Source organism: Micromonospora sp. CPCC 205558 (assembly GCF_036902955.1).
Taxonomy (GTDB): domain Bacteria; phylum Actinomycetota; class Actinomycetes; order Mycobacteriales; family Micromonosporaceae; genus Micromonospora.
Genome location: NZ_JBAKHR010000008.1, coordinates 1 through 115,343 on the forward strand (window position 1 = coordinate 1; position 115,343 = coordinate 115,343).

Annotated in this window: 102 protein-coding genes and 1 tRNA gene (1 of these 103 running past the window's edge); 66 read left to right on the forward strand and 37 right to left on the reverse strand. The window is 71.2% G+C overall.

Annotated features, from left to right (window positions below; genetic code table 11):
- The first annotated feature begins 310 nt into the window (after positions 1-310).
- The 7 genes from V6U86_RS11120 to V6U86_RS11150 all read left to right on the forward strand — a co-directional run bounded on the left by V6U86_RS11120 (position 311) and on the right by V6U86_RS11150 (position 7,896).
- Positions 311-1,135 (forward strand): DUF4097 family beta strand repeat-containing protein, encoded by an 825-nt coding sequence (locus V6U86_RS11120; protein ID WP_334501661.1) that lies wholly within the window; start codon positions 311-313, stop codon positions 1,133-1,135.
- Complete coding sequence (locus V6U86_RS11125) at positions 1,132-1,746, forward strand: PadR family transcriptional regulator (protein WP_334501663.1); 615 nt, start codon at positions 1,132-1,134, stop codon at positions 1,744-1,746. Before V6U86_RS11120 ends, V6U86_RS11125 begins: the two co-directional genes overlap by 4 nt.
- An 86-nt stretch (positions 1,747-1,832) precedes the next feature.
- Complete coding sequence (locus V6U86_RS11130; RefSeq protein WP_184178241.1) at positions 1,833-2,534, forward strand: response regulator transcription factor; 702 nt, start codon at positions 1,833-1,835, stop codon at positions 2,532-2,534.
- Positions 2,531-4,093 carry a sensor histidine kinase gene (locus V6U86_RS11135; protein ID WP_334501669.1) on the forward strand — a complete coding sequence of 521 codons (1,563 nt, stop codon included), beginning with the start codon at positions 2,531-2,533 and terminating at the stop codon, positions 4,091-4,093. The genes V6U86_RS11130 and V6U86_RS11135 overlap by 4 nt, the downstream gene beginning before the upstream one ends.
- Before the next feature lie 62 nt (positions 4,094-4,155).
- Positions 4,156-5,814 (forward strand): S1C family serine protease, encoded by a 1,659-nt coding sequence (locus V6U86_RS11140; RefSeq protein ID WP_334501672.1) that lies wholly within the window; start codon positions 4,156-4,158, stop codon positions 5,812-5,814.
- A 188-nt stretch (positions 5,815-6,002) separates the two neighbouring features.
- On the forward strand, positions 6,003-6,674 hold the full coding sequence (locus V6U86_RS11145; RefSeq protein WP_334501674.1) for a BON domain-containing protein: 672 nt from the start codon (positions 6,003-6,005) through the stop codon (positions 6,672-6,674).
- A 166-nt stretch (positions 6,675-6,840) separates the two neighbouring features.
- The gene (locus V6U86_RS11150) at positions 6,841-7,896 is read left to right on the forward strand and encodes a glycosyltransferase family 4 protein (protein ID WP_334502244.1); all 1,056 of its coding nucleotides are present in this window, start codon (positions 6,841-6,843) and stop codon (positions 7,894-7,896) included.
- 18 nt (positions 7,897-7,914) lie between these two features.
- Here V6U86_RS11150 and V6U86_RS11155 read toward each other — a convergent pair whose 3' ends face one another.
- Positions 7,915-9,405, reverse strand: a complete 1,491-nt coding sequence (locus V6U86_RS11155) for a serine/threonine-protein kinase (RefSeq protein WP_334501676.1) — start codon at positions 9,403-9,405, stop codon at positions 7,915-7,917.
- 166 nt (positions 9,406-9,571) lie between these two features.
- Between V6U86_RS11155 and V6U86_RS11160 the strand changes: the two genes are divergently transcribed.
- The 6 genes from V6U86_RS11160 to V6U86_RS11185 all read left to right on the forward strand — a co-directional run bounded on the left by V6U86_RS11160 (position 9,572) and on the right by V6U86_RS11185 (position 17,809).
- Positions 9,572-10,405, forward strand: a complete 834-nt coding sequence (locus V6U86_RS11160) for a patatin-like phospholipase family protein (protein ID WP_334501679.1) — start codon at positions 9,572-9,574, stop codon at positions 10,403-10,405.
- Complete coding sequence (locus tag V6U86_RS11165; RefSeq protein WP_334501682.1) at positions 10,405-11,421, forward strand: 1-acyl-sn-glycerol-3-phosphate acyltransferase; 1,017 nt, start codon at positions 10,405-10,407, stop codon at positions 11,419-11,421. Before V6U86_RS11160 ends, V6U86_RS11165 begins: the two co-directional genes overlap by 1 nt.
- Positions 11,422-11,430: 9 nt before the next feature.
- Positions 11,431-11,751: a divalent-cation tolerance protein CutA gene (gene cutA, locus V6U86_RS11170; protein WP_334501684.1), complete on the forward strand. Its 321-nt coding sequence runs from the start codon at positions 11,431-11,433 to the stop codon at positions 11,749-11,751.
- Between the two features lie 48 nt (positions 11,752-11,799).
- Positions 11,800-15,240 carry an SCO7613 C-terminal domain-containing membrane protein gene (locus V6U86_RS11175; RefSeq protein WP_334501687.1) on the forward strand — a complete coding sequence of 1,147 codons (3,441 nt, stop codon included), beginning with the start codon at positions 11,800-11,802 and terminating at the stop codon, positions 15,238-15,240.
- 138 nt (positions 15,241-15,378) lie between these two features.
- Entirely contained in the window at positions 15,379-16,431 is a 1,053-nt protein-coding gene (locus V6U86_RS11180; protein ID WP_334501689.1) for a fatty acid desaturase family protein, read from the forward strand.
- Positions 16,432-16,654: 223 nt separating this feature from the next.
- Positions 16,655-17,809: an FHA domain-containing protein gene (locus tag V6U86_RS11185; RefSeq protein ID WP_334501691.1), complete on the forward strand. Its 1,155-nt coding sequence runs from the start codon at positions 16,655-16,657 to the stop codon at positions 17,807-17,809.
- Between the two features lie 173 nt (positions 17,810-17,982).
- Here the strand turns inward: V6U86_RS11185 and rocD are convergent, their stop codons facing one another.
- The 4 genes from rocD to V6U86_RS11205 all read right to left on the reverse strand — a co-directional run bounded on the left by rocD (position 17,983) and on the right by V6U86_RS11205 (position 22,214).
- Complete coding sequence (rocD, locus tag V6U86_RS11190; RefSeq protein ID WP_334502247.1) at positions 17,983-19,197, reverse strand: ornithine--oxo-acid transaminase; 1,215 nt, start codon at positions 19,195-19,197, stop codon at positions 17,983-17,985.
- Positions 19,197-20,012, reverse strand: a complete 816-nt coding sequence (gene ddaH, locus V6U86_RS11195; RefSeq protein ID WP_334502249.1) for a dimethylargininase — start codon at positions 20,010-20,012, stop codon at positions 19,197-19,199. Before ddaH ends, rocD begins: the two co-directional genes overlap by 1 nt.
- A 631-nt stretch (positions 20,013-20,643) precedes the next feature.
- Positions 20,644-21,570, reverse strand: a complete 927-nt coding sequence (locus V6U86_RS11200; protein ID WP_334501693.1) for a thrombospondin — start codon at positions 21,568-21,570, stop codon at positions 20,644-20,646.
- Positions 21,571-21,779: 209 nt separating this feature from the next.
- On the reverse strand, positions 21,780-22,214 hold the full coding sequence (locus V6U86_RS11205) for a hypothetical protein (protein ID WP_334501695.1): 435 nt from the start codon (positions 22,212-22,214) through the stop codon (positions 21,780-21,782).
- Positions 22,215-22,570: 356 nt separating this feature from the next.
- On the opposite strand from V6U86_RS11205, the gene V6U86_RS11210 reads away from it, so the two are divergent.
- From V6U86_RS11210 to V6U86_RS11220, 3 genes are all read left to right on the forward strand, one after another.
- The gene (locus V6U86_RS11210) at positions 22,571-23,458 is read left to right on the forward strand and encodes a helix-turn-helix domain-containing protein (protein ID WP_334501697.1); all 888 of its coding nucleotides are present in this window, start codon (positions 22,571-22,573) and stop codon (positions 23,456-23,458) included.
- A complete protein-coding gene (locus tag V6U86_RS11215) occupies positions 23,451-23,651 on the forward strand; it encodes a DUF397 domain-containing protein (protein ID WP_334501699.1) in 201 nt (66 codons plus the stop codon). The genes V6U86_RS11210 and V6U86_RS11215 overlap by 8 nt, the downstream gene beginning before the upstream one ends.
- A 244-nt stretch (positions 23,652-23,895) precedes the next feature.
- Positions 23,896-24,705 (forward strand): Fpg/Nei family DNA glycosylase, encoded by an 810-nt coding sequence (locus V6U86_RS11220; protein WP_334501702.1) that lies wholly within the window; start codon positions 23,896-23,898, stop codon positions 24,703-24,705.
- A gap of 23 nt (positions 24,706-24,728) precedes the next feature.
- On the opposite strand, the gene V6U86_RS11225 is transcribed toward V6U86_RS11220, so the two are convergent.
- Positions 24,729-25,595: an aminoglycoside phosphotransferase family protein gene (locus V6U86_RS11225; RefSeq protein ID WP_334501705.1), complete on the reverse strand. Its 867-nt coding sequence runs from the start codon at positions 25,593-25,595 to the stop codon at positions 24,729-24,731.
- Positions 25,596-25,637: 42 nt separating this feature from the next.
- The gene (locus V6U86_RS11230) at positions 25,638-26,096 is read right to left on the reverse strand and encodes an Lrp/AsnC family transcriptional regulator (protein ID WP_334501707.1); all 459 of its coding nucleotides are present in this window, start codon (positions 26,094-26,096) and stop codon (positions 25,638-25,640) included.
- A 93-nt stretch (positions 26,097-26,189) separates the two neighbouring features.
- Here V6U86_RS11230 and V6U86_RS11235 point away from each other — a divergent pair, with 93 nt between their 5' ends.
- The 4 genes from V6U86_RS11235 (at position 26,190) to V6U86_RS11250 (ending at position 29,914) form a co-directional block, all read left to right on the forward strand.
- Positions 26,190-27,041, forward strand: a complete 852-nt coding sequence (locus V6U86_RS11235) for an LLM class flavin-dependent oxidoreductase (RefSeq protein WP_334501709.1) — start codon at positions 26,190-26,192, stop codon at positions 27,039-27,041.
- A complete protein-coding gene (locus V6U86_RS11240) occupies positions 27,038-27,463 on the forward strand; it encodes a nucleoside deaminase (RefSeq protein ID WP_334501711.1) in 426 nt (141 codons plus the stop codon). The genes V6U86_RS11235 and V6U86_RS11240 overlap by 4 nt, the downstream gene beginning before the upstream one ends.
- Positions 27,464-27,698: 235 nt before the next feature.
- On the forward strand, positions 27,699-28,964 hold the full coding sequence (locus tag V6U86_RS11245; protein WP_334501713.1) for an AGE family epimerase/isomerase: 1,266 nt from the start codon (positions 27,699-27,701) through the stop codon (positions 28,962-28,964).
- The gene (locus V6U86_RS11250; RefSeq protein WP_334501715.1) at positions 28,961-29,914 is read left to right on the forward strand and encodes a carbohydrate kinase family protein; all 954 of its coding nucleotides are present in this window, start codon (positions 28,961-28,963) and stop codon (positions 29,912-29,914) included. Before V6U86_RS11245 ends, V6U86_RS11250 begins: the two co-directional genes overlap by 4 nt.
- A 98-nt stretch (positions 29,915-30,012) precedes the next feature.
- Here V6U86_RS11250 and V6U86_RS11255 read toward each other — a convergent pair whose 3' ends face one another.
- From V6U86_RS11255 to V6U86_RS11265, 3 genes are read right to left on the reverse strand one after another with little or no spacing between them, the layout of a single operon-like run.
- The gene (locus tag V6U86_RS11255; protein WP_442934922.1) at positions 30,013-31,029 is read right to left on the reverse strand and encodes a LacI family DNA-binding transcriptional regulator; all 1,017 of its coding nucleotides are present in this window, start codon (positions 31,027-31,029) and stop codon (positions 30,013-30,015) included.
- Between the two features lie 27 nt (positions 31,030-31,056).
- A complete protein-coding gene (locus V6U86_RS11260) occupies positions 31,057-32,436 on the reverse strand; it encodes an FAD-dependent oxidoreductase (protein WP_334501717.1) in 1,380 nt (459 codons plus the stop codon).
- A gap of 23 nt (positions 32,437-32,459) precedes the next feature.
- Positions 32,460-33,602 (reverse strand): carboxylate-amine ligase, encoded by a 1,143-nt coding sequence (locus V6U86_RS11265; RefSeq protein ID WP_442934923.1) that lies wholly within the window; start codon positions 33,600-33,602, stop codon positions 32,460-32,462.
- A gap of 156 nt (positions 33,603-33,758) precedes the next feature.
- Between V6U86_RS11265 and V6U86_RS11270 the strand changes: the two genes are divergently transcribed.
- Positions 33,759-34,052 (forward strand): DUF6412 domain-containing protein, encoded by a 294-nt coding sequence (locus tag V6U86_RS11270; protein WP_334501722.1) that lies wholly within the window; start codon positions 33,759-33,761, stop codon positions 34,050-34,052.
- A 102-nt stretch (positions 34,053-34,154) separates the two neighbouring features.
- The gene (locus V6U86_RS11275) at positions 34,155-34,901 is read left to right on the forward strand and encodes a YidC/Oxa1 family membrane protein insertase (RefSeq protein WP_334501724.1); all 747 of its coding nucleotides are present in this window, start codon (positions 34,155-34,157) and stop codon (positions 34,899-34,901) included.
- A gap of 6 nt (positions 34,902-34,907) precedes the next feature.
- On the opposite strand, the gene V6U86_RS11280 is transcribed toward V6U86_RS11275, so the two are convergent.
- Both V6U86_RS11280 and V6U86_RS11285 read right to left on the reverse strand, forming a co-directional pair.
- Positions 34,908-35,579, reverse strand: a complete 672-nt coding sequence (locus V6U86_RS11280) for a DedA family protein (RefSeq protein WP_334501726.1) — start codon at positions 35,577-35,579, stop codon at positions 34,908-34,910.
- Positions 35,580-35,650: 71 nt separating this feature from the next.
- Entirely contained in the window at positions 35,651-36,265 is a 615-nt protein-coding gene (locus V6U86_RS11285) for a DUF1349 domain-containing protein (RefSeq protein ID WP_334501728.1), read from the reverse strand.
- Between the two features lie 57 nt (positions 36,266-36,322).
- On the opposite strand from V6U86_RS11285, the gene V6U86_RS11290 reads away from it, so the two are divergent.
- Positions 36,323-37,975 carry an alpha-amylase family protein gene (locus V6U86_RS11290; protein ID WP_334502254.1) on the forward strand — a complete coding sequence of 551 codons (1,653 nt, stop codon included), beginning with the start codon at positions 36,323-36,325 and terminating at the stop codon, positions 37,973-37,975.
- Between the two features lie 78 nt (positions 37,976-38,053).
- Here the strand turns inward: V6U86_RS11290 and V6U86_RS11295 are convergent, their stop codons facing one another.
- Positions 38,054-41,773, reverse strand: a complete 3,720-nt coding sequence (locus tag V6U86_RS11295; protein ID WP_334501730.1) for a S8 family serine peptidase — start codon at positions 41,771-41,773, stop codon at positions 38,054-38,056.
- Between the two features lie 165 nt (positions 41,774-41,938).
- Between V6U86_RS11295 and fabG the strand changes: the two genes are divergently transcribed.
- Positions 41,939-42,697 (forward strand): 3-oxoacyl-ACP reductase FabG, encoded by a 759-nt coding sequence (gene fabG, locus V6U86_RS11300; RefSeq protein ID WP_130404166.1) that lies wholly within the window; start codon positions 41,939-41,941, stop codon positions 42,695-42,697.
- A gap of 84 nt (positions 42,698-42,781) precedes the next feature.
- Here fabG and V6U86_RS11305 read toward each other — a convergent pair whose 3' ends face one another.
- Positions 42,782-43,198 carry a hypothetical protein gene (locus V6U86_RS11305; RefSeq protein WP_334501735.1) on the reverse strand — a complete coding sequence of 139 codons (417 nt, stop codon included), beginning with the start codon at positions 43,196-43,198 and terminating at the stop codon, positions 42,782-42,784.
- On the reverse strand, positions 43,191-43,583 hold the full coding sequence (locus V6U86_RS11310; RefSeq protein WP_442934924.1) for a hypothetical protein: 393 nt from the start codon (positions 43,581-43,583) through the stop codon (positions 43,191-43,193). The genes V6U86_RS11305 and V6U86_RS11310 overlap by 8 nt, the downstream gene beginning before the upstream one ends.
- A gap of 329 nt (positions 43,584-43,912) precedes the next feature.
- On the opposite strand from V6U86_RS11310, the gene V6U86_RS11315 reads away from it, so the two are divergent.
- Positions 43,913-44,821: a Gfo/Idh/MocA family protein gene (locus tag V6U86_RS11315; protein WP_334501738.1), complete on the forward strand. Its 909-nt coding sequence runs from the start codon at positions 43,913-43,915 to the stop codon at positions 44,819-44,821.
- 141 nt (positions 44,822-44,962) lie between these two features.
- Here the strand turns inward: V6U86_RS11315 and V6U86_RS11320 are convergent, their stop codons facing one another.
- Entirely contained in the window at positions 44,963-45,154 is a 192-nt protein-coding gene (locus V6U86_RS11320) for a DUF2795 domain-containing protein (protein WP_334501740.1), read from the reverse strand.
- A 128-nt stretch (positions 45,155-45,282) separates the two neighbouring features.
- Between V6U86_RS11320 and V6U86_RS11325 the strand changes: the two genes are divergently transcribed.
- The gene (locus V6U86_RS11325; protein WP_334501742.1) at positions 45,283-46,539 is read left to right on the forward strand and encodes an erythromycin esterase family protein; all 1,257 of its coding nucleotides are present in this window, start codon (positions 45,283-45,285) and stop codon (positions 46,537-46,539) included.
- A 102-nt stretch (positions 46,540-46,641) separates the two neighbouring features.
- Here the strand turns inward: V6U86_RS11325 and V6U86_RS11330 are convergent, their stop codons facing one another.
- The 4 genes from V6U86_RS11330 to V6U86_RS11345 form a co-directional block, all read right to left on the reverse strand.
- Positions 46,642-48,855, reverse strand: a complete 2,214-nt coding sequence (locus V6U86_RS11330; RefSeq protein ID WP_334501744.1) for an MMPL family transporter — start codon at positions 48,853-48,855, stop codon at positions 46,642-46,644.
- Positions 48,855-49,442 carry a TetR/AcrR family transcriptional regulator gene (locus V6U86_RS11335; RefSeq protein WP_334501747.1) on the reverse strand — a complete coding sequence of 196 codons (588 nt, stop codon included), beginning with the start codon at positions 49,440-49,442 and terminating at the stop codon, positions 48,855-48,857. Before V6U86_RS11335 ends, V6U86_RS11330 begins: the two co-directional genes overlap by 1 nt.
- Positions 49,443-49,543: 101 nt before the next feature.
- Positions 49,544-49,978: a winged helix-turn-helix transcriptional regulator gene (locus V6U86_RS11340; protein WP_334501749.1), complete on the reverse strand. Its 435-nt coding sequence runs from the start codon at positions 49,976-49,978 to the stop codon at positions 49,544-49,546.
- Positions 49,979-50,152: 174 nt separating this feature from the next.
- Complete coding sequence (locus V6U86_RS11345; protein WP_334501751.1) at positions 50,153-51,241, reverse strand: GNAT family N-acetyltransferase; 1,089 nt, start codon at positions 51,239-51,241, stop codon at positions 50,153-50,155.
- A gap of 41 nt (positions 51,242-51,282) precedes the next feature.
- Between V6U86_RS11345 and V6U86_RS11350 the strand changes: the two genes are divergently transcribed.
- The 4 genes from V6U86_RS11350 (at position 51,283) to V6U86_RS11365 (ending at position 55,582) form a co-directional block, all read left to right on the forward strand.
- A complete protein-coding gene (locus tag V6U86_RS11350) occupies positions 51,283-52,242 on the forward strand; it encodes a DNA polymerase domain-containing protein (RefSeq protein WP_334501753.1) in 960 nt (319 codons plus the stop codon).
- Positions 52,243-52,305: 63 nt separating this feature from the next.
- A complete protein-coding gene (locus V6U86_RS11355) occupies positions 52,306-52,755 on the forward strand; it encodes a helix-turn-helix transcriptional regulator (RefSeq protein ID WP_334501756.1) in 450 nt (149 codons plus the stop codon).
- Positions 52,756-52,760: 5 nt separating this feature from the next.
- Complete coding sequence (locus tag V6U86_RS11360) at positions 52,761-53,171, forward strand: VOC family protein (RefSeq protein ID WP_334501758.1); 411 nt, start codon at positions 52,761-52,763, stop codon at positions 53,169-53,171.
- 29 nt (positions 53,172-53,200) lie between these two features.
- A complete protein-coding gene (locus tag V6U86_RS11365; protein ID WP_334501760.1) occupies positions 53,201-55,582 on the forward strand; it encodes an excinuclease ABC subunit UvrA in 2,382 nt (793 codons plus the stop codon).
- A gap of 10 nt (positions 55,583-55,592) precedes the next feature.
- Here the strand turns inward: V6U86_RS11365 and V6U86_RS11370 are convergent, their stop codons facing one another.
- From V6U86_RS11370 to V6U86_RS11395, 6 genes are all read right to left on the reverse strand, one after another.
- Entirely contained in the window at positions 55,593-56,051 is a 459-nt protein-coding gene (locus tag V6U86_RS11370; protein WP_334501762.1) for a hypothetical protein, read from the reverse strand.
- A gap of 123 nt (positions 56,052-56,174) precedes the next feature.
- Positions 56,175-57,938: a hypothetical protein gene (locus tag V6U86_RS11375; RefSeq protein WP_334501764.1), complete on the reverse strand. Its 1,764-nt coding sequence runs from the start codon at positions 57,936-57,938 to the stop codon at positions 56,175-56,177.
- Positions 57,939-58,350: 412 nt separating this feature from the next.
- Positions 58,351-58,425 (reverse strand) — tRNA-Arg (locus V6U86_RS11380).
- 90 nt (positions 58,426-58,515) lie between these two features.
- Positions 58,516-59,208, reverse strand: a complete 693-nt coding sequence (locus V6U86_RS11385) for a winged helix-turn-helix domain-containing protein (RefSeq protein WP_334501766.1) — start codon at positions 59,206-59,208, stop codon at positions 58,516-58,518.
- Between the two features lie 340 nt (positions 59,209-59,548).
- On the reverse strand, positions 59,549-60,217 hold the full coding sequence (locus V6U86_RS11390) for a DUF305 domain-containing protein (RefSeq protein ID WP_334501768.1): 669 nt from the start codon (positions 60,215-60,217) through the stop codon (positions 59,549-59,551).
- Between the two features lie 8 nt (positions 60,218-60,225).
- Positions 60,226-61,023 carry a DUF3105 domain-containing protein gene (locus tag V6U86_RS11395; protein ID WP_334501770.1) on the reverse strand — a complete coding sequence of 266 codons (798 nt, stop codon included), beginning with the start codon at positions 61,021-61,023 and terminating at the stop codon, positions 60,226-60,228.
- Positions 61,024-61,120: 97 nt separating this feature from the next.
- Between V6U86_RS11395 and argS the strand changes: the two genes are divergently transcribed.
- The 10 genes from argS to V6U86_RS11445 all read left to right on the forward strand — a co-directional run bounded on the left by argS (position 61,121) and on the right by V6U86_RS11445 (position 79,431).
- Positions 61,121-62,788 (forward strand): arginine--tRNA ligase, encoded by a 1,668-nt coding sequence (gene argS / locus V6U86_RS11400; RefSeq protein ID WP_334501772.1) that lies wholly within the window; start codon positions 61,121-61,123, stop codon positions 62,786-62,788.
- Position 62,789: 1 nt separating this feature from the next.
- Positions 62,790-64,175, forward strand: coding sequence for a diaminopimelate decarboxylase (gene lysA, locus V6U86_RS11405; protein ID WP_112583605.1), 1,386 nt, complete (start codon positions 62,790-62,792; stop codon positions 64,173-64,175).
- Positions 64,176-64,183: 8 nt separating this feature from the next.
- Entirely contained in the window at positions 64,184-65,494 is a 1,311-nt protein-coding gene (locus tag V6U86_RS11410; RefSeq protein WP_334502256.1) for a homoserine dehydrogenase, read from the forward strand.
- Between the two features lie 139 nt (positions 65,495-65,633).
- The gene (gene thrC / locus V6U86_RS11415) at positions 65,634-66,683 is read left to right on the forward strand and encodes a threonine synthase (protein ID WP_334501779.1); all 1,050 of its coding nucleotides are present in this window, start codon (positions 65,634-65,636) and stop codon (positions 66,681-66,683) included.
- 140 nt (positions 66,684-66,823) lie between these two features.
- Entirely contained in the window at positions 66,824-70,096 is a 3,273-nt protein-coding gene (locus V6U86_RS11420; protein WP_334501781.1) for an efflux RND transporter permease subunit, read from the forward strand.
- Positions 70,097-70,235: 139 nt separating this feature from the next.
- Entirely contained in the window at positions 70,236-71,075 is an 840-nt protein-coding gene (locus V6U86_RS11425) for a polysaccharide deacetylase family protein (protein ID WP_334501784.1), read from the forward strand.
- Between the two features lie 11 nt (positions 71,076-71,086).
- Positions 71,087-72,331 (forward strand): MFS transporter, encoded by a 1,245-nt coding sequence (locus V6U86_RS11430; RefSeq protein WP_334501786.1) that lies wholly within the window; start codon positions 71,087-71,089, stop codon positions 72,329-72,331.
- 65 nt (positions 72,332-72,396) lie between these two features.
- The gene (gene thrB, locus V6U86_RS11435) at positions 72,397-73,341 is read left to right on the forward strand and encodes a homoserine kinase (protein ID WP_334501788.1); all 945 of its coding nucleotides are present in this window, start codon (positions 72,397-72,399) and stop codon (positions 73,339-73,341) included.
- A 295-nt stretch (positions 73,342-73,636) separates the two neighbouring features.
- Positions 73,637-75,754, forward strand: a complete 2,118-nt coding sequence (rho, locus tag V6U86_RS11440) for a transcription termination factor Rho (RefSeq protein WP_334501790.1) — start codon at positions 73,637-73,639, stop codon at positions 75,752-75,754.
- Between the two features lie 203 nt (positions 75,755-75,957).
- Positions 75,958-79,431 (forward strand): phosphodiester glycosidase family protein, encoded by a 3,474-nt coding sequence (locus tag V6U86_RS11445; RefSeq protein WP_334501792.1) that lies wholly within the window; start codon positions 75,958-75,960, stop codon positions 79,429-79,431.
- A 45-nt stretch (positions 79,432-79,476) separates the two neighbouring features.
- On the opposite strand, the gene V6U86_RS11450 is transcribed toward V6U86_RS11445, so the two are convergent.
- On the reverse strand, positions 79,477-80,373 hold the full coding sequence (locus V6U86_RS11450; RefSeq protein ID WP_334501794.1) for a phosphatase domain-containing protein: 897 nt from the start codon (positions 80,371-80,373) through the stop codon (positions 79,477-79,479).
- 275 nt (positions 80,374-80,648) lie between these two features.
- Here V6U86_RS11450 and rpmE point away from each other — a divergent pair, with 275 nt between their 5' ends.
- Together rpmE and prfA are read left to right on the forward strand one after the other, a co-directional pair.
- Entirely contained in the window at positions 80,649-80,873 is a 225-nt protein-coding gene (gene rpmE / locus V6U86_RS11455; protein WP_030333150.1) for a 50S ribosomal protein L31, read from the forward strand.
- A gap of 133 nt (positions 80,874-81,006) precedes the next feature.
- The gene (gene prfA / locus V6U86_RS11460) at positions 81,007-82,095 is read left to right on the forward strand and encodes a peptide chain release factor 1 (protein ID WP_334501804.1); all 1,089 of its coding nucleotides are present in this window, start codon (positions 81,007-81,009) and stop codon (positions 82,093-82,095) included.
- Between the two features lie 65 nt (positions 82,096-82,160).
- On the opposite strand, the gene V6U86_RS11465 is transcribed toward prfA, so the two are convergent.
- Positions 82,161-83,705 (reverse strand): GGDEF domain-containing protein, encoded by a 1,545-nt coding sequence (locus tag V6U86_RS11465; RefSeq protein ID WP_334501806.1) that lies wholly within the window; start codon positions 83,703-83,705, stop codon positions 82,161-82,163.
- A gap of 73 nt (positions 83,706-83,778) precedes the next feature.
- Between V6U86_RS11465 and prmC the strand changes: the two genes are divergently transcribed.
- The 4 genes from prmC (at position 83,779) to V6U86_RS11485 (ending at position 88,203) form a co-directional block, all read left to right on the forward strand.
- Positions 83,779-84,726: a peptide chain release factor N(5)-glutamine methyltransferase gene (gene prmC, locus V6U86_RS11470; protein ID WP_334501809.1), complete on the forward strand. Its 948-nt coding sequence runs from the start codon at positions 83,779-83,781 to the stop codon at positions 84,724-84,726.
- Positions 84,726-85,373: an L-threonylcarbamoyladenylate synthase gene (locus V6U86_RS11475; protein WP_091406475.1), complete on the forward strand. Its 648-nt coding sequence runs from the start codon at positions 84,726-84,728 to the stop codon at positions 85,371-85,373. The genes prmC and V6U86_RS11475 overlap by 1 nt, the downstream gene beginning before the upstream one ends.
- Positions 85,374-85,985: an arsenate reductase/protein-tyrosine-phosphatase family protein gene (locus V6U86_RS11480; RefSeq protein WP_334501811.1), complete on the forward strand. Its 612-nt coding sequence runs from the start codon at positions 85,374-85,376 to the stop codon at positions 85,983-85,985.
- A 106-nt stretch (positions 85,986-86,091) separates the two neighbouring features.
- Positions 86,092-88,203, forward strand: a complete 2,112-nt coding sequence (locus V6U86_RS11485) for a transglycosylase domain-containing protein (protein ID WP_334501814.1) — start codon at positions 86,092-86,094, stop codon at positions 88,201-88,203.
- 196 nt (positions 88,204-88,399) lie between these two features.
- On the opposite strand, the gene V6U86_RS11490 is transcribed toward V6U86_RS11485, so the two are convergent.
- Positions 88,400-89,863 carry an SDR family oxidoreductase gene (locus tag V6U86_RS11490; protein ID WP_334501815.1) on the reverse strand — a complete coding sequence of 488 codons (1,464 nt, stop codon included), beginning with the start codon at positions 89,861-89,863 and terminating at the stop codon, positions 88,400-88,402.
- Positions 89,864-89,898: 35 nt separating this feature from the next.
- On the opposite strand from V6U86_RS11490, the gene glyA reads away from it, so the two are divergent.
- From glyA to V6U86_RS11555, 13 genes are all read left to right on the forward strand, one after another.
- Positions 89,899-91,188, forward strand: coding sequence for a serine hydroxymethyltransferase (glyA, locus tag V6U86_RS11495; protein ID WP_334501817.1), 1,290 nt, complete (start codon positions 89,899-89,901; stop codon positions 91,186-91,188).
- Positions 91,181-91,606, forward strand: coding sequence for a hypothetical protein (locus V6U86_RS11500; protein WP_334501820.1), 426 nt, complete (start codon positions 91,181-91,183; stop codon positions 91,604-91,606). Before glyA ends, V6U86_RS11500 begins: the two co-directional genes overlap by 8 nt.
- 181 nt (positions 91,607-91,787) lie before the next feature.
- Positions 91,788-92,024 carry an AtpZ/AtpI family protein gene (locus tag V6U86_RS11505; RefSeq protein WP_030333169.1) on the forward strand — a complete coding sequence of 79 codons (237 nt, stop codon included), beginning with the start codon at positions 91,788-91,790 and terminating at the stop codon, positions 92,022-92,024.
- Between the two features lie 11 nt (positions 92,025-92,035).
- Positions 92,036-92,833: a F0F1 ATP synthase subunit A gene (atpB, locus tag V6U86_RS11510; protein ID WP_334501825.1), complete on the forward strand. Its 798-nt coding sequence runs from the start codon at positions 92,036-92,038 to the stop codon at positions 92,831-92,833.
- A gap of 66 nt (positions 92,834-92,899) precedes the next feature.
- Entirely contained in the window at positions 92,900-93,142 is a 243-nt protein-coding gene (locus V6U86_RS11515) for a F0F1 ATP synthase subunit C (RefSeq protein WP_130404096.1), read from the forward strand.
- 25 nt (positions 93,143-93,167) lie between these two features.
- Positions 93,168-93,707, forward strand: a complete 540-nt coding sequence (locus V6U86_RS11520; RefSeq protein ID WP_334501830.1) for a F0F1 ATP synthase subunit B — start codon at positions 93,168-93,170, stop codon at positions 93,705-93,707.
- Positions 93,707-94,528: a F0F1 ATP synthase subunit delta gene (locus tag V6U86_RS11525; protein ID WP_334501832.1), complete on the forward strand. Its 822-nt coding sequence runs from the start codon at positions 93,707-93,709 to the stop codon at positions 94,526-94,528. The genes V6U86_RS11520 and V6U86_RS11525 overlap by 1 nt, the downstream gene beginning before the upstream one ends.
- Positions 94,529-94,693: 165 nt before the next feature.
- Positions 94,694-96,346: a F0F1 ATP synthase subunit alpha gene (gene atpA / locus V6U86_RS11530; protein ID WP_334501834.1), complete on the forward strand. Its 1,653-nt coding sequence runs from the start codon at positions 94,694-94,696 to the stop codon at positions 96,344-96,346.
- A 4-nt stretch (positions 96,347-96,350) separates the two neighbouring features.
- Positions 96,351-97,280, forward strand: a complete 930-nt coding sequence (locus V6U86_RS11535) for a F0F1 ATP synthase subunit gamma (protein WP_334501836.1) — start codon at positions 96,351-96,353, stop codon at positions 97,278-97,280.
- Positions 97,280-98,716: a F0F1 ATP synthase subunit beta gene (atpD, locus tag V6U86_RS11540; protein ID WP_334501838.1), complete on the forward strand. Its 1,437-nt coding sequence runs from the start codon at positions 97,280-97,282 to the stop codon at positions 98,714-98,716. Before V6U86_RS11535 ends, atpD begins: the two co-directional genes overlap by 1 nt.
- Before the next feature lie 226 nt (positions 98,717-98,942).
- Entirely contained in the window at positions 98,943-100,085 is a 1,143-nt protein-coding gene (locus V6U86_RS11545; protein ID WP_334501840.1) for an LCP family protein, read from the forward strand.
- Positions 100,086-100,173: 88 nt separating this feature from the next.
- Positions 100,174-100,455 carry a F0F1 ATP synthase subunit epsilon gene (locus V6U86_RS11550; protein WP_030333186.1) on the forward strand — a complete coding sequence of 94 codons (282 nt, stop codon included), beginning with the start codon at positions 100,174-100,176 and terminating at the stop codon, positions 100,453-100,455.
- Between the two features lie 12 nt (positions 100,456-100,467).
- Positions 100,468-100,923, forward strand: a complete 456-nt coding sequence (locus tag V6U86_RS11555) for a DUF2550 domain-containing protein (protein WP_030488055.1) — start codon at positions 100,468-100,470, stop codon at positions 100,921-100,923.
- Between the two features lie 324 nt (positions 100,924-101,247).
- On the opposite strand, the gene V6U86_RS11560 is transcribed toward V6U86_RS11555, so the two are convergent.
- Entirely contained in the window at positions 101,248-101,820 is a 573-nt protein-coding gene (locus V6U86_RS11560; RefSeq protein WP_334501847.1) for a cob(I)yrinic acid a,c-diamide adenosyltransferase, read from the reverse strand.
- On the opposite strand from V6U86_RS11560, the gene murA reads away from it, so the two are divergent.
- Both murA and V6U86_RS11570 read left to right on the forward strand, forming a co-directional pair.
- On the forward strand, positions 101,819-103,261 hold the full coding sequence (gene murA, locus V6U86_RS11565) for a UDP-N-acetylglucosamine 1-carboxyvinyltransferase (RefSeq protein ID WP_334501849.1): 1,443 nt from the start codon (positions 101,819-101,821) through the stop codon (positions 103,259-103,261). The genes V6U86_RS11560 and murA overlap by 2 nt on opposite strands.
- A 98-nt stretch (positions 103,262-103,359) precedes the next feature.
- Complete coding sequence (locus tag V6U86_RS11570; protein ID WP_334501851.1) at positions 103,360-104,208, forward strand: 3-hydroxyacyl-CoA dehydrogenase family protein; 849 nt, start codon at positions 103,360-103,362, stop codon at positions 104,206-104,208.
- Between the two features lie 43 nt (positions 104,209-104,251).
- Here the strand turns inward: V6U86_RS11570 and V6U86_RS11575 are convergent, their stop codons facing one another.
- From V6U86_RS11575 to V6U86_RS11585, 3 genes are read right to left on the reverse strand one after another with little or no spacing between them, the layout of a single operon-like run.
- Positions 104,252-105,064: an alpha/beta hydrolase gene (locus tag V6U86_RS11575; protein ID WP_334501853.1), complete on the reverse strand. Its 813-nt coding sequence runs from the start codon at positions 105,062-105,064 to the stop codon at positions 104,252-104,254.
- Between the two features lie 46 nt (positions 105,065-105,110).
- Positions 105,111-105,956, reverse strand: coding sequence for an ABC transporter permease (locus tag V6U86_RS11580; RefSeq protein ID WP_334501855.1), 846 nt, complete (start codon positions 105,954-105,956; stop codon positions 105,111-105,113).
- Positions 105,953-106,804 carry an ABC transporter ATP-binding protein gene (locus V6U86_RS11585; protein WP_334501857.1) on the reverse strand — a complete coding sequence of 284 codons (852 nt, stop codon included), beginning with the start codon at positions 106,802-106,804 and terminating at the stop codon, positions 105,953-105,955. Before V6U86_RS11585 ends, V6U86_RS11580 begins: the two co-directional genes overlap by 4 nt.
- A 150-nt stretch (positions 106,805-106,954) precedes the next feature.
- Between V6U86_RS11585 and V6U86_RS11590 the strand changes: the two genes are divergently transcribed.
- On the forward strand, positions 106,955-108,961 hold the full coding sequence (locus V6U86_RS11590) for a protein meaA (RefSeq protein ID WP_334501859.1): 2,007 nt from the start codon (positions 106,955-106,957) through the stop codon (positions 108,959-108,961).
- 38 nt (positions 108,962-108,999) lie between these two features.
- Here V6U86_RS11590 and V6U86_RS11595 read toward each other — a convergent pair whose 3' ends face one another.
- Positions 109,000-109,296, reverse strand: coding sequence for a DUF1540 domain-containing protein (locus V6U86_RS11595; RefSeq protein ID WP_334501861.1), 297 nt, complete (start codon positions 109,294-109,296; stop codon positions 109,000-109,002).
- Between the two features lie 129 nt (positions 109,297-109,425).
- Entirely contained in the window at positions 109,426-110,043 is a 618-nt protein-coding gene (locus V6U86_RS11600; RefSeq protein WP_334501863.1) for a DUF4126 domain-containing protein, read from the reverse strand.
- A 71-nt stretch (positions 110,044-110,114) separates the two neighbouring features.
- Between V6U86_RS11600 and nucS the strand changes: the two genes are divergently transcribed.
- The gene (gene nucS / locus V6U86_RS11605; RefSeq protein WP_030333204.1) at positions 110,115-110,774 is read left to right on the forward strand and encodes an endonuclease NucS; all 660 of its coding nucleotides are present in this window, start codon (positions 110,115-110,117) and stop codon (positions 110,772-110,774) included.
- 8 nt (positions 110,775-110,782) lie between these two features.
- On the opposite strand, the gene V6U86_RS11610 is transcribed toward nucS, so the two are convergent.
- Positions 110,783-111,442, reverse strand: coding sequence for a class I SAM-dependent methyltransferase (locus V6U86_RS11610; protein ID WP_334501865.1), 660 nt, complete (start codon positions 111,440-111,442; stop codon positions 110,783-110,785).
- Positions 111,443-111,522: 80 nt separating this feature from the next.
- Positions 111,523-113,019, reverse strand: coding sequence for an aldehyde dehydrogenase family protein (locus V6U86_RS11615; RefSeq protein ID WP_334501868.1), 1,497 nt, complete (start codon positions 113,017-113,019; stop codon positions 111,523-111,525).
- A 308-nt stretch (positions 113,020-113,327) separates the two neighbouring features.
- Between V6U86_RS11615 and V6U86_RS11620 the strand changes: the two genes are divergently transcribed.
- From V6U86_RS11620 to V6U86_RS11630, 3 genes are all read left to right on the forward strand, one after another.
- Positions 113,328-113,693: an FHA domain-containing protein gene (locus tag V6U86_RS11620; RefSeq protein ID WP_334502263.1), complete on the forward strand. Its 366-nt coding sequence runs from the start codon at positions 113,328-113,330 to the stop codon at positions 113,691-113,693.
- Positions 113,694-113,773: 80 nt separating this feature from the next.
- Positions 113,774-114,844 (forward strand): alpha/beta fold hydrolase, encoded by a 1,071-nt coding sequence (locus tag V6U86_RS11625; RefSeq protein ID WP_442934925.1) that lies wholly within the window; start codon positions 113,774-113,776, stop codon positions 114,842-114,844.
- A 153-nt stretch (positions 114,845-114,997) separates the two neighbouring features.
- Positions 114,998-115,343: the 5' portion of a 3-hydroxyacyl-CoA dehydrogenase family protein gene (locus tag V6U86_RS11630; protein WP_334501872.1), read on the forward strand. 1,445 nt of this gene lie beyond the right edge of the window; 346 of the gene's 1,791 nt are visible here — the first part of the coding sequence; the start codon lies at positions 114,998-115,000; its stop codon lies off the right edge, out of view.

Here is a 115,343-nt window from a genome sequence, read left to right on the forward strand (position 1 = left end):
CCCCGGCGCCCCGTGCCCGGCGCCCGGCGCCCCGTGCCCGGCGCCCCGTGCCCGGCGCCCCGTGCCCGGCGCCCCCGCGCCTTGCGCCCGGCGCCCCCGCGTCACCCCCAAGATCGCGCTCGATCCAGGAAGTAGTGGTCTCGGCGGTGCGGGATGCCACTGGATCCAGGATTGAGCACGATCTTGAGGTGCGGAGACGCGGAGGTGCGGAGACGCGAGACTCGCGACAGTCTTGTGGTATCGCGATGTATCGCGTTACAGTCTTCTCCTGTTCGGCGTGCCTCCCGCGCGTCGTCGAGAGGGGGACGCCATGGCCGGATGGACGATCGAGAGCCCGCAGCGGCTCACCCTGGACGCTCCGGTCGTCCGGCTGGACGTTCGACTGATCAGTGGACGGCTCAACGTGGTCGCCACCGATGGGCCGACCCGGATCGACGTGACCCAGGTCGGCCGTCGGCCGGTCCTGGTCGACCACTCCGACGGCCGGCTCAGCATCCGCCAGGAGCGCGGTCGGGGCTGGTCGGACGTTCTGCGGTGGTTCCGGATGATCCACCGCTATCCCCGGGTGGACGTCTCCATCGCCGTGCCCGCCGACGTCCTCGCCGACCTGGGCCTGGTCGCGGGGTCACTGGTCGCCTCCGGCCTGCGCCGGCAGACCGTCGCCAACGTCGTCGCCGGCCAGATCACCCTGATGGGGCTGCGTGGCACCACCTCCGCGAAGCTCACCTCCGGCCCGGTGGAGGCGCTCGGCGTCCGCGGCGACCTGACCCTGGAGACGGTCTCCGGGGAGGTGATCCTCGCCGACAGCGCCGCCGACCGGGTGCGGGCACAGACCGTCTCCGGCGCCATCACCTGTGATCTGGACAATCCTCGACGCAGCGAAATCCGACTGACCACCATCTCGGGCAGCATCACCGTCCGCGTCCGCGAGGACAGCGACCTCGCCGTCCGGCTCAACACCGCGTCCGGCCGCATCACCAGCGGTTTCCCGCAGCTGCGCACCTCGACGTTCCCGCTGCCCAGCAGCGAGGGGGTTCTCGGCGCCGGCGAAGGTAAGCTCTGGGCTTCCGCGACCTCGGGGAGCATCTCCCTGCTCGCCCGAGCGGTCGACGACGACGGAGAGGAGCTGCCGTGACCGCCGTGTTCAGCCACGGGCGGCTCCGGCTCTACCTGCTCAAGCTCCTCGACGACGGCCCGAAGCACGGCTACGAGCTGATCCGCCTGCTGGAGGACCGGTTCCTCGGGCTGTACGCGCCCAGCGCCGGCACCATCTACCCCCGCCTGCAACGGCTGGAGGTCGAGGGTCTGGTCAGCCACACCGCGGCCGGTGGCCGCAAGACGTACGAGATCACCGACGCCGGGCGTACCGAACTGCGCCAGCGGGCCGGCGAGTTGACCGCGCTGGAGGCGGACATCGCCGCCTCCGTGGCGGATCTTTCCAGCCTGGCCGGTGACATCCGCAGCGAGGTACGCGGATCGGTACGCGACCTCAAACGGGAGCTGAGTGAGGCCACCCGGCAGACCCGGCGGGCCCCCCGTTGGGAGGCGCCCGCACCGCCGCCCCGGCCGACGTCGGCCACCGGCCCGCAGGCCGAGCTGCTCGACGAGCTGGACCAGCGGCTGGCCGCCTTCACCGTTGAGGTGGGCCGGCTGATGCGTGCCCGACAGTTCAGCGACACCCAACTGCGCACCGCGATCCGGCTGCTCGACGGCGCCCTCGACGGGCTGCGTCGCCTGCTGCGCTGACCGAGGCCGCCGAACGGCCGACGACTCACAGCCTTTTTCCAGGAACCGTCCAGCGCTGGCGCAGTGACGTCACCGATGATGGGCGCATGCCCGCTACCCAGACCGAGGCGCGACTGCTTGTCGTCGAGGACGACCCCAACATCCTCGAACTGCTCTCCGCGAGCCTGCGGTTCGCGGGCTTCGACGTGGCTACCGCGACAAGCGGGAGCGCGGCGCTCAACGCCGCCAAGGACCACCGGCCTGACCTGGTGGTGCTCGACGTGATGCTCCCTGACCTGGACGGCTTCGAGGTCATCCGGATGCTCCGCGAGGGCGGCACGCGTACCCCGGTGGTGTTCCTGACCGCCCGGGACGCCACCGACGACAAGATCCGTGGGCTGACCCTGGGCGGCGACGACTACGTCACGAAGCCGTTCAGCCTGGAGGAGCTGACCGCCCGGATCCGCGCCGTGCTGCGCCGCACCACGACCGGCGAGCAGACCCCGTCCCGGCTCACCTTCGCCGATCTGGAGTTGGACGAGGAGACCCACGAGGTGCACCGGGCCGGCCAGCGCGTGCAGCTCTCGCCGACCGAGTTCAAGCTGCTGCGGTACCTGATGCTCAACGCCAACCGGGTGCTGTCCAAGGCGCAGATCCTCGACCACGTCTGGAACTACGACTTCCGGGGCGACGACAACATCGTCGAGTCCTACATCTCGTACCTGCGGCGCAAGGTCGACACCACCCAACCCCGGCTGATCCACACCCTCCGCGGCGTCGGATACGTGCTGCGCAAGCCGGCGGCGTGAACGCGGTCCAGCAGGCGAAGGGGCGGGTGCGGGCCGTACCACTGCGGATCAAGCTGGTCGCCTCGGTGCTCGCGCTGGTCTCCGGCGCCCTGGTGGTGATCAGCGTTTCGACCGCGTACTTCCTGCACAACTATCTGGTCGAGCAGATCGACCTTGAGCTGCGCGACTCGGCGGGCCGCATCCAGTCCATGATGCCCTCGTCGAACGTCGTCTCGCTGCCCAGCGACTACGTGGTTGTGCTGACCAGCACGACCACCGGCCAGGTGAAGGACTTCGCGTACGACCAGTCCCGCTTCACGACGGCGGATCTACCGCCCTGGCCGAGCGACGCGGCCGGATTCGAGGCGCAGGAGAAGGCCCAGGACGGCAAGCCACGCACCGTCCGAGCGCGGGACAGCTCGCTGCGCTGGCGAATGCTCTACACCGAGCTGCCGAACGGCCAGATGGCGGCGATCGGCGAGCACCTGACCGACGTCGACCTCGCCGTGAAACGGCTGGCCTGGATCGACCTGCTGGTCGGGGGGGCGGTGCTGATCATGTTGGCCTCGGTCGGTGCGGCGATCGTCCGGACCAGCCTCAAACCGCTTGTGGAGATCGAACGCACCGCCGCCGCGATCGCCGGCGGTGATCTGACCAGACGGGTGCCCGACCCGGAGGAGGGCCAGGCCGAGCCCACCTCGGAACTGGGCCGGCTCTCCCGTGCGCTGAACGCGATGCTCACCCAGATCGAGGCGGCGTTCACCGCCCGAGCAGCCTCGGAGACCTCGGCCCGGTGGGCGGAGAGCGCCGCCCGGGATGCCGCCGCCGCCGCTCAGGCGTCCGAGGCGCGGGCCATCCGCTCCGAGGAACGGATGCGGCAGTTCGTCGCCGACGCCTCCCACGAGCTGCGGACGCCGCTGACCACCATCCGCGGCTTCGCCGAGCTGTACCGGCAGGGTGCCGCCCGCGCGCCGGAGCAGACCGCCGGTCTGCTGCGCCGGATCGAGGACGAGGCTGCCCGGATGGGGCTGCTGGTGGAGGACCTGCTGCTGCTCGCCCGGTTGGACCGGGAACGACCGCTCGCGCTGACCCCGGTGGAGCTGCCGGTGCTCGCCTCCGACGCGGTGCAGGCCGCCCGGGCGATGGCACCGGATCGGCGGATCGAGCTGGAGATCGCGCCCGAATCGGGCCCGCTCGTCGTCTCCGCGGACGACGCGCGGCTGCGTCAGGTGATCGGCAACCTGGTCACCAACGCGCTCACCCACACCCCACCGGAGGCCGAGATCCGGGTACGGCTGCGCGCCGAACCGGGTGGCTTCGCGGTCGTGGAGGTGGCCGACACCGGCCCGGGCCTCTCGGCCGAGCAGGCGGAACGCGTCTTCGAGCGCTTCTACCGGGCCGACGCGGCGCGTACCCGGCGGGCCGACGGCAACACCGGCACCGGTCTCGGCCTGGCCATCGTGGCGGCGCTTGTCGCCGCCCACCACGGCTCGGTCGAGGTGGCCGAGACACCCGGCGGTGGGGCCACCTTCCGGGTCCGGCTGCCGTTGCTGGCGCAGGTCGACGGAGCGGGCGAGTGACTTTCAGCCAACTTCCAGGACGGTTCCAGCTTGATTGCAGTGCTGGGGGAGAAGGTAGTGCCATGACCGAGTTCGAGTCCGACCCGCAGCGCCGGCCGGCCCCCACCGACGCCGAGCCGTCGCACCCCACCGCCGAGCTGCCGCGCGACGAGCGCGTGCAGTCCGACTCCCCGACCACCCCCGTATCGGTCGTCTCGACCACCGATGAGCCGACTGTCGTCTCGACCGCCGGTGACGCCGAGACCACCGCCGTCACCCCGGCCGCCGCGCCGTCCGGGTACGCCGGTTCCTCCGCGCCCGCCGACCAACCGGCTGCCGCTCAGCTGACCGGGTACGAGCCGCCCCCCGGCTACCAGCCCTCGGCCGCCACTCCGTCCGCGCCGCCGTACCCGGTCTCCGGCCACCCGGCGCCCGGCCAGCCCGGCTACCCACAGCCGACCGCCGGCCACTACCCCGGTGCCCCCTGGTACCAGGGCCAGCAGTCCGGCTGGGCCGGCGGGGGCCAGCCGGGCATGGGGTACGCCCAGCACCAGCAGCACCCAGGCCAGCACCAGCAGCACCCGGGCCAGCACGCCCAGCACCCCGGGCAGCAGCCCCAGCACCCGGGCCAGCCGGTGCCGCCGTGGGGCCCGCCGGTCGCGCCGCCCGGCAGCGGCCCCCGGCCGGGCCGGATCGCCAAGTTCGCCGGTGCCGGCGTCGCGGTGTTCGCCCTGATGCTCGGATCCGGCGTGGCCGGTGGCGCGCTCGCGCTTGCCCTCGACGGTGACGGCGGCGGCATCACCCGCACCTACTCCGCGGCTCCGGTGATCAACGGCGCGGACCTGCCGAAGATCGCCGCGTCGGTGCAGGACAGCGTCGTCTCGATCACCACCGACAGCGGTGAGGGTTCCGGGGTGGTGCTCAGCGCCGACGGGTACGTGCTGACCAACAACCACGTGGTCGCCTCCGCCGCCGGTGACGCCGTACGGGTGGTCTTCGCCGACGGCAAGACCGCCGACGCGAAGATCATCGGCACCGACCCGAAGACCGACCTCGCCGTGGTGAAGGCCAACGGGGTGAGCGACCTCAAGCCGGCCACATTCGGCGACAGCGACGCCATGCAGGTCGGCGACCAGGTGCTCGCCCTGGGCAGCCCGCTCGGCCTCCAGGGTTCGGTGACCTCGGGCATCCTCAGCGCCCGCGACCGCACCATCCGGGCCGGTGAGGGCCAGCCGCAGGACCCGCGCCAGCAGCAGAGCCAGACCGTCAGCTCGATCTCCGGCCTGCTCCAGACCGACGCGCCGATCAACCCCGGCAACTCCGGCGGCGCGCTGGTCAACACCCGGGGCGAGGTGATCGGCGTCAACACCGCCATCGCGACCTCCGGGCAGAGCACCGGCAACATCGGCGTCGGGTTCGCCATCCCCAGCAACAAGGCCAAGGACGTCGCGGGCAAGCTCCAGCGTGGCGAGAAGGTCAGCCACCCGTCGCTCGGGGTCGGCGTCAACCAGGCCGAGGGCGGCGGCGCGCTCGTCGCGTCGGTCACCCCGGGCAGCCCGGCGGAGAAGGCCGGCCTCCAGCGCGGCGACGTCGTCACCCGGTTCGGCGACAAGCCGGTCAACGACTCGGACGACCTGGTCGGCGCGGTGCAGGCCGGCAAGGTCGGCGACCGGGTCGAGGTGCAGTTCAAGCGCAACGGTGTCGAGAAGTCGGTGACCGTGACGCTCGCCGAGACGTCCTAACCACTTATCTGAACCTGCTTCCTCCCTCCGGCGGCGGGTGGCGGGGCCGAGGGGGTCGGCTCCGTCACCCGCCGCTTTTTTCCGCCCTGGACGGCGGTTCACCCGGATCGGGTGAACCGCCGTCACCCGTCTGCCCGGCAGGTTCGGTGGACGAGTCTCGGCGACCGGAGAACCGGGGGTGGGGTGCCATGACCGAGATGGTGGATGTCCGCGACGACCAGCGGATCCAACGCGACGTCCTGGCGGAGCTGGCCTGGGACGCCCAGCTGCAACCGAACGAGATCGGGGTGACCGTCGACCAGGGCGTGGTCACCCTGACCGGATTCGTGGACGGTGCCGCGCGCGGGTGGGCCGCGACCCGGTGCGCACAGCGGGTTCGCGGCGTACGGGCGGTGGCCGACGAGATCGAGGTGCGGCTGCCCGGCACTCCGGGGCGTACCGACGCCGAGGTCGCCATCGCCGCCACCCGAGCCCTGGAGTGGGACAGCTTCGTGCCCGCCGAGCAGCTGGACGTGACAGTGGCCAACGGCTGGTTGATGCTGCGCGGCGAGGTCGAGTTCGGGTGGCAGCGGCGGGCTGCCGAGGGCGAAGTGCGTCGGCTCGACGGCGTACGGGGTATCACCAACCTGATCGAGGTCCGACCTTCTGCGCCACCGGCCGGCGAGCAACTGCGTCAAGACGTCCAGCGGGCGTTGCTGCGCACGCTCGGCGGTGAACGGGTGACCGTCGAGGTGGATGGCGACACGCTGGTCCTCGCCGGGGTGGTCCGTTCCTGGTGGGAACGCGACCAGGTCGAGCGGGTGGCGTGGTCCGCGCCCGGGGTGCGGGTGGTCGACGACCAACTCCTGGTGGGCGGGTGATCGTCCGCCGTGTCCGGTTTACCGGGGATGCCACTGGGAAAGCGCCGCCGACCGGCCCGACCGGCTCGACCGGCGGCGTCACCGCACCGGGGATCAACGGGGAGGATTCGTGGCCGTGAACCACCCGCCTGCGGGCCGCACCGAGGAGCGGTCGCTGCGCATCGCGATGGTGGTTCCGCCGTGGTTGTCCGTGCCGCCGCCCGGCTACGGGGGCCTTGAGCAGGTCGTCGCCGCCCTGGTGGACGCGCTCTGCCGGCAGGGGCACGCCGTGACCCTCTTCGGCGCCGGCGGTGACCACGGCACGGCTGCCCACGGCTTCGTCTCCACCGTCGCCGAGGTCCAGTACGAGCGGCTCGGCGAGTCACTGCCCGAGCTGGCTCACCTGGCCCGGGTGAATCGGCTGATCAGCGCCGCCGACTTCGACGTGATCCACGACCACACCACGATCGGTCCGCTGGTCGCCGGCCGTCGGGCCGTGCCGACGGTCGCGACCGTGCACGGGAACCCCGTGGGGGAGTACGGCGACGTGCTGAGCGACATCGACTCGGGCGTCGCCCTGGTGGCGATCTCGCACGCCCAGCGCCGGCTGAACCCGAACCTGCCCTGGGCCGGAACGGTGCACAACGCGCTGGACATCCGCGGCTTTCCGCGCAAACAGATGCCCGGCGCCGGGCCGGTGCTGTGGCTGGCCCGGTTCAGCCCGGACAAGGGCCCGGACACCGCCATCCAAGCGTGCCGGGCCGCCGGGTTGCCCCTGCTGCTGGCCGGCAAGTGCAACGAGCCGGCCGAGCGCCGCTACTACGAGCAGGTCGTCGCGCCGATGGTCGACGACGATGTGACAGTCGTGCTCAACGCGGACCGCGCGACAACGCTGCGAATGCTGGTCGACGCCCGCTGCCTGATCATGCCGATCCAGTGGGACGAGCCGTTCGGCATGGTGATGCTGGAGGCGATGGCGACCGGCACACCGGTGGTCGCGCTCAACCGGGGTGCGGTGCCCGAGTTGGTCCGGCCGGGGCTGACCGGGCTCGTCGTCGAGCGGTCGGAGGAGCTACCCGCGGCGTTGCTCGCGGCGGAGCGGATCGACCCGGAGGACTGCGTGGCGCACGTCGCCCAGAGCTTTTCGGTCGAGCGGATGGCGAGCGGCTACGCGGAGGTCTATCGGCGCTTCGCCCTGGGCCGGCACGAGGTACGAGAATCGGCCCGGGTGCCGGTGCGCTGACCCACACGTGTCGCCGGGTCAGGCCCCGGTCGCGCCCAGCTCGGCGATGGCGGTGTCGAGCCGAGACGCGTACGCCGGACTGATGCCCCCCTCACCGAGGCGGACGGTGACCTTCGTCCGCAGCCGGGCCACCGGTGGCGCCAGCTTCTCGCGGCCGGAGCTGACCGCCGCGGTCAGATTGCGCAGCTCGTTGCGCAGGTCGAGGGCCACGTCCTCGCGGATCTCCCCGGCGCTCTCCCCGGCGCGGATCAACCCGTCGACCCGGTTGGCTGCCTCGGTCAGGGTGCCCGGGTTCGAAGTGGGCGCACCGGTCGTCGGTCTCGTCGACGGTGACCCGGCCGACGGGGACGGCGGGGTCGGCGCGGACGACTCGGGGGTCGGCGGGTCGGTCGACGGGGTCGTCACCGGAGCGGCGGAGGGCTGCGCCCGGCGGGTCGGCTGCTGTTCGGGCAGCAGGGCCACCCCGGCCAGCGTCACCCCGACGGCCAGCACCAGCAACAGCACCAGCCGACGCCGGGACCAGCCCGACCCGGTCGCCGCCTCGATCCGAGCGGGGGAGGCCCCGCCGTCCAGACTCGTTGGGGCGGGCGTCGGGACGCCGGCCGTTGCCGCGGCGGGCGACTGCGCTGGCAGCGGCTCGGTGGGCACCCGAATGGTCGCGGTCGGGGGCTCGGTCGGCAGCGAGTGATCGCGCAGCGCGGTGGCGACCTGCCGGGCGGTCGGCCGATCGGCCGGGTTCCGGGCGAGGCTGCGCAGGCAGATCTGGGCCACGGATGGGGGCAGGTCCGGTAGGTCGGCCAGCGTCGGCGGCGGGCCACTGGCCAGCGCGGAGCTGAGCTGCTCCCAGGTGTCCGCCGGGTACGGGACCCGGCCGGTGAGCGCCTCGTGCAGCAGTACGCCGAGCGAGTAGACGTCGGTGGACGGCTGGGCCGGTGCGCCGTCGAGGCGTTCCGGGGCGACGTACGCCGGGGTGCCGAAGGTCTCGCCGTCCTCGTCCTCGTCGGGTGCTCCGATCCGGGTGGCGATGCCGAAGTCGAGCACCTTGACGCCCGTCCCCGTCATCATCACGTTGGCCGGGGTGATGTCCCGGTGCACGATGCCGAGGCGGTGCGCGGCGGCCAGCGCGTCCGCGACCTGCGCGCCCACCTGGACCGCCTCGGCCCACGGCAACGGCCCCTCGGTGAGCCGTAGCTTCAACTCCTCGCCGCTGAGCAGCTCCATCACCACGAACGAGGTGATCGAGCCGTCCGGGTCGACCGTCTCGCCGTAGTCGTGCACGGAGGTCAGATGGGGGTGCACGAGTTGGGCGGCGGCCCGTGCCTCCTCGCGCACCATGCCCCGAAATCGCGCGTCGGCGGCGAGTGACGGTGCGAGCACCTTGAGCGCGACGGCACGGTCCAGCACCTCGTCCCGGGCACGCCAGATGACCGACATGCCACCGGCGCCGATCTGGTCCAGAAGTCGGTATCTGCGAGCCAGCAATCGGCCCGGATGCAGTGCTGCCTTCACCGATCGCACCTGCCTCAGGGGTGGGAGCGGTATCAGGTTGCGCGAATGTGTCCGGCCTGTCAACGCCGTCGCCGCCGGCCGTCGGCGGACGGTGCCTGCCGTGCGGTGACCGTCGGCTGACCACGCCCCACCGGGCCGGCGGCGGGCCCGTGCCAGGATGAGAGGCATGGCGGGGGGACCGGTGGCGTTCGTGCTCGGCGGCGGGGGAGTGCTCGGCGCGGTCGAGGTCGGCATGTTGCGGGCGCTGTTCCGCGCCGGCATCCAACCCGACATGGTGCTCGGCACCTCGATCGGCGCGGTGAACGGTGCGCTGGTCGCCGCCGACCCGTCGGAGGCGGTGACCGACCGGCTGGTCCGGCTCTGGGCCTCACCGGAGGCGAGCGAGGTGTACGGCGACTCGGTCGCCCGGCAGCTGCGCCGCTTCGCCGCCCGCACCCACCTGCACTCACCCCGGCCGCTGCGCCGCCTGCTCGAAACCGAGCTGGGGGTGGACACCACCTTCGCCGACCTGCGGGTGCCGTTCCGCTGCTGCGCCGCCCACATCGAGCGGGCCGCCGAGCACTGGTTCGACAGCGGTCCGGTGGTGCCGGCGGTCATGGCGTCGGCGTCGGTGCCGGGTCTGCTTCCGCCGATGCAGATCGACGGCGCGCACTACGTGGACGGCGGGATCGTCAACTCCATCCCGATCGGCGAAGCGGTGGCCGTCGGCGCCCGGCGGATCTACGTCCTCCAGGTGGGTCGGATCGAACGGGAGCTGACGCCGCCCCGCAGGCCGTGGGAGATCGCGCAGGTCGCGTTCGAGATCTCCCGCCGGCACCGCTTCTTCCGGGAGTTGGCGGCGCTGCCCGAGGGGGTTGAGGTGCACGTCCTGCCGACCGGCGGGTTGGACCCCCGCGACGACACACCGTGGGCGTACCGGGACATGGCGGCGGTGGGACGGCGGATCAGCCGCGCGTACACCGCCTCCCGGCGCTACCTCGCCGCCCACCGGGAGCGGTGATGCCGCTGCCTCCCCGGTGGCTGCGTCGGCTGCTGCTCGCCCCCGCCGTCGTCCTGCTCGCCTTCCTCGTGGTCACCACGTTGCCGGTCTGGGCGCTGCTCGCCGCTGCCGCGTCCCCGCTGGTCCCGGGCCGGTTGCGCCCGCTGCGGCTGCTCTGGATCGTGTGTTTCTACCTGGTCTGGGACGCTGCGGCGCTGCTCGCGCTCTTCGTGCTCTGGGTCGTCTCCGGCTTCGGTTGGCGGACCCGGTCGCCGGCCTTCCAGCGGGCGCACTACGTGCTGGCCGGTTGGTTCCTGCGGGTGCTGTTCTGGCAGGCACGTTGGACACTGCGGTTGCGTATCGACGTGGTGGGCACCGATCCGGACACTGCGCTGCCCGGCCGTCCCGAGCTGGTGCTCTGCCGGCACGCCGGGCCCGGCGACTCGTTCATCCTGATCCACGGGTTGGTCAACTGGTTCAAGCGGGAGCCCCGCATCGTCCTGAAGGACAGCCTCCAGTGGGACCCGGCGATCGACGTGCTGCTCAACAGGCTGCCCAACCGGTTCATCGCGCCGACGCCGGAGCGCGGCGAGGAGACGGTCCGCCAGGTCGGGCACCTGGCCAGCGGCCTGGACGACAACGACGCGTTCGTGATCTTCCCCGAGGGTGGCAACTTCACCCCCAAGCGGCGGTTGCGCGCCATCGCCCGGCTGCGCTCACTCGGCCTGGAGCGGATGGCCCTGCGCGCCGAGCGGATGCGCCACGTGCTCGCCCCGCAGCCCGGCGGAATGCTCGCCGCGCTGGACGCCGCACCGGACGCCGGGGTCATCTTCGTCGCCCACACCGGGCTGGACCGGATGCTCACCGCCGCCGACGTGTGGCGGGAACTGCCGATGGACAAGCGGATCGTGATGCGGTTCTGGTCGGTGCCGCCGGAGGACGTGCCGACCGGGCGGCAGCAGCGCATCGACTGGCTCTTCGACTGGTGGGCGCAGATTGACACCTGGATCGCTAGTAATCGGGAGAATGCCGCGTAGGGTGCGGGCGTGGACGAGATCTGCGTGGTGACAACGGTGGTGGACGCGCGTTCAGTCGCCGATGTGTTGGCGGCCGCCGCCGTCGCCGGCAGGCTCGCCGCCTGCGCCCAGGTGGGTGGTCAGGTGGACAGCACCTACTGGTGGCGGTCCGGAATGGAGACGAGCACCGAATGGTCGGTGCAGTTCAAGACCGCACCGGATCGGCTCGCCGCGTTGCTGGACCAGATCCGGGTCAGCCACCCGTACGAGGTGCCCGAGATCCTGGTGTCCAGGATGGAGAGCGGCAACCCCGACTACACCACCTGGGTGTACGAGCACACGCGATCCTGAGTACGCGCACTCTGGGTACAACCCCGGTCGGATGTCGATGATGGCCGGGTGAACGACACCCGTTATCCCTGCCCCGCCTGTGGTGCGCCGGCCGATCTGACCGCCGGTTGCCCCGGCTGTCGGCGGGCGCCCGACCCGATCGCCGCTGAGGTGGTTCGGCTGAGCCGGCAGGTCGCCGAGCTTGAGCCGGAGGTGGAGCGGGCCCGCCGCGCGTACACCGAGCTGGCCGGACGCCTGACGGCCGTGTCGCGCCGGCGGGCCGAGCTGGCGGCGGTCGTCCGTGCCGGGTTGGCCGCCTCGGTGGTGGCGCGCCCGATGTCTCCCGTCGCGCCGACGTCTCCGGTCGCGCCGATGCCGTCCGTTGGTCGGGGGCCCGGGGGCCCGGCGGATTCGCGACCGGGTGCGGCGGAGACCTCGACGCGGACCGTGCAGGGTCTGCTCTTCGTCCTCGGTGGACTCCTGCTGGGCACCGCGGCGGTGGTGTTCACCGCTGTCGCCTGGGCGGCGGTGGGGGTTGGCGGGCGGGCGTTGATCCTGGCCGCGTTCACCGCGCTCGCGCTGGGCGTACCGCTGCTGGCGGTCCGCCGTGGGCTGCGCGGTACGGCGGAGACGTTCGCCGCGGTGGGGTTGCTGCTGGTGGTGCTGGACGGTTACGCGGCCTGGTCGGTGGACCTGGCCGGGGTGGCCGACTGGCCGGGCAGCCGGTACGCCGCGCTGGTCGGGGGGGCCAGCGCGGCGGTCGCCGTGGCGTACGGCCGGTGGAGCGGGTTGACGGGGCCCTGGTTCGCCGCCCTGTTGGCCGCCCAGCCGGCGTTGCCGTTGCTCGCGGCCGAGGCCGGGCTGGGGGCGGCCGGGTGGGCGATGGTCCTGCTCGGGGTGGCGTTGCTGAACCTGGCGGTGCTGGCCGCGCTGCGGGGCCGGGAAGGGGCGGCGCAACTCGTCGGCCGGGTGCTGGCCGGCATCGCCCATGTCACCGCGCTGCTGGGTGCCGCGGCATGCGCGGCGGTGCCGTTGGTCAGCGGCCGGGCGGGGGGCTCGCCGCTGTTGGCCGGGTTGCCGCTGTTGCTGGTTGCGCTGACCGGGTTCGGCGCGGCCTGGCTCGTCGGGGGGCGGGCGCTGCGGGCGGTGGCGGCGGGGCTGCTGGTGCCGGTGTTCGCCGCCGCCCTGCTGCGTCCGGTGGTCGAGCTGCGGCCGTCCCTGCTGCTGCTCGCGGCGGGGGCGGTGGCGCTCGGGTTGGCAGCTGCCGTGCGGCTACTGCCGGCGGCGGTGGACGGTGGCGGCGGTTGGCGGACCGGTCCGCGGGTCGGTGCGCTCTTCGTCGCGGCGGGCACGGCACAGGTCACCGTGCTGATCACCATCGGGCTGGCGGTCGCCGCCATTGGCCGGTCGCTGCCACCGTGGGGCGGGGCTGGGTTGGGGCCGGACCTGCACTGGGGCTGGCAGTTGGCGCCTGGCGTGGCGCTGGCGGTCGGCGCGACGGTGCTCCTGCTGCCCCGGGGCGCGTGGGCGGCACTCGCCACGGCCGGCGCGGTGGCGGTGCTGCTCGCGGTGCCCGCCGGCTGGACGGTCTCCTGGCCCCAGGTAGTGGCCATCGACCTGGTCGGCGGGGCCGCGCTGCTGCTCGCCGTGCTGGCCCGGCCGACCACCCCGTCGGCCCCGCTGCTCACCCGGGCGCTCGGCGGTGCCGTCCTGGTCGGGCACGGGTTGCTGGTCGCCCTGGCCGCCCCGGCGGGCGCCCTGGTGGCGCTTGCCGTGCTCGTCGTGCTGGGGCTGGCGCTGGCCGTACGACGGGGGGCCGGGGCGTACCGGGCGGTGGCCGGTGTGGGTCTGCTGGTCGGGCAGTTGGCGCTGCCCGGGATCGCGGCGGTGGCGCTGTTCGCCGCAGGTGCGCCGCCGTGGTGGCAGGCCCGGTGCGCGTTGGCCGTCGCCGCGCTGTCGCTGGTCGGGGCGCTCGCGGCGCGTCGCCACCGGGTGGAGCTGATCGGGTACGCGCTGACCGGTGCCGTCGTCGCGGTGACCGTGCCCGGCCTCGTGCCACTGGTCGGGGCGGGCGACGAGCCGCTCGCGCTGTACGCCGCGCTGGCGGCGTTGGGCGTCGCGTTCGTCGCCCTCGGGGACCGGTCTTCGGCCGACGAACCCGTGCCGGCCACGTCGGCGCTGGTGCTGGCGGCGGGCGGGACGCTGGCGGTGGTGGCCGTCCTGGCGGCCCTGCCGACGGTGCTGACCGCGCTCGTGTCGCCCTCCGGCGGTCGGGACCGGGTGTGGTCGGGGGTGCCCACGGTGGTCGCTGACCCGACTGTGCTCCCGGTCGGGTTCGCGCTGGTCGTGTTGGCGGTGGCCGCAGGGTGGGCCGGTCGGCGGGTGGGCCGGTCGGTGCCGTTCGCGCTGCCGTTCGTCGCGGCGGCGCTGCCGGTGCTCCTCGTCGCGATCGGCGCGCCGTGGCCGGTGCTGCCGGCCGCCGTCCTGTTGGCCGGCCTGGCCGCGCTGCTGTTCACCGCGCTGGCCGCGCCCCGTCCGGCGCTCGCGCCGGTCGCCGTACCGGTGGGTGTGGTGCTGGTGGCCTCCGGTGTGTCCGGTCTGCTGGCCACCCGGGCCGGGACGCTCGCGGCCGAGGGGGCGCTGCTGGTGGCGGCTGTCGCGGTCGCCGCCGGGGCGCGCAGGTTCGAGGTACGGGTCGCCGGTTGCCTCGCCGCCGTGGGCGCGGCGTCCGCGTTGGCGGTGACCGCCCCGCTCGCCGGTGGGTTGTCGTTGCGGGCCGCCGCGTACCCACTGCTGGCGGTGGCCGCGATGGCGTTGGCCGCCGCCGCGCTCACCCCGGCGCGGGCCCGGCTGGGACGCGTCCTGGACGCCGCCGCGCAGGCTGTCGCGCTGGTGGCGGCGGTGCTCGCCGTCGAGGTGGCGCGGCACCTCGCCACAGTCTGCGTGCTCTGGGGCGTCGCCGTGGCGCTGCGACTGCTGCGCCGGGGTGACCCGGCCCGTCGGCGGTGGGCGTTCGTCGGGATCGCCGCCGGCAGCGAGTTGCTCGGTGCCTGGGTGCTGCTGGCCGCCGGTGGGGTGACCGTGCTGGAGGCGTACACCTTGCCGGCCGCGGCGCTGGCCGTCGGCGCGGGTCTGTTGGCGCTGCGCACCCGGCCGGGGCTGACCAGTTGGCCGGCCCTCGGCCCGGGGCTGGTCGCGGCGTTGCTGCCCAGCCTCGTGTCGGTGCTGGCCGGGTCGGACCCGCAGCCGTGGCGGCGACTGCTCCTCGGCGCGACGGCGATCGGCGTGGTGCTGGCCGGCGCGACCCGCCGGTGGCAGGCGCCGGTGCTGCTCGGCGGCGGCGTGCTGACGCTGTTGGCGCTGCACGAGCTGGCGCGGGGGTGGGATCTGCTGCCCCGGTGGATCTACCTGGGGGTCGGTGGGCTGGCCCTGGTCGGGCTCGCCGCCACCTACGAGCGGCGTCGACGTGACCTGGCTCGACTGCGCGCCGCGGTGGGCCGACTGGGCTGAGTCGCGAACCAGTAGGGGTAGGGCCTGCCCTACCCCCCATTCGGGGGCTGTCGGGGTTACTCAGTGCTACCGCGATCGGGAGACTTGACATTAAGCCCGAACCACCCCGGTACGGGCGCAAGCGGAACGGGAGCAGCGATGGCGCTCGGAGCGGTGGCGGAACCGCCGGTACGACGGCGAGGTAGTGACTACGCACAGTTGTCCCGACGGATCAGCCAGGCAGGCCTGCTGGAACGGCGCCCCGGCTGGTATGTCACCCGCATCGCGCTCACCCTCGGCGCGTTCGTGGCCGGCTGGGTGGCCGTGTTCCTGCTCGGCGACTCCTGGTGGCAGCTTCCACTCGCGGCCCTGATGGCGGTGGCCACCACCCAGGTCGCGTTCCTCGGTCACGACGCCGGGCACCGCCAGATGTTCCGTCGGCGTGGCCCCAGCGAGTTGGTGGGGCTGTTCGCCGGCAACGCGGCGGTCGGGCTCAGCTACGGCTGGTGGGTCGACAAGCACAACCGGCACCACGCCAACCCGAACCACGAGGACGAGGACCCGGACGTCGGCGCGGGGGCCCTGGTGTGGACGCGCGAGCAGGCGTTGGAGACCCGTGGGATCGGCCGCTGGATGGCCAAGCGGCAGGCGTACCTCTTCTTCCCGATGCTCCTGCTGGAGGGCCTGAACCTGCACGTGGCGAGTATCCGGGCGATCATCGGTCGGGAGCCGAACGGCGGTTACGCCGTCCCGATGCGGCACCGGGCGGTCGAGGCGGCGCTGCTCGTCGTGCACACCGCCGCTTACGTGGCGCTGCTGTTGGCGGTCATGTCCCCGGTCAAGGCGCTGCTCTTCGCCGTCGTGCACCAGGCGCTGTGGGGCCTCTACATGGGCTGCGCGTTCGCGCCGAACCACAAGGGCATGCCGATGCCGACCGCCGAGGACGAGTTGGACTTCCTGCGCAAGCAGGTGCTGACCTCGCGCAACGTGCGGGGCAGCCGCCTTGTCGACACCACGCTCGGCGGTCTCAACTACCAGATCGAGCACCACCTCTTCCCGAACATGCCGCGCGCCAACCTGCGCCGGGCCCAGCCGATCGTCCGGGCCTACTGCGTCGAGCAGGGCATCCCGTACGCCGAGACCGGGCTGGTCGAGTCGTACCGGCAGGCACTCGGTCACCTGCACGAGGTGGGGCGGCCGCTGCGCGGCTGAACACACCAGGGGGAGGGCGGGGGCGGTGCCGGACGGCACCGCCCCCGCCTGCGCGTACCGGGTCGATCGACACCCCGCTACCGCTGGTCGATGACGTCCGTCGTCCCCGGTAGGGTCGGCGCATGGCAGACCTGCTCACCGCGGAAGCGGTGCGAGACGAGCTGGGCGGGCTGACGGGCTGGTTCCCGACCCGGCGGATCGACGACATCGTCGGGAGCGCAGCATGAGATTCGAGATCAGCAAGGTGCTGGACGCCATCGAGGGTCGGGTCTGCACCGACCCGGGGCTGGCCCGAGCCGTGGTCGACCTGGCCGAGGTGATCCGCTACCAGGACATCGACGGTGGTCGGCCGGCCAGCCTGCTGCGCCTCGGTATGGTCATCGACGCGCTCTCCCGCGAGCTGGAGGAAGACAGCGTCCAAGTCTACGCAGTGGTGCACCGGGCGTTGCTCTCCGACGCCGACCTCACCTCCAACGAGCGGATGGTGGTCCGCCGCTGGGCCGACGACGGGCTCGTCGAGGTGCTCGACAACCCGGGTGACCGGATGTTGGAGGTGGCCGACCTGCTCGGTCTGCCGGTGCTCAGCCGGGTCCGCTTCGACGGGTTGCGCGGTCGGTTCCCGTGGCTGGTCGAGCAGCCCGGTCGGGTGCTCGCTCCGGTGCCCGGCGCCGGCGGGCCGGTGTTCATCGCGCACGTCGGTGGTGGGCACTCGCCGGTGGCCGGCAAGCGTTCGCCGACGGGCGTCAAGCTGCTGGCCCGCCAGTGGCGTTGCCCGGAGTCGGGCTGCGCGTTGTTCGGCGGCGGTGGTGGGGGCGGCGCGTTCGCCGACCTGGCCGGGGGTGCCGACCGCAGCCCCGCCGCGCAGCCGCCGCCCGCGCTGCGCAACGGTGTGCCGACCTGTCCCCGGCACGGCGTACGGCTCAGTGACGCCGGCCCGCGTCCGCGTACGGAGGTGCTCGCGGTGCGCATCGGCGGCCTGGTCCGGCGGCGGTTCGTGCTCAGCGAGGAGCAGCCGTTGGTGGCCGGCCGTGCCCCCGAGCAGGATGGCGGGATCATGCTCGGGCAGTGGCTCAACGATGAGGCTCGACGCTGGATCAGCCGTGGTCACGTCCGCTTCGAGCTGCGGGTCGGCGAGGTCATCGTGACCGACGTCAGCACCAACGGCTCCGGCATCCGCCCGGCCGGTTCGATGACCGAGTCGGACCGGATCCCGCTGGCCCCGCAGCAGTCCCGGGTGCTGGGTGAGAACGACATGGTGGAGCTGTACCCGGGGGTGCAGATCGGTCGGGCCGAGGAGTTGCCGGCCGGTGCCCCGTTCACCCCCACCTCGGTGATGGCCGAGGCCCCGACGATGGCCATGCGCCTGCCCCGCCCCTAACCCAGCGCGCTGCCGGGGCGGTGCGCGCCGACCCGGTTGATCATGAAGTTATTGCCACGACACGCCGCGGCGGCGGGCAATAACTTCATGATCAACGCGGGCGGGCGGGCGGGCGGGTGGGTGGGCACGCGGGTGGGTGGGTGGGTGGGTGGGCTTGGTTGCCGGCCGTCGGGTTAGGGGGTCAGCACCTCGGCGAGCGCGGCCACCGCCAGGTCGATCTCCTCCTCGGTGATGACCAGCGGTGGGGCGAGCCGGATGGTGGAGCCGTGGGTGTCCTTGGCCAGCACGCCGCGCGCGGCGAGCCGCTCGCACGCCTCCCGACCGCTCATCAGAGTCGGGTCGATGTCCAGACCGGCCCAGAGGCCACGGACGCGTACCCCGACGAGACCCTTGCCGACCAGCCCTTCCAGGCCGGCCCGCAGCCGCTCACCCAGCTCCGCCGAGCGGCGCTGGAACTCGCCGGTGGCCAGCAGCCGGACCACCTCGATCGCCACCGCGCAGGCGAGCGGGTTGCCGCCGAAGGTGGAGCCGTGCTGGCCGGGCTTGAGCACGCCGAGCACGTCGGCGTTCGCGGCCACCGCGGAGACCGGCACGATGCCGCCGCCGAGCGCCTTGCCGAGCAGGTACATGTCGGGCACAACGCCCTCGTGGTCACAGGCGAAGGTCGCGCCGGTACGCCCCAGACCCGACTGGATCTCGTCGGCGATGAACAGCACGTTGCGTTCGGTGCAGACCTGGCGTACGCCGGGCAGGTAGCCCTCCGGAGGCACCACCACACCCTGCTCACCCTGGATCGGCTCCAGCAGCACGGCCACGGTGTTCTCGTCGATCGCGGCGGTCAGCGCGGCCAGGTCGCCGTACGGCACGACGGTGAACCCCGGGGTGTACGGCCCGAAGTCGGCGCGGGCGTCCTCGTCGGTGGAGAAGCTCACGATGGTGGTGGTCCGCCCGTGGAAGTTGCCCTCGGCGACCACGATCTTGGCCTGCCCGGCGGGCACGCCCTTGACCTGGTAGCCCCACTTGCGGGCCACCTTGATGCCGGTCTCCACCGCCTCGGCGCCGGTGTTCATCGGCAGCACGAGGTCCTTGCCACACAGCTCGGCCAACTCCCGGCAGAAGTCGGCGAACTGGTCGTGGATGAACGCCCGGCTGGTCAGCGTGAGCCGGTCCAGTTGGGCGTGCGCGGCGGCGATCAGCTGTGGGTGCCGGTGACCGAAGTTCAGCGCCGAGTAGCCGGCCAGGCAGTCCAGGTAGCGACGGCCGTCCACATCGGTGAGCCAGGCGCCCTCCGCGGACGAGATCACCACCGGCAGCGGGTGGTAGTTGTGCGCTGTCCAGCGCTCGGCGTCCCGGACAGCTCCCGGCGTCCGCAGCCTGTCATCCACGATCACTTGCTTGCCTTTCCCTGACGGAGTCGCAGTGTGCAGCACTTCGGTCCGCCGCCGGCCTTACGCAGCTCGGACAGGTCGACACCGATGGTTTCGTAGCCCCGGTCGCGCAGCTTGGCGGCCAGGTCGGTGGCCTGCGCGGGCAGCACCACGTGCCGTCCGTCGCTGACCGCGTTCAGCCCCAGCACTTCGGCGTCGGCCATTGTGGCGTGCACCGCGTCGGGGAAGAGCCGGCGCAGCACGGCCTGGCTGCCCGGGGAGAACGCCTCCGGCAGGTACGCCACGGTCCGCTCGTCGAGCACGGTCAGCGCGGTGTCCAGGTGGTAGAAGCGCGGGTCGACCAGTTGCATGGTGATCACCGGGTAGCCGAAGACCTCCTGCAACTGGGCGTGTGCGGCGTGCGCGGTGCGGAAGCCGGTGCCGGCCAGCAGGTGGTCACCGGCCAGCAGGACGTCGCCCTCTCCCTCGTTGACGTGCTTCGGGTCGTACATCTCGAAGCCGGCGGCCTCGAACCAGGCCCGGAACGCCGGCGCTTCGTCGGCGCGCTGCGGGTCACGGAACTGCACGGCCATCGCCTTGCCGTCGATCACGGTGCCGCCGTTGGCGGCGAAGACCATGTCGGGCAGGCCGGGCACCGGAGTGATCTCCTCGACGGTGTGGCCCAGGTCAAGGTACGTCTGGCGCAGCTGCTCCCACTGCCGGACGGCCAGCGCGGCGTCGACCGGCGCGCTCGGGTCCATCCAGGGGTTGATGGCGTAGTCGACGGCGAAGTACGTCGGCCGGCACATCAACAGGCGCTGGCTGGTGGCGTCCATCGTCATTGTCCTGCTCCCAGGGGTCGGGCGCGCCCGGCCACCGTGGCCCACGGGCTGGCGCCGTTGCTCAACGTTATGCGGCGTCAGCGGCAGGATCCACCACCGAGAGTTGCGCAGGCCGAAGATTCGTTGCGTCTAGGCGCTCCGCAACTTCGAATCGTTGCGCTGCGGCTTGCCCGGGGCCGGGCTTCCTGTTTCCGGCCACCTGCCGCAGGGCCCTCGCAAGGCCTTTGCAGAGCCTTTGCTCTGCTGCCCAATACGCGCCACCCACCCACCCGCCGGTACGTCCATCCGCCCTCGCACGCCCGGACGCCCTCGCACGCCCGGACGCCCTCGCACGCCCGGACGCCCTCGCACGCCCGGACGCCCGGAGGCTGGGCGTGTGGGTGGCGCATGGGCGGCAGCAGAGCAAAGGGGCGGGCAAGGCGGTTGGGCCTGCGCTGTCCGCAGGGTTTCTGGTCGTGCGGCGAGCCATTCCGAGGGGACTGGCGAACCCGAAAACACTTCAGGGGCGGCGAACCGCCGCCCCTGAAAGGGTGTCGCCCGGCCGGTGAACCACCGGATGAGGTCGGGCTGCCGGCGAACCGCCGGCTGTTCGCCGGTGTATCACCGGCGAGCGGGACAGTGCCCGCTAGAAACGATCGACAAACTGTGAGTCAAGCCACTCGCGGAACCGCTGCACCCAGTCGCCGTCGGTGGTCGGCCAGTCGAACTGGCCGGTCATCGCGAGCACCCCGATCACGACCGCGGCCAGCCCGATCAGCACGCCGAAGAGCGCGTCGGTCTTGCCGGCGACGTGCCGACGGCGGGTGGCCATCAGGCCGAGCACCGCGAGCACCGCACCGAACGCGCCGAGCCCGATGCCGTACCCGGCCAGGGTCCCGGTCAGCACGAAGAGCGCACCGGCCACGGACACGATCAGGCCGAGGGTGGCGAGCAGACTGGCCCGCGGCTTCGGGCCACGCGTCACCGGCGGCTCGGGCGTGGTCACACCCGGGGTCGGGTCGAGCCGCCGGTCGGTGGTGACCCGGTCCGTGGCGTCGGACCGCCGGGTGGTGCTGTCGACGTCGGCGTCCCGCTCGGCGGTGCGCGCCGTGGAATCCCGCTCGGCGGTGCGCGCCGTGGCCGGGACGACGGCGGGCCGGGACTCGGTCTCCACCTTGTGGGCGGTGCGAGGCTCGGGAGCGACCGGGCCGGCCGGGCCGTTCTGGGGCTCGGGTGCGACCGGGCGGGTCGTGCCGTTCACGGGCTCGGGTGCGACCGGGCGGGCGGTGCCTCGGGAGTCGGTCTCTGCCGGTCGCGCGGTGGCGGCTCGGGCCACCGCCGCCCGCTCGTTGGCCCGCCGCTCGGCCTCGCCGACCTGGCCATCGTTCGTGGCGGTGCTGCGGTACGTCGTCTGGTTGGCGTCCCGGTCGGTGACCGACGGACGGCCGGCGCTCTCGTCGGACTGGCCCGTCTCGGTGACCGGGGCGTCGCGGCCGTCCACGCGGCCGTCGAGGTTCTCGTCCCGCGTCGGTGCCGGCTCGGACCGGCGGGACAGCGAAGGAATCCTGACCACTACACACCTCCTGATAAATGCGTGGTGGCCGACGGAAGGGTGGCACCCACGCGGTGTCGTCCCTCGAATACCCACCTGGGCGTTTCCTGACACCAATCCTGGGTACGGCCTCCGAGATCGGCCTTGACCGGCCCTGCCTTGACCGGCCTTGGGCTTGACCGGCCCTGGGTTTGATCCACTCGCGTTCTTGAAAACCGGGGTGTCCCGCCCTAGCTGGACACCCCGGTTTCCTTGAACCCATGTCGATCAGCGGCGGACCCGTGTCGATCAGCGGCGGATCGCGTCGACCTGCTCGGTGCGGGTGCGGGTGCGGGTGCGGGTGCGGGCGCGCGGCGCGGGGCACGGGTGCCGGGCGCGACGCGGGGCACCCGAACGCCGGCCTGCTGCACGAACACCTCGCGCTTGTCGACGGCAATGCCCTTGTCGTTCAGTGCGTAACCCGTTAGCCAGACCCAGCCGTGGTAGGTCGGGCGCGGGTCCACACTCACCAGTCGGAGGCGCAGCGCCCGATCACCGGCGAACTGCACCGAGCACGCCGCGCCGATCAGCAGCAGGTCGCCGGGCTTCAGTTCGGTCACGTCGGCCAGTGCCCACGGTTGATCGGGATGCGGTGGCGGGCCCGGCAGGGCAGTTCCGCGCCGCATTGGCACACCGTGCGCCAGCGCGTCCAGCTCCAGACAGGCCGGTGGCGGCGGGCGAGGGTCAGCGCGGTGACCAAGAGGTATTTGTTGTACGACACGCGCACGGTGGCGTCCTTCCCGAAAATAGCGTCACACCGGCCACGGCTAATACGCGTGTGTGCGGCAGCGGGCTATTGTCGACGCCATTCTCGACGCCATTCCTGGGAGTTCCTGACGCGTGACAGCATGTTCCACACTGGCCACCTTGTGCAATGTCCCAACCCGTCCTAGCCTCAGGTCGTATTGACGCACGAGGAATGGTGAATAAAGGCGTACGGGGCGAAACGTTAGGTGTTGCAGGAGGAGAGCGGTGATGTTGCATGACGGATGAAACAAGCGGTTCCACGGTCCCTCGGCGGCAGCTCGGACGGCTGCTCACGCAGCTCCGCGAGGATGCCTCGGTGACGTTGGACGCGGCGGCCGAGGCGCTGGACTGCTCACGGCAGAAGGTGTGGCGCATCGAGAAGGGGTTGGTCCCGGTGCGCGTGGTGGACGCCCGAGCGATGTGCGCTCTCTATCGGGTGACCGATACCATGGGGGAGATCGTCGCCGGCCTCGCGAAAGAGACTCGCGCCCGGGGTTGGTGGCATTCGTACGGTGATGTCGTCCCGTCGTGGTTCTCGCTGTACGTCGGCCTGGAATCGTCGGCCTCCGCGCTGCGCCAATATGACGCCGAGTTGATCCCCGGGCTTCTGCAAACCCGGGAGTACGCCAGCGAGCTGTTCCGCCGGAAGAATCCGACGATGCGCGCAGAGGATCGGGAAAAGCTGGTGGAGGTGCGGCTGCAACGGCAGGGCATCCTCGTGCGCCGGCTGCCCACCGCGCCCACCCTGAGGGTCGTCCTGAGCGAGGCCGTGCTGCGGCGCACGATCCCCGACCGGCGGGCGATGGCCCAGCAGTTGCGACACCTGCTTGACGTGGCCGCGCTGCCCAACGTGAGTTTGCGGGTGTTGCCGCTCGCGGCCGGTCCGCCGCTGGCCAGCGAGAGCGGCACCTTCGTCCTGCTGGCCTTCCCGCAGGCGTTCGGCAGGGCGTCGACCGAGCCGACCACCGTCTACGTCGAGAACATCACCGGAGCGCTCTATCTGGACAAGCCGGCCGAGGTGGCCGCCTACGAACATGTCTGGTCGGACCTGGAAGAGCTCGCGCCGGGTGAGGCAGAATCAGAGAAAATGATCACTTCGATCATCGAGGAGCATCATGACTGACCTTGCCGGTGCCACTTGGCGCAAGAGCACCCGCAGCGGCGGGAGCGGCGGCAACTGCGTCGAGGTGGCCGCCAACCTGCGCGGCGTCGTGGGCGTACGGGACAGCAAGGACCCGACCGGCCCGGCGCTGACCTTCGCCCCGTCCACCTGGGCCGCGTTCGTGAGCGGCGTCAAGGGGCAGCGCCAGGGCTGACCGTCCCGCCAGGGGCGCTAGTCCACCTCGATCGACTCGCGTTCCTGAAAACCGGGGTGTCCCGCTCATCGGAACCCCCCGGTTTTCTGAAACCCGAGTCGATCAAGCCCGGGGCGGGACCGGGACCGGGACTGGACCAGGCCGGGGTCGGGGCCGGACCAGGGGCGGACCGGGGCGGACCGGGGCGGGACCTGGGGCGATCGGTGCGCGGGTCGGCGGGTGGGGCTGGCTATCCTTGGCACCTGTGCCAGAGGGACACACGATCCATCGCCTGGCGGCCCGGCACGCCGAGCTGTTCGCCGGGGACAAGCTGCACGCCGCGAGCCCGCAGGGTCGTTTCGCCGAAGGTGCCGCCCGGCTCTCCGGGACCGTGCTGGAGGGCACCGAGGCGTACGGCAAGCACCTGCTGCACCACTACGCCGGCGAGCTGACCCTGCACGTACACCTCGGGTTGTACGGCAAGTTCACCGACGGGCCGGGGGAGCCGCCGGAGCCGGTCGGTCAGCTGCGGCTGCGGCTGGCCAGCGACCGGCACTGGCTGGACCTGCGCGGGCCCACGGCCTGTGAGCTGCTCACCCCGCCCGAGGTGGCCGCGCTGCGGGACCGTCTCGGGCCGGACCCGCTGCGCGGTGACGCCGACCCGGAGCGGGCGTACGCCCGGATCTCGCGCAGCCCCACGCCCCTCGCCGCCCTGCTGCTGGACCAGTCGGTGGTGGCCGGCACCGGGTTGATCTTCGTGACCGAGGCGCTGTTCCGAGCGGGGCTGCCGCCCACGATGCCGGGCCGGCAGCTGACCAGAACCGGCTGGGACGCGCTCTGGGCCGATCTGGTCGGGCTGATGCGGCTCGCGGTGGAGCAGGGCCGGATCGACACGGTTCGCGACGCGCACCTGCCGGAGGCGATGGGCCGGCCGGCGCGGGTGGATCGGCACGGTGGCGAGGTGTACGTCTACCGCCGCCCGGGAGCGCCCTGCCACGTCTGCGGGACCGAGGTCAGCCGTGGCGAGTTGGCCGGTCGCAACCTCTACTGGTGCCGTACCTGCCAGGTCGGCTGAACCGCCCGCCCGGGTGCCGGGCCTCAGTCGCCGTCGAGCAGCCAGCGGACCACCTCGATGTTCTCCGGGGAGACGATGTCGTCGGAGATGCTCCAGGCCAGCGTGTGCCCGATCGTCCAACCCCGGACCCGCTCCCGGTCCAGCCCCAGCTCGGTGCTGAGCCGGGCCAACCGGTGCTGGACGGCGGCCGGTGAGTGGCCCAACTCCGGGCCGCGCACCAGCGGCACCACCGAGAACTCACGCTCCCCGGTCAGCGGCTTCGGGTCGATCGCCAGCCACGGCCCCCGGTCGGCGGCGAGCACGTTGCCGGCGTGCAGGTCCTGGTTGACCAGCACCTGCTCGCCCTGACTCGACGCCAGGCCGCCGAGCAGGTCGAGCGCCGCGTCGAGCAGCCGCCGCTCGTACGGCCGGCCGGCCCGTTCCCAGGCCCGGGGCATCCGGTCGATCCAGCCCGCGGCCTCCTGCGCCAGCGGGGTGAACGGCGTGCCGGCCGGCCGCCAGAGTCGGGGGAGCAGCCCGGTCATCGCGTCCAGTGCCGGGTCCAGTGGAAGGTCGTGCAGGGGAGTGCCGGGCTGGCAGCGTTCCAGCAGCAGGGCGCGCCGGTGTGGGTCGTGGGCGAGCAGACGGACCGCTCCGTCGCCGTCCCAGTGGGCCAGCGCATCAGCCTCGTGCCGGCTCTCCTCGTCGGGGTACTGGAGCTTCAGCACCACCGGCGTGCCGTCGGGCAGGTGGGCAGGGAGCGCCAGGGAGGCGTAGGCGTACCCGAAGGGCGGGCCGAGTCGTAGCGACCACCGCTCGGTGCACTCCGCCAACCAGGTCGGGAGTGTGGCGATCCAGGCCCGGCCCGCCGGTGACGCACGTACCCAGTCAAGTCCCTCAGGTAGATCCATCCGGCCATCGTGGAGCATCCACCGCGCTCTGGTGGGTCTGGGTCAGGAGCGGGGTGGCGTCAGGCGCGGGCCGCGATAGGGCAGTGTGGCGCTGTAGACCACATTGGTGGTGGTGCTGCCGAACCCGGCGAGATCGTTGACGACCTGTTCGAGGTGCGCCATCGACGTCGCGGCCACCTTCAGCACGTAACAGTCGTCCCCGGTGGTGCGCAGGCACTCCAGGATCTCCGACCGTTGATCCAGGAGCCGGTGCAGCGGTTCGTGCCGACTGCCGGGGTATTTCAGTCGGATCACCGCGAGCACGGCGAAGCCCGCCCTGGACAGGTCGACCTCGGCGCGGTAGCCGCTGATCACGCCGGTCGCCTCCAGCCGCCTCACCCGCTCGCTGGTGGCCGACGCGCTCAGCTTGACCCGGCGGCTGAGCTCGGTGATCGGCAGGCGGCCGTCGCCCTGCAACTCGATCAGGATCGACCAATCGAGATCATCAAGATTCTCGGCCATCCGGCCAATCTACCGGCGGATTCACGGCAAAGGCCAGCGAAGGCAGGGATCACGGTGTTCCCGCGCGGCGCCACGCTGACTAGCGTATAACCCGTGCAAATTGGCGTGAACGTACCGAACTTTGCCCCGGGTACCGACCCCGACGTGCTGCGACAGTGGGCGCAGACGGTCGAGGGCCTTGGGTTCGACCTGCTGATGGTCTCCGACCACATCGCGGTGACCCCGGACGTCGCCAAGCAGTATCCGGCGCCGTTCTACGAGCCGTTCACCACGCTGTCCTGGCTGGCCGGGGTGACCTCCCGGGTCCGGCTGGGCACCACGGTGCTCATCGTCCCGTACCGGCACCCGCTGCTCACCGCCCGGATGGCGGCGAACCTCAACCGGCTCAGCGGCGGCCGGCTCGTCCTCGGCGTCGGCGTCGGCTGGGCGCAGCAGGAGTTCGAGGCGCTCGGCGTGCCGTTCCGGCGGCGCGGCGCGCTGACCGATGATTACCTGCGCACCATGCGTGACGCCTGGCAGAACACCGACGACTACGACACGGATGCGATCCCGATCTGGGTCGGCGGCAACAGCGAAGCCGGCATGCGTCGCGCGGTACTGCTCGGTGACGCCTGGCACCCGCTGCGGGTCACGCCCGGATGGCTGGCCGAGGCGACCGTGCGGCTGAAGGCCATCGCCGACGAACTGGGTCGCCCGGTGCCCGCGTTGATGCCGCGCATCGCACTGCGGGAGGCCCCTGAACCGATCACCGCCCCGGACCGGCTCGCCGGTGTCGGCACCATCGACCAGATCATCGGCGACATCGACCAGATCCGCCTGCTCGGCGCGGAGACGGTCGTGCTCGACCCGTTCAACGGCGACCTGACCGAGATCCGCCAGCCCGAACGCGCCTGGCGGACACTCGCCGCCGTGGCCGCTCACCACAAATCTCAGGAGGATCGATGACCCCCGACGACGAGAAGTTTCTCCGCCAGGCCGTGGAAATCGCCAGGCGGGCCGGGGCGTCCGGCCAACGGCCGTTCGGTTCGTTGCTGGTCGACGCGGCCGGTGTCGTCCTGATCGAGGACCACAACACAGTGGTCTCCGACGCGGACATCAGTGCCCATCCGGAGTTGAAGCTGGCCGTGTGGGCGGCTCGGGAGCTTCCTCCCGAGGTGGCTGCCGGCACCACCATGTTCACCAGTTGCCAGCCCTGCGCGATGTGCGCGACAGCGATCGACCGGTCCGGCCTCGGGCGGGTGGTGTACGCCCTGTCCAGCGAGCAGTTCGAGGAGGTCAAGCCGGCCACCCCGGCGCTGCCCCCGGTCCGCTACGAGGGGCCGGCGCTGTTCGACGAGGCGCGTCAGCCGATCGACGACTACTACTGAGCGGGGCTGTCCCGGGGCGGTGTGACGTAGCCGGAATTGACAGTCGGCCGGCTGCCGGAGCAGGGTTGAGCGGTGACAACGATGTCAACGGACAAAAGGGAAGGGACTGTGCGGATGATCCTCTCCCGGCCGCGCCCGTTTCGCGGTGTCCCGTTGACGGTTTCCCGGCGCGGACCCGGTCTGTCCGCCGATCCTGGCCGTATGTCCCTTTCCTACCCGACGGTGACCAGCTGAGATGACCGACGTCCCCCGATCCGACGCCGCAACGACCCCCGCTCCGGCGGGGTCGCCAGACCTGCCCGATCTGGACGACTTTCTCGTCGACCAGACCCGGACGCTGCTCGACACCGCCCGCCGCTCGGTCCGACCCGAGGGCGGCTTCTGGTGGTTGACCGACGACCGCACCCCGGATCGCGGCGAACCGATCCACACCTGGATCACCTGCCGGATGACCCACGTGGCCGCCCTCGCCCACCGCAACGGCGACCCGGACGCCGCCGCCCTGGTCGACCACGGCGTCGCCGCGCTCAGCACGCTGCTGCGCGACGACCGGTACGGCGGCTGGTTCGGCGCGGTGGACCAGCAGGGAGCGCCCGTCAACGATCGCAAGTCCGGCTACGACCACGCGTTCGTGCTGCTCGCCGCCTCCAGCGCCGCGCGCGCCGGACGGCCCGGCGCGGACCTGCTGCTCGCCGACGTGCTGGCCGTCGTACGGGACCGGTTCTGGGACGACGACGCCGGCGCGGTCCGCGAATCGTGGAACCGCGACTGGACGGTCACCGAGGACTACCGGGGCGCCAACAGCAGCATGCACATGGTCGAGGCGTTCCTCGCCGCGACCGCCGCCACCGGCGACGCGAGCTGGGCCGACCGGGCCCTGCAGATCGCCACCCACCTCGTGCACGGTGAGGCGGCCCGGCACGACTGGCGGCTGCCCGAGCACTTCACCACCGACTGGACGCCGCTGCCCGACTACAACCGGGACCAGCCCGCCGACCCGTTCCGGCCGTACGGCTCCACAATCGGGCACTGGCTGGAATGGGCGAGGCTGCTGCTGGAGTTGGAGGCGGTGCTGCCGCAGCCACCCCGCTGGCTGCTCGCCGACGCCCGCGCCCTGTTCGCGGCCGCCGTGCGTCGCGGCTGGGCGGTCGACGGCGCGGACGGCTTCGTCTACACGATCGACTGGGACGACCGGCCGGTGGTGCGCTCCCGCATGCACTGGGTCCTCGCCGAGGCCATCGGGGCGGCGATCACCCTGCACCGCCGCACCGGGGACGCGGTCTACCTCGACTGGTACCAGGTCTTCTGGGCGTACGCCCGCCGCTATCTCATCGACCAGACCGGATGGCGGCACGAGTTGGACGCGCAGAACCTGCCCGCCGGCACGGTCTGGCACGGCCGGCCGGACGTCTACCACGCGTACCAGGCGGTTCTGCTGTCCCGCGCGGCCGTTGGGCTCGGTGGCCCCGGCCCGCTCGCACCGGGGGAGGTGACCGCGTGATCGTCGTCGCGGGTGAGGCGCTGATCGACCTGGTCGTCACCGCCGAGGGGCAGCGGGCGGTGCCGGGTGGCTCGCCGGCCAACGTCGCGGTCACACTGGCCCGGCTCGACCAGCCGGTACGGCTGCTCGCCCGGCTCGCCAGTGACGAGTACGGTCGGCAACTCGTCGAGCACCTGAGCGCGAACCGAGTGGACCTGGGATGGGCGGTCCGCGCCGAGGAGCCCACGTCGGTGGCGGTGGCCACCCTGAACGCCGCCGGCCAGGCCAGCTACGAATTCCGGCTGGCCGGTGCGGCGGACTGGCAGTGGACGCCGCAGGAGCTGCCCGAGCTGGCCGGATCATCGGCGATCGCGCTGCACACCGGATCCCTCGCGCTCGCGTTGGCGCCCGGCGCGGAGGCGCTGGAGGGCCTGCTCGCCCGGGAACGCCAACGGGACGGGCTCACCGTCTCCATCGACCTCAACCTTCGCCCGAGCATCGTCACGGACCGGGCGGCGGAGCAGGAGCGGGTACGCCGACAGATTCGCCTCGCGCACCTGGTCAAGGCCAGCGACGAGGACCTGGCCTGGCTCTACCCGGAGCGTTCGCTGGGTGACGTGATGACCGAATGGCGGGCGGCCGGCGTGTCCTGTGCCGTGGTGACCCGGGGCGGGGAGGGCGCCTGGTTGCTCGCGCCCGACGGCTCGCTGTACGAGGAGCCGGCCGTCCGGACCACCGTGGTCGACACCGTCGGTGCCGGCGACTCGTTCACCGGTGGCCTGCTGGCTGCGCTGGCCGACCTCGACGCGCTCGGTGACCGGCCGGCCGACCGGCTCGCCGAGGTGACCCCGCAGCAGTGGGGTGCGGTGCTCCGGCAGGCTGCCACGGTGGCCGCGCTGACCTGCGCCCGCCGAGGCGCCAACCCACCAACTCGCGCCGAGGTCGAAGCCTTGCTCAGCCCCGCAATCTGACCCCACCTCTCCGCGATCTTGCACATTCTGTCCCGGCAAAAGGCGCAACCTACGCGAGTCGTCGACAGCAAGTGCAAGATCGCGGGGAGCAGGTGGGGTTAGGGGGTCAGGCCGCGCTTCAGCAGGGTGGTGGGGAGGACCGTCGTGGAGGGTGGGGTGTCGTCTCCGGCGATTCTTTGGAAGAGGCGTTCGGTGGCTACCCTCGCCAGCTCCCGGGTGTCGTAGGCGACGACGGTCAGCGGTCGGGGCATCAGGTGGGCCAGCTCGAAGTCGTCGAAGCCGACCAGCGCGGCGTCACTGCCCCGCCGGTGCAGCTCCTGGAGCGCGCCGACGGTGAGCCGGTTGTTGGCACAGAAGAACGCGGTGGGCGGCTTCGGGAGGTCGAGCAGGGTGGCGACCGCCCGCCCGGCCTCCTCGGGAGCGATGAGCCGCTCACGGACCAGCGACTCGTCCGGCTCGACCCCAGCGGTGTCCAGGGCCGCCCGTGCCCCGGCCAGCCGCTCACGCATCGTGGGCACGCTCGGCGCTCCGAGTAGCAGCCCCACCCGCCGGTGCCCCTCGCCGAGCAGCGCGCTCACGGCTGTGTGGCTGCCGCCCCGGTTGTCCAACAGCACGGCATCGGCCTGCAGCCCCTGCGGCGGCCGGTCCAGGAACACCACCGGCATGCCCAGCTCGACCTCACGACGCAGGAACGAGTGGTCGAGGCCGGCCGGCACCACCAGCAGGCCGTCGACCCGGCGCTGGGTGAAATCCTGGAGCAGGGCGCGCTCCCGCTCCGGGTCCTCCTCGGACGACGCGGTGATCAGCATGGTGCCGTGGGCGGCGGCGATCTCGGCGGCGACGCTGGCGATGGTCGCGTAGAACGGGTTGGCGATCTCCTCGATCAGCAGCCCGACGGTGGCATTGAGCTGCCGGGAGCGCAGGTTACGAGCGATGTCGTTGCGCCGGAAGCCCAGCTCGGCGATGGCGGCCAGCACGCGGCCTACCAACTCCTGCCCCACCGGTTCGTCGTTGACGACCCGGGAGACCGTCTTCAGGCTGACGTCGGCGCGTCGGGCCACGTCGACCATCGTGGGACGCCGACGCGCGGTCGGCCGGGTCGGGGTCTGGGTCACGGGGTGGTCCTCCACGGCGGGCGCGGGTCAACGGCCGAGCGCGGCGAGCGCGTCGACCGCTTTTCGGGCGGCGATCAGCACCGGATCCCACACCGGCGCGTATGGCGGAGCGTAACCCAGGTCCAGCTGCGTCATATCGTCCACCGTCATGCCGTTCCACAACGCTACGGCCAGCGTGTCGATCCGTTTGGCCGCCTCGGACCAACCGACGATCTGCGCGCCGAGCAACCGGCCGCTGGGGCGCTCGGCGATCAGCTTGACCGTCATCGGCCGGGAACCCGGGTAGTAGCCGGCCCGGTTGGTCGACTCGGCGATCACCGAGACGAACTCGAAGCCGGCAGCAATTGCGTCGCGTTCGCGCAGACCCGTCCGGCCGACCTCCAGGTCGCATACCTTGGTCACCGCCGTGCCGATCACACCCGTGAAGGTGGCGTACCCGCCGCCGATGTTGGTCCCGGCGACCCGGCCCTGCTTGTTGGCGTGCGTGCCGAGCGGCACGTGCACCGGCAGCCTGCTGACCCGGTGCAGGGTCTCCACGCAGTCGCCGGCCGCCCAGACCCCGGTGAGACCGGGCACCCGCATCCGACGGTCGACCCGGACCGCGCCGGTCGGTCCGAGGGGCAACCCGGCCGCCTCGGCGAGCGCGGTGTTGGGGCGTACGCCGAGGCCCAGGACCACGACGTCGGCCGGGATCGGCCCCGCGGCGGTGACCACGGCGGACACCCGGCCGTCCCGCTCCTCAAGGCCGGTCACCGGCAGGCCGGTGCGGATCGTGATGCCGAGGCCACGCATGGCCTCGGCGACCAGCTCGCCCATGTCGGCGTCCACCGTCGACATGGGCTGCTCGCCCGCTTCCACCAGGGTCACCGAGAGGCCGCGTTGGATCATGGCCTCGGCGATCTCGACGCCGATGTACCCGCCGCCGATCACCACGGCCCGGCGCGGCTGCGGGTCGGCGTCCAGCCAGTCGCGCAGCGCCGCACCGTCGTCGAGGGTCTGCATGCCGAACACGCCACCCGCGTCGGTGACCGCCCACGACGGCTTCACCGGCACCGCGCCGGTGGCGTACATCAGGTCGTCGAAGCGCTGGCGGACCTCGCCGCCGCCCGCCAGGTCCCGGGCCACCACCTCGCGACGTTCCAGGTCGATGGTCGTGACCTCGTGGCGCATCCGGACGTCCATCTCGTGCTCGGTGCGGAAGATCTGCGGACCCCGGGCGATCAACGCCTCGGGGCCGGGCACCAGCCCACTGATCCAGTACGGGATGCCACAGGCCGAGTAGGAGGTGAAGTGGCCCCGCTCGAAGACCACGATCTCCAGGTCGGCGCGGGCGCGCCGGCGTCGGGCCTGGGACGCCGCCGACATTCCGGCGGCGTCCCCGCCGATGACGATCAGCCGTTGCGCCACGGGTTCATCCTGTCACGCGGTGTTCAGCCGCGGGTCTGCCGCGCGACGTCCTGCACCACGTCGGTGAGCCGGCCGGTGCGTTCGAACACCGCCCGCTGCCGTGCCGCGCCGCTGCCGTGTCGACGCAGCCCACCCAGCAGGTCCGTCACCTCGGCCCAGTCGCCGTGCTCCTCCAGCGCCGGGCGCATCCGCTCCACGAACCGGTCCAACAGCTCCCAGGCCGGGCGCAGCTCACCGTTGGTGACGTCGACGGCCTCGCCTTCCAGGCCGTCGTGGGCGGCCCGCCAGTGCGCCCCGACCAGCAGGTGATGGTCGGTCCGCAACGCCGGCCGGCCGGCGTCGACATCCGCCATGGCGGTGGCCACCAACGCCCGGACCAGTGCGGCGACCAGCACCGCGTCGTCCACCGACGGGCAGACGTCACCGATCCGCAGTTCCACCGTCGGGTACTTCGCCGACAGGCGCGCGTACCAGTAGAGCATCCCCTCGTCGAGCATCACCCCACTGGAGATCAACTGGCGGATCAGCCGCTGGTAGTGCTCGTGCGACTCCAGAAACGGCGTCGGCGCCACCGACGGCCAGCGCTCCCACTCCACCGAGCGCCAACTGGCGTAGCCGGTGTCCTCGCCACGGGCGAACGGCGAGTTGGTGGTCACCGCGTGCAACAAGGGCAGCCACGGCCGTACGTGGTTGAGCACCTGCACGCCGGTGTCCGGGTCGGGCACCCCGACGTGCACGTGCATTCCGTTGTTGCCCGGGCCGGGAACGAGCAGCCGGAACCGCTCGATCATCAGGTCGAAGCGGGGCTTGTCCACCACCGGCGGCACCGGGCCGTCCACCGGGCCGGTGCCGATGGCGAGCAGGCGTACGCCGGCCCGCTCGGCGGCGTCGGAGAGCGCCCGACGCAGTACGCCCAGGGAGTGCCGGATCGACGAGAGCTCCAGGCCGGGTGGGCTGCCGATCTCGATCTGACTGGTCTGGAACTCCCGTTCCACCTGTCCACGGAGTTCGGCCGGGACCTGCTCCATGACCAGATCCACGGCCGGAACCGCAGCCCCGGTGTGCGGGTCGACGAGCAGGAACTCCTCCTCGACACCCACGGTGAGCAATCCGGTCGCCGCAGCCATGTCGCTGGGCGCCTCCGCCACCTGACCGGTCATCGACATCACCCGTCCGTTCCTACCGTTGGCGGTCTCTCCGCGTTGGTCTGCCGTTGGTTACCCAACGTGGCGATGCCGGGAAACGTGGCGTCGGCGCGTCGTGCTCGGGACGGGCCGCCGGATTCGACCGGGTGACGTGACAGCGGGTCCTATGCTGGGCCCGTGCCGGTGCTGCTGGGCTATGTCGGGGTCGCGTGGGTGTCCGCGTTCGCCCAGCTCACCCTGCTCGCGGGCCGACCGGCCGACCTGCTCGCGGGCGCTGCGTTGACCGCCCTGGTGCTGCTCGCGGTGGTGCTGGCGGCCCGGGTGCGCGACCGGGCGGGCGCGCCCGGTACGGGGCCGCGGTGGGCCGGTCTGCGGGCCCGCTCCCGAAGTCGCCGAATGCCCCGTCAGATCGACCCGGATGCGGCCGGTCGCCCTCGTCCCCGTGCTCCGGGGCACCCCTCGGCCGCGTAGCGCCTCGCCGCCGCGCGGCCGATCCCGCCGTCACCGGCCCCCCTTGCTGAGCGGATGCCGCCCGGGGGAGGGCCTCACCGGAATCGGACCGAGGGGTTTCCCATGCTTGCCTTCGCACCACTGCACGACGCTGTCGGCGCTGCCGGCAGCGCGCTGTCCTGGCTCACCGAGCTGCTCGAACCACTGGCCGGCGGCGCGGCGACCGCCGCCGCCATCGTGCTCTTCACCATCGCGGTCCGGCTGCTGATCTCGCCGCTGACCGTCGCGCAGGTCCGCGGCGAGCGGCGCCGCGCCGCGCTCGCCCCGCGGGTGCGGGACCTACAGCAGCGGTACGCCGACGACCCGGCGACGCTTCAGCGTGAGGTGTTCGCGTTGTACCGCGAGGCCGGCGCGAACCCGATCGCCGGCTGTCTGCCGTTGCTCCTCCAGGCGCCGTTCCTGCTGGTGCTGTACCGGTTGTTCAGCACCAGCGAGGGCGGCACCGGGTTGCTGGACGAGCGGTTGGCCGGCGTGCCGCTGGGGCACCATCTCAGCGACGGGCTGGCCGGTGCGGCCGGAGGGCTCTTCGGCGTACTGCTGGTGGTGTTGCTGGCGGTGGCGTGGTGGTCGTCGCGACGGGCACGCCGGGCGTCGGCGGCGGCGGGCACGGTGGCCGGTACGCCGACCGAGGGGCCGGGAGCGGCCACGCTCGGCCGGTTGCTGCCCCTGCTGCCGTTCACGACGGTGCTGGTGGCGCTGGTGCTGCCGCTCGCCGCCGTGATCTACCTGGTGACCACGAGCGTGTGGTCGGCCATCGAGCAGGCGGTGCTTCGCCGCCCGCAGGCGGTTCCGTCGCCGGCTCGGCGGTAACGCGGATCAGCGACCGGCGGTCACCGACCGCCGGTCGTCGCGGTCCCGGCGCTTGCGGAGCTTACGGATCACCCAACTGGCCACCATCACCACGAAGACCGCGACGATCGCGTAGTTGAACCAGTCGCTGTAGCGTTCGACGTCCTGCCAACGGCTCCCGAGGGCGTAACCCGCCCCCACGATGAGACCGTTCCACACCCCGCTGCCGATCGTGGTGAGCAGGATGAACTCGCCCAGCGGCATCCGATTGGCCCCGGCCGGCACGGAGACGAGGCTGCGGACCACCGGCACCACCCGGCCGATCAGCACCGCCCACCGACCGTGCCGCTCGAACCACCTGTCGGCCTTCTCCAGGTCGTCGCTGTCCACCAACGGGATGTGGTCCAACCAGCGCTTGAGCCGGTCCTCGCCGAGCGCCGCGCCGAGCCAGTAGAGGACCAACGCGCCGATCAGCGAACCGACGGTCGCGGCGAGCACCACGAGGAAGACGTTGAACTCGCCCTCGTGGGCCAGGAAGCCGGCGAGCGCCAGCACGATCTCGCTGGGGATCGGCGGAACGATGCTCTCCAACGCCACCAGCAGCGCCACTCCGACCGGACCCATCACCTCGATCACCGAGGCCACCCAGCCGGTCAACCCGGTGAACTCGGACGGGTCGCCAGCCTGGGCGTACGCCATGGGTCGTCCTTCCGGGTGGGCCGTCGGGGATCGGATGGTGATACCCACCGGCACCCGAACTACACCTGGGCTCAGTGCTCCGGGTGCAGCGCGGTGTCCGCCGGCCCCTGTCGCCAGCCGGTGAACGTCACCCTCAGCCCAGCGCGGGAGGGAGCGCAGCAGAACGGGCCGGCGAGGGCGTCGGCCGTCGGGTCCAGCGGGGCGAGCCGGACCAGTCGCCACGGCTCGCCGTCGACCCGGGCGCGGATGGTCAGCGCGTCGCCGGCCCGGCTGACCCGGACGGTCACCTCCCGGCCCGCCCACTCCGGCACCGGCCCCACCGACCAGTCGGAGAACTCCCGGGTCACCACCGCGCCGAGCTGCACCTCGCCGTCGCTGACCTCGACGCCGGCCTTGGTCCAGGTGTGTTCGTCGACGCGCACGAACGCACCGGCCTGGTCGAACTGCGCCGAGAAGTCGAGCCGGAAGCCCACCTCCATGGCGGTGCCCACCGGCAGCGGTGCCAGCAGGGCCGGACCGTTGTCGTGGACGAAGCCGTAGCTGGTCTTGCGCCAGAAGTCGCTGTTCGCGGCCGGCTCGACCACCAGCTCGCCGGCCGGGCCCTCCTCGACGCGTACCGGCGGGTGCAGCCAGGCGCCCCGGGACCAGTCCAACGGCTCGCTCGGTGGTACGAGGTCGTCTCCCATGACCGGAACGATAACCAAGGGTTTGCCGCGATGATCGATCGGAGATGTTCCTCCGGCATGGGTGACCGTTGGTATTCCGAAGCCGTCGTCTACTGCCTCGACATCGACACGTACGCCGACTCGGACGGTGACGGGGTCGGTGACATCCGCGGGTTGATCGGGAGGCTGGACTACCTGGCCCGGCTCGGCGTGACCTGCCTGTGGTTGCACCCGATCCACCCGTCGCCCAACCGCGACGACGGCTACGACGTCACCGACTTCTACAACGTGGACCCGCGCTTCGGCACCCTCGGCGACTTCGCCGAGCTGTTGCACCAGGCGCAGAACCGGGGCATCCGCGTGATCATCGACCTGGTGGTCAACCACACCTCCGACGAGCACCCGTGGTTCCAGTCCGCCCGTTCCTCGCCGGACTCGCCGTACCGCGACTGGTTCGTCTGGTCCGACGGCGAGCCGGACGACCGGCACCAGGGCATGGTCTTTCCCGGCGAGCAGAAGGAGACCTGGAGCTACGACCGCACCGCCAAGGCCTGGTTCTACCACCGGTTCTACAAGTTCCAGCCGGACCTCAACTTCGCGAACCCGGAGGTCCGGGCCGAGGTCAAGAAGATCATGTCGTTCTGGCTCCAGCTCGGTGTCTCCGGCTTCCGAATGGACGCCGTGCCGTTCATCATCGAGCTGACCGAGCCGGGCAACCCGAACTCCCCGAAGGACTTCGAGTTCCTCACCGAGATGCGCCAGCACGTCCAGTGGCGGCGCGGCGACGCCGTCCTGCTGGCCGAGGCGAACGTCGAGCCGGACCAGCTACCGACGTTCTTCGGCGACGCCAGCGGCTCCGGCAACCGGATCCACATGCTCTTCGACTTCATGCTCAACGGTCGACTCATGCTCGCCCTGGCCCGCGAGGACCCGGAACCGCTGATCGACGCGTTGCACGACACCCCGAAGCTGCCGGTCGGCGGGCAGTGGGCCACCTTCCTGCGCAACCACGACGAGATCGACCTGTCCCGGCTGACGACCGAACAGCGCAACCAGGTGTACGCGCAGTTCGGCCCGGACGAGAACATGCGCATCTACGACCGGGGCATCCGTCGCCGGCTCGCCCCGATGCTCGGCAACGACCGGCGGCGCATCGAGCTGGCGTACGCCCTGCAGTTCTCGATGCGCGGCACGCCGGTGCTGCGCTACGGCGAGGAGATCGGGATGGGCGAGGACCTGTCGCTGCCCGGTCGGGAGGCGATCCGTACCCCGATGCAGTGGTCGTACCAGCCGAATGCCGGCTTCTCCACGGCGGACCCGGAGAAGCTGGTCCGTCCGGTGATCGACAAGGGTGACTTCGGCTACCAGAACGTCAACGTCACCGCCCAGCGGGGCGACCCGAAGTCGTTGCTCGGCTGGTTCGAGCGCATGATCCGTACGCTGCGGGAGGCGCCGGAGATCGGCTCTGGGTCGACGACCCACATCGACGTGGCGATGCCGCCCGGCGTGCTCGCGCACCGGGCCGACGGGCCGACCGGGACGATGGTCTTCGTGCACAACCTGGGCACCGACGACGTCGAGGTGGACCTCAGCAGCCTTGAGCCCGAGGCCGACCTGCCGATCGACGTGCTCGCCGACCGTGGCTACGGCGAGTTGGGCAAGCTCGGCGCGGTGAAGGTCTCCGGCCACGGATACCGCTGGATCCGCCTCTGCCGGGACCGGGGTTTCTGAGGTTCGGCGGTTCCCCGATCACGCGTGACGTCCGGCCGGTCGGTGCCGGCCGGACGTCACGCGATCAGGGCCGGACGATCAGCGCACGCCGAACGCGCGCAGCACGGTCTGGTTGATCGAGTTGCCTGAGCCGTCTGCGGCGCTGGCGCGCAGCGACACGAACTTGGCACCCTTCGGCGCGCGCAGCTTCGTCGTCAACGAACCGTCCTTCGCGCGGTCCAGTGACTGCTTCTGCCAGTGCGCGCCGTCGTCGTACGAAATCTCCAGGGTGACCGAACCGATGGTGCCGAACCCGGTGACACCGGGCAGGTGGTTGGCGGACACGCTCAGATCGGTGTTGGCCTTCGCGGTGCCGACGGCGTCGGTGTCGACCGCGTAGTCGAGCTGGAGCAGCGGCAGCCCCGCCGACTCCACACCGGCGGCCGGCGCCTTGGACCGGAACGTCCACTCGGTGGTGGTGCTGGTGGAGTACGGGCCGCCGGTCGGGTCCTGGGTGGTCCCCACCACCAACCGGTACGGCAGGTCGCCCGCGTTCGGCGCGGTGCCGCTGATCCACGTGCTGGTGCTCTCGGCGAGCAGCGTGCGGCCCTGGTAGAGCTGGTTGGTCTGGCCGGCGCCGTTCATGGCCATGCCGACGTGGTCGGCCCCGCCCCAACCGGGCACGTCCAGCTTGAGGGTGTCGCCGGAGCGGGTGGGCAGCGTGAAGTTGTTGTTCAGGTGCGGCCGCTCGATCGGCTCGAAGAACCGCTCCTCGTTCTTGCTGCCGGCGCCGTAGCTGGTCCGGGGGTCGATCTGGTAGGTGCCGCCGTCGATGTACGCCTCCTGACCCCAGGTGTACAGGTCGTCGATGGAGACCCAGTCGGTGCGGACCGGTGCGAGCGGCCGGTTGCTGCTTTCGCCGATGCCCCAGTTGTTGTACGACGGCCAGTCGTAGCGGAACTCGCCACCGCGGGTCTGCCGGTCGGGGAAGGTGAAACCGACGTCGATCCGGGCGAGCGTCTTCTTGGTCTCGGCCCGGCTCATGTCGCGCGGAATCTTGTTGTGGTAACCCTGAACGAGGTCGTACACGTAGTCGGCGATTGGCTGTGAGTCAACCTCGACCTTGGTCGATTCGCGCTGGATCTGCTGGATCAGCGCCTCCCCCTCGTCCATGCTGAGCATCGCCACCTCGATCGGGGTGGGGGTGACGAAATCGATCGAGTAGTCGCGCACCTCGCGCCACGGCCAGTCGTTGACCACCAGCATCAGCTTCGCACCGGCGGCGGTCGCCGCGGCGGCCTGCTCGGCGTCACCGACATCCAGGTTGTGCCGGACCACGACGGCCTTGCCCCGGGCGTTCAGCTTGACGTAGTCGCTCGGCGCACCGTCGCCGGCGTAGACCACCGGCAACGTCGAGCGGCCCTTCGGCAGCTGGGTGGTGCCCTGCTGGCGGACCACGTCGTCGAAGTTCACCTTCTTGGTGCCGACGCTCAGCACCGGCTGCTCCTTACGCCACCGGGCGCCGAGGTAGAAGTCGCCGTGCCGCACGTCCTTGCTGGTGGGCTGCGCCCAGAAGCTGTCGTAGAAGACGCCGCCGGCGATGAACGAGCGCCACCGGCCCGCGCCCTGTGACCGGAAGTAGTCCAGCCGGGTGAAGGTGTCGGCGGTCTGCTGCGGCACCGACGACTCGACCGGGCGGGCCGCCTTCCCGTTCAGCCGAACCGTGGTGTCCTGACGCAGGTCGATGTCGGGGTCGCCGAGCAGTGCCAGGCCGAGCGAGTTCGGCCCGTGGCTGCCGGTGACGTTCAGGAAGCTCATCGCCGAGTAGACGCCCTCGGGCAGGTTGAGCAACAGCGTGCCGTCCGGGTTGGTCGAGAGGAACTCGGCCTCGTAGCCGCCCGGCTGGCCGAGCTCGATGGTGCCGGGGGCCGGCTTGCCGTCCCGGTCGGTCAGTTCGAGCCGAAGCTTGTGGTACGGGGTGAAGGTGCCCACGGAGATCGCCGTACGGGCCAGGACGACCCGGTCCGCTCCGGCGGCGAGGACCTGACCGGTGTACCGGCTGCCGGCGCTGGACCGGGAGGTGTCAGTGGTCAGGGTGGTGGTGGCGGTGCCGTGCGCGGGCACTGTCACCTGCGCGCTGGAGAGGCTGAACAGGTCGGCCGGTGCGTTCGGGGCGTCCACCGACAGGCTCAGCGTGATCGGCTGCCCGGTGGTGTTGGTGTACGTCACCGGGTGCGTGACGCGACCCGGCTGCGCGGTCTCGTAGTGCGCGGTGGTGGAGACGGTGCCGGTGGCGACGATCGGCGCGCGGACCGCGGTGGCGACGTCGAGCCGGCCGTTGCCGGCCTGGAAGGCGTCGAACGCCGGGGTGGCCTTGGTCGTGCTGACCAGTGCGTCCTTGAGTTGCTGGCCGGTCCAGTCCGGGTGCTTCGCGGAAAGCAGGGCGGCTGCGCCAGCGACGTGCGGCGCGGCCATCGAGGTGCCGTCCATGCTCGTGTACCAACCCTCGCCGGGCGAGTACTGCGAGCGGGCGGCGAGCACACCGACGCCGGGCGCGGTCAGATCGGGCTTGATCGCCTCGTCGCTGATCCGCGGACCGCGGTTGGAGAAGTAGGCGAGGGTGTCGTCGTTGTCGACCGCGCCGACAGTCAGGCCGGCGTCCGCCGCGCCGGGGGCGCTCACGCCGGGGCCGCCGTTGCCGGCGGTGGTGATGAAGAGGGCACCGGTCTCCGCGCTGAGCCGGTTGACCGCCTGGCTCAGCGGGTCGGTGCCGTCACTGGGCTGGCTGGAGCCCAGGCTCATGTTGATGACGGTGGCGTCGGCCTCGTGGGCCGCCCACTCCATGCCGGCCAGAATCCAGGATTCCTGCCCGTTGCCGTTGTCGCTGAGCACCTTGCCGATGGCGAGTTGGGCACCGGGGGCGACCCCCTTCTCCCGACCGTCCGAGGCGGCGCCGGTGCCGGCGACGGTGGACGCGACGTGGGTGCCGTGCCCCGCCCGGTCGGTGATCTCCTCGCCGGGCACGAACACGGCGGACGCGCCGATCTGGCCGGCCAGATCCGGGTGGGTCGGGTCGACACCGGTGTCCAGGACGGCGACTCGGACGCCCGCCCCGGTGTCGCCGTTGGCCCAGACGGCGGGGGCACCGATCTGGGCGGTGGTGTCGGCCAGGTCGGCGTGCACCTGCCCGTCCAACCAGATCTTGGCGATCCCGCCGGAGAAGCGTCCCTCGCCGCCGGTGGCGGTGGCCGCCTTCGCGGCGGTGGCGGTGATCGCGGTCCAGAACTCGTCGGCCTGGTCGCGGTCCTCGCTCAGGGCGGCACTCGCGATGCTGCTGAAGGTGCGGGTGCGGGTCGCACCGGCGGGGGCAGAGCCGGCACGCAGGCCGGGCGTGTCGGCGTACGACACGATCAGCGGCAACTGGTCCATCCGGGCGTCGTCGTACCCGTCGGCGATCAGCTGGGTGACGTTGAACAGTCGCTTGTCCAGTGTCTTCGCGGCCACGTAGGGCAGCACCGACTGGGGGTAGACGTAGAGGTCGTCGCCGGCCTCCATCACCCGTACCGGTGTCGACGTGCCGTCGGGACGTCGTACGTCGACGGTGCTGCCGTTGGCGCTCTGGCGGGTGGTGACCGTGTCGCCGGTGATCAGGGTGACCGAGTGGGTGCCGGGTGGCGTGGGCAGGTCGGTAACGGGGGTGACGCCGGGACCGGCCGCTGCCGTGGGGGTGGCGGCCAGGGCGGGTGTTCCGCCGGTCGCCGCGAGGGCTGCGGCGGTCGCGGTGGCGAGCCAGGCCCTGCGGGTACGGGATAAATTCACTTGATCATCGTTCCTTGCCTCGTCTGTCGGTGCTAGTGGGATGACAGCGAACGGCACGGTACGCGCGGAAGATCATCTTTCCTGTAAAGCGATGGTCATCGCTGGGTTACTGTCGGTGAGCGGGTTAGGCTCCTTCGATCGACCCCAAGTTACCCGGAGGTAATCATGTCGGAGGAGCCCCGCGTCGCCATCGTCACCGGAGCCGCCCGCGGTATCGGCGCGGCCACCGCCCGGCGGCTGGCCGCCGACGGAATGGCCGTCGCCGTGGTGGACATCGAGGAGACGGCCACCAAGGAGACAGTGGACGCCATCGCCGCCGCCGGCGGCCGGGCGCTCGGAGTGGGCGCCGACGTCTCCGACCGGGACCAGGTCGAGGCGGCGGTGGCCCGGATCGCCGCCGAACTGGGCGCGCCCACCGTGCTGGTCAACAACGCCGGTGTGCTCCGCGACAACCTGCTGTTCAAGATGACCAACGCCGACTGGGACACGGTGATGGGGGTGCACCTGCGCGGCGCGTTCCTGTTCAGCCAGGCCGCGCAGAAGCACATGGTGGACCGCAAGTGGGGGCGGATCGTCAACCTCTCCAGCACCTCGGCGCTGGGCAACCGGGGCCAGGCGAACTACGCCGCAGCCAAGGCCGGTCTGCAGGGCTTCACCAAGACGCTCGCCATCGAGCTGGGTCCGTTCGGGGTGACCGTGAACGCGGTCGCACCCGGCTTCATCGTCACCGACATGACCGCTGCCACCGCCGCCCGGATGAAGGTCGACTTCGACGACTTCCAGAAGCACGCCGCCGCCGAGATCCCGGTCCGTCGCCCGGGTCGACCGGAGGACGTCGCGCACACCATCTCGTTCCTGGCGAGCGAGGGCGCCGGCTTCGTCTCCGGTCAGGTCATCTACGTCGCGGGCGGCCCTCGGGACTGACCCGTACTCCCGACGAGGGCGCTCCGCTGGACGGGACGCCCTCGTCGCCGGGTCCTGGCTGAGTCGGGCGGGGTGCGTGCCGGGTCAGGCGGGCGCGCGGCGGGTGCGCCAGAGCCAGAGCAGGCCGAGCACCGGCAGCACCAGCGGGATGTAGCCGTACCCACTGCCGAACCCCGACCAGACCGTCTCGTCCGGGAACAGCTCCTTGTCGACCAGGCTCAGGATGCCGACCGCGACCACACCGACCAGCTCCACGGAGCAGCACGCCAACGCGACCCGTCGGCCGGCATGCCCGGCGCGGGCCAACCCCACCGCCGCCACGATGTAGATGACCGCGGCCAGCCCGGAGAGCAGGTACGCCACCGGCGCCTCGTCGAACTTGGTGGCGATCTGCAGGCCCGCCCGACTTGTCGCCGCGATGGCGAAGAGCAGGTAGACCGCGATCAGCAGCCGGCCGGGGCCGGAGTTCGTCCGCCGCGGGGCCTGCCCTGTCTCAGCCACCGAGCACCTCCCAGGTCTGCTGCAACCGGACCACCACCACCGGGGCCACCAGGCAGACCGCGCACACGATCGCCGAGCCCCAGCGGGTCGGTTCCATCCGGGCCAGCACCCAGGCCAGTGGCGGCAGGCACACCAGCGTGACCAGGTAGCCGAAGAAGGCACCGGGCTCGCCGGGTCGATCCCCGCCGCCGACGGCGACGAGCGCCAGCACGCTCAACACCAGCAACGCCACTTCGAGGACGGCCAGACCGACGAACTGCACCCGGTCCGGCGGCCGGTGGCGTACCGCCGCCACCAGCGCCCACACCGCGACGAGCAGCGACAGCACGATGGGTACGGTCGCGACGATCCCGTCCACCGGCGAGTCGGTGGCCACGCTGGTCACCGGACCCACCCGGTCGTTGCTTCGGTCACCGGCACAGCCTACTAACCGTCGTAGTAAGCGGGTGCCCTGCCTCTCCGCGTGTGACGCGCGCCCGTCGAGGCGTCCGCAGTGCGGCTCCTGCTCTCGAACGCCGCCACGTCCCCGGTCAGCAGCACGTCCGTCTGGTCGGCAAACGCCCGCGTCAGCCGCCGGGTGGCCCGAGGGTGGGTTCGGAAACAGAGGTGGGCTGCTTCGATTGGTCGAACCCGCCGCCGTCCTGACCGCCGGGGCGACTAGCGTGGATCACGTCCGTGGCGTTGTCGCGGTGCGGGGAAACAGCGGAGGTACACGTGCTGCGGTTCGGTTTGTTCGGCACCGGTCACTGGGCGATCGAGACGCACGGGAAGGCGCTGCACGCACATCCCGACGCGGAGCTGGTCGGGGTGTGGGGCCGCAACCCGGAGCGGGCCTCCGCACTGGCCGAGCGGTACGGGGTGCCCGCCTACGCCGACGTCGACGCGCTGATCGAGCAGTGCGAGGCGATCGCCGTCGCCCTGCCGCCGGACGTCCAGGCCGACATCGCGGTCCGGGCGGCCCGCGCCGGCCGGCACCTGCTGCTGGACAAGCCACTGGCGCTCAGCGTGGCCGACGCCGACCGTGTCGTGGCCGCCGCCGAGGAGTCCGGGGTCGCCTCGGTCGTCTTCTTCACCCAGCGGTTCCAGCCGAACGTGACCGCGTTCCTCGCCGCCACCGGCGCCGCCGGGGGCTGGCAGCACGGCCGGACCACCGCTTTCGCCTCGATCTTCCAGGACGGCAGCCCGTACGGCGGCTCGTTGTGGCGTCGGGAGCACGGGGCGCTCTGGGACATCGCCCCGCACGCCCTCTCGATCCTCCTGCCGGTGCTCGGCCGGGTGACGCAGGTGGCGGCGATGGACGGACCGAGCGGGATGGTGCACCTGCTGCTCACCCACGAGGGCGGTGCCACGAGCAGCGCCTCGCTCTCCCTGGACGCCCCGACCGAGTCGATGGCCCGGGAGTTCGTGTTCTACGGCGAGAACGGCATCGAGAACGTCCCGTTCGGCGAGAACGATCCCGCCACGGCGTTCGGCGTCGCCATCGACCAGCTCGTCGAGCAGGTGCGGGCCGGCACCCGGGACCACCGCTGCGACGTCCGCTTCGGCCGTGAGGTGGTCGGCATCCTCGCCGCCGCCGAAACCGCCCGCACCGAAGCCCGCACCATCACCATCCCCATCCCCTGACCCCCCACTCCCTGCCCCCACCCCACCCCCTGGTGATCATGAAGTTATTGCCACGACACGCCGCGGCGGATGGCAATAACTTCATGATCACCGGGGGTGATGGGGGAGTGGGGGATGGGGTGGGTGGGTGGGTGGGTGGGGTTAGGTCGGGGTGGTTAGGGCTGCGTTTAGTTCGTCGGGGGAGTTGAACTGCTCCGCCGGCAACGCCTGCAACATCTGCAACATCTCCGTGCTGGCCCCGTTCTCCTGACCCCAGCGGATCAGGTCCTCCCGCGAGACCGGGTAGTCGAGCCCGGCCAGGTACTCCTGCAACTGCACCCCGGTGACGGTCATGTCGGCCGGCTACCCGCTCGCGGTGGCCGTACACCGGCCAGGTCGGCACCCACGACGGCCCGGCGGCCGGCGTGTCGGCCCGCGACGCGCCGACGGTTTGCCGCAGTGGCGGCCGGGTAGCCGCTGGCATGCTGGTTCAGCGGCTCGGCGCGCCGAGCGATTTCGACCCGTTGCTGGAGCGCGTCCGGAACGCACGGGTGGTGATGATCGGTGAATCCACCCACGGCAGTTACGACTACTACCGGTTGCGCGAGCAGCTCACCCGCCGACTGATCGCGGAGTGCGGCTTCTCCTTCGTCGCCGTGGAGGGTGACTGGCCCGACTGTGATCGGGTGCACCGGTCGGTGACGGCCGCGCCGGGCGGCGCGCTCGAACCGCAGCTCGCGCTCGCTGAGTTTGAGCGATGGCCGACCTGGATGTGGGCCAATGCCGAGGTGGCCCGGTTCACCAGCTGGCTGCGGGCCTGGAACGTCGAGCGGCCGGAGGAGCAACGGGCCGGGTTCCACGGGCTCGACGTGTACAGCCTCTGGGAGTCGATGCAGGCGATCTTCGACTACCTGGGGGAGGAGGACCCGAAGTCGCTGGAGGCGGCTCAGGACGCGTACCGGTGTTTCGAGCCGTACGGCAAGAGAGTCGAGGAGTACGGCGCGGCCAGCCGGTTCGTCTCCGCCCGCTGCGAGGAGGAGGTCATCCGGTTGCTGGCCCGGACCCGCGAGCACGCCCTCTCCGACGGCCCGGATCGCTTCTCGGCCTGGCAGAACGCGGAGGTGGTGGCCGGAGCGGAGCGCTACTACCGGGCAATGGTGGCCGGTGGGCCCGACTCGTGGAACATCCGCGACACCCACATGCAGGACACACTGGACCGGCTGCTGGACCGGTACGGCCCCGACGCCCGGGGCATCGTCTGGGCGCACAACACGCACGTCGGGGACGCGCGGGCCACCGACATGGCCGCCGACGGGATGGTCAACATCGGTCAGTTGGCTCGGGAGCGGCACGGCGAGGACGCGGTCGCCCTGATCGGCTTCGGCAGTTACCGGGGTACGGCGATCGCCGCACCCCGCTGGGGTTCGCCGCCCGAGGCGATGGTGGTGCCGCCGGCTCGGGAGGGGTCGATCGAGCGGCGGCTGCACGAGCTGATGCCGGAGCGGGCCGTGCTGATCTTTGGTGGCGACGACCAGCCGGGCTGGGTGACCGACACCGTGGACCACCGGGCGATCGGGGTGGTCTACGACCCGTCGTTCGAGTCCTGGGGCAACTACGTGCCGACCCGGATCGGCGAACGCTACGACGCCTTCATCTGGTGCGACGACACCACCGCCCTGCACCCGCTACCGGTGTCGGCGGCCCCCGGCGAGATGGAGACCTACCCGGCGGGCGTCTGACCGGTGCCCGCTCGCGTCGATCATGGAGTTGTGGTGCTGCACGAAAGCCTCTGATCGGGGCACGACGGGCACCACAACTCCATGATCGACCGGGTGGATGGGTTAGACGTGCGTGGGGGTGCGTTCTTCCAGGTGGGTGCGCAGGCCCTCACCTTCGATGTCCACGTTCGGCAGGGCGCGGTTGAGCCACCGGGGCAGCCACCACGCGCGGTCGCCGAGGAGCGACATCACCGCCGGGACGATGGTCATCCGGACCACGAACGCGTCGATGGCGACGCCGACGGCGAGCGCGAAGCCCATCGACTTGATCACCGGGTCCTCCAGGAAGACGAAGCCCCCGAAGACCGAGATCATGATCAGCGCGGCGGCCGTGACGACCCGTGCGCCGTGCCCCATGCCGCTGATGGTGGCCTGTCGGGCGGTCTCACCGTGGACGAAGTCCTCCCGCATCCGGGACACCAGGAACACCTCGTAGTCCATGGCGAGCCCGAACAGGATGCCGATGAGCAGGATCGGCAGGAAGCTGATCAGCGGGCCGGGCGTGTCCAGGCCGACGAGGTCGGCGAGGTGTCCCTGCTGGAAGACGGCCACCGTGATGCCGAACGTGGCGGCGACGGTGAGCAGGAAGCCCAGCGCCGCCTTGATCGGCACCAGCAGCGAGCGGAACACCAGCATCAGCAGCAACACCGACAGCCCGACCACCAGCAACAGGTAGATCGGAAGCGCGTCGGAGAGCTTCTCGGAGACGTCGATGCCGATGGCGGTGACGCCGGTGAGCAGCACGTCCGCGTCGCGGATCCCGCCCACCGCGCCACGGATGTCGTGGACCAGGGTCTCGGTGGCCTCGTCGGTCGGGCCGGTCTTCGGCACCACGCCGAGCAGCGCCGTCCGGCCGTCCGGGCTGACCTGGGCCGGTGCCACCGCGAGGACGTTCTCGGTGCGCTGGAGCAGTGCCGTCACCTGCGGCACGGCGGCCGAGGTGGCCTGCGGCGTGTCACCGGCGACCACCACCGCGAGCCGGCCGGTGAAGCCCGCTCCGAAGCCCTCGACGGTCAGATCGTTCGCCACCCGGGCGGGTGAGCCGACGGCGGCCGTCGCCGCGCCCGGCAGAGCCAGCCGCATGTCCGGCGTGGGCAGCGCGAGCAGCCCCAGGCCGAGCAGGCCGACCAGTATGACCGGTACGCGGAACCGGGTGATCAGTCGCGCCCAGCGGAAGCCGAACCGGTTGCGGTCTTCGGTCGTCGTCGCGACCGGCCGGTCGGTGACGTCCGTGTCGTCCTCGTCGGTGCCGACTGTGGGAACGGCACGCAGCCGGCGGGGAAGCACCCGGCGACCGGCGAAACCGAGCAACGCCGGCTGGAGGGTGATGGCGACGAGTACGGCGACGGTGACCGTGCCGGCGGCGGCCAGACCCATCACGGTGAGGAAGGGGATGTCCACCACGGCAAGCCCGGCCAGGGCGATGACCACGGTGGCGCCGGCGAAGACCACTGCCGAGCCGGCGGTGCCCACGGCCCGGCCGACCGCCTCCTCCGGGGACAGGCCGTCGAGCAGATTCTGCCGGTGCCGGGAGGTGATGAAGAGTGAGTAGTCGATGCCGACCGCCAGACCGAGCATCAGCGCCAGGATCGGTGCGGTGCTGGTGAGCTGGATGACGCCGCTCAGCGCGAACAGGCCGGCCATCCCGGCGCCCACGCCGATCAGCGCGTTGAGCATGGTCATGCCGGCGGCGACCAGGGAGCCGAACGTGATGATCAGGACGATCGCGGCGACCAGGACGCCCAGCGCCTCGGTGGAGCCGATCTCCGGCTCACCGCCGAGCACCTCACCGCCGGGGGCGACCTGCCAACCCTGTGCCTTGGCCGCTGTGCCAACCTGCTCGTACGCGGTGCGCTGCGCGTCGGTCACGTCGTCCCCGCCGGTGGCGAACTGGACCTGGACCAGCGCGTACCGGCCGTTGGGTGAGACGGCGCCGACCTGCAACGGGTTGACCGCGCCGACCACACCGGGCAGTGCCGACGCCTGCTGGACCAACTCCTGCACCACGGCCTGACCCTGTGGGGTGGCCAGGTCGCCGTCGGCGGGCGCCTTGACCGTGATGGTGCCGGTGGCGCCGCTGGCTGCGGGGAACTGGTCGGCGAGCAGGTCCAGCGCGCGCTGGCTCTCGGTGCCGGGCATTGTGAAGTTGCTCGCCGTCGTGCCGCGCAGGGTCGCCGCGGCCAGGCCGGCGACGACGAGTACGACGAGCCAGAGCGCGACGACGAGCCGTCGCCGGCGCAACGCGCCCCGGCCGAGCCGGTAGAGCAGGGTGGCCATCAGGAGTCCTTGTCCTCGGTCGTGGGTGGATGGGGCAGTGGTGCGTCGACGGGTTCGACGGCCCGCCGGGCGAGGGTGAGCAGGGCGGGGCGCAGTTCGTCGTCGGGGATGTCGACGAACTCGGCGCACGCCTCGGAGATGCCGGCGAGCAGCACCAGCGCGGCGATCCGGGCGCCCGGCCGGTCGGAGTGCCCGGCCAACGCGTCCCGCAGCCGATCCGAGATCTGCTGGATGTGCGCGAAGGCCGGCTGGCACAGCAGCTCCGGGAACTCGCCGCGAAGTACCGCGATCTCCCGCCGGAACCGGACCGCGAGGTCGACGAAGCCCTGTGCGGCGACCTCTTGGGCGGCCGCCCCGGTCAGGCCGTTGAGTTGGTCGTCGAGGCTGCGGAGCACGTCGATCGCGGGGGCCATCAGCTCGGCGAGCAGGGCTTCCTTGTTGGCGAAGTGGTAGAGCACGGTGGCCTTGGAACAGCCGACCTCGCGGGCGATGTCCTGCAGGGAGGTGCCCCGGTAGCCGGTCACCGTGAACTGCCGCGCCGCCGCGGCGAGGATCTCGCCGTGCGTGTCTGGTGCCGCTCTGACCATGCGTGGTCCACCTCCCGCAGACCAGCATGCCTGACCGATCGGTCAGACCCTGACCGATCGGTCAGACTGGGGTGGTGGCGTTCCCCACATCCCCGCCGGGTTTATCCGGCGTGCTGGGCGTCGTACCTGGTCCGCGCCTCGGCGATGGCCCGGCGGTGCCGCTCGGCCCAGCTGGTCAACGCGACCAGTGACTCATAGAGCTCCAGCGCCATCGGGGTGGCGGTGTATTCGACCTTGGGTGGGACGGTCGGGTAGACCGTGCGGTGCAGCAGGCCGTCCCGTTCCAGGTTGCGCAACGTCAGGGTGAGCATCCGGCGGCTGATGCCCTCGATGTGCCGTTCCAACTCGGTGAAGCGCACCGGCCCGTTCGAGGCGGCCACCAGGATGCCGATGCTCCACTTGCCGCCGACCCGGTCGAGCACCTCGCGGACGGTGCACGCCCGAGCCTGCCCCGGGGTGAACGGCACGTCGCCGGCGGCGCAGGCGAACTCGGCCTCGGCCTGCGCGGACACATCGCTGTTCCTCTGGGACATCAAAGTGCCTCCTTCCGCTCCGCCCCATGGTCACAGACGATGACCTCGGTAACACGGCTACCGTCTCGGACCCAGGCCAGGGGGACGACACCGGCGGCGTCATCCCCTGCCCTGCCGCTGACGGGGCTACTGACGAATTGCGGCTCGTGGTGGTGGAACGCCGTCCCCGTCGGCACGTCATACGGCCCTCGAAGCCTCCAGAACCAAACGGATCTCCGTCACCTCGTAGTTGGCGCGGTCGAAGGCGGCGGCCATCGGGATGTTCGTAGTGTCCGTGGTCGCGGTGATGCGCTCGGCGCGTTCGGTCGCGTGGAAGCGGGTGATCTCGGCGAGGATCTCGTCGATCAGTCCCTTGCCGCGCTGCTCGGGTACGACACCGAGATACCCGACGTTGCGGTGATACGGGGTCGCTGACGGGACGGCCAGGCCGGCGAGAGTGCCGTCGGGCAGCTCCGCAAGCCTCCACCAGGAGCGCTCACCCGGGCAGTCGAGGTAGAACTTCATGTCCTCTTCGGCCACCTGCCTGGCGCTCTTTGTGCGCAGCTCGTCACGGGTGGCCTCGTCGAGGCTGTCGCCCGACACCCGGACGAAGGCCTCCAGGAACTCCTCGTCGCTGCCCTCGCGGAACGTCAGCCGACCGCCGGCCTCGGGCAGTCCCGCCGCCGGAGTCCACTCGTAGCGCAGGCGCTGAATCTCCCGGCTCAGCCCTGTGCGCAGGCCCGCCTCGCGACGCCAGGCCACCGCCTCGCTCAGTTCCGGTCGGCTGCTCCAGTCCGCTGGGAGGGAGAGGTTGTACTGCGGCCGCACGCCGAAGGCGGCATGCGCGGCGTCAAGGAGCCTGGTGGCGACGACGACCGGATCGGCAACGGTGGAACGGACCTGGAGGCAATCGAGCGCTATGGGGCGCTTGCTGTCGGCACGGCCCCACCACAGCGCACGGGCAAGGACGTACCCGTTCTCGTCCTCGGCAAGCCAGACCCATTCCGGGCGGAACTGGTTGGCACCGAGCTCCTCGCGGATCTTCTCAGCGGTCAGGGCGGTGATGGGACCGTCGGCCGGGTACGCGGCGGCACGGTCCAGGGCGGTGGAGTCCGCAGTAGCGGGAAAAATTTTCATTAGGCACATGATCACAAATGGAAAATGGCAGGGCAATGCAGTTCTTGCTGGCGGCCGCTTACCGTCGGCGCCCTGCTCGCCACCGCCGGTCTGATGGTCGCCGCGCTGGCCACCCTGCCGGGCGCCCGGCCCGCCGGGACCGATCGGCACGTCAGGTTGACCGAGGACACCGGGGCCGAGAGGGTGGTCGGATGAGTGCGGCTGACGAAACCCGGGACGGCGTGGCCCTGACCAACCTGGACCAGCCGCTGTCCGACCGCGATGACGCGACAAAGCGTGACCTGGTCGATTACCTCGACGCGGTCGGGGATCGGATCCTCCCGCACCTGCGTGGCCGGCCGCTGTCGGTGATCAGGGTCCGCCCGGGCCAGCCGCCGTTCATGCAGAAGAACCTGCCCCGCTACACCCCGGACTGGGTGCGCCGGGCACCGGTCTGGGCGGAGGCGTCGCACCGGGAGATCTCGTACGCCCTCTGCGACGACCGCCGCACCCTGCTCTGGTTCGCCAACCAGCGGGCCGTCGAGTACCACCCGACGCTGGCCACCGCCGCGGACCTGCACCGCCCGACCCACCTGGTCCTCGACCTCGACCCGCCGGACGGCGACGGCTTCCGGGCAGCGGTCGACGCGGCAGTGCTGGTCCGTCAGGCGCTCGCCGACGCCGGCCTGGCCGGTGCCGTCAAGACCAGCGGCGCCAAGGGAGTGCACGTCTTCGTGCCGGTGACCGACGAGCCCACGGCCGAGGAGTTGGCCGCCGCCACCCGGGCGCTCGCCGTTCGTGCCGAGCGGCTCGATCCGGCGCTGGCCACCACCGCGTACATCAAGGAGGACCGGGGTGGGCGGGTCTTCGTGGACGCCACCCGGGCGGGCGGGGCGACAGTGGCCGCCGCGTACAGCCCCCGGCTGCGCCCCGGGATGCCGGTCTCGTTCCCGGTCGACTGGGCCGACCTGCCCGAGGTGACCCCCGCCGACTTCACCATCCGGACCGCGCCGGCACTTCTCGCCGACGGCGACCGGTGGGCCGCGCTGATGCCGGCTCCGCAACCGCTCCCCGCCGACCTGGTCGCCGAGGGCCGGACCATCCCGGTGGCCCGGGTGCAGGCCATGCACGAGGGCAAGCGCCGGGCCCGCGCCCGCCGCGAGGCCGACTGACCGGCCGCCGGCCCCCGCCCGGCGAGCGGCGGATTGTCGGTGGGTTGTGGCACGATTTCGCAGGTGAGCAGCAAATCCGACGCGACGCAGCGCCTCGCCGACCTGGCGCGGCTGCGCCGGGTCCGCGACCGGATCGACCGGGAGTACGCGCAGCCACTGAATGTGGAGGCGCTCGCCCGCGGCGCGCACATGTCGGCCGGGCATCTCAGCCGCGAGTTCCGCCTCGCCTATGGCGAATCTCCGTACAGCTACCTGATGACCCGACGGATCGAGCGGGCGATGGCCCTGTTGCGCCGTGGCGACCTGAGCGTCACCGACGTCTGTTTCGCGGTCGGTTGCTCGTCGCTGGGCACCTTCAGCACCCGCTTCACCGAGCTGGTCGGCGTGCCGCCCAGCGTCTACCGGGGGCAGGCGGCGCAGGCGACGGCGGGGATGCCGTCGTGCGTGGCCAAGCAGGTGACCAGACCGGTCAGGAATCGAGAAGCGCAGGTCACCGAGCCGCAACTAGCGTGACCAGCATGGACATCACCATTCACTCAAGCTTCCTGCCGCACACCGATCCGGAGGCCTCCCTGGTCTTCTACCGCGACATCCTCGGCTTCGAGGTCCGCCTCGACGTCGGATACGAGGGGATGCGGTGGATCACGGTCGGGCCGGTCGGCCAGCCCAGCACGTCCATCGTCCTGCACCCACCGACCGCCAACCCGGGCATCACCGACGACGAGCGGAAGACCATCCTTGAGCTGATGGCCAAGGGCAGCTACTTCGGCGTCAACCTGGCCACCACCGACCTCGACGCGACCTTCGCCAAGCTGGAGGCCAGCGACGCCGAGGTCGTCCAGGAGCCGACCGAGCAGCCGTACGGCGTGCGCGACTGTGCCTTCCGGGACCCGGCGGGCAATATGGTTCGCATCCAGCAAGTGCGCTGAGTCCTGCCCGCCCGACAGATGGAGACACGATGAGCACGGCCAGCCAGCCGTCCGCGCCGCACGTCGCCGACAGCCACGACCTGATCCGGGTGCAGGGCGCGCGGGTGAACAACCTCAAGGACGTCAGCGTCGAGATTCCGAAGCGGCGGCTGACCGTGTTCACCGGTGTCTCCGGCTCCGGCAAGAGCTCGCTGGTGTTCGGCACCATCGCGGCCGAGTCGCAGCGGATGATCAACGAGACCTACAGCGCATTCGTACAGGGCTTCATGCCGACGCTGGCGCGGCCCGAGGTCGACCTGCTGGACGGCCTGACCACGGCGATCATCGTGGACCAGGAGCGGATGGGCGCCAACTCCCGCTCCACGGTCGGCACCGCCACCGACGCCAATGCGATGCTGCGCATCCTGTTCAGCCGGCTCGGGCAGCCACACATCGGCTCACCCAACGCGTACTCCTTCAATGTCCCCTCGGTGAAGGCGACCGGTGCGATCACCGTCGAGCGCGGCGCCGGCAAGACGAAGACCGAGAAGGCGACCTTCAACCGTCTCGGCGGCATGTGCCCGCGATGCGAGGGCATGGGGAAGGTGACCGACATCGACCTGTCGGCGCTCTACGACGACAACCTCTCGCTCAACGAGGGCGCGATCACCATCCCGGGTTACAGCATGGAGGGCTGGTACGGCCGGATCTTCCGGGGCTGCGGCTACTTCGACCCGGACAAGCCGATCGCCAAGTTCAGCAAGCGGGAGCTGCACGACCTGCTCCACCGGGAGCCGACCAAGATCAAGGTCGACGGCATCAACCTGACGTACGCGGGCCTGATCCCGTCGATCCAGAAGTCCTTCCTCGCCAAGGACATCGACGCATTGCAGCCGCACATCCGCGCCTTCGTGGAGCGCGCGGTGACCTTCACGACCTGCCCCGAGTGTGCAGGCACCCGGCTCAGCAAGGAAGCCCGGTCGTCGAAGATCAAGGGTAAGAACATCGCCGACGCGTGCGCGATGCAGATCAGCGATCTGGCCGCCTGGGTACGCGAGATCGAGGAACCGTCGGTCGCCCCGTTGCTGGCGGGCCTGCAACACCTCCTCGACTCGTTCGAGGAGATCGGGCTGGGCTACCTGTCGCTCGATCGGCCGTCGGGCACCCTCTCCGGCGGTGAGGCGCAGCGCACCAAGATGATCCGCCACCTCGGCTCCTCGCTGACCGACGTCACCTACGTCTTCGACGAGCCGACTATCGGGCTGCACCCGCACGACATCCAGCGGATGAACGATCTGCTGCTCCAGCTGCGCGACAAGGGCAACACCGTGCTGGTCGTGGAGCACAAGCCGGAGGCCATCGCCATCGCCGACCACGTCGTCGATCTCGGGCCCGGCGCTGGCACGGACGGCGGGACCGTCTGCTACGAGGGCACAGTGGAGGGCCTGCGGGCCAGCGGCACCATCACCGGCCGCCACCTCGACGACCGGGCGGCAATCAAGGAGACGGTGCGGACACCCACCGGCAAGCTGGAGATCCGGGGCGCCACGGCCAACAACCTCCAGGACGTGGACGTCGACGTACCCCTCGGGGTGCTCGTCGTCCTGACCGGCGTCGCCGGCTCCGGCAAGAGTTCGCTCGTGCACTCCTCGATCCCGGCCGGCGCCGGCGTGGTGTCGATCGACCAGGGCGCGATCCGCGGCTCACGGCGCAGCAACCCGGCCACGTACACCGGTCTGCTCGACCCGATCCGCAAGGCGTTCGCGAAGGCCAACGGAGTGAAACCGGCGTTGTTCAGCGCCAACTCCGAGGGTGCCTGCCCGAGCTGCAACGGCGCCGGTGTCATCTACACCGACCTGGGGATGATGGCGGGCGTCGCCGCCGTATGCGAGGACTGCGAGGGCAAGCGGTTCCAGGCGTCGGTGTTGGAATACCGCTTCGGCGGTCGCGACATCAGCGAGGTCCTCGCGATGTCGGTGACGGAAGCCGAGAAGTTCTTCGGCGCCGGCGAGGCGCGTACGCCGGCAGCGCACGCCATCCTCGACCGGCTCGCCGACGTCGGGCTCGGCTACCTGAGCCTGGGGCAGCCGCTCACCACCCTCTCCGGCGGGGAGCGGCAACGACTCAAGCTGGCCACCCACATGGCGGAGAAGGGCGGCGTCTACGTCCTCGACGAGCCGACCACCGGTCTGCACCTGGCTGACGTGGAGCAACTGCTCGGCCTGCTCGACCGCCTGGTCGACGCCGGAAAGTCGGTGATCGTCATCGAGCATCACCAGGCGGTCATGGCGCACGCGGACTGGATCATCGATCTCGGCCCCGGCGCCGGCCACGACGGTGGCCGGATCGTCTTCGAGGGCACACCCGCCGACCTCGTCGCCGCCCGCTCCACCCTCACCGGCGAGCACCTGGCGGCTTACGTCGGCGCCTGACGGCCGACCCTTACCCGACCGACGGCTGCTGGCGCTGTGCGGTCCTGACCGGCAGGGCTCCGCAGATGACGCTGATCAACCCGAGGGCGATGGTGCTCTGGGTAACGTACCCGGGCACTGACGAGGTGACGTACGTGCCGCCACCGGTGAGGCGGCACTCGAAGCGGAGCGGCAGGAAGCTGACGTCGTACCCGTCGACCAGGCCGGCCATCTGCGGCCCGGCCTGGCGACAGGGTTCGACCGGGGAGGATCCGGCGCCACCGTCCTCGGCTTGCAACACCGCGTAGGAGAGGTGGAGCAGACCCCAGGCGTACATGGCGACGGCGCCCGCCCCGAAGAGGAGCGCCGCCGCCCGCAGGCGAGGTGACCGTTCGCTGTTCCGGAAGACCGCGCGGAACCCGCGGACGGTGAGGACGGTCGCGATGACCGCCCCAGCCAGCGCCGCGAGGAGCAATCCGAGAAACAGCATGGTCGACAATGCCCTTCTGTACGTGATGGCGTCGTGCCGACGGTGACCGACTCGACCTCCGCTGTGGAGTTCTTCCTCTGCCGCTGGCGCGGGGAGAACTCCACAGCGGAGGTCAGATCCGGCTCAGAGGGTCAGCCTGATCCGGCGGCGTCGGGCCGACAGGGTGAGGAGGACTCCCAGAACGGCCAGTGCGGCGCCCACGCCGGCGATGACGCCGACCTGACTGCCCGTGATGGGCAGCCCTCCGGTGTCACCCGGGCTGGACGACGGAGCGGGCGTGGCCGGATCCGGGCTGGATGACGGAGCGGGCGTGGTCGGATCCGGGCTGGATGACGGAGCGGGCGTGGTCGGATCCGGGCTGGCGCAGGGCACCGCGGAGTCAGTGGGCGACGGGGCGACCGGAGAGCCGGATCCGGCGTCCTGGACGACGAGACCCGCCTCGAGCGGGAAGCTCATCGGGTATCGCCACCCGCCGTAGACGTGCCCCTCGATCGGCGAAGCCTTGTCGATGCGGAGCTTCACCGCGAACATCGCTCCGTCACAGGCGCGGATCACCGTCTTGACGTCACAGAGAAGCATGTCGCGATCGTTGGTCAGGTCCACCGCGCCGCCCGCACCTCTCGGCCTTGCGGACTTGTCATCCGGTCCCGGCCCCGCGGGCTCGTCGTTTGGATCCGTATAGACGTACTTGGCGCACTCGCTCGGCTTCTCCAGGACAGTCACGCCCACCGGCAGCACGACGAGGACGCTCGGGGTCCAGGAGTCGGAGCTCTCGACGTAGTCGAAGCGGCTCCGGTTCTGCATCCCGAACCGCACGGATACGGTGTCTCCCGGATTGCCGGCAACCGTGTCGCCGATCGCGGCGAGGTAGTGCCGGGCCAACTCCGCGTCCATTGGGATGCTGATCCGGCCCATGCTCTCGGAGCGGTTGGTGTCGACCTGCGGCACGTTACGCTCGGTTGTCGGCGCGACGGTGTTGTCGCTGTTGAAGATGCTCAGCACACCATCCTGCCCGGGCGTACCCACCTCCACCGGGGCGCTGGCCTGACGTGCCGCCCATTCGGTCAGCGGCCACAGCCGGTATTCGAGCGACACTGTCCTGGCTCTGAAGATCGGATCTAGCGCCTTGAACGGCAGATCCACATAGGGGCCACGGACCGGGTCGACGCGCTGCCGAAAGATGCAGGTGCGCAGGCGATCCCCGTCGTAGGTGCAGTTCGAGTACTTCCGCCGGGCGGCGATGGCATCGTCTTCAACATCGTAGTTGTTGAACTCCACCACTATGCCGTGCACGGCCCTGGCGTAGCCCCGCAGCCTCATGCGCACGGCCAATGCCTCGCCGGGTTTCGTCACGACAGGTCCCGAAGTGCCCGGCGTGTTGGCCTCGTAGATTGCGACGTCCTCCGCGACGGTTGCCGTCGCCTCATCGCGGACGGTCGGCCTACCGTCCGCTTCGACCGTTATCTTCACCACGCCCGACGCCCCAACCGGCGCGTCCGGAAATGCTTTGAGCCCGATCGCCGCTGGGCGTCCGGTGTTTGTGACACAGGTGATGACGGCACCGACCTGCTCGCATTTATAAAACGGGGAGTAGTCGACCGAGGCGTTCACCACGGCGGCCAGACCGGAGGTGTCGAAAGTGGTCTTCACCTTCCCGCGAACGGGCTTGGCGGCGCTCACGTGTACTTCGAGCGGCGCCGGGCTGCGGGTTTCGTATCCGCTCGACCGGACGTTCTTCGACACGAACACATCTGCGACGCTCAACTTGAGGTCGTCGTCGAGCGCGGCGGACGCCGAGGCAGGCGCCACAGTGCTGAGAGAACACGCAGCGGCAAAAGCTGCGGCCCACCGTAAGGATTTCGAGATTGGCATCCGCTCGGCTTTCATGAGGGGCTTGCTGAACGGCGCAGCCTAACATGATCCAATTCACGGCGCGGCCCCGTTGAATCGCTGGTTCCCGCGTCCGTTAAATGCTTTCCGCGCCATTGAAGAAACCTTGTGGGCCGCTCCCGCCGACCCGGGTTGCGCCCGATCAAGCCGGGCGGGTCGAGCCCCGGCCCGGTACGGCGGCGGAGGTCGTGATCATGCGACCATCGGGAATGGGCCCGGACCTTGTACCGCATGCGGGAGGTCCGGGGGTGTGTGACGCGCGAGTGCTGACGTCGGCGTGACGCCCTCGGCGGCACGCCGGCGCAACAGGTGCGACGTGGCGGTCCCGGCCATCTGGACAGCCGGACGCAGAAGTAAGGCCCCTGACCGGGATTCCCCTGGTCAAGGGCCTTTTCGTGCTGCTCATGGATGGTGCCCCCGGCAGGATTCGAACCTGCGCCCCCGCCTCCGGAGGGCGGTGCTCTATCCCCTGAGCTACGGGGGCTCAGCGACTGGAGAAGACTAGCAAACCTCTCCTGCGTACGCCGAATCGGTATCGGGTGAGCCGATCGTGTCGGACCGGCTCACCCGGCGCTCAGGCCGCTATCGCCCGCCCGCAACTGGGCAGCGGGTGCAGGACGATCCGTCGCGGGAGCCGGCGGGGCCACTCGTTGCGGGGCCAGGAGCCGTCCACGATCAGGTGCACCGTGCGCTGCTCCTCGCCGCTGAGCCGCAACACGAAGTCGCGGGGGAGCGGCGGGTCCACCGTCGGTGTGGTGATCATGAAGCGCACCCGACCGCGAGACGAGACAGCGGAGATCACGTCGGCGGCCGGCATCGTGCCGCGCAGCCGGACCCGGCCGATCCAGTAGACCTCCGCGAGGTGCTCCTGGGCGGCCCGGGTGATCGCCGGGTACTCGCTGCGGACCCAACGCTCGACCGCGCTGACGCAGAGCCCGCACGCCCGCTCGCGCGGCTCCCGCGGACCCAACCCCCAGGCCCGCAGGTACGCCCCCACGGCGCCAGCGTCCAACGGCAGGTCGAAGCGCCGCTGGATGAGCGTGGTGAGGCTCTGCCGTGTCCACAACTCCTCGTCCAGCCCGAACTCGTCGGGGTGGACGCCCCGCAGCGCGTCGATCAACTCGAGTTCCTGTTCGCGGCTGAGCATTCCCGGCTCGCCCTGCCGCTGTCCGCGACGGACGGCTGCCACCGCCCCGTCACCACCGATGGTGTGGCGTCGGCACCAGCTGGTGACCGAACGCCGTGCGTCTCTGAGTGCAACCCCCACGTCTTGGGCAACGAGCCCGAATCGCAACTGGTCACGATATGTGGGGAGAAAACTCTCTAAGCAACGTAATCGCCTGTGCCACGCAAAACACCCACAAGGGACGAGCAGGGCTTTCAGGTCACATCCGACGGTCCGCCAGCCTTGATCGACTCGGGTTCCTGCAAGTCGGGGTGTCTTGGTCGCTTGGAGAGCCCGACTTCCTGCAAACCGCGTCGATCAAGGGTCTGGGGTGCGGTGCGGCGCGGGTCGGGTGGCGGGGTGCGTTGGTGGCGACATGGTGCGGCCCGCGTCACCGCCACAGGTTGGCGGGGACGCGGGCCGGGTGAGCCCGTCCGGTCGGTCAGCCCTTGGCCTGCGCCTGGAGCTGCCGGAGGTTGTTCAGCTCGGACTGCTGGGTGGCCTTCATCGTGTTCGCGACCCGCAGCACCTCGTCGTTGTCGGTCGCGTCGAGCGCCGCGTCGATCATGTGGATGCCGCCCAGGTGGTGGTCGTACATCAGGGCCAGGAACTGCCTGTCGACCTCGATGCCCTGAGCGTTGCGCAGGGCGGTCATCTGTTGCGGCGTGGCCATGCCCGGCATCAGACCGTCCTTGACGGTGGCTCCGTCGGACATCCACGACATCGGCGGGTTCGACCCGGTCGGGCTGAGGCCCCATTCGCGCAGCCAGGTCTGCATGGCGCCGATCTCGCCCTGCTGCCCGGTGGCGATGTCGACGGCGATCTGCCGCACCTCGGGGAGAGTCGCCGACCGGTACGCGATCAGGCTCATCTCCACGGCCTGCGCGTGGTGGGTGGTCATGTCCCGGGCGAAGCCCGCCTCCACCGAGGCGTCACCGGGTCGGGTGAGCCGCGGGGTGAGCAGGCCGCCCGCGTATCCGAGGAGGAGCCCCACCACCAGCATGATGGCGAGCGCCAGCACGCCGTAGCGCGACGCCGGGGCCCGGCCGCCCTCGTCCGGGTCGGCCGGGATCTCGTCGTACTCGCTGTCGGTGGTCGCCGGAGCGGTCATTGCGGTCCTTACTGGGTGGGCTGCTGCTGGAGCTCACGCGGCGTGGTGCCGGTGGCGGTGATGCCGGTGTTGCAGAGCGCCGTCGGGCCCTCGACGGAGGCGTTCACCCGCAGGTCCTTGATGAACTCGTCGATCCGCGAATCGTCGGCGTTGTCGACCTTGAGCTGGTAGCCCCAGGCCTGCAGCGAGATCGGCTTGTCCAGGCCCTCGTACGGGCTCATGAAGGTCTTCTCGACGCCGCGCACCTTGCCGGCGAGCTTGTCGACCTGGTCCTTGGGCAGGTCGGGGCGGTAGGTGATCCACACCGCGCCGTGCTCCAGGCTGTGCACCGCGTGCTCGTTGGCGATCGGGGCGTCGTACACGTCGCCCATGCAGTTCTGCCAGGCGGCGTTGTGCACCCCACCCACCGGCGGCGAGTAGTTCCAGGTCAGCGGGCCCGACTTGTGCGACTCGTACTTCAGGCTGTCCGGGTCGGACTTGCGGATGTTGGCGATGCCGTCGATCGCGTTGGCGCGCTTGTCCCACGGCTTGGAGCCCTGGAACGACGCCCAGGCGCCGTACCCGATGATGCCGGCGGCGAGCACGCCCACCGCGACGAAGAGCGCGATCGGACCCCAGGCGCGGCCCTGGCTCACCTTGACCGGGGTGACCGGCTTGCGCGGGCCCTTGCCACCGGCCCGGGGGGAGCCCGTCGGCTTGCCGGAACCGGCCTTGGCGCCGGACGCCGGCCGGCCTGCGGCCGGCTTCTTGCCGGTGCTGACCACGGTCGGGCGGCGCTCAGGGCCACCCGGGGTGCTGATGCTCATCGTGCCTCGTCAAGTCGGTCGGTCAGGGGAGTGGCGGGCCGGATGACGCGCAGGGGAGCCGCCGAGTGCCCGAGTCTACCCCCGATAACATGGTTGGGTGACTCCTGCAGAACTAGCCTCGGTCGTCCTTGCCGCCGCCCACGCCGTCTTCGAGCAGCGTGGGCTCGACCGCGCCGCGCTGCCGGCGAGCACGGTGGTGGAGCGACCGCGCAACCCCGAGCACGGCGACTACGCCTCGACGCTCGCGCTGCAGTTGAGCAAGAAGGTGGGCGTCCCGCCCCGGGAGCTGGCTACGGCCCTGGCCGACGAGCTGGGCCGGGCAGCTGGGGTCAAATCGGTGGAAATCGCCGGGCCGGGCTTCCTGAACATCCGGCTCGACGCGGCCGCCGCCGGTCAGCTCGCGCGGGTGATCGTCGAGGCCGGCACGGAGTACGGCCGCAGTGACCGGCTCGCCGGCGAGAAGATCAACCTGGAGTTCGTCTCGGCCAACCCGACCGGGCCGGTGCACATCGGCGGGGTCCGCTGGGCGGCCGTGGGTGACGCGCTGAGCCGGCTGCTGCGGGCCACCGGCGCCGACGTCGGCACGGAGTACTACTTCAACGACGCGGGTTCGCAGATCGACCGGTTCGCCCGGTCGCTGCTCGCCGCCGCGAAGGGCGAGCCGGCGCCGGAGGACGGTTACGGCGGGGCGTACATCGCCGAGATCGCCACCGAGGTGCAGGCCCGCCGGCCGGAGGTGCGCTCGCTCGACGACGACGCCGCCCAGGAGGTCTTCCGGGTCGAGGGCGTCGCGTTGATGTTCGACGAGATCCGCTCCTCGCTGCGCGACTTCGGGGTGGAGTTCGACACCTACTTCAACGAGAAGGACCTGCACGACCGGGGCGAGCTGGACCTGGCCCTGAACCGGCTGCGTGAGCAGGGGCACCTCTACGAGTCCGAGGGCGCCACCTGGCTGCGCACCACCGACTTCGGCGACGACAAGGACCGGGTGCTGCGCAAGTCCAACGGCGAGTGGACGTACTTCGCCGCGGACTGCGCCTACTACCTGGACAAGCGCGAGCGCGGCTTCGAGCGGGTCGTGATCATGCTGGGCGCCGACCACCATGGTTACATCGGCCGGATGAAGGCGATGGCCGCCTGCTTCGGCGACGACCCGGACCGCAACCTGGAGATCCTCATCGGGCAGCTGGTGAACCTGCTGCGCGACGGCGCCCCGATGCGGATGAGCAAGCGGGCCGGCACGGTGATCACCCTGGAGGACCTGGTCGAGGCGATCGGTGTGGACGCCTCCCGGTACGCGTTGGCCCGCTACTCCAGCGACTCCCCGATCGACATCGACATCGAGCTGTGGACCCGCGCGACCCGCGACAACCCGGTCTACTACGTGCAGTACGTCGCCGCCCGGACGGCGGGCGTGGCACGCAACGCCGCCGAGGTGGGCCTGGTTCCGGGCGACGCCGACGCGTTCCGCCCCGAGCTGCTCGATCACGAGAAGGAGAACGAGCTGCTCAAGGCGCTCGCCCAGTTCCCCGCGGTGGTGGCCACGGCCGCCGAGCTGCGGGAGCCTCACCGGGTCGCTCGTTACCTGGAGGAGAGCGTCGCCGCCTCCTACCACCGGTTCTACGACAACTGCCGGGTGCTGCCCCTGGGCGACGAGGAGGTCACCGACCTGCACCGCGCCCGGCTGTGGCTCAACAACGCCACCCGCACGGTTGTCGCCAACGGCCTGTACCTGCTCGGCGTCTCCGCGCCCGAGAGGATGTGACATGAGGGCTCATGAGGCTGGTGCGCTGCACGCGGACATCAGCAACCAGGGGCCGGCCTGGCTGCGTACCCCGGCCGACGTCAACGCCCTCGTGCCGGCGCTGTGGCCGCGGTCGGTGACGCGCGGGGCCGACGGCGCGGTCGCCGTCGCGGGCCTGAGCGTCCGCGACATCGCGGCCGAGTTCGGCACCCCGGTGTACGTCCTCGACGAAGCCGACCTGCGCTCGCGCTGCCGCGACTTCCGGGCGGCCTTCCCGACCGAGGACGTCTTCTACGCCGGCAAGGCGTTCCTCTGCCGGGCGGTCGTCCGGATGATCGCCGAGGAGGGGCTGCACCTGGACGTCTGCACCGGCGGCGAGCTGGCCACCGCGCTCTCGGCCGGGATGCCGCCGGAGCGGATCGGCTTCCACGGCAACAACAAGTCGGTCGCCGAGCTGGGTCGGGCGTTGGACGCCGGGGTGGGTCGGATCATCGTCGACTCGTTCACCGAGATCGACCGGCTCACCGCGCTGGCCCGCGAGCGCGGGGTCCGGCCCCGGGTGCTGGTCCGGGTCACGGTGGGGGTCGAGGCGCACACCCACGAGTTCATCGCCACCGCTCACGAGGACCAGAAGTTCGGCTTCTCGCTGGCCGGCGGCGCCGCCGCGAACGCCGCGTTCAAGATCCTCGACGAGGGCGTGCTGGAGCTGCGCGGGCTGCACTCGCACATCGGCTCGCAGATCTTCGACGCCAGCGGCTTCGAGGTCTCGGCCCGGCGGGTGCTCGCCCTCCAGGCGCAGATCCGCGACGCGCGCGGGGTGGAGCTGCCCGAGCTGGACCTGGGCGGCGGCTTCGGCATCGCGTACACCACCCAGGACGACCCGGCGACCCCGCAGGATCTGGCCAAGCGCCTTCGCAAGATCGTCGATTCGGAGTGCGCGGCGGAGAACCTGGCCGTGCCGCACCTGTCCATCGAGCCGGGCCGGGCCATCGTCGGGCCGGCCGTGTTCACCCTCTACGAGGTCGGCACGGTCAAGGACCTCGACGGCCTCCGGACGTACGTCAGCGTCGACGGCGGGATGAGCGACAACATCCGCACCGCCCTGTACGACGCGTCCTACTCCGCGACGCTGGCCTCGCGCGCCTCGACCGCGCAGCCGTTGCTCGCCCGCGTGGTGGGAAAGCACTGTGAGTCCGGGGACATCGTGGTGAAGGATGAATTCCTGCCCGCCGACGTGCAGCCCGGAGATCTTGTCGCAGTGCCCGGCACCGGTGCGTACTGCCGAAGCATGGCCAGCAACTACAACCATGTGCCCCGGCCACCGGTCGTCGCCGTGCGCGACGGCCAGGCGCGTCTGATCGTCCGGCGGGAAACCGAAGAGGACCTGCTCGCTTTGGATGTGGGATGACGTCACCTGTGCGCTTGGCGCTGCTCGGCTGCGGCACTGTCGGCCAGGAGGTGGTCCGGCTGCTGCACGAGCAGTCGGCCGACCTGGCCGCGCGGATCGGCGCTCCGCTGGAGATCGCCGGCATCGCCGTCCGCCGGCTCGGCCGCGACCGGGGTGACCTGCCGGTCGCCGAGGACCTGTTCACCACCGACGCGCTCGGCCTGATCAAGCGCGACGACGTCGACGTGGTGATCGAGGTGGTCGGTGGCATCGAGCCGGCACGAAGCTGGCTGGTCGAGGCGCTGCGCGCCGGCAAGAGCGTGGTCACCGCCAACAAGGCGCTGCTCGCCGAGGACGGCGTGGCCCTGCACGAGGCGGCGGCCGAGGGCGGCGGCGACCTCTACTACGAGGCGTCCGTGGCCGGGGCCATCCCGCTGCTGCGTCCGCTGCGTGAGTCGCTGCACGGCGATCGGATCAACCGGGTCACCGGCATCGTCAACGGCACCACCAACTTCATCCTCTCCGCGATGGACGCGACCGGCGCCGGCTTCGCCGAGGCACTGGAAGAGGCCACCGCCCTGGGGTACGCGGAGGCCGACCCGACCGCCGACGTGGAGGGCTTCGACGCGGCGGCGAAGGCGGCGATCCTCGCCTCGTTGGCGTTCCACACCCGGGTCGGCGCCGCCGACGTGCACCGTGAGGGCATCACCGAGGTGACCGCCGCGGACATGGCCAGCGCCCAGGCGATGGGCTGCACGATCAAACTGCTCTGCATCGCGGCCCGGGGCGTCGACGCGAGCGGCCGGGAGACGGTCAGCGTCCGGGTGCACCCGGCGATGATCCCCCGCAGTCACCCGCTGGCCAGTGTCGGGGACGCGTTCAACGCGGTCTTCGTGGAGGCGGACGCGGCTGGGCAGCTGATGTTCTACGGTCGGGGCGCCGGTGGGGCGCCCACCGCCAGCGCGGTGCTCGGTGACGTGGTCGCGGTGTCCCGCAACCGGCTCGCCGGGGTGCGCGCGGCCAGCGAGAGCGCGTACGCGGCCCTGGCGGTCCGGCCGATGGGTGAGGCGTTGACCCGCTACCACGTGAGCCTCGACGTGGCCGACCGACCGGGCGTGCTGGCCTCGGTGGCGGGCGTGTTCGCCCGGCACGACGTGTCCATCGCGACCGTGCGGCAGGGGTCGGCGGGCGGGCCGGCGGGCCGCGACGGCGACGCCGAGCTGGTCATCGTGACGCATGTGGCACCGGACGCCGCGCTCGCCGCGACCGTCGGCGAGCTGCGCGGTCTGGACACCGTCCGTTCGGTGACCAGTGTGCTGCGGGTCGAAGGCGACGCCTGAGTCGTTGCATCATCGACGGGACGGCTCGCGCGTCCCGCCAGGTGGGTATGCCGGGGTGTGCCATTGACCGCTCCGGCAGGCTGGTCCAAGGTGGCCCTGATGTTCGGCTGGGCGCGGCGGTAGAGGCGAGGAGAACGACATGTGGCGGGGTCTGATCGAGGCGTACCGGGATCGGCTGCCGGTCACCGCGGCCACGCCGGTCGTCACGCTGCACGAGGGGAACACCCCGCTGTTGCCGGCGCCGGTGCTGTCCGCCCGGCTCGGTTGCGACGTGTACCTCAAGGTGGAGGGTGCCAACCCGACCGGCTCCTTCAAGGACCGGGGGATGACCCTCGCGGTGTCCAAGGCGGTCGAGGCCGGCAACAAGGCCATCATCTGCGCCTCCACCGGCAACACCAGCGCCTCCGCCGCGGCGTACGCGGCTCGGGCCGGGTTGACCTGCGCCGTGTTGGTGCCGCAGGGCAAGATCGCGTTGGGCAAGTTGGCCCAGGCGCTGGTGCACGGCGCGAAGCTGCTCCAGGTGAGCGGCAACTTCGACGACTGCCTCGCGACGGCCGCCAAACTCGCCCAGGACTACCCGGTCGCGTTGGTCAACTCGGTCAACATCGACCGGCTGCACGGCCAGAAGACCGCTGCCTTCGAGATCGTCGAGGCGCTCGGTGACGCGCCGGACATCCACTGCCTGCCGGTCGGCAACGCCGGCAACATCTCCGCGTACTGGATGGGCTATTCGGAGGAGATGACCGCCGGCACCACCACCAGGACGCCGAAGATGTATGGCTTCCAGGCCGCCGGGGCGGCCCCGATCGTGACCGGCCAGGTGGTGCCGGAGCCGTCGACGATCGCCACCGCGATCCGGATCGGCAACCCGGCGAGCTGGACGAAGGCGTTGGATGCCCGGGATGCCTCCGGTGGCCTGATCGTGTCGGTGACCGACCGGGAGATCCTCTCCGCGTACCGTCTGCTCGCCCGCGAGGTGGGGGTCTTCGTCGAGCTGGGCAGCGCGGCCAGCGTGGCCGGCCTGCTGCAGCAGGCCGCAGCGGGCGCGGTCCCGTCCGGTTCCACGGTGGTCTGCACGGTGACCGGCCATGGGTTGAAGGACCCGGAATGGGCGATTTCCACCGCGCCGGCACCGGTGACCATCGCGAACGATCCGCTGGCTGCGGCCCGCGCCCTCGACCTGGTCTGAGCGCACCACCGTCAGGTGGTGCTCGGCGGTGGGCAGGCGGCCCGCGGGACGGCCCGGGGGCGGCGGGGGTCGGAGTAGGCGAGTCCGGCACACTTTCGGGTATCCCCGCCCGCCTTCTCGTTCAGGAGTGAGCCAGGCCGATGTCGCTGCTCGCCAGATTCAGCCTCGCCAACCGAGGGCTGATAGCCCTCATCGCGGTGGTGACCACGGTGTTCGGAGCGTTCGCCGTGCCGTCGCTGAAGCAGCAACTGCTGCCGTCGCTCGAATTCCCGGCCGCGTTCATCGTGGCCCCCTACCCCGGCGCCGGCCCCGAGATCGTCGAGTCGCAGGTGACCGAGCCGATCGAGAACGCCCTGCAGGGCATCCCCGGGCTGGACAAGATCACCTCCACGTCCCGCGAGGGGGCGGCCACCGTTCAGGTGCTGTACGAGTTCGGCACCGACCTGGACGACGTGGTCAACAAGATGCAGACCGCGTTGAGCCGAATCGACGCTCAGCTGCCGGAGAACGTCGATCCGCAGGTCATCGCGGGTAGCACCGACGACCTTCCGGCGGTGGTGCTGGCCGCGGCCGGCGCGGCGGACGAGCGGGCGCTCGCCGAGAAGCTGCGTGCCACGGTGGTGCCGGAGCTGGAGGGCATCGAGGGGGTCCGCACGGTCGAGGTGACCGGCACCCGCGACAGCGTCGTTGTGGTCACCCCGGATCCGGCGAAGCTGGCCGCCGCGAAGATCCAGCCGACGGCGATCGGCGCGGCGCTGAAGACCAACGGCGTGGCGGTTCCGGCCGGTGCGGTGACCGACGGCGCGCTGGCCCTGCCGGTGCAGGTCGGCACGCCGATCGCCACCCTGGACGAGCTGCGCGGCATCGTGGTCGCCCCGGCCGCGGCACCTGTCCGCCTCGGTGACCTGGCGACGGTCGAGCAGCAGCTCGCGCCGGCCACGGCGATCACCCGGACCAACGGCAAGGACAGCCTCGGCATCGCGGTCACCGCGACGCCGGACGGCAACGCCGTGCAGATCTCGCACGACATCCGTGACCGGCTCGACGACCTGAAGGACGCCTCCGGCGCGGAGCTGACAGTGGTCTTCGACCAGGCGCCGTTCGTCGAGAAGTCGATCGAGTCGCTGACCACCGAGGGCCTGCTGGGCCTGCTGATGGCGGTCATCGTCATCCTGGTCTTCCTGCTGTCGGTGCGCTCGACGGTGGTCACCGCGGTCTCCATCCCGCTCTCCGTGCTGGTGGCGCTGATCGCCCTGTGGATCGGTGACTACTCGCTCAACCTGCTCACCCTCGGCGCGTTGACCATCGCGGTCGGTCGGGTGGTGGACGACTCGATCGTGGTGTTGGAGAACATCAAACGACACCTGGAGTACGGCGAGGAGAAGCGGCACGCCATCATCACCGGCGTCCGGGAGGTGGCCGGTGCGGTGACCGCGTCCACCCTCACCACGGTGGCGGTGTTCGCGCCGATCGCGTTGGTCGGCGGGTTCGTGGGCCAGCTCTTCGCGCCGTTCGCGATCACCGTGACGGTGGCCCTGCTCGCCTCCCTGCTGGTGTCGTTGACCGTGATCCCGGTCCTCGCGTACTGGTTCCTCAAGCCGCCCAGCGGCACCGCGGACGACGAGGCGGTGCGCCGCGCCGCGGAGGAGAAGGAGCTGCGCAGCCCGTTGCAGCGGGCGTACCTGCCGGTGATCGGCTTCGCCACCGGCAAGCGGTCGACCCGCTGGGTCACCGTGGGGCTCGGGCTGCTGGTGCTCTTCGGCACGTTCGGTCTGGCGCAGAAGTTGGAGACCAACTTCCTGGACGACTCCGGCCAGGACACCCTCAACATGAGCCAGGAGCTGCCGGCCGGCAGTGGCCTGGCGGCCACCGACGCGGCGGCGAAGCAGATCGAGTCGGTGCTGTCCCGCACCGAGGGCGTAAAGACGTACCAGGTGACCGCGGGCGGTGGGGACAACCCGTGGGCGGGCGGCGGCGGCAACAACGTCGCCAGCTGGTCGCTGGCGCTCGACGGTGACACCGACGCCAAGCAGATGCGTGAGGTGCTGCGCAAGGAGTTCGACAAGCTCGGCAGCGGACTGGGCGAGATCAGCTTCGGTGGAGGCCAGGAGGCGTCGACCAGCCAGCTGGAGGTGATCGTCCAGGCCAGCGACCCGGAGGTGCTGACCCGGGCCGCCGAGGAGGCGCGGGCCGCGATGGCCGGTGTTCCGGACGTCGAGGATGTCACCACCAGCCTGGCCGCGCAGGTGCCACGGGTCGACGTGACTGTCGACCGGGTCGCCGCCGGGCGGGTCGGGCTCACCGAGGCCGCCGTGGGGCAGTTGGTGTCGCAGGCGTTCCGGGGAGCGCCGCTCGGTCAGGTCACGCTCGACGGTCAGCAGCAGAACGTGGTGCTGCGGCTGGGCACGCAGCCGCCGATGACCGTGGACGAGCTGCGGGCGCTGCCCGTGGGTCCGGTCAAGTTGGGCGACATCGCGAAGGTCACCCAGGGCGAGGGGCCGCAGCAGGTCAGTCGGATCGACGGTGAGCGCAGCGTGTCGGTGACCGGCGCGGCGACCGGCTCGAACCTGGGCGCCACCAGCAAGGAGCTGCAGAAGCGGCTGGACGGCATCAACGTGCCGGGCGCGAGCTTCACCATCGGTGGTGTCAGCGCGGATCAGGCGGATGCCTTCGCGGACCTGGGCCTGGCGGTGCTGGCCGCGATCGCGATCGTCTTCCTGATCATGGTGGCCACGTTCCGTAGCCTCACCCAGTCGCTGATCCTGCTGATCTCCATCCCGTTCGCGGCGACCGGTGCGATCGGCCTGCTGTTGGTCACCGGGACGCCGCTCGGTGTGCCGGCGCTGATCGGTGTGCTGATGCTGGTCGGCATCGTGGTGACCAACGCGATCGTGTTGCTCGACCTGATCAACCAGTACCGGGCGCAGGGCATGGGGGTCCGGGAGGCGGTGGTCGAAGGTGGCCGTCGCCGACTGCGCCCGATCCTGATGACGGCGGTGGCGACCATCTTCGCGCTGCTGCCGATGGCGCTCGGGTTGACCGGTGAGGGCGGCTTCATCTCTCAGCCGCTGGCGGTCGTGGTGATCGGTGGTCTGCTCAGCTCGACGTTGCTCACGCTGATCCTGGTGCCGACGCTGTACACGATGGTGGAGCACACCAAGGAGTCGCTGCGCGTTCGGCGTGCCCGGCGGCGTTCCGGAGGGTCGGCGGCCGTGGAGACGGGCGAGGTGCCCGCCCCGAACCAGGTAGCGGTGCCGAGCGGCGCGCCCGTCCCGGCTTCGGCCGATGGCGCGCAGCCCGCCGGGCGACCGGCGCCGTCGGCCGCGCTGGTGGAGGGCACGGACCAGTTCGAGGTGTTGCGGCTGCCCCGTAGCCGTACGTCACCGCTGCCTCCGGCGGAGCCCACCGAGTAGGTCGAAGCGCGGTTCGGAACGCCCCCGGTGATTTCTGCCGGGGGCGTTCCCGTGCATTTGGCTGAGAACACTCCGATCCGACCCGCACTGCACATTGAGTAACTTCCTGCATACTCCTCGTAGATGGATGGGGGTGTGAGTGGAGCCGGACGGGCGGACGACCGAAGGGGCGCGCGGGTGGCTGCGACGCGACCTGCTGCGCCGTGGCCTGCTGGTGGGAGGTGGTGCGGCCGTCGGCGCGGGGGCGTCCCAGGCGTGGTGGATCACCCGTCGTCGTCGGCTACCGATCGCCGGTGGCGCCGCCAGTGCCACCCTCGGCAGCGGCCAGCAGGACGTCGGCTCCGGCGCGCTGGAGGTCGTCTGGTCGGGGCGGACCGACCAGCGCCTGGTGGCCCTCACCTTCGACGACGGCCCCGCACCACAGTGGACTCCGATGGTGCTCGACACCCTGGCCCAGCACCAGGTGCCGGCCACCTTCTTCATGGTCGGGTCGCAGGTCCGCCGGCACGCCGACGTCGTCCGCGACCGGCTCGCCGGGCACGAGGTGGGCAGCCACAGCTGGGCACACCGGGACCTGGCCGAACTGGACGCCGCCGATGTCTACGACGACCTGCGCCGCACCCACGACGCGATCGCCGAGCTGACCGGGGTGCCGCCGGTGCTGTTTCGTCCGCCGTACGGCCACCTGGGCGGTGCGGTGCTGCACGCGGCGGCCCGACTGAACTATCGGCTGGTGCTCTGGTCGTTGCAGATGGTGGAGGGTAGGTTCCCCGACGATCCGGCCGGCCATGCCCAGCGGATGGTGGCCGAGGTCCGACCGGGAACGATCGTGCTCGGCCATGATGTGGGAACGCGCCAACGGTTGGTCGCGCTGCGTGGTCTGACCGACATGATCAACGGGCTGCGGTCGCGCGGCTACACCTTCGTCACGGTCTCATCGCTGCTGGGAGTGGGTGTGACTCCGACACCGACCGGGTAGGGTCGCGCTCCGTGGCGTCCACCCTCTCGGTTCTGACCGGCAATCGGAGCTTCCGCAATCTCTTCCTGGCCGAGTTGGTGGTCTTCGGTGCCGACTGGTTCGTCATGGTGCCGCTGTTGGTGCTGCTGCCGCACCTGACCGGCAGCGGTGTCTGGGGCGCGCTGGTGTTGGCGGTGGACACCGGCATCGTGGCACTGCTGCTGCCGTACACCGGCACGATCGCCGACCGCTTCGACCGCCGGAAGATCATGATCGCCGCGAACGTGGCCGCGCTGGCGGGCGTGCTGCTGCTGCTCGGCGTGCGGAACGCCGCAACGGCGTGGCTGGCGCTTGTCGCGATCGGCGCGGTGGCGGTCGCCAAGGCGTTCTACTCGCCGGCCGCCCAGGCCGCGCTGCCCAACGTGCTGGAGCCGCACGAACTCGCCGCCGGCAACGCCGTCGCCGGCTCGGCCTGGGGCACCATGACCGTGGTCGGTGCCTCGCTCGGTGGCGTGCTGAGCACCGCTGCCGGCCCGTACGTCTGCTTCTGGGTGGCGGCGGCGGGCCTGGCGGTCGCCGCGGCCCTCGCCACCCGGATCCGCCGGCCGTTGCAGGCGCCCCGGGACGTCGACCAGCCGGCCCAGCGGACCTGGTCCGCCGTCCGCGAGGCGCTCGGCTACATCGGTCACCGCCCCCGGGTGCTCGCGTTGGTCACTGTGAAGTCGGCGGTGGGCCTGGGCAACGGCGTGCTGACCGTGTTTCCGCTGTTGGCCGGCATGTACGGCGTCGGCCCGCTCGGTGCCGGCCTGCTCTTCGCGGTACGCGGCGCGGGAGCGTTGGTGGGACCGATCCTGATGCGCCGGGTGCTGACCAACCGGGCCTGGCTGCTGCCCGGGCTGGCGTTGTCCATGTCGCTCTACGGCCTGTCCTACCTGGGCACCTCGGTGGTGCGCTGGTTTCCGCTGGTGCTGCTGCTGGTCTTCGTGGCGCACTTCGCGGGTGGCAGCAACTGGGTGATGTCGAACTTCGCCCTGCAGGGCGAGGTCCCGGACCGGTTGCGGGGCCGCGTCTTCGCCACCGACATGATGCTGGCGACGTTGGCGATCTCGGTGAGCCAACTGGCGGTGGCCCTGGTGGTGGACGTGGTCGACGAACGGGTGGTGCTCGCCGGCTGCGGTCTGATCACCCTCGTGTACGCGATCGGTTGGCGGATCGCCACCCGCCGGCTCTCGCTCACCGATCCGGCCGCCGAGCCGGTCCCTGACCTGGCCGGCTGACGTTGGCGGTCCCAGGCAGCGGGCGCGGAGCCGGTTCGGCGGGTCCCTGGCCCTAGCATGAGCGCGTGCCGACGAACCTAACCGCCGGGCCGGTCCGGGTCCGGACTCCCGCGACCAGCGCCAACCTGGGCCCGGGCTTCGACGCGCTGGGCCTCGCCCTCGGGCTCTACGACGACGTGGCCGCCGAGGTCGCATCGGGCGGTGTTCGGGTGACAGTGACCGGGCAGGGCGCCGGTGAGCTGCCCGACGACGACCGACACCTGGTGGTGCGGGCCATGCGCGCCGCGTTCGACGTGCTGGGGGCCCACCCCGACGGGCTGAGCGTGGAGTGCGTCAACCGGATCCCGCAGGCGCGTGGGCTGGGCTCCTCGTCCGCCGCGATCGTCGCCGGGGTGCTGTTGGCCCGTGCCCTCGTCGTCGACGGGGAGCACCGCCTCGACGACGCCGGCGCACTCCGGCTGGCCGCCGAGATCGAGGGTCACCCCGACAACGTGGCACCGTGCCTGCTCGGCGGATTCACAGTGGCCTGGTCCGAGCCGGGCGGCGCCCGGGCGGTCTCCCTGCCGGTCGCCGACGCGGTGCGGCCCACTGTTTTCGTCCCGGCGGAACGCGGATTGACCGCAACCGCGCGGGCGGCTCTGCCGGCCACCGTGCCGCACGGCGACGCCGCGTTGACCGCGGGGCGGGCGGCCCTGCTGGTGCACGCGCTCACCACGGACCCGGGTCTGCTGCTGCCGGCCACCGTCGACCGGCTCCATCAGGATTATCGCGCAGCCGGGATGCAAGCCACGTCTTCCCTGGTCAACGCGTTGCGAGCGGCAGGTGTGGCAGCTGTGGTCAGTGGGGCGGGGCCGACTGTCCTGGCGCTCAGCGAGCCTCCAACGGACTTCCCAGTGGGAACAGACTGGGAGATCTGGCAGTTACCGATAGACGTCAGCGGCGCGCGGGTCGCGCGGGGTAGACTTGGACACGCCGAGCGGGACCCTGTTGCCGCAGGTCGGAAGAGTTGATTACGCTCTAGACCTAGCACAGCCGCGAAGCACGCGATCTCCTGCGGGGCGGCGCACCCCGAAGCTCTCGGCGGTCAGCCCGTCTACCCCTGCCAAGGCCCACGCCGCACCGCAGTTTCCACAGGTCGCCGCAGACGGCGAGACCTGCTCACCGACGTTGGTGAGTCGGGATACCGACCGGCTGCTGTGTCACAGACTCCCGCGACGCGTCCTTGCGAGGCGGGTGCACCGAGGCCGCCCGGCCACCTGAGTTTCGACTCCGGGCAGTCCCGGCCTTATCGAGGGAAGGAATCCATTGAGCGACACCACCGACGTGACGTCGGATGTTTCCAACGTCGCTGGCGATGCCACCACCGCCGCTCCCGCCCGTCGTCGGCGTAGCGGCACCGGTCTGTCGGCGATGCTGCTGCCAGAGCTGCAGAGCCTGGCTGCGTCGCTCGGCATCTCCGGCACGGCTCGCATGCGCAAGGGCGAGCTGATCGCCGCGATTTCCGAGCGGCAGGGCGGCAACGCCGCCGGGACCCCTCGACCACGAGCCGAGGTCGCGGCTGCGGCCGCCCCGACCCGTGAGGGGGTGCGTGCCGAGGTGCGGGAGACCGCCGACCGGCCGGCGGCCGAAGGGCGACGCGGTGCCGAAGAGGCGCCGGCCGAGCCGGCCGCCGAGACCGAGGGCCGTAGCCGCACCCGGCGCAGCCGGACCGCGACGGCGGAGGCCCGGGCCACCGAGGCACGCCCCGCTGAGGCGCAGGCGACCGAGACGCGGGCGACTGAGACCCGTACCGATGAGGCGGGAGCCGGCGAGCGGGCCGACCGTGGCGAGAACCGCCGCGACCGGGCCGAGCGTCCGGAGCGTGCCGAGCGGGGCGAGCGTGCCGAGCGGGGCGAGCGTGCCGACCGGGGCGAGCGTGCCGACCGGGGCGAGCGTGCCGAGCGCGGTGAGCGTGCCGAGCGCGGTGAGCGTGCCGAGCGGGGCGAGCGCAACGACCGGAGCGAGCGGGCCGAGCGCAACGACCGGGGCGAGCGCAACGATCGTGGCGAGCGTGCCGACCGGGGTGAGCGGGCCGAGCGCAACGACCGACCCGACCGTGGTGACCGCAACGACCGCAACGACCGTGGTCAGCGGGCCGAGCGGGACAGCGACGACGACGACGGCGAGGGTGGCGGCCGGCGCGGCCGGCGCAGCCGTTTCCGGGACCGTCGCCGTGGGCGCGGCGATCGCGCCGAGACCGGTTCCGACACCGGCGGGCGTGAGCCGCAGGTCAGCGACGACGACGTGCTCGTCCCGGTGGCCGGCATCATCGACGTGCTCGACAACTACGCCTTCGTGCGGACGACCGGTTACCTGGCCGGCCCGAACGACGTGTACGTCTCGATGTCCCAGATCAAGAAGTACGGCCTGCGCCGTGGTGACGCGATCACCGGTGCGGTGCGGGCGGCCCGCGAGGGTGGCAACAGCGGTGACCAGCGGCGCGACAAGTACAACCCGCTGATGCGGCTGGACACGATCAACGGGATGGAGCCGGAGGAGGCGCGGCGTCGTCCGGAGTTCTACAAGCTCACTCCGCTCTACCCGCAGGAGCGCCTGCGGCTGGAGACCGAGCCGCACATCCTGACCACCCGGGTCATCGACCTGGTCATGCCGATCGGCAAGGGTCAGCGGGCACTCATCCAGTCTCCGCCGAAGGCGGGTAAGACGATGGTGCTGCAGGCGATCGCGAACGCGATCACCCGCAACAACCCGGAGTGCCATCTGATGGTGGTGCTGGTGGACGAGCGGCCTGAAGAGGTCACCGACATGCAGCGGTCGATCAAGGGCGAGGTCATCGCGGCCACGTTCGACCGTCCGCCGCAGGACCACACCACGGTGGCGGAGCTGGCCATCGAGCGGGCCAAGCGCCTGGTCGAGCTTGGCCACGACGTCGTCGTGCTGCTCGACTCGGTGACCCGGCTCGGTCGGTCGTACAACCTGGCGGCGCCGGCCAGCGGCCGGATCATGTCGGGTGGTATCGACTCCACCGCGCTCTACCCGCCGAAGCGCTTCCTCGGCGCGGCCCGCAACATCGAGAACGGCGGGTCGCTGACCATCATCGCCACGGCGTTGGTGGAGACCGGGTCCATGGCGGACACGGTCATCTTCGAGGAGTTCAAGGGCACCGGCAACGCCGAGTTGAAGCTGGACCGGAAGATCGCCGACAAGCGGACCTTCCCGGCCATCGACATCAACCCGTCGGGTACCCGTAAGGAAGAGGTCCTGCTCGCACCGGAAGAGCTGGCCATCATCCACAAGCTCCGGAAGGTGCTGCACTCGCTGGACTCGCAGGCCGCGATGGATCTCCTGCTGGACCGGCTCAAGCAGTCCCGCACGAACATCGAGTTCCTGATGCAGATCGCGAAGTCGACGCCGGGGGAGTGACCCTCCTGCGCTGATCGACGACGAAGGGGCACGGCCGCTGCGGCCGTGCCCCTTCGTCATGTCCCCGGCTCCGCCGCTCTCGGCCCTCGGCTCCCCGGCCCGCATGCCCGCGGCTCCCCGGCCTGCAGGCCATTGTGGAGTTTTTCTTCGCTTCGAGCCAAGGGTCTTGAAACTTCTATTCATAACCGGGTTGACTGTCGTCCATGCGTACCCGCAGACGATCCGCCCGTCGCCCCGGCGTCCTGCTGCTGACGCCGCTGCTCTCCCTGGCCGCGCCGCTGCCGGCCACCGCCGCCCCGCCGGCCCCGACCGTCGTCGCCCCGTCCACCGTCGCCGAGGACGCGCCCCCCGCGTCGTCGTGGCCGTCCAGTTCGGTCGGGCTGGTCGTCGACCCCGCCGCGACCGCCTCGACCTCGGCCGCCGACGGTCTGGAGCCGGCCGGCGGACTGGAGACCACGAAGGCCACCCGACCGGTCGCCCCGGGCGTGCAACTCACCTCCTTCGACCGGTACGACGCCGATGGTTGGCTGCGCGCCGACGCGCTCACCACCGACCTCGCCGGTGGGTCCACCGTCGACTACGTCAACTCCGGGGCGGTCAGCCGAGCCGAGCCGTTACGCGAGGCGGCGAACGCCACACGGGCCGTCGCCGCGATCAACGGCGACTTCTTCGACATCAACAACTCCGGTGCCGCCCAGGGCGTCGGCATCCGCGACGGCCAACTGATCCAGTCGGCGGTCGGCGGTCACCACAACGCGGTGGCGGTCACCACGAGCGGGCTCGGCCGGGTGATCGAGGTGAACTTCGACGGCACCGCCACCCTGCCCGCCGGGCCGGTGCCACTGACCCAGTTCAACAACATGGTGCAGGCCGATGGCATCGGCGCGTTCACCGAACTCTGGGGGACGTACTCCCGGCAGCGGGCGGTGGAGGGCGCGACCCGGGTGGTCGAGGTCACCGTCTCCGGCGGCCGGGTGGCCGGGGTGAGCGGCGTGGCCGGCAGCGGCCCGATCGCCGCCGGCAGCACCGTGCTGCTCGGCCGCGACGCCGGCGCGGACGCGCTGGCGGGACTGCGCGCCGGTGACGCGGTGGCGGTGGCCTGGCGCCCGAAGCCCTCCGACGGCAGCAGCCTGCACGCCGCCGTCGGAGGTGGCGAGGTGCTGGTCCGCGACGGCGTCGTCCAGAGCATCGCCGACCCGACGCTGGCTCCGCGCACCGCGGTCGGCTTCAGCGCCGACGGGCGAAAAATGATCATGTTGACGGTGGACGGTCGGCAGGTCGACAGCCGTGGCGTGACGCAGACCGAGATGGGTCGGATGATGGCTGAGCTCGGCGCCCACCATGCGCTCAACCTCGACGGTGGCGGCTCGTCCACCCTGTTGGCCCGGGAGCCGGGCGCACCGGCCGTGCAGGTGGAGAACGGCCCGTCGGACGGCATCGAGCGGGCCGTACCCAACGGTCTGGCCATCTACGCGCCGAAGGGCAGCGGCCGGCTCACCGGCTACTGGGTCGAGACGGCCAGCGACCCCACCGCCGCCCCGGGCATCTCACCGGTGCGTGGTGGTCGGCCCGACCGGGTCTTTCCCGGTCTGACCCGCGTCCTCACCGCCGCCGGCTACGACGAGACGTACGGCCCGGCGGCCGGCGCACCCACCTGGCGGGTGACCCCGGCGGTACACGGCCGGGTCGACCGTGACGGGGTGTTCCACGCCGGCGCATCGGGGGCCAGCACGGTCACTGCGGCACGTGGCCGGGCCAGCGGCTCGCTGGGTCTGACCGTGCTCGGCCCGCTGACCCGGATCGGCACCACCGTGTCACGGGTCGGGCTGACCGGGCGGGACGGCCAGGCCCTGGTCGGCGTGGTCGGTTACGACGCCGACGGCAACACCGCGCCGATCGAGCCGGCCGACCTGACAGTCGACTACGACAGGGACCTGCTGCGGATCACCCCGACCGCAGACGGCAACCTGGCGGTCAGCGCACTGCGGGACACCGGCTCAGGCCTGGTCACAGTCCAGGTCGGACGGTCCAGCACCGTCCTGCCGGTCACCGTCGGGCTGACCGACGTGCCGGTGGCCGGCTTCGACGACGCCGGGTCCTGGCGATTCAGCCAGGCCCGCGCCAGCGGGTCGGTCGAGCCGGCGCCGGGACACACCGGCACGGGCCTGCGGATGTCGTACGACTTCAGCCAGTCCACCGGCACCCGGGCCGCGTACGCCGACCCGCCCGCCTGGATCGAGGTACCCGGCCAACCGCAGGCCTTCGGCATGTGGATCCACGGCAACGGCACCGGGGAGTGGCCAAGCCTGCACCTGCACGACGCCCAGGACACCCAGCACGTGCTGCGCGGACCACTGATCACCTGGACCGGTTGGCGGTACGTGGAGTTCGCGGTGCCGGCCGGGGTGCAGTACCCGGTGCGGGTGCGCCGGTTCTACGTGGCCGAGACGAACGCCGCGGCGCAGTACTCCAGCGAGGTGATCATCGACGATCTGGTGGCGAAGGTGCCACCGCCTGTCGACGTACCCGCTGTGGCGCCGCGTACCGATCGAGTGGTGGTGCGCGACGGCACTGTCGACGGCGCACCCTGGCGGTTCGCGGTGCTCTCCGACGCCCAGTTCGTCGCCGCCGACCCGGACAATGACCTGGTCGCCCAGGCCCGGCGGACGCTGCGCGAGGTGAGAGCCGCCAGACCGGACTTCCTGCTGATCAACGGTGACTTCGTGGACACCGCCTATCCGGCCGACTTCGCGCTGGCCAAGCGGCTCCTCGACGAGGAGTTGGGCGACGCCCTGCCCTGGTACTACGTGCCCGGCAACCACGAGATCATGGGGGCTCCGATCAGCAACTTCGAGGCCGCGTTCGGCGCCACCTCGCGAGTGTTCGACCACAACGGCACCCGGTTCGTCACGCTGAACTCGTCCACCGGAACGCTGCGCGGCGGCGGCTTCGATCAGGTGCGGGCGCTGCGACAGGCGCTGGACACGGCGGCTACCGACCGGCGGGTCGGCTCGGTCGTCGTGTTGCACCACCACCCGGCTCGCGACCCCAGCCCGGCGCAGGCCAGTCAGCTCGGTGACCGCAAGGAGGCGGCGCTGCTGGAGCAGTGGCTGGCCGATTTCCAGCACCGCACCGGAAAGGGCGCGCTGTTCGTGGGCGGGCACGTCGGCACCTTCCACGCCGATCGGGTGGACGGGGTGCCATACGTGATCAACGGCAACTCGGGCAAGGCGCCATCCACCCCCGCCGACCAGGGCGGCTTCACCGGCTGGACGGAGTTCGGCGTGGACCCGGTCACCCCGGCCGAGGCCGACCGTGCGCGCCGTGACCCGCTCGCCGAGGGGCCGGTCTGGGTGGACGCGGAGTTCCACGCGCACGCCGATCGGCTCACGGTGACCGCCCCGGCCAGCGTCGCGGTGGGCCCCCCGGTGTCGGTCACCGCCACGCTGACCCAGCCCGGTGGGCGTACGGTCCCGGTGGTCGCTCCGGTCAGCGCCGACTGGTCCGCGTCGCCGGAGGTGTACATCGGCTCGGCGGCCGGCGTACGCCCGTGGCACACCGCCCGCTTCGATCCGACCACGGGCACGCTGACGGCGCTACGCCCCGGTGCCCCGGTGCGCCTCACCGTCACCGTCAACACCATCCGCGCCGAAGCCACGATCGCCCTCACCCGATAGGCGCCGCGGAGGGGCCCTTCCCCGACGAAGGGCCCCTCCGCGCGCTCAGAAGTCGCCGTCGGCCACCTGGAAGACGGTGAGGCCGAGGGCTCGCCACATCTGGACCACCTGGACGCGGTCGTCGAAGACGCCGACCACCCGGTAACGGTCCCGGATCTCCCGGTCGTAGATCTCCCGCTTGACGATCGAGTCTTTGCGGGAGTCGCCGACGGCCCGCAGGTGCAGGCCCAGGTAGGGCACCCGTACGTGCCGGGCCAGCCACGCCTCGGTGGCCGCGCGGGCGGAGGCGTCCCGCCCCGAGCAGAAGACCACCCCGTACCCGGCGGCGTGCATCGCCCGGACCGCCGCGATCACCGCCGTGTTCGGCTGGTCCTCGCCCACCCGGGTCATGTCGTACGGGCTGCGGGAGACGGCCAGCGCGACGGTGCCGTCGATGTCCACCAGGACGATCTCCGGTGGCTCGGTCGAGGGCGGGTGCACCACGGCGGGGCGTCCGGTGCGGGCCTGTGGCACCGGCAACGGCAGGGTCCGCCCCTGCAGGTACCGCTCGTGCAACCGGCGGATCGCGTCCGCGCCGACCTGCTCGGTGGCCGGGCGGGCGGCGTCGCGGCGCAGGCACTCGGCCAGCGGCACGTCGGTGAAGTCGTGCACCTCGAAATCCGCGCCGTGCCGGGCGGCCAGGTCGGCCCAGCCTCGCAGGGTCCGGGAGCGCAGGTTGGTGTCGTCCACGCAGACATCCGCGCGGGCCCGCAGGAGCGCCTCGACCTGAGCCTGCTGTACGGCGGTCACCTGCGCCTCGGCCCACTGGGTGAACAGCCGCTCGCCGTGCAGCATCCGGCGCAGGTCGTCCCGGTTGACCCGCGAGACGGACGGTTGGAGCGTGCGGGCGAACGTCGTCTTGCCCGAGGCGGGCAGTCCCCGGGTGGCGATCAGGCGGGTCATCGGCGCACCTCCGGCTCGACGTGCGTACCCCGGTCGGGGTACCTGGCGGCGGTCCGCCGGGTGCGCGAATGCCCCGCCGCGCGGCGGGAATGCGGACGGGTAGGCACGTGTTGACGATGCCGGACGAGGTGTGCGGCCCGATTACCGGGTCGGCTCAGGCCCATGGCACACTGGTCAATCGGCCACCGGTTCCGGTTCACGCCCGAGCCCGTCGCGTACGGCGCGACGAGTGATGACGGCGACCCGGCGACCACCAACGAGAGGACCGAGGCGAGATGAAGGCAAACATCCACCCGGAGTACGTGACCACCGAGGTCAGCTGCTCCTGTGGCAACACGTTCACGACCCGCAGCACCGCCAAGGGCGGGGCGATCCACGCCGAGACCTGCAGCGCCTGCCACCCGTTCTACACCGGTAAGCAGCGCGTTCTCGACACCGCCGGCCGGGTCGCGAAGTTCCAGCAGAAGTACGCCAAGGTTCAGGCCAAGAAGGCCAAGTAGCTCCTCGTTCGGCGCCCGCGTCCGGTTTTCCGCCGGACGCGGGCGCCGTCCGCATTTCCCTCCGTTTTCCGCCCGGCCGCTGGCCTCCCGGCCCGGCCCGGTCGTCGCGCACCGTCGAAGGAGCATCCGCAGCATGAGCAGCGAGCGTCTGGCCGGCCTTCTCGACGAGTACGCGGAGCTGGAGAAGCGGTTGGCCGATCCGGCCATCCACGCCGACCAGGCCACCGCGCGCAGGGTCGGCCGCCGGTACGCCGAGCTGGTGCCGCTGCACAAGGCCGCCGACGAGTTGGAGCAGGCCCGCGCCGATCTGGCCGCGGCCCGCGAGCTGGCCGCCGAGGACCCGTCCTTCGCGGGTGAGGCGGACGCCATCGCGGGCTCCCTGCCGGCACTGGAGGAGCGCCTCGCCGAGCTGCTCATCCCGCGTGACCCGCACGACGCCAAGGACGTGATCGTCGAGATCAAGGCCGGTGAGGGTGGCGAGGAGTCGGCGTTGTTCGCCGGTGACCTGCTGCGGATGTACACCCGGTACGCCGAGCGGCACGGCTGGGTCACGGAAGTGATCGACGCACAGGATTCCGATCTCGGCGGGGTCAAGGACGTTTCCCTGGCGATCAAGACCAAGGGTGTGCCGGAGGGCGGCAACGGCGTCTGGTCGCGGCTCAAGTGGGAGGGCGGCGTACACCGGGTCCAGCGTGTCCCGGTGACCGAGTCGCAGGGCCGGATCCACACCAGCGCCGCCGGGGTGCTGGTGCTGCCGGAGGCCGAGGACGTCGACGTCACGATCGACCAGAACGAACTGCGCATCGACGTGTTCCGCTCGTCCGGCCCAGGCGGCCAGTCGGTGAACACCACCGACTCGGCGGTGCGGATCACCCACCTGCCGACCGGCATCGTCGTCTCCTGCCAGAACGAGAAGTCCCAGTTGCAGAACCGGGAGCAGGCGATGCGGATCCTGCGGGCCCGGTTGCTCGCCGCCGCCCAGGAGCAGGCCGACGCCGCCGCCTCGGACGCCCGCAAGGCGCAGGTGCGCACCGTGGACCGCTCGGAGCGGATCCGCACCTACAACTTCCCGCAGAACCGGATCACCGATCACCGGATCGGCTACACCGCGTACAACCTCGACCTGGCACTCGGCGGCGAGCTGGACGGGGTGCTGGACGCCCTCACCGAGGCCGACCGTGCCGCCCGGCTCGCCGGCGACACCGAGCTGACCCGCCGCTGACCGCGGCGCGCGCCTGTCCCACGGCCCGCCCGACCCGCGCCCTGCCCGCGACGCCAGCCGGCTGATCAGCTCGCGCGGGGGCGGGTCTTGGCCCGGAGCATTTCGCGGTCGGCCTGCTCGAACGCGACGCTGAGCGCGTCACGCAGGCCACTGCCACCGGAGACCTCGGCGAAGCCGATGCTCACCCCGACCGGGGTGCCCGGCACCAGGGACTCCCAGTCCTCCAGCCGGACCGCGGCCTCGATCCGGCGGGCCACCTCGGCGGCCTCGGCCATGCCGGTGTCCGGCAGCACCACCACGAATTCGTCACCGCCGTAGCGGGCCACGAAGTCGCCCCGGCGCATCACCCGGTTGATCACGCCAGCGATGCGTTGGAGCACCAGGTCGCCGGAGTGGTGCCCGTGCCGGGTGTTGACAGCCTTGAAGCCGTCCAGGTCGCAGACGCCGATCACCACCCGGTCGCCACGGGTGACCACGGCGGTGATGTAACGCTCCAGCCGGCGGCGGTTGGGCAGCCCGGTGAGCGGGTCGGTCAACGCCTCACCCTCGAAGCGCGCCGCCTCGCGACGCATCTCCTCGTGGTCGATGCGGGCGGCGATGCCGTCGATGTAGACGTCGCGCAGCCGGTCGTTGCGTTGCGCGGCGAGCCGGAACGCCAGCCGGTCGGCCCGGTGCGCCGCCAGGTGGTCCCCGGCGCGGGTCAGCGCGATGCTGCGCAGCCGGGCTGGTTCGGCCGCCCCGAGCGTCTCGTTGGACACCTGGACGGTGTCCAGTCGGGCGACCGCCTCGATCGGCCGACCGTCGGCGACGGCGAGGCACACCTGCCCGAGCTGACGCAGGTCGCGCGCGCGGGCGCTGTCCCCGCCGTGGGTGATCAACCGGGCCGGCTCGGTGCCTTCGGTCGTCACCTGGTCGCCGAGCGCGGCCTGTCGGGCCGCCGCGTAGCCGTACGCGGCGAGGCTGCTCGGACGCAGTTGCCCGGCCCGCCCGGCGCGGACGAAACGGGCCAGGTCGGCGGCCACGTCCCGGAGCACCCGCAGACAACCGTCGCTGTCGCCGTTGTGGTCCAGGGCCACGGCGTTGCGCAACCGGATGCCCGGTGCGGCGAACGTCTCCTCCGGGATCCCGGCGGTCAGCCCGAGCTGCCGGGCCCGCTCGATGGCGCCCAGCGCGTACCCGTGGAAGCTGAGGTAGCTGTAGGCCATTGCCAGGTCGTGCCAGCCCCAGGCGGTGTCGCGATCCGGGTCGGCGACGGCGCCCAGCGCCCGGGCCGCCCGGACGAGATGCATGACGCAGCGGTCCAGTGCGCCCTGGTGGTGCGCGGCGAGCGCGGCCAGCGCGTTGAGGTGACCGTGCAGATAGGGCTCGGCAAGGTCGCGGACCGCCGCCGACGCCTCTTCGATGGCCCGGGTGAACTCCGCGGTCCGACCGAGATTGATCAGCGCGGAGAGGCGCTGCACCATGGCGTCCGCTCGCGCTGTCGGGTCGGTGGTGGTGCGGATCACACGCTCCAGCAGGACGTACGCCTCCGCGGAGCGGCTCGCCTCCTGCAACGCCCGCGCGTGCGTGAGGGCGTCAACCTGGTCATCGACCCGGTCGAGCCAGCCCACCCGCCAACCTCCTGTCGTGCGCGCATGGGCGCACCTGTTCGTCGCGTCGCCCGCGACGCTTCATGATTATGTCGTGAGTACTTTGCCGCAACACCCCCCCGAAGGGACAGGTCCCGTCCGGCCGTCCGCCGCGGTAGCCCGATCGGCCCGCACGCTCGCCGCCGCCGGGGTCGGCTCCGCCCGGGTGGAGGCCGAGTTGCTGGCGGCGTACGTGCTGGGGGTTTCCCGGGGTCGGCTGGCTCTCGCCGACGACCTCAGCGACGACCAGCTGGCACGGCTCGACGAGCTGACGCGCCGCCGCGCCGCGCGCGAGCCGTTGCAGCACCTGACCGGTCGGGCCGGGTTCCGGCACCTGGAGTTGTCGGTCGGCCCGGGGGTCTTCGTGCCCCGCCCGGAGACCGAGCTGTTGGCCGGTTGGGGCGTCGAGCAGGCCCGGGGTCGGCCGGACCCGGTGGTGGTGGACCTGTGCAGCGGCTCGGGCGCGATCGCGCTGGCGGTGGCTCAGGAGCTGCCGGGGGCGCGGGTGATCGCTGTGGAGCGGTCCCCGGAGGCGCTGGCCTGGCTGCGGCGCAACGCGGCGGAACGGGCGGCGGCGGGGGACCGGCCGATCGAGGTGGTCGAGGCCGACGTGACCGCGCCGGACCTGCTGGCGAAGCTGGTGGGCCGGGTGGACGTGCTGCTCTGCAACCCGCCGTACGTGCCGGACGACGTGGTGGTCCCGCCCGAGGTGGCCGGGCACGACCCGGCGGAGGCGGTCTTCGGCGGTGCGGACGGCCTGGCGGTGATCCGGCCGGTCGTCGTCCGGGCGGCGGTGCTGCTGCGCCCCGGGGGCGTGTTCGGCATCGAGCACGACGACACCCACGGCGCGGCGGTGCCCGCGCTGCTCGCCGAGGACGGCGGCTTCACCGCTGTGGCGGCACATCTGGACCTCACCGGGCGTCCCCGCTACGCGACCGCGTCCCGACGGGCGGACGGCCAGCACGCCCCGATCGGCGCGGCGTGGCAGACTGACTCCTCGTGATGCTCTACGACTGCCGGTCGCCCGCCGATCGGGACCGCGGCATCGCTGCGGCGATCGAGGCGGTCAAGAACGGCGAGCTGGTCGTTCTTCCGACCGACACCGTGTATGGGATCGGCGCGGACGCGTTCACCCCGTACGCCGTGAAGGCTTTGCTTGATGCCAAGGGCCGGGGTCGGCAGATGCCGCCGCCGGTGCTGATCGGCTCGCGGCACACCCTGGACGGGTTGGTCTTCTCGCTGCCCACCGCCGCACGGGACCTGGTGGAGGCGTTCTGGCCGGGTGCGTTGACGATCGTGGTCGAGCATTCGCCGAGCCTGCAATGGGATCTGGGCGACAAGACCGGCACGGTGGCGGTGCGGATGCCGCTGCACCCGGTGGCGTTGGAAGTGCTGCGCGAGACCGGCCCGATGGCGGTGTCGTCGGCCAACAAGACCGGCCAGCCGGCCGCGGTCACCGCCGACGAGGCGCGTGATCAGCTCAGCTACTCGGTGCGTGCCTATCTGGAGGCCGGGCCCTGCCCGGACCCGGTGCCCAGCACGATCGTGGATCTGACCGGTGAGGTGCCGCAGCTGTTGCGGGCCGGGGCGATCCCACTGGAGAAGCTGCGCGACGTGGTTCCGGATCTCGTCGACGGTCGGGCGGTCTGAGTGCCCCCGTTCACGGTTCTGCACGTTTGCATGGGCAACATCTGCCGCTCGCCCATGGCGGAGCGGCTGCTGGCCCTGGCGGTGCGGGAGCGCCTGACCCGGCGGGCGCAGGACCCGGCCCAGGCCGAGGTGCTGGTGCACAGCCACAGCGCCGGCACGGGTGGCTGGCACGCGGGCGAGGAGATGAACCCGCCGGCGGCACGGCAGGTCACCGGCCGTGGTGGGGACGTGGCGGGGTTCGCCGCGCGCAAGCTGCGTTCGGACCACATCGACGCCGCCGACCTGGTCCTGACCGCCACCGCCGACCAGCAGGAGTACGTGGTGGCGCTTCGTCCGGACGCGGCGGCCCGCACGTTCGTGCTGGGCGAGTTCGGCCGGCTGCTGGCTGCGGTGGACGCCGCCGCGCTGCCACCGGACGGCGCCACCCCGGAGGCCGTGTACGCCCGGGGCGTGGCCCTGGTGGCGGCGGCCCACGACGCGCGGCTGGGCGCTTCGGCGCTGTCCACCGATGATCTGGATGACCCGTGGGGTCGTGGCGACCAGTGCTTCAGCCGGGTCGCCGACGAGATCGAGGAGACGGTCCACCCGCTGGCCGGCGTACTGCTGCCCTGAGCGTGGTGCGAGTTTCCTCCGGGTTTGGGGAAAACCCAGGGCTAAAGGGGTGTTCCGGGTCATTCTGAACGGGTCCTAGCGTGACCGGCTCCTGCGGGGAGAGCTGATGATCCGGGCCCGACTCGACAAACTGCTGACCGTGGTGATCGCCGGCGTGCTGGCCGGGTTGGTGCTGGCCGGGGCTGCCCTGCCCGTGGCCCTGGTCTTCGGGATCGGCTTCAGCGCACTGTCGACGCCCTACTCGGAGCTGCCGAACACGCTCCGCACGCCGCCCACCGCGCAGCGCTCCAACCTCTACGCCAACGACGGCACCACCCTGATCACGTCCTTCTATCAGGAGGACCGGGTGGACGTGCCGTTGCACGAGGTGGCTCCGGTGATGCGCCAAGCGATCGTGGCCGCCGAGGACGTCCGGTTCTACCAGCACAGCGGGGTCGACCTGCGGGGCGTGGTGCGCGCGTTCACCGTCAACAAGCGCGACGGTCAGACCCGGCAGGGCGCCTCCACGCTGACCATGCAGTACGTCCGCAACGTGCTCAGCAACGACCCCCGACTGACCGAGGCGCAGCGGGAAGCCGCCACCGAACTCACCACCGTCCGCAAGCTTCAGGAGATGCGGTACGCGCTCGCCTTGGAGCGGGAGCTCGACAAGGACGAGATCCTGACCCGCTACCTCAACATCGCCTACTTCGGCGCCGGGGCGTACGGCATCGCGGCGGCCAGCAAGCGGTACTTCTCCCGTTCCCCGGCCGAGCTGACCCTGGCCCAGGCGGCACTACTCGCCGGCCTGGTGCGTTCGCCGGACAGCGACGATCCGATCAACGGCGACGCCGACAGCGCGGTGGCCCGGCGCTCGTACGTCCTGGAGCGGCTGGTGGAGTCGGGGCAGGTGCCGGCTGACGCGGCCGCGGCGGCGCGCGCCGAACCGCTGCAGTTGCGGCCCAGCGAGACCCCCAACGACTGCACGGGGGTGCCCGACGGGCACAACGACTGGGGCTTCTTCTGTGACTGGTTCACCCGCTGGTGGAGCAGCCAGTCCGCGTTTGGGGCGACCGCCGACGAGCGGCAGCGCACGCTGCGCCGGGGCGGGTTCTCCATCGTGTCGTCGCTGGACCCGGGAGTGCAGCGGGCCACCACCGAGCAGGTGTTGAAGATCTATCCCACGACCAGGGCCGAGGCGGTGCCCACCGCCGTGGTGCAACCGGGCACCGGGCGGGTGCTGGCGATGTCGGTGAACCGCGCGTACAGCGTGGCGGACAACCCGGTCGGGCAGAAGAACCGCCCGAACACCGTCAACCAGTTGATCGCCGGAGGCGGCGCGATCGAGGGGTACCAGGGCGGCTCGACGTTCAAGCTCTTCACCATGCTGGCGGCGCTGGAGTCCGGCCTGCCGTTGTCGACCGACTTCGTGGCGCCGACCCAGTTGCTCACCCGCTTCCCGGTGACCGGGGCGGCGAGTTGCGACGGTCGGTGGTGCCCGGCGAACGCCAGCCCGTCGTCGATGGACGGCCCCCGCACCATGTGGAGCGCGTTCGGCCGCTCGGTGAACACGTACTTCGCCTGGCTCACCGAGAAGGTCGGTGCCGACCGGGTGGTGGAGATGGCCGAGCGACTCGGCATCGTGCTGCGGGCCGAGTCCGACGCCAAGCTGGCCCGCTACGGCGCGAAGGACTGGGGTCCGTTCACCCTGGGCGTGGCCGCGACCACCCCGTTGGACCTGGCTACCGCGTACGCCACGGTGGCGGCCGAGGGGACCAGGTGCGCGCCGTTGCCGGTGGTCTCGATCACCGACTCGGGCGGCCGGCCGGTCGACGCCGCCAAGCCGGACTGCCGGCAGGTGCTCGACGCCGACGTGGCGCGGGCGGCCACCGACGCGGCTCGCTGCCCGGTCGGGGACCAGTCGATGTACGGGCGTTGCGACGGTGCCACCGCACCCGGGCTGCGCGCGAAGCTCGGCCGTCCGGTGGCGGGCAAGACCGGCAGCTCGGAACGGTACGAGACGGAGACGGTGGTGGCGTTCACGCCGCAGCTCGTGGTCGCCTCGATGGCCGCCAACCCGGACGACCCCCGCGACGCGGTCGGTCAGGCGGTGCAGGCCGAGATGGTGAAGGCGGTCGGTGAGGTGCTGACCTTCGCCCTGCGCGACCAACCGGTCCACGACTTCGTCCCGCCGAGTGAACGAACCGCCTTCCAGACCCAACCCCAAGCCGGCAACTAACCCCCACCCCAACCCCAACCCCACCCCAACCCCACCCCCCCCCCACCCCAACCCCACCCCACCCCCGATCTTGCACTTCCTGCCGTGACAAAAGGCGCCTAGGTCTGCAAATCGGCAACACAAAGTGCAAGATCGCGGGGATCGGGGATCGGGGAGCGGGGAGCGGGGAGCGGGGATCGGGGAGCGGGGAGCGGGGTTAGCGGGGGTGTTCGGCGTTGCGGGCTATGTTGCGGGCCATTCCGCCGAAGACCACCGCGTGGAACGGGGCCACCGATCCCCAGTAGGCGTGCCCGGCCAGGCCGCGCGGCAGGAAGACGGCGCGCTGCTGGTAGCGGCTGCGGTCGCCGTCGGCGGGCAGCACCCGCATCTCCAGCCAGGCCCGGCCGGGTAGCCGCATCTCGGCACGCAGTCGCAGCAACTCGCCCGGGATGATCTCCTCGACCCGCCAGAAGTCCAACGCCTCACCGACCTGGAGGCGGTGCGGGTCGCGTCGACCGCGCCGCAGCCCGACCCCGCCGACCAGCCGGTCCAGCCAGCCCCGGATCGACCAGGCGAGCGGGAAGGAGTACCAGCCGTGCTCGCCGCCGACGCCCTCGATGACCCGCCAGAGCGCTGCGGGTGGGGCGTCCACCGTCCGCTCCCGGACGTCGGTGTAGGCGGTGCCACCGGACCAGTTCGGGTCGCTGGGCAGCGGCTCGGCGGGCGCGTCCGGGCCGCTCGCGGTGGACCAGCGGGTCTCCACCTGGGCGTCGCGCACCTTGGCCAGCGCCAACGCCACCGCTTCGTCGAAGCCGGTCAGCCCGCCGGGCGGGTCCGGGACGTAGCGGGCGATGTCGTGTTCGTGGACGACCGCCTCGTGGATCAGGCTCTCCACCAGCGGGCGGGCGATCTTGTTCGGTACCGGGGTGACCAGACCGACCCAGTGCGAGGAGAGTGACGGGGTGAGCGGACGGACCGGCACGATGATCCGTCGGCGCAGCTCAGCCACCCGCGCGTAGCGCTGCATCATCTCGCGGAAGGTCAGCACGTCCGGCCCACCGACGTCGAAGCCCCGGTTGACCTCCGCTGGCAGGTCGGCGCAGCAGGCCAGGTAGCGCAGCACGTCGCGAACCGCGATTGGTTGGATCCGGTTGTCGACCCAGCGCGGGGTGACCATGACGGGCAGTCGCTCGGTCAGGTAACGCAGCATCTCGAACGACGCCGAGCCGGACCCGATGATCACCGCGGCCCGGAGCACCGCCGTGGGCACCCCGCTGGCCAGCAGGATCCGGCCCACCTCGGCGCGGGACCGCAGGTGCGGGGACGGCACCTCCGCGTCGGACGCCGGCTCCGGACCGCCCAGGTAGACGATCCGCCGTACGCCGGCCTCGCGCGCCGCCGCCGCGAAGTTGGTGGCCGCCGCCCGGTCGGCCGCCTCGAAGTCGGGCCGGCCCAGTGAGTGCACCAGGAAGTATGCGACGTCCACGTCGGCGAACGCGGCGGTCAGCGTCTCCGGTCGGCTCAGGTCTCCCTCGACGATCTCGGCCGCCGAAGCCCAGGGCACGTCCCGCAGCCGCACCGCCTTGCGGGCGAGGCAGCGCACGGTGTGCCCGTCGGCGAGCAGCAGCGGCGTCAGCCGCCCGCCGATGTAGCCGGTCGCTCCGGTGACGAGGCATCTCACAGGTCCCAGTCTGCTGCCCCCTAGACTCGTTCGCTGTGGAGACCGAGACGAGCACCTTCTGGGGGCCGGATTTCGCGCAGCTCAGGGCCACCGATCCGGAGATCGCCGCTGTGGTCCTCGGCGAGCTGGACCGGTTGCGGGGCGGCCTGCAGCTCATCGCCAGCGAGAATCTGACCTCGCCGGCGGTGCTGGCGGCGCTCGGTTCGACGCTGACCAACAAGTACGCCGAGGGTTACCCGGGCCGGCGCTACTACGGCGGCTGCGCCGAGGTGGACCGGGCGGAGGAGATCGGCATCGCCCGGGCCAAGGAACTCTTCGGGGCCGAGCACGCCAACCTGCAGCCGCACTCCGGGGCGAGCGCCAACCTGGCCGCGTACGCCGCGCTGGTGCAGCCGGGGGACACGGTGCTGGCGATGGACCTGCCGCACGGTGGGCACCTCACCCACGGCAGCCGGGTGAACTTCTCCGGCAAGTGGTTCCACCCGGTCGGCTACCCGGTCCGGCCGGACACCGAGCTGATCGACTACGACGAGGTACGGGACCTGGCGCGGGCGCACCGGCCCAAGCTGATCATCTGCGGGGCGACCGCGTACCCACGCCTTATCGACTTCGCCCGGTTCCGGGAGATCGCCGACGAGGTCGGCGCGTACCTGATGGTGGACGCGGCGCACTTCATCGGCCTGGTCGCAGGCCGGGCGATCCCGTCCCCGGTGCCGTACGCCGACGTCGTCTGCGCCACCACCCACAAGGTGCTGCGCGGGCCGCGCGGCGGCATGATCCTGTGCCGCGAGTCGCTGGCCCAGCGGATCGACAAGGCGGTCTTCCCGTTCACCCAGGGTGGCCCGCTGATGCACGCGGTGGCGGCCAAGGCGGTCGCGCTGCGCGAGGCCGCCCAGCCGGAGTTCCAGACGTACGCTCGGCAGGTGGTCAGCAACGCCCAGGCGCTCGCCGCCGGGTTGGCCGACGAGGGGATGCGCCCGGTCTCCGGTGGCACCGACACCCACCTCGCCCTGATCGACCTGCGGGAGCTGGGGGTGACCGGCACCGAGGCCGAGCGCCGCTGCGACGCCGCGTCGATCACCCTGAACAAGAACGCCATTCCATACGATCCACAGCCCCCGATGGTGGCCTCCGGCATCCGGGTGGGCACACCGAGCGTCACCACGCAGGGGATGCGTGAGGGGGAGCTGCGCCAGGTGGCGACGTTGATCGCCCGTGCGGTGCGCACCGATCCCGGGGCTCCGGGTGGGGCCGACGAGCTGACCCGCCTCGGTGCCGAGGTGGCCGAGCTGGTCGCGGCGTTTCCGGCGTACCCCCGTGGCTGAGCCCGGGGTGGTCGAGCCGGACGCCGACCGGCGGTGGCGGTTGCGGCACCTGCCGGTGTTGTTGGCCGCGTCGGCGGCGCTCGCCGCGGTCGCCGCGGTGCTGGGCGCGGTGACCGGCGGCGCGACGGCGGCGCTCGGCGCGGCGGCCGGCGTGGGCGTCACGGTGTTCAGCTACACCCTCACCACTGTGGTGTTGGCCCGGGCCGACCAGGTCAACCCGCAGTTGCTGCTGCCGCTCGGCCTGGGCCTGTATGTGCTGAAGTTCAGCCTGCTGGGTGCGGTGCTGGTGGCGGTGGCGTCCACCGGTTGGGCCGGGTTGATCCCGCTCTGCCTCGGCATCGTCGCCGGGGTGGCAGTGTGGACGGCAGTGCACATCTGGTGGCTGACCGCGGTGCACGCTCGGCGGGCGCACCGCTGACCTGGCGGTCGTCCCATCTTTCGGACGCGCGGCAATGTGTCGGCCTCCGGTCATTTTCCGACGGGCGGAAGGGGAGTAGCGTGCCCACAGACGACGGCGCCCACGAGAAGCCCACACAACGACGGTTGTGCGGGGGGTGAGGCACAGCCTCGTCTTCCCGGCTGATATCGTTCGCCCCGTCATGGCTGGTGACCAAACCCCCCGTCCCGCCGGTGAACCGGACGATTATCCGTCCGGCGCCGGTCAGGGTTGGACCGCGCTCAGCTACCTCGTCGGAGGCATGCTCGTGTGGGGTTTCATCGGTTGGCTTGTTGACCAGTGGCTCGACACCGGCGGCGTCGCCACCGGGATCGGCGTCGTGCTCGGTATGGCTGGGGGCATCATCCTGGTCGTCCGCCGACTCGGCACGCCTACTTAGGAAGGGACGCGGTGTTCGGACAGGCGAACGTTCTGGCAGCGGGCCAGGCGGGATTCCCACCCACGGTGGACGACTTCTACCTGCCCAGCATCCTGCCCTGGGGTGTGGAGAACTCGTACTGGTTCACCAAGATCACGGCGATGGTCTGGATCGCGGTCGGCGTCCTGATCATCTTCTTCCTGGCGACCTACCGGAACCCGCAGTTGGTGCCGACGAAGAAGCAGTGGTTCGCCGAGTCGATCTACGGCTTCGTGCGCAACAACATCGCCGTCGACATGATCGGCCACGCGGGGGTGCGCTTCGCGCCCTACTTCACCACGCTGTTCTGCTTCGTGCTGCTGACGAACGCGTTCGCGATCATCCCGTTCTTCCAGATCTCGCCGAACTCGCACATCGCCTTCCCGGCGATCCTCGCGATCATCAGCTACGTGCTGTTCAACTACATCGGCATCAAGCAGCACGGCTTCGTCAAGTACTTCAAGAACTCGCTGATCCCGCCGGCACCCTGGTACATCCTGCCGCTGCTGATCCCGATCGAGCTCTTCTCGACCTTCATCGTCCGGCCGTTCTCGCTCGCGGTTCGTCTCTTCGCGAACATGTTCGCCGGTCACATGCTCCTGCTGGTCTTCACGCTCGGCGGCTTCGCGATGCTGAGCGCCAACGCCTGGCTGGCCCCGGTCTCGGTGCTCTCCTGGGTGATGACCATCGCGCTCACCTTCCTCGAGTTCCTGGTGATCTGCCTGCAGGCATACGTCTTCACCGTCCTCACCGCCAGCTACGTGCAGGGCGCGCTCGCCGAAGAGCACTGATCCACCGCACCATCCGTTGTCGTCCCGCGTGAGAGTCACGTGTGATAACCAGGAGGAACCACACCAATGGACGCTAGCGTTCTCGCCGAGGTCACCGGTAGCACCGCTGCCATCGGCTACGGTCTCGCCGCCATCGGCCCGGGCATCGGCGTTGGCCTGGTCTTCGCCGCCTACATCCAGTCGACCGCCCGCCAGCCGGAGTCGTCCCGGATGACCCTGCCGTACGTCTGGATCGGCTTCGCCGTCATCGAGGCGCTGGCGCTGCTCGGCATCGCCTTCGGCTTCATCTGGGCCGGCTCCGCAGCCTGATCCACCCTTTGACCGGGAGGTAACCATGCACTTCCTCGCCGCTGAGGGTGGTGAGTCCGCCCACAACCCGATCATCCCGCTCTGGCAGGAGGTCGTGGTCGGCTCGGTGGCCTTTGCCGTGCTCTGCTTCGTGTTGATGAAGTTCGTCTTCCCGCGCATGGAGCAGACGTTCCAGGCTCGGGTCGACGCGATCGAGGGCGGCATCAAGCGCGCCGAGGCCGCTCAGGCCGAGGCGAACCAGCTGCTCGAGCAGTACCGTGCCCAGCTCGCTGAGGCCCGGACCGACGCCGCCAAGATCCGTGACGACGCTCGGGCCGACGCCGAGGGCATCCGGCAGGACATCCTCGCCAAGGCGCGGGAAGAGTCCGACCGGGTCATCCAGGCGGGCAAGGACGCGCTCGCCGCCGAGCGGGCCACCATCGTGCGCGAGCTGCGTGCGGAGGTCGGCACCATCGCGGTGGACCTGGCCAGCAAGATCGTTGGCGAGTCGCTGGCCGACGAGGCACGGCGCAAGGGCACCGTCGACCGGTTCCTGAGCGGTCTCGAGAGCACGGGGGCCCGCTGATGCAGGCCGCCAGCCGGGAGTCGTACAAGATCGCGGCCGAGCGCCTCGACGCGTACGTCCGCGGCGCGGAGCCGTCGGCGGTGACCTCTACCGCCGACGCCATCCTCTCCGTGGCGACCCTGCTGCGGCGTGAGCCGCGGCTGCGCCGGGCGCTCTCCGAGCCGTCCCGGTCCGGTGAGGATCGCGGCGCTCTGCTCGGCGACATGCTGGGCGGGCGGATCGGCGCCGACGCGCTCGACCTGCTCGTGGTGCTGGTCTCCGGCCGGTGGTCGGCACCGTCGGAGTTGCTCGACGGCACCGAGCGACTGGGCGTGGAGGCGCTGCTCGCCAGCGCCGACAAGGCCGGCGAGCTGGGCGAGGTCGAGGACGAGCTGTTCCGCTTCGGCCAGGTCGTGGCCGGTCAGTCGGCGCTGAGCAACGCGCTCGCTGACCCGGTCGCCCCGGTCGAGCAGCGGGCCACCCTGGCCCGCGAGCTGCTCGCCGACAAGGCCCGCCCGGTCACCGTCCGCCTCGTCGAGGCGGCGCTCGGCGGGTTCGGGGGACGTTCCTTCACGGGGGCGCTCACCCGGCTGGTCGAGCTCGCCGCCGACCGGCGTGACCGGCAGGTGGCGTACGTGACCGTCGCGGCCCCGTTGAGTGACGAGGACGAGCGTCGGCTGGGTGCGAGCCTCACCGCGATATACGGTCGAGAGGTGTCCGTCAAGCAGACGGTTGACCCCGCCGTTCTCGGTGGCGTGAGCGTCCGGGTCGGTTCCGACCTGTACGACGGCACCATCCTGCGCCGCCTCAACGAGACCCGCAACGCGCTCGCGAAGCGCTGATCGGCTTCACCGCCCAGAGATTGAGCGGTTTCGCCGCCCAAACGCTGAGCGGTTCCGCCGCCCAGCGTTGGGGTGGTTCGGCCGCCCAGCGCCCGGATTGACAGACGCCATTCGGACCGGTTGGTACTAGGTATCCCGGGCCCCTGAATTTTAAGGAAGCAGAGGATGGCCGAGCTGACCATCTCGACGGAGGAGATCCGCGGCGCCCTGGAGCGCTACGTCTCCTCCTACTCGTCCGACGTCTCCCGCGAGGAGGTCGGCACCGTCGCCGACACCGGCGACGGCATCGCCCACGTCGAGGGCCTGCCCTCGACCAAGACCAACGAGCTCCTGGAGTTCGAGGACGGCACGCTCGGCGTGGCGTTGAACCTCGACGTGCGGGAGATCGGCGTCGTCGTCCTCGGTGACTCCGCCAAGCTCGAGGAGGGGCAGCGGGTCAAGCGCACCGACCGGGTCCTCTCGGTCCCGGTCGGCGACGCCTTCCTCGGCCGCGTGGTCAACGCCCTCGGCCAGCCGATCGACGGCCTCGGCGACATCGCCGAGGAGGGTTACCGCGAGCTGGAGCTGCAGGCTCCGAACGTGATGGCCCGGCAGTCGGTGTTCGAGCCGCTGCAGACTGGCATCAAGGCCATCGACGCGATGACGCCGATCGGCCGGGGCCAGCGGCAGCTGATCATCGGTGACCGGAAGACCGGCAAGACCACTGTCGCGCTGGACGCCATCCTCAACCAGCGGGACAACTGGCGCACCGGCGACCCGAAGAAGCAGGTCCGCTGCATCTACGTCGCCATCGGCCAGAAGGCCTCCACCATCGCCTCGATCAAGGGGCAGTTGGAGGAGGCGGGCGCGCTGGAGTACACGACCATCGTCGCCTCGCCGGCGTCCGACCCGGCCGGCTTCAAGTACCTCGCCCCGTACACCGGCTCGTCCATCGGGCAGCACTGGATGTACGGCGGCAAGCACGTCCTGATCGTCTTCGACGACCTGAGCAAGCAGGCCGAGGCGTACCGGGCCGTGTCGCTGCTGCTGCGTCGCCCGCCGGGCCGTGAGGCGTACCCGGGTGACGTCTTCTACCTGCACTCCCGCCTGCTGGAGCGCTGCGCGAAGCTCTCCGACGAGCTGGGTGGCGGCTCGATGACCGGTCTGCCGATCATCGAGACGAAGGCCAACGACATCTCGGCCTTCATCCCGACCAACGTCATCTCGATCACCGACGGCCAGATCTTCCTGGAGACCGACCTGTTCAACCAGGGCGTTCGTCCGGCGATCAACGTCGGCACCTCGGTCTCCCGGGTCGGTGGCGCCGCCCAGGTGAAGCCGATGCGCAAGGTCGCCGGTTCGCTGCGGCTCAACCTGGCCCAGTACCGCGAGCTGGAGGCGTTCGCCGCCTTCGCCTCCGACCTGGACCGGGCCTCCCGGGCCCAGCTGGACCGCGGTGTCCGGCTGGTCGAGCTGCTCAAGCAGCCGAACTACTCGCCGTACCCGGTGCAGGAAGAGGTCGTCTCGGTCTGGGCCGGCACCGAGGGCAAGCTGGACGACATCCCGGTGGGTGACATCCGGCGCTTCGAGGCCGAGTTCCTCCAGTACCTGCGGCACAAGCACGAGGGTGTGCTGGCCGGGATCGCCGACAACCAGTGGGGCGACGACATCGTCAGCTCGCTGGACACGGCGATCACCGAGTTCAAGCAGGTCTTCCTCAACAAGGACGAGGAGCGTCGGGTCAACGACGCGCCGGCCGCTCCGCTCGAGGGCGACGAGAACCGCGAGACGGTGACCCGCTTCCGCGACAGCGCGACCGACCGCCCGGCCGAGAGCTGATCTGATGGCGGCCCAGGTTCGCGTTCTTCGTCAACGGATCCGCTCGGCGAAGTCGATGAAGAAGATCACCAAGGCGATGGAGCTCGTGGCGACGAGCCGGATCGCCAAGGCCCAGGCCCGGGTGCAGGCGTCCCTGCCGTACGCCCAGGCCATCACCGGTGTGCTCACGGCGCTGGCGTCCAACGCGCGGATCGACCACCCGCTGCTCACCCCGCGCGAGCGGGTGCGGCGGGCGGGCGTCCTGTTGGTCACCAGCGACCGTGGCCTGGCCGGCGGTTACAGCTCCAACGCGATCAGGATGGCCGAGTCGCTGATCGCGCGGCTCAAGGCGGACGGCAAGGAGCCGGTGCTCTACGTCATCGGGCGTAAGGGCGTCGGGTTCTACCGGTTCCGTGACCGGCCGATCGAGGCGAACTGGACCGGGTTCAGCGAGCAGCCGTCGTTCGAGGACGCCCGTACCGTGGGTGAGACGCTGATCAAGGCGTTCACCGCCGGTGCGGACGACGTCGACGGTGGCGCTGGCGCGGACGGGGTGCTCGGCGTCGACGAGTTGCACATCGTCTACACCGAGTTCCACTCGCTGATGACGCAGAACCCGGTCACGAAGATCATCGGCCCGATGCAGGTCGAGGACCGGCCGCGCTCCGAGGGGCTGCTGCCGGCGTACGAGTTCGAGCCCGAGGCGGAGGCGCTGCTCGACGCGCTCCTGCCGAGGTACATCAACACGCGGATCTACGCGGCGTTGCTCGAGTCGGCGGCGAGTGAGTCGGCGGCACGGCGGCGGGCGATGAAGAGCGCCACCGACAACGCCGAAGAGATGATCGAGAAGTACACGCGTGAGATGAACTCGGCCCGTCAGGCCGGGATCACCCAGGAGATCAGCGAGATCGTCGGCGGCGCCAACGCGCTTGCCGCGTCGGGAAGTGAAGTGTGATGACTGCACCAGTAGAGACCAAGACGGCCACGGGTCGCGTGGTCCGGGTCATCGGCCCGGTCGTCGACGCCGAGTTCCCGCGCGACGCCATGCCGGCCCTGTTCAACGCCCTGAACGTCACCGTGAGCCTGTCCGGCGGTGACAAGACGCTGACCCTGGAGGTCGCCCAGCACCTGGGTGACAACCTGGTCCGCGCCATCTCGATGCAGCCGACCGACGGTCTGGTTCGCGGCGCGGAGGTTCGGGACTCCGGTTCGCCGATCACCGTTCCGGTGGGCGACGCGGTCAAGGGCCACGTGTTCAACGCGATCGGCGAGGTGCTCAACCTCAAGGAGGGCGAGACCCTCAACCCGGACGACCACTGGGGTATCCACCGCAAGGCCCCGGCCTTCGCGGACCTGGAGCCGAAGACCGAGATGCTGGAGACCGGCATCAAGGTCATCGACCTGCTCGCCCCGTACGTCAAGGGCGGCAAGATCGGCCTGTTCGGCGGCGCGGGCGTGGGTAAGACGGTGCTCATCCAGGAGATGATCACCCGTGTTGCCCGCAACTTCGGTGGTACCTCGGTCTTCGCCGGCGTGGGTGAGCGCACCCGTGAGGGCAACGACCTCATCGCTGAGATGACCGAGTCCGGCGTTATCGACAAGACCGCGCTGGTCTACGGCCAGATGGACGAGCCGCCGGGCACCCGGCTGCGGGTGGCGCTCTCCGCGCTGACCATGGCCGAGTACTTCCGGGACGTGAAGAAGCAGGAGGTGCTGCTCTTCATCGACAACATCTTCCGCTTCACCCAGGCGGGTTCGGAGGTCTCCACCCTGCTCGGCCGCATGCCGAGCGCCGTGGGTTACCAGCCGACCCTGGCCGACGAGATGGGCGAGCTCCAGGAGCGGATCACCTCCGTCCGGGGTCAGGCCATCACCTCCATGCAGGCGATCTACGTGCCGGCGGACGACTACACCGACCCCGCCCCGGCCACCACGTTCGCCCACCTGGACGCGACCACCAACCTGGAGCGGTCGATCTCCGACAAGGGCATCTACCCGGCCGTGGACCCGCTGGCGTCCTCGTCCCGGATCCTCGCCCCGGAGTTCGTCGGCCCGGAGCACTTCCAGGTCGCGACCGAGGTGAAGCGGATCCTGCAGCGCTACAAGGATCTGCAGGACATCATCGCCATCCTCGGTATCGAGGAGCTCTCCGAGGAAGACAAGATCACCGTGGCCCGGGCCCGGCGGATCGAGCGCTTCCTCTCGCAGAACACCTACGCGGCGGAGCAGTTCACCGGCGTGCCGGGCTCGACGGTCCCGATCAAGGAGACCATCGAGGCGTTCCGCAAGATCAGCGAGGGTGAGTACGATCACTTCCCCGAGCAGGCGTTCTTCATGTGCGGCGGTCTCGAGGACCTGGAGCGCAAGGCTGAGGAGCTGATGAAGGGCTGACCCAGCCCTCATTCGATCCGTAACAAAAAGACTGCCCCGGCAATGCCGGGGCAGTCTTTTGTTCATGTTCGCGTCCTACCATCGTCGCGGTCCGTTACTCGTGGTCGTCACTTCCGAGCCCGCCGAGCTACGGTTCGTTCCGCGCGCTCACCTGAACGAGCGTTGATCTTTGCAACCTTTCGACGACGTCCGCCCGTCTTCCTCGTCGTGGGTGTAACGAACGGAGATGCTCGTGGGTAAGGCCGGCAAGAGTGGGCGCAAGTCGTCAATCTGGCGGGGTGTGCCGCGGTGGGCCAGGATCTGCACGGTGTTCGGCGCCGTGCTGACCATGCTCAGCGGCGCGGTGCTGGTTGGCAGCGAGGTGCTCATGGCCCGCTACGAGGGGGCAGTCGGCAAGGCCGACCTGTTCGGCGATCAGGCGGCGGGTGCCCAGGCGAGGAAGAGCGACATCAAGGGGCCGCTCAACATCCTGCTCGTCGGCATCGATCCGCGTACGCCGACGGCCGCGCCACTGGCTGACTCGATCATGGTGCTGCACGTGCCGGCATCCATGGACCGCGCCTACCTGTTCTCGGTGCCGCGTGACCTCTACGTGCACATCCCGGCATTCAAGAAGGCCCAGTTCCCGGGCGAGACCACGAAGATCAACGCTGCCATGTCGTTCGGCAGCAGGGTGCCGGGGGCCAACCCCGACGCGGCGCGGGGCTTCGAGTTGTTGGCCACCACCGTGCAGAATGTGACCGGCATCAAGCGCTTCGACGCGGGCGCGATCATCAACTTCACCGGCTTCCAGAAGATCGTCGACGCCATGGGTGGTGTCGACATGTACGTCGAGCGCGACGTGAAGTCCGAGCACAAGCAGCCCGACGGCAAGCCGCGGCCGGGCAACCCCCGTGGTGAGGGCTACGTCGGCCCGCAGGCGGTCTACAAGAAGGGCAACCAGCATCTGAGTGGGTGGCAGGCGTTGGACTACGTCCGGCAGCGCTACCCGAAGAACGGCGTCCCGGATTCGGACTACGGCCGGCAGCGCCACCAGCAGCAGTTCGTCAAGGCCATGGTCGGCCAGGCGTTCAGCGCCGACGTGGTGTCCAACCCCATCAAGCTGGACAAGGTGCTCCGCGCCGCCGGCCAGTCGCTGATCTTCAACGGCCGGGGTAACAGCGTTGTCGACTTCGGGCTCGCACTGAAGGACATCCGCCCGAACACCATCGAGATGATCAAGCTCCCCGGTGGCGGTGTCTTCAACGGTAAGAAGTACCTGGGTGAGCAGTTCCAGGCAGGGGTCCCGGACTTCTTCACCGCCCTGCACAACGAGCAACTCGACCCGTTCCTGCTGGAGCACCCGGAATTCGTGAACAAGGCCAAGTAGTCCGGGCGGCGTTGTCCCCACCCGCGTTGGGCGCGCCGCGTCGTCAGGCTAGACTTTCGGCAATCCATAGCCGCAGCAAGGAGACAGCGTGGCACAGCAGCTTCACGTCGAGCTCGTCGCCGTCGAGGAGAAGGTCTGGTCCGGTGACGCCGAGATGGTCGTCGCCCGGACGACCGAGGGCGAGCTCGGTGTCCTGCCGGGGCACGCGCCGCTTCTCGGCCAACTCGCCGAACCCGGCCAGGTGCGCATCAAGCTTGCTGGCGGCGAGCAGGTCGCCTACGAGGTGGCCGGCGGATTCCTCTCGGTGAGCGCCGACGGTGTCACCGTGCTGGCCGAGAGCGCAACCCCGGTCTCCGCGCAGAGCCGCTGAGCCACACCGGGGATGGAGATCGTCGAAGGATTCGGAATCGGCGTTGTCGTCATCCTCGGCGCGCTTCTGATCCTCTTCGTCCGGCGAGCTCTGGTCACCCGCAGCGGTGGCATCATCCGGCTCAGCGTCCGGGTCTCCACCATGCTCGACGGCCGTGGCTGGTCGCCCGGCTTCGGCCGGTTCGCCGGCGATGAGCTGCGCTGGTACCGGATGTTCAGCTTCGCGATCCGGCCCAAGCGGGTGCTCTCCCGCAAAGGGCTGGCAGTGGAGCGCCGCCGGTTGCCCGAAGGTCAGGAACGGCTCTCCATGCCGGCCGACTGGGTGATCCTCCGCTGTACCAGTCACCACGCACCGGTGGAGATCGCCATGGCGCGATCGACAGTGACCGGTTTTCTCTCCTGGCTCGAGGCCGCCCCTCCGGGGGCGGTCTCGCCGCGTATGGCCTCCCAGGACTGGCCCGCCGCCTGAGGCCCCCCGCCTGAGGCCCCCCGCTCCCGCTCCCGCTCCCGCTCCCGCCCCCGCCCCCGCCCCCGGCCGCCCGCCGGGCCGCCTGTGGGTGCGGTGGGGTTGACCTCGGAGATCTTGGACAGTTTCCGTTCTGACAGAACGGAAACTGTCCAAGATCTACATTCCCCGCGGTGCTTGGGCGCGTGGTCCGGGCCGGTGTGCTGGGTGGCCCTCTTCGCCGCTCCGCTGTCTGGGTCCGAGGTTCGACCAGGCGGTCTCAGTGAAGACGCGTGGCGGCCCTGAGATTGGGAACCCTCATCTCGACGTGGTGCGGAGCGCCGACGTTCAGCGCTTGCCGCCCGGCACCCATAGCACATCGCCTGCCGGATTTGCCGTTCTTGACAAGATAAAGAGCAGATCGGAGAGCCGGTTGAGATACTTTGCCGGGAGCGTGCTGGTTCGGTCCGAATCGTGGGTAACCAGCGCCCACGCCGCCCGTTCGGCACGCCGGGCGACGGTCCGCGCCACATGCAGCAGCGCCGCGCCTGCGGTGCCGCCGGGGAGGATGAAGGAGTCGAGCTTGCTCAGGCGTGCGTTGTACTCGTCGCACCAGCCCTCCAGACGCTCGACGTACTCCTCGGTCACCCGCAGCGGCGGATACTCCGGCTCCGGCTCGACCGGGGTGGACAGGTCGGCGCCGACGTCGAACAGGTCGTTCTGCACCGACGCCAGCACGGTGCGAAGCTCCTCGTCGAGGTTTCCCAGCGCGAGCGCGACGCCGATCGCCGCGTTGCACTCGTCGACATCCGCGTACGCGGCGATCCGTGGATCGGTCTTCGGCACCTGCTCGTTGTTGCTCAGCCTGGTCATGCCGGCGTCGCCGGCCTTGGTGTAGATGCGCGTGAGGTGGACGGCCATGACGCACAGCCTACGGATTCCCGACCTGACGATTCCGGCGCGGCCGGACAGCACCGCCGGCTGGCCGCTGGTGGTGGGCCCCGGCGACGCCGGCGATCCGGCGGTCAACGATGTCGACGTCATCCGGGTCCGCGGTGACGCCCGACTGGCCGGCACCGTGCACGTGGTCGGTGCCAAGAACTCGGCGTTGAAGCTGATGGCGGCCGCGCTGCTCGCACCGGGCCGCAGCGTGATCACCAACGTTCCGCGGATCACCGACATCGCGATCATGGGGGAGGTGCTGCGCCGGCTGGGCTGCGACGTCCAGTTCGACGCGGACGACCCGGTCGACCCGATGGTCGCTCGTGGCGGCGTGGCCCGGTCCCGGTCGGTGACGATCGACGTACCCGAGCAACCGGGCGCGGAGGCCGACTACGACCTGGTTCGACGGTTGCGCGCGTCGATCTGCGTGCTCGGCCCACTGCTGGCGCGTCGGGGGTACGTGCGGGTGGCCCACCCCGGCGGCGACGCGATCGGGTCGCGGGGGTTGGACATGCACATCTCCGGGCTGACCCGGATGGGCGCGGAGATCTCCGGTGAGCACGGGTTCGTCATCGCCTCCGCCCCGCACGGGCTGCGTGGCGCGGACATCGTGCTGGATTTTCCCAGCGTCGGCGCGACCGAGAACCTGGTGATGGCGGCGGTGCTGGCCCAGGGCACCACGATGATCGACAACGCGGCCCGGGAGCCGGAGATCGTCGACATCTGCACGATGCTCAACCAGATGGGCGCGCGCATCGTCGGCGCGGGCACGTCCACGTTGCGGATCACCGGTGTGCCCGGTCTGCGTCCGGTGCGCCACGCCACGGTGGGGGACCGGATCGTCGCCGGCACCTGGGCGTTCGGTGCGGCGATGACCCGGGGCGACGTGACGGTGACCGGGCTGGACCCGGCCTTCCTGGAGGTTGCCCTGGACAAGGTGGTTGCCGCGGGCGGGCTGGTGGAGACGCGGGGGGACGGCTTCCGGGTACGGATGGACGAGCGGCCCCGGGCGGTGGACGTGGTGACGCTGCCGTACCCCGGCTTCGCCACCGACCTGCTGCCGATGGCGATCGGGTTGGCGGCCGTGAGCGACGGCGCCTCCCTGATCACCGAGAACATCTTCGACGGTCGGTTCATGTTCGCCAACGAGATGATGCGGCTCGGCGCGGACATCAAGACCGATGGGCATCACGCGGTGGTCCGGGGACGCGACCGGCTCTCCGGTGCCCCCGTGCGGGCCACCGACATCCGGGCCGGAGCGGGGCTGATCATCGCCGGGCTCTGCGCGGAGGGGGTCACCGAGGTCTCCCACGTGCACCACGTCGACCGGGGCTACCCGGATTTCGTGGCCGACCTGCGTGCTCTCGGGGTGGCGGTCGAGCGGGGCACCACGCCGGAGGAGCCGGCACTGGAGATCTGAGGTCGGACCGGGGACCCGGCCCGACCGCCACTTAGCCATCGTTCAGGCTCGCCGACTAGGGTGCAGGCAGGCACTCAATCGCAGCGAGGGAGAAACAGATGGCGGGTCGACTCGCGGTCGTCGGGGCCGGGTTGATGGGTTCCGGCATCGCCCAGGTGGCGGCGCAGGCGGGCTGGCAGGTGACGCTGCGCGACCTGGACGACGCGGCCACCACCCGGGGTCTGGGCGGCATTCGGAAGTCGCTGGAGAAGTTCGCCGAGAAGGGCAAGATCGAGGCGTCCGAGGTCGAGGCGACGCTGGCTCGGATCACCCCGACCACCGACCTGGAGGCGGCGGCGGACGCGGACATCGTGGTCGAGGCCGTCTTCGAACGGCTGGAGATCAAGCACGAGGTGTTCCGCGCCCTGGACAAGATCTGCAGGTCGGACGCGGTGCTCGCCACCAACACCTCGGCCATCCCGGTCACCCAGATCGCCGCGGTGACCGAGCGGCCCGAGGCGGTCGTCGGCACCCACTTTTTCTCCCCGGTGCCGATGATGCAGCTCTGCGAGCTGGTTCGCGGTTACAAGACCAGCGACGCCACGCTGGACACCGCGCGGGCCTTCGCCGAGGAGATCGGCAAGACGGTCGTTGTGGTCAACCGGGACATCGCCGGTTTCGTCACCACCCGGCTGATCTCCGCCCTGGTGATGGAGGCGGTCAAGCTGGTCGAGTCCGGGGTGGTGTCGGCGGAGGACCTGGACACCGCCTGCCGCCTGGGCTTCGGGCACGCGATGGGCCCGCTGGCCACCACCGACCTGACCGGCGTGGACGTGCTGCTGCACGCCTCGAAGAACATCTACACCGACACGGCCGACGAGAAGTTCTTCCCGCCGGAGCTGCTGCAGCGGATGGTCACCGCCGGTGACCTGGGCCGCAAGACCGGCAAGGGCTTCTACACCTACTGAGACCGGCAGCCGCGGGGCCCGCAGGCGGGGCCCCGCGGTCGGCTCAGTTCGGGCCGGGCGGCGCGGTCAGCGCCCCCGCGACGAAGTCGAGGGCGTCGGGTATGACCGAGCCCCAGTACCGGAAGTCGTGCCGGCCGTCGGCGTACTCGGCTCGGGCGGCCGGCTCGGGAAGGGCTCGCTCCAGCGCCTGCACGTCGGCGAGGAAGTCGTCCTGGCGACCGCACCAGAGGCCCAGCGGAGTGCCGCGCAGCCGGTCGACGCCGGCGAAGACGGCATCGCCGGGCGCGACGGCGGGGGAGAAGGCCGCCACCGCTCGGAGCAGCCCCGGCCAGGTGGCGGCGAGCAGCAGCGAGCCGAAGCCCCCCATGGACCAGCCCCAGGCCGCCAGCCGGGTGGCGTCGAAGCCCCGCTCAGCGCACCAGGCCGGCAACTCCTCACGCACCATCCGCTGCGGGTCGTCCCGGCCGGCGGGGCGCCAGGAGAGGCGGTCGCCTGTCGCTCCGGCGAGCACGAACGGCGGCGCGCCCCGACGCACCGCGTCGGTCAGGAAGCGCCCCAGGCCGAGGCCGGGAAAGTCTCGTGCCGTGGTGGACGCGCCGTGCAGTACCAGGCAGACCGGCAACCCCTGACCGTCGCCGTGCCCGTCCGGGACGGCGGTGTAGAAGTCGACCGAGCGGCCACGTGCGGCGGACGGGCGGCTGACCAGTCGCTCGTCGCCGATCGGCGCGTCCGGGGGATCGGGCCGTGCCGGCGACGGGCGGATCAGGTCGCGGGCCGTCCAGCCGACCCCGACCGCCAACGCCGTTGCCCCTGCCCCCGCGAGCAGGAGCCCGCGCCGGGTCGGTCGAGTGGCCATCGGCAAAGTCTGGCAGCCCCGGGGCGGATCGGGGGCCCGGAAGCGGTCAGCCGTCGCGCTTGGTGGTCCAGCGGAAGGTGGTCAGGCAGACCACAACACCGATCACGCACCACAGGGCCAGCACCATCGCCACCCGGCCCAGCTCGAACGAGCCGCCTGGCTCCTGGGCGCCGAAGCTCTCCGGCAGGAACACCGACCGCAGCCCCTGGCACATCCACTTGAGCGGGAACAGCGCCGCCACCTGCTGCATCCAGGTGGGCAGGTCGGTGAAGACGAAGAACACGCCGGAGATGAACTGGAGCACCAGGGAGACCGGGGTGACCACCGCCGAGCCGCTGCGGGCGCTGCTGGCCACCGACGAGATCGCGATGCCGGACAGGGTGCACGCGGTCACCCCGAGCACGGCTACCCAGCCGAAGGTGAACCACTTCGCGGCGGTGCCGGGCAGGTCGAGGTCGAACAGCGCCACCGCGACGGCCAGCAGCAGTGCGGTCTCGGCGATGCCGATAGCCACCACCATGATCACCTTGCCGGCGAACCACACCCACTTCGGCATCGGCGTGCCCCGGTAGCGCTTGAGCACACCCCGGTCCCGTTCGACCGGGATCCAGATGCCCAGGTTCTGGAAGCTCACCGTCATCAGGCCGGTCGCGATCATGCCGGTGATGAAGTACTGGGTGAACTTCACCCCGCCGCCGATCGTCCCATGGAAGATCGACGCGAAGATCAGGATCATGATGATGGGGAAGCCCATCGTGAAGACCACCGACTCCCTGCTGCGCAGGAACTGGGTGATCTCCAGCCGGCCCTGGCGCAGGGCGAGCGCGCCGGCCCGAGGCCGACGGCTGCGGGTCGCGGCGACCGGCGTCGCCGGCTTCGTCGTGGTCGTCATCGCGCGTGTCCGATCATGGTGAGGTAGACGTCCTCCAGGGTTGGCCGGGTCACGGTGAGCCCGGGGACCTCGCCGTCGTAGCGCGCGGCGAGGTCGGCCACGAAGGCCGTCGGCGTCGCGCTCTGCGCGCTCTCCAACGTCCCTTCCGGGGTACGCCAGGAGACCGTCGCGAGGGCCTCCTGCCGATTGCCCAGCCGGTTGGGTGCGGCGACCTCGACCAGCCGACCGCCGGCGATCACGCCGACCCGGTCGGCGAGGGCCTCGGCCTCGTCCAGGTAGTGGGTGGTGAGCACGATGGTGGTGCCGGCGGCGGCTAGGTCGCGGATCAGCTCCCAGAACTCGCGGCGTGCCTCGGGGTCGAAGCCGGTGGTCGGCTCGTCGAGGAAGATCAGCTCCGGTCGGCCGACGATGCCCAGCGCCACGTCCAGGCGGCGCTTCTGCCCGCCGGAGAGGGTGTGTGTACGGGCCTTCGCCTTGCCGGCCAGCCCGACCCGCTCGATTACCTTCTCCGGGTCGTCGGCGTCGGGGTAGAAGCCGGAGAAGTGCCGGACCACCTCGGCCACCGTCAGCTCGTCGAACTCCCCGGTGCCCTGCAGCACGATGCCGACCCGGGACCGCCAGTTGGCGTCCGATTTGGCGGGGTCGACGCCGAGTACGGAGACCTCGCCGGCATCCCGGTGCCGGTAACCCTCCAGGATCTCCACCGTGGTGGTCTTGCCGGCGCCGTTCGGGCCGAGCAACGCGAACACCTCGCCACGGTGCACGTCGAGATCCACGCCGGCCACCGCCACGTTGTCGCCGTACGCCTTGCGCAGCCCTCGGACGGAGATCGCCAACTCATCATCCATGGCGTCCAGTGTGCGCCTGACCAGGGCTGTCTGGTGACCCGGGTATGGCGCTCCGCGCCATTGCACCCGCTTTGCACCCGGACGTTCCCGACATGGACCTGTGTGGTTTTCCACAACCCCTTTTACTGAACGGTAACTTAGACTCCGGCCATGGATGAGATGGCATTCCCGGGGCGGCTGCCCGAGCGGGACCGCCCGTGGGTGATGCGCACCTACGCCGGCCACTCGTCGGCCGCGGCGACCAACGCCCTCTTCCGCCGCAACCTGGCGAAGGGGCAGACCGGGCTCTCGGTGGCCTTCGACCTGCCCACCCAGACCGGGTACGACCCGGACCACGAACTCGCCGCCGGCGAGGTCGGCCGGGTCGGCGTGCCGGTGGCCCACCTCGGCGACATGCGGGCGCTCTTCGACGGCATCCCGCTCGCCGAGATGAACACCTCGATGACCATCAACGCCCCGGCGATGTGGCTGCTCTCCCTCTACGGGACCGTGGCGATGGAGCAGGGGTCGACCGCCGACATGCTCTCCGGCACCACCCAGAACGACATCATCAAGGAGTACCTGTCCCGGGGGACGTACATCTTCCCACCGGCGGCCTCGCTGCGGCTGACCGCGGACGTCATCGCACACACGCTGAAGACGATGCCGAAGTGGAACCCGGTCAACATCTGCTCGTACCACCTGCAGGAGGCCGGCGCCACGCCCGTGCAGGAGGTCGGCTTCGCGCTGGCCACCGCCGTCGCCGTGCTCGACGCGGTCCGCGACTCCGGCCAGGTGCCCGCCGAGCGGATGGGCGACGTGGTCCAGCGCATCTCGTTCTTCGTCAATGCCGGGGTGCGCTTCGTCGAGGAGATCGCCAAGATGCGCGCGTTCGGCGTGCTCTGGGACGAGGTCACCCGGGACCGGTACGGGGTCACCGACGCCAGACAACGACGGTTCCGCTACGGCGTGCAGGTCAACTCGCTCGGCCTTACCGAGGCGCAGCCGGAGAACAACATCCAGCGCATCGTGCTGGAGATGCTCGGCGTGACGATGTCCCGCGACGCCCGGGCCCGCGCCGTGCAACTGCCCGCCTGGAACGAGGCGCTCGGCCTGCCCCGCCCGTGGGACCAGCAGTGGTCGCTGCGGATGCAGCAGGTCCTGGCGTACGAGTCGGATCTGCTCGAATATCCCGACCTCTTCGCCGGCTCGCACGTGATGACCGCGCTCGTCGACGAGGTCGTCACCGGGGCGCGGGTCGAGCTGGACAAGGTGCTGGAGCTGGGTGGCGTCGTCGCCGCCGTGGAGACCGGCTACCTCAAGAGCGCTCTGGTCGTGTCACTGGCCGAACGCCGTCGGCGGATGGAGTCCGGTGCCGACGTGGTGGTCGGGGTCAACCGGTACACCGAGACCGAAAATTCCCCGCTGACCGCAGCCGGTGCGGGAGCCGTGGAGCAGGTCGATCCCGCGGTCGAGGCGGCCGCCGCGGACGGCGTACGCCGGTGGCGGGCCGACCGGGACGCGACCGTGGTCGACGCGGCGCTGGCCCGGCTCCGCGCGGACGCCGCGACCACCACCAACCTGATGCCGGCGACCCTGGAGTGCGTGCGGGCCGGGGTGACCACCGGCGAGTGGGCCGGCGCGCTGCGCCAGGTCTTCGGCGAGTACCGGGCACCGACCGGCCTGGCCGGCGCGACCGGCGGCGGCGCCGAGCCGGGCCTCGCGGCGGTCCGCGAGCGGGTCACCGCCACCGCGGGGGAGCTGGGCAGCGGCCGACTGCGGCTGCTGGTCGGCAAACCCGGGCTGGACGGGCACTCCAACGGCGCGGAGCAGATCGCGGTACGCGCCCGCGACGCCGGCTTCGAGGTCGTCTACCAGGGCATCCGGTTGACCGCGGGGCAGATCGTGGCAGCGGCCGTGGAGGAGGACGTCGACCTGGTCGGGCTCTCCGTGCTCTCCGGCTCGCACCTGGCCGCCGTGCCCGCGGTGCTCGACGGGCTGCGCGCCGCCGGCCGGGCGGACCTGCCGGTGGTGGTGGGCGGCATCATCCCGGCCGGTGACGCGGACATCCTCCGGGCGGCCGGGGTCGCCCGGGTCTTCACCCCGAAGGACTTCGCCCTCACCGGCATCATCGACGACCTGGTGACGGTCATCCGTCGCGCCAACGACCTGCCCTGATCAGGCGTCACCCCAGCAGGCGGTCGCCTCGGCGTGGGTCAGCGGCCGGCGTAGGTCATGCAGTCGGCCATGTCGTTGTCCGGGCCGACCCGGATGGACGTCGCGTGGCACTCCAGCTGCTCGTTGTGCCGGCAGTCGGAGCGTTGGCAGGCGCCCACCTGCGCGATCAGGCTCTCCACGCCGCCCCGGACCGGCGACTCGACGAAGGTGTGGCAGTGTGCGTGATCCATGCTGCCGATGGTGATCGCGAAGGCGTGGCAGTCACCCGACTGGTTGTACGCGCACGCGGCGACCACACATTCCTGGACTCGGGGCATCTCCAACGCTGCGGTCATGCCGACCTCCTCTAGGCTCTTGCCCCGATCCTAGGCTTTTGTCGGCCGGCGGAACCTCGATACGGCGACCTGCGGGCGGACGCACGGCGCTGATCGACTCGCGCCCGGGGAACCCGAGCCGATCACGCCTCAGACGCGGAAGCCGGCGGCGCGGGCGGCCTCTCGTTCGCGGCGCCGGTCGGAACGACGGCGGACGAACCAGAAGGTGAAGAAGACCAGGCCGACCAGGAAGACGAGCACCAACACCGGCAGGATGATCGCCACCAGGGAGACCACCACGCTGGTGGCGTCCTCGGCGGTGCTGGCGACCGGGGCACCGAACCCGGCGGTGGTCGCGTTGATCACCGGGCGGGCCGCGGACTTGAGCAGGTGTATGCCCAACGCCAGCAGGACGCCGGTGACGACCGGCACCCACTGGTGGGACGAGAAGAAGCTCCCCGGGTCGCTGACCGTCACCGTCTCCGACGAGGAGCCGGCGCCGAAGGCCAGGCCACCGGCGGTGGGCCGGACCACGGTCTGCACCACGTCGTTGATGTGGTCGACCACCGGCACCTTGTCCGCCACCATCTCCACGGCGAGCAGCGCGACCATGATGGCGATGACCCAGCCGTTGCCGAGCCAGGCCCAGCCGCTCGGCAGGTCGATCAGGTCGGTGTAACGGCCGAGGAGGCCGAGGATGAGCAGGGGTATGTAGGCGTTCAGCCCCGCCGAGGCGGCGAGACCGGTGCCGGTGAGGACTTCGAACACGATCTCAGCATCGCATCGACGCGCCAGTGCCGCTCGCCGGCGACCGGTGGGTGCTCGGCTACCCTCGTCGGGTGCGGTTGGTCATTGCGAAGTGCTCGGTGGATTACGTCGGACGGCTCTCGGCTCACCTGCCGCTGGCCACTCGGTTGCTGATGGTGAAGGCGGACGGGTCGGTGTCCATCCACGCCGACGACCGGGCGTACAAGCCGTTGAACTGGATGAGCCCGCCGTGTCGGCTGGAGGAGGCCCCCGGGGTGTGGCGGGTCGTCAACAAGGCTGGCGAGGAACTGCGGATCACCCTGGAGGAGATCTTCCAGGACACCTCGTACGAGTTGGGTGTGGATCCGGGTCTGCGCAAGGACGGGGTGGAGGCGCACCTGCAGGAGTTGCTGGCCGCCAACCCGAGTGCCCTCGGTGAGGGGTTCACGCTGGTCCGCCGCGAGTACATGACGGCGATCGGCCCGGTCGACCTGCTGTGCCGGGATGCCAACTCCGGCTCGGTCGCCGTCGAGGTCAAGCGGCGTGGCGACATCGACGGTGTGGAGCAGTTGACCCGCTATCTCGAGTTGATGAACCGTGACCCGCTGCTCAGCCCGGTCGTCGGCGTCTTCGCCGCGCAGGAGATCAAGCCGCAGGCCCGGGTGCTCGCCACCGACCGGGGCATCCGGTGTGTGGTCGTGGACTACGACAAGCTGCGCGGCATCGTGAAGGACGAGCTGACCCTCTTCTGACCGGCTGCTCAGCTCCCGGGACGCACCGCGATCAGCGACTTCGGCAGGCCGAACACCCGCTCCACCAGGATGGTCGAGTCGGGGAAGTAGTGGCGCATCTGCGAGCGGTCCAACAGCTCGGTCCAGAGCACCTGGTGGATGGCGGCGTCGTGGCTGCGGGTCGGCTTGTGCCCCAACGGCCAGCGGCGGGCGAACGCGGTGCGCAGTCGTACCGGCAGGAACTGCATGCCCGGTGCGATCCAGTGTGGCTCGATGGGGAAGTAGCGGTAGGGCGTCTGCACCCAGTGCCGGTCGGCCAGTGAACGGGCGGCGGCGGAAAACCGGATCCGGCGCTCGTGCCCGCCCACATGCTCCAGCACGGAGTTCGAGAAGACCAGGTCGTAGTTGCCCTTGGCGAGGTGCGGGGGCAGGTCGCAGGCGTCGGCCTGCTCGACGTGGGCCCATTCCGGGACGACGGCGGGCGGCTGCTCCAGGTTGACGACCGTCACCCGGGCCGGTCGGACGGTGGCGCGGTGCCAGGTGCCGAGCCGGCCACCGAGATCGACCACGTGCATGTCGCCGATGTCGGGGAACGTGCGCGCCAACCAGTCCGAGCGGTGCTGACGCCGTCGGGCGCTCCACGACCGGTCACTGTCGACAAGGCGGTAGCGCAATCGATTGGGGCCCATTTAACGCAATGTACCGCCGCGACCACGGTAGACAAACATGTGGATGCGCCGATCTTTGTTGAAGATCGGTTATCCGACAGCTACCTCCCGTACATGACCTTGATGGCCTTGACGAGTCGGGCCACGTCGGTGGGGGTGCGTTCGAAGGTCATCGACGGCAGCAGCGACCGGGCGCGACGTCGGGTGATCGCCTTGGCCCGACCGAACTCGCGCAGGCCGTCCTCGCCGTGGATCCGCCCGAAGCCGGAGTCGCCGACCCCGCCGAACGGCAGGGTGGACATGCCGGCGAAGGTCAGCGTGGAATTGATCGAGGCCATCCCGGAACGCAGCCGTCGGGCGATGGCCACCGCGCGCCGCCGGCCGAAGACCGAACCCCCGAGGCCGTACGACAGGGCGTTGGCGCGGGTGACGGCCTCGTCGGCGTCGCGGACCCGGCTGATGGTCAGCGTCGGGCCGAAGGTTTCCTCGCGGACGGCTGCCGACTCCTCCGGGACGTCCACCAGCACGGTGGGGTGAACGTACGGCGGCTGCACTGCGCTCGGGCCGCCGAGCACGGCCCGCCCGCCGGAGGTGATCGCGGCGTCGATGTGCCGGCGGATCACGTCGATCTGCTGGGGCATGGTGATCGGGCCGATGTCGGTGCCCTCGGGCCCGACCGTGAGCTGACCGGCGCGGGCCACGACCTTGTCGACGAAGGCGTCGAAGACGGCGTCGACCGCGTACACCCGCTCGATGCCGATGCAGGTCTGCCCCGCGTTGGTCATGCCGCCCCAGACGCACGCCTCGGCGGCCGCGTCCAGGTCGGCGTCGCTGTCGACGATCATGGCGTCCTTGCCGCCGCCCTCGATGAGCACCGGGGTCAGCGTCTCGGCGCACGCGGCCATCACCTTGCGGGCGGTGGCGGTGGAGCCGGTGAAGGCCAGCTTGTCGACCCCGGAGCGGCACAGCGCCGCGCCCACGTCGCCCAGCCCGTGCACGGCGGTGAACACCGGTTGCTCGGGCACCACCTCGGCGAAGCTGTCCACCAGCCACTGGCCGACGGCCGGCGTGTATTCACTCGGCTTGAGCACCACGCCGTTGCCGGCGGCGAGGGCGTACGCGGCGGAGCCGATGGGCGTGAAGACCGGATAGTTCCACGGCCCGATCACGCCGACCACCCCGTACGGCTGGTATTCGAGGTGCCCGGAGAACTCGGCGAGGATGAGCCGGGATCGTACCCGGCGTGCACCGAGCACGCGGCCGGCGTTGCGGGCAGCCCAGTCGATGTGCTCGATCGCCGTGACGATCTCGACGATGGCGTCGGCGACCGGCTTCCCGCCCTCGACGTGCACCAACTCGGCCAACTGCTCGATGCGCTTGGCGAGCAGGGCACGCCACCGCAGCATCCGCTCGCGGCGGCCGGTGAAGCCCAGGCCGGCCCACCACTCGCTGGCGGCGCGGGCGCGGGCGACGGCCTGCCGTACGTCGGCGTCGGTGGCGACCGGCACGCGACCGGCCTCAACGCCGGTCGCCGGGCTGGTGGAGACCAACTGGCCCGCCTCGATGACCGGAACGCCCGGGATATGCACTGCCGTCATGGCGGAAGTCTAGACCCGAGGATTACTCACCGGTAGGGTCGCCGATTCGGGGCGCGGGGACCGGCGTCGCACCACCCCGAACGATCGTTGATCAGTGCAGGTCAGGGCGTTGGTGATGAGTGCCGCCCGCCCGAATCGTCGAACGGCAGGTGGCCGGGAGGTGACGAGAGGTTGACCGGCTGGTCGGTATTGATGACTACCGTCTGATGGCAAGCTGACGCGCGGAGTGACGGTGTGGGGTGGAGGGCTGACTGTCCATGGAGGAACATCCGGAACTGATGCCGCTGTTGACGGTCGCGGGTGGACCGATGCGCGGCGCGAGTTTTCGCATGCGAGCCGAAGTGCAGGTGATCGGCCGAGCGCCGACCGGCCAGGTGGTCATCAACGACCCGCACCTGAGCCGTCGCCACGCCGAGGTGTGGCTGGCGCCGGAGGGCCCGTCCCTGCGGGACCTGGGCTCGACCAACGGCACCTGGCTCAACGACCGGCGGATCACCGAGGTGGAACGACTCTCCGACGGTGACGTGATCCGGCTGGGTCGTACCGAACTGCGCCTGTTCGACCCCGGGGTGGCGCTCACCGACCCGGTGGGGCTCAGCTTCGGCCCGTCTCGGCGCGACGTCCGACCGACGCTGCCGCTGCCGCTTGCCGCGCCGCCGGGGAGGCGCCGCTGACCGCCTGGCGGTCAGCCACACCGGGCAGCTTCGTTGGGTGGCGGTCCGACACCTGGACCGGCGGGAACCCGGGTGGCAGCATGCCGCGGATGGAAACCGAGCAGCGGACCGTGACGGCAAACGGCATCACCCAGGCGGTACGGGTGGCCGGCCCGCCGGACGGCACGCCGGTGCTGCTGATCCACGGCAACTGCTCGTCCGCGCTGTTCTGGGAGCCGCTGGTCCGCCGGCTGCCAGCGACGCTGCGGGTGGTCGCCCCCGACCTGCGCGGGTACGGCGACTCCGCCACCGCCCCGGTGGACGCCACCCGGGGCCTGCGCGACTTCGCCGACGACGTGGCCGCCCTGCTGGACGACCCGACGCTCTTCGACGCCGACGCGCGCCCGGTGGTGGTCGGGCACTCCCTCGGCGGCGGGGTCGCGATGCGCCTGCTGGTCGACCATCCGCACCGGGTGGGGGCGTTGCTGCTCGCCGCGCCGGTCTCCCCGTACGGCTTCGGTGGCACCCGTGACCTGACCGGCACGCCGACCAGCCCCGACTTCGCCGGCACCGGCGCCGGCACGGCGAACCCGGACTTCGTCGCCCGACTCGCGGCCGGCGACCGCAGCGCGGACGCCCCGGCCAGCCCACGCGCCGTGCTGCGAGCCACCTATGTGGCCGATCCCGCCGCGCTCGGCGAGGACGAGGACCTGCTGCTGGGCACGGTGCTGTCCACCGCGACCGGTGACGACAACTACCCGGGCACGGCGGTGCCGTCGCCGAACTGGCCGGGCACTGCGCCGGGGGAGCGCGGGGTGCTCAACGCGCTCGCGCCGACCTGGTTCCGGCTCGCCGACGAGCTGGTGGCCGTCGCCGAGAAACCGCCGGTCACCTGGGTACGCGGGGACGCCGACGTCATCGTCTCGGACACCTCGCTGTTCGACCTGGCGTACCTGGGCTCACTGGATCTCGTACCCGGCTGGCCCGGTGCGGACGCCTGCCCACCGCAGCCGATGGTCGGTCAGACCCGGGCGGTGCTCGACCGGTACGCGGCGGCCGGCGGCGCGTACCACGAGGTGGTGCTGCCCGGCTGCGGGCACAGCCCGCACCTGGAGCGCCCGGCGGAGTTCGTCGCCGAGTTGTTGGCCCTGGCCAGCGGGTCGACCGCCTGAACGGCGGTCCAGCTGTCGGCCACCTGGCGGCGCCGCTGCGTGGTGGGTGAAATATGCCACGGCGTCTCGACAACTCACCGTCGCGTGGCAGACTCGCGCGCATAACCTTAGCGGCCGTTCAGTGGTCGTGCGGAGTCTCTGGGGAGGCCGGTCGTGGCGCGCGAGTTCAGCACCGTTGGCGTGGTGGGGCTGGGCACCATGGGTGCCGGCATCGTCGAGGTCTTCGCCCGCAACGGCATCGACGTGGTGGCCGTGGAGATCTCCGCGCCAGCGCTGGAGCGCGGCCGGGCCACCCTGAAGGGCTCCACCGACCGGGCGGTCGCCAAGGGCAAACTCGCCGAGGCGGACCGCGACGCCCTGCACGAGCGGGTGCACTTCGCGGTCGGGCTGGACGCGCTGCACTCCGTCGACCTGGTCATCGAGGCGGTGCCCGAGCACCTCGACCTCAAGCAGCGGATCTTCGCGGAGTTGGACCGGGTCTGCCGACCCGAGACGATCC

What these genes read in the sequence shown, in the direction of transcription:
- V6U86_RS11120 (WP_334501661.1), top strand. Translation starts at nt 311, where the DNA reads ATGGCCGGATGGACGATCGAGAGCCCGCAGCGGCTCACCCTGGACGCT.
- V6U86_RS11130 (WP_184178241.1), top strand. Translation starts at nt 1,833, where the DNA reads ATGCCCGCTACCCAGACCGAGGCGCGACTGCTTGTCGTCGAGGACGAC.
- V6U86_RS11140 (WP_334501672.1), top strand. Translation starts at nt 4,156, where the DNA reads ATGACCGAGTTCGAGTCCGACCCGCAGCGCCGGCCGGCCCCCACCGAC.
- V6U86_RS11145 (WP_334501674.1), top strand. Translation starts at nt 6,003, where the DNA reads ATGACCGAGATGGTGGATGTCCGCGACGACCAGCGGATCCAACGCGAC.
- V6U86_RS11150 (WP_334502244.1), top strand. Translation starts at nt 6,841, where the DNA reads ATGGTGGTTCCGCCGTGGTTGTCCGTGCCGCCGCCCGGCTACGGGGGC.
- V6U86_RS11160 (WP_334501679.1), top strand. Translation starts at nt 9,572, where the DNA reads ATGGCGGGGGGACCGGTGGCGTTCGTGCTCGGCGGCGGGGGAGTGCTC.
- V6U86_RS11165 (WP_334501682.1), top strand. Translation starts at nt 10,405, where the DNA reads ATGCCGCTGCCTCCCCGGTGGCTGCGTCGGCTGCTGCTCGCCCCCGCC.
- V6U86_RS11180 (WP_334501689.1), top strand. Translation starts at nt 15,379, where the DNA reads ATGGCGCTCGGAGCGGTGGCGGAACCGCCGGTACGACGGCGAGGTAGT.
- V6U86_RS11185 (WP_334501691.1), top strand. Translation starts at nt 16,655, where the DNA reads ATGAGATTCGAGATCAGCAAGGTGCTGGACGCCATCGAGGGTCGGGTC.
- ddaH (WP_334502249.1), bottom strand. Translation starts at nt 20,012, where the DNA reads ATGGACGCCACCAGCCAGCGCCTGTTGATGTGCCGGCCGACGTACTTC.
- V6U86_RS11205 (WP_334501695.1), bottom strand. Translation starts at nt 22,214, where the DNA reads ATGCGGCGCGGAACTGCCCTGCCGGGCCCGCCACCGCATCCCGATCAA.
- V6U86_RS11210 (WP_334501697.1), top strand. Translation starts at nt 22,571, where the DNA reads ATGACGGATGAAACAAGCGGTTCCACGGTCCCTCGGCGGCAGCTCGGA.
- V6U86_RS11215 (WP_334501699.1), top strand. Translation starts at nt 23,451, where the DNA reads ATGACTGACCTTGCCGGTGCCACTTGGCGCAAGAGCACCCGCAGCGGC.
- V6U86_RS11225 (WP_334501705.1), bottom strand. Translation starts at nt 25,595, where the DNA reads ATGGATCTACCTGAGGGACTTGACTGGGTACGTGCGTCACCGGCGGGC.
- V6U86_RS11230 (WP_334501707.1), bottom strand. Translation starts at nt 26,096, where the DNA reads ATGGCCGAGAATCTTGATGATCTCGATTGGTCGATCCTGATCGAGTTG.
- V6U86_RS11240 (WP_334501711.1), top strand. Translation starts at nt 27,038, where the DNA reads ATGACCCCCGACGACGAGAAGTTTCTCCGCCAGGCCGTGGAAATCGCC.
- V6U86_RS11245 (WP_334501713.1), top strand. Translation starts at nt 27,699, where the DNA reads ATGACCGACGTCCCCCGATCCGACGCCGCAACGACCCCCGCTCCGGCG.
- V6U86_RS11265 (WP_442934923.1), bottom strand. Translation starts at nt 33,602, where the DNA reads ATGTCGATGACCGGTCAGGTGGCGGAGGCGCCCAGCGACATGGCTGCG.
- V6U86_RS11275 (WP_334501724.1), top strand. Translation starts at nt 34,155, where the DNA reads ATGCTTGCCTTCGCACCACTGCACGACGCTGTCGGCGCTGCCGGCAGC.
- V6U86_RS11280 (WP_334501726.1), bottom strand. Translation starts at nt 35,579, where the DNA reads ATGGCGTACGCCCAGGCTGGCGACCCGTCCGAGTTCACCGGGTTGACC.
- V6U86_RS11285 (WP_334501728.1), bottom strand. Translation starts at nt 36,265, where the DNA reads ATGGGAGACGACCTCGTACCACCGAGCGAGCCGTTGGACTGGTCCCGG.
- V6U86_RS11290 (WP_334502254.1), top strand. Translation starts at nt 36,323, where the DNA reads ATGGGTGACCGTTGGTATTCCGAAGCCGTCGTCTACTGCCTCGACATC.
- fabG (WP_130404166.1), top strand. Translation starts at nt 41,939, where the DNA reads ATGTCGGAGGAGCCCCGCGTCGCCATCGTCACCGGAGCCGCCCGCGGT.
- V6U86_RS11320 (WP_334501740.1), bottom strand. Translation starts at nt 45,154, where the DNA reads ATGACCGTCACCGGGGTGCAGTTGCAGGAGTACCTGGCCGGGCTCGAC.
- V6U86_RS11325 (WP_334501742.1), top strand. Translation starts at nt 45,283, where the DNA reads ATGCTGGTTCAGCGGCTCGGCGCGCCGAGCGATTTCGACCCGTTGCTG.
- V6U86_RS11330 (WP_334501744.1), bottom strand. Translation starts at nt 48,855, where the DNA reads ATGGCCACCCTGCTCTACCGGCTCGGCCGGGGCGCGTTGCGCCGGCGA.
- V6U86_RS11335 (WP_334501747.1), bottom strand. Translation starts at nt 49,442, where the DNA reads ATGGTCAGAGCGGCACCAGACACGCACGGCGAGATCCTCGCCGCGGCG.
- V6U86_RS11350 (WP_334501753.1), top strand. Translation starts at nt 51,283, where the DNA reads ATGAGTGCGGCTGACGAAACCCGGGACGGCGTGGCCCTGACCAACCTG.
- V6U86_RS11360 (WP_334501758.1), top strand. Translation starts at nt 52,761, where the DNA reads ATGGACATCACCATTCACTCAAGCTTCCTGCCGCACACCGATCCGGAG.
- V6U86_RS11365 (WP_334501760.1), top strand. Translation starts at nt 53,201, where the DNA reads ATGAGCACGGCCAGCCAGCCGTCCGCGCCGCACGTCGCCGACAGCCAC.
- V6U86_RS11370 (WP_334501762.1), bottom strand. Translation starts at nt 56,051, where the DNA reads ATGCTGTTTCTCGGATTGCTCCTCGCGGCGCTGGCTGGGGCGGTCATC.
- V6U86_RS11375 (WP_334501764.1), bottom strand. Translation starts at nt 57,938, where the DNA reads ATGAAAGCCGAGCGGATGCCAATCTCGAAATCCTTACGGTGGGCCGCA.
- V6U86_RS11390 (WP_334501768.1), bottom strand. Translation starts at nt 60,217, where the DNA reads ATGACCGCTCCGGCGACCACCGACAGCGAGTACGACGAGATCCCGGCC.
- V6U86_RS11395 (WP_334501770.1), bottom strand. Translation starts at nt 61,023, where the DNA reads ATGAGCATCAGCACCCCGGGTGGCCCTGAGCGCCGCCCGACCGTGGTC.
- lysA (WP_112583605.1), top strand. Translation starts at nt 62,790, where the DNA reads ATGAGGGCTCATGAGGCTGGTGCGCTGCACGCGGACATCAGCAACCAG.
- thrC (WP_334501779.1), top strand. Translation starts at nt 65,634, where the DNA reads ATGTGGCGGGGTCTGATCGAGGCGTACCGGGATCGGCTGCCGGTCACC.
- V6U86_RS11420 (WP_334501781.1), top strand. Translation starts at nt 66,824, where the DNA reads ATGTCGCTGCTCGCCAGATTCAGCCTCGCCAACCGAGGGCTGATAGCC.
- V6U86_RS11445 (WP_334501792.1), top strand. Translation starts at nt 75,958, where the DNA reads ATGCGTACCCGCAGACGATCCGCCCGTCGCCCCGGCGTCCTGCTGCTG.
- V6U86_RS11450 (WP_334501794.1), bottom strand. Translation starts at nt 80,373, where the DNA reads ATGACCCGCCTGATCGCCACCCGGGGACTGCCCGCCTCGGGCAAGACG.
- rpmE (WP_030333150.1), top strand. Translation starts at nt 80,649, where the DNA reads ATGAAGGCAAACATCCACCCGGAGTACGTGACCACCGAGGTCAGCTGC.
- prfA (WP_334501804.1), top strand. Translation starts at nt 81,007, where the DNA reads ATGAGCAGCGAGCGTCTGGCCGGCCTTCTCGACGAGTACGCGGAGCTG.
- V6U86_RS11475 (WP_091406475.1), top strand. Translation starts at nt 84,726, where the DNA reads ATGCTCTACGACTGCCGGTCGCCCGCCGATCGGGACCGCGGCATCGCT.
- V6U86_RS11485 (WP_334501814.1), top strand. Translation starts at nt 86,092, where the DNA reads ATGATCCGGGCCCGACTCGACAAACTGCTGACCGTGGTGATCGCCGGC.
- V6U86_RS11505 (WP_030333169.1), top strand. Translation starts at nt 91,788, where the DNA reads ATGGCTGGTGACCAAACCCCCCGTCCCGCCGGTGAACCGGACGATTAT.
- V6U86_RS11515 (WP_130404096.1), top strand. Translation starts at nt 92,900, where the DNA reads ATGGACGCTAGCGTTCTCGCCGAGGTCACCGGTAGCACCGCTGCCATC.
- V6U86_RS11520 (WP_334501830.1), top strand. Translation starts at nt 93,168, where the DNA reads ATGCACTTCCTCGCCGCTGAGGGTGGTGAGTCCGCCCACAACCCGATC.
- V6U86_RS11525 (WP_334501832.1), top strand. Translation starts at nt 93,707, where the DNA reads ATGCAGGCCGCCAGCCGGGAGTCGTACAAGATCGCGGCCGAGCGCCTC.
- atpA (WP_334501834.1), top strand. Translation starts at nt 94,694, where the DNA reads ATGGCCGAGCTGACCATCTCGACGGAGGAGATCCGCGGCGCCCTGGAG.
- V6U86_RS11535 (WP_334501836.1), top strand. Translation starts at nt 96,351, where the DNA reads ATGGCGGCCCAGGTTCGCGTTCTTCGTCAACGGATCCGCTCGGCGAAG.
- atpD (WP_334501838.1), top strand. Translation starts at nt 97,280, where the DNA reads ATGACTGCACCAGTAGAGACCAAGACGGCCACGGGTCGCGTGGTCCGG.
- V6U86_RS11545 (WP_334501840.1), top strand. Translation starts at nt 98,943, where the DNA reads ATGCTCGTGGGTAAGGCCGGCAAGAGTGGGCGCAAGTCGTCAATCTGG.
- V6U86_RS11555 (WP_030488055.1), top strand. Translation starts at nt 100,468, where the DNA reads ATGGAGATCGTCGAAGGATTCGGAATCGGCGTTGTCGTCATCCTCGGC.
- murA (WP_334501849.1), top strand. Translation starts at nt 101,819, where the DNA reads ATGACGCACAGCCTACGGATTCCCGACCTGACGATTCCGGCGCGGCCG.
- V6U86_RS11560 (WP_334501847.1), bottom strand. Translation starts at nt 101,820, where the DNA reads ATGGCCGTCCACCTCACGCGCATCTACACCAAGGCCGGCGACGCCGGC.
- V6U86_RS11570 (WP_334501851.1), top strand. Translation starts at nt 103,360, where the DNA reads ATGGCGGGTCGACTCGCGGTCGTCGGGGCCGGGTTGATGGGTTCCGGC.
- V6U86_RS11575 (WP_334501853.1), bottom strand. Translation starts at nt 105,064, where the DNA reads ATGGCCACTCGACCGACCCGGCGCGGGCTCCTGCTCGCGGGGGCAGGG.
- V6U86_RS11580 (WP_334501855.1), bottom strand. Translation starts at nt 105,956, where the DNA reads ATGACGACCACGACGAAGCCGGCGACGCCGGTCGCCGCGACCCGCAGC.
- V6U86_RS11585 (WP_334501857.1), bottom strand. Translation starts at nt 106,804, where the DNA reads ATGGATGATGAGTTGGCGATCTCCGTCCGAGGGCTGCGCAAGGCGTAC.
- V6U86_RS11590 (WP_334501859.1), top strand. Translation starts at nt 106,955, where the DNA reads ATGGATGAGATGGCATTCCCGGGGCGGCTGCCCGAGCGGGACCGCCCG.
- V6U86_RS11595 (WP_334501861.1), bottom strand. Translation starts at nt 109,296, where the DNA reads ATGACCGCAGCGTTGGAGATGCCCCGAGTCCAGGAATGTGTGGTCGCC.
- V6U86_RS11610 (WP_334501865.1), bottom strand. Translation starts at nt 111,442, where the DNA reads ATGGGCCCCAATCGATTGCGCTACCGCCTTGTCGACAGTGACCGGTCG.
- V6U86_RS11615 (WP_334501868.1), bottom strand. Translation starts at nt 113,019, where the DNA reads ATGACGGCAGTGCATATCCCGGGCGTTCCGGTCATCGAGGCGGGCCAG.
- V6U86_RS11620 (WP_334502263.1), top strand. Translation starts at nt 113,328, where the DNA reads ATGCGCGGCGCGAGTTTTCGCATGCGAGCCGAAGTGCAGGTGATCGGC.
- V6U86_RS11625 (WP_442934925.1), top strand. Translation starts at nt 113,774, where the DNA reads ATGCCGCGGATGGAAACCGAGCAGCGGACCGTGACGGCAAACGGCATC.